This window comes from Paenibacillus agaridevorans, from assembly GCF_018604145.1.
Classification (GTDB): Bacteria; Bacillota; Bacilli; order Paenibacillales; family Paenibacillaceae; genus Pristimantibacillus; species Pristimantibacillus agaridevorans.
In genome coordinates, this window is sequence record NZ_CP075889.1 from 3,264,260 (window position 1) to 3,379,602 (window position 115,343).

The window sequence follows — 115,343 nt, forward strand, 5'->3', positions numbered from 1 at the left end:
GCCAAAGCCGTCCGGTCCGGTTATTTGGATGCCAAGTATATGGCGCAGGCTTGGAAGGGTTATCAGGGCGTCATTGATACGCTGAAATTCGACGAGAACGGCAACGTCGTCATCGGCAACATTTGCATCGGCACGGGAATCGGCGACTATGCCCACTACATCGCGCGCCCGACCAGCGAAAACGATCTGCACGGCGCGGGGGCCTTTATCCTGATGTGCGCCGAGATGAACTTGGCGGCGCAATAAAATAACGCTAAGAGAGGGACAAGGATACTCTTGTCCCTTAGACTGTCGATTCATTGTGCGGAGGTGAAATTACGGGCAAGTGTCCGGTAAGAACTGAACGGGGGCGGAGGCGCGGGAGCAACTGTAACGGAACTGAAAGGCGTTATTTCAGCAAAAAGCAGCATTTCGCAAATCTAATGGAACTGACAGCCCTTATGAGGGGCAAAAGTTCGCGATTAGCCTGGATTTCTCACGAATAACGTCGCAGAGTTCCGCTAGATTTTAATATCACGCCAAACGATCCATATAAGGGCCCTCACTTCCGTTAACAGGTTGGCTATGATTGATTGCAGCTTTATTTCCAGCTTTATCACACAACGAATCGACCATCTCTCCTTAGGGACTACTTGCACTGCTTCAGCTTCGACATCGATTTCCGAGACAAAACGTATTTGCATAATGTAATCTTTCCGAGAGCTTAACGCATTTCTCTCGATGACATCCGAATATAATCAATAACAAAAAGAAAAAAACCTATGCCATTAAAGGCATAGGTTTGGTTGGCTCGTTATACAGATGTGTTATTCCTGTCGTGCCCGACAAATTCATTCCCCTTACGGGCCCACGGCGTTCCAAGCAGCGGCAATGCGAAGCGGTCCAGTCCGTACCAGCCGGCATTTTTCCAAGCCAGGACGAGCCATGTGGCAAGGATAAACAGCAGAGGATTCGTGCTTAGTGTACCCGCGAACAAGAAGCTTACATTCATGATAGCCCCGAAGAATGCGGCAATACCTGTAAGTAATCCTACGATTAAGCCAATCCCGACAAGCAGCTCGCCGAATGCGACCATAACCGCGAATACTTTCGCATTTGGCAATACCATATTTTCGAGAAACGATGCGTACCAGCCCGTTACATCCTTGCCTTCCTCAGCCTTGGCCAACGCTCCGCTTACGAAACCTTTGATCGCGGCTCCCCCGTTTTCGCCAACCCATGCATCCGAGTTCACTTTCTTCCAACCTGCAGTGATCCACGAATAACCAAGATACAATCTAACGAAAAGCCATATCCAACCAGCCTTCGTGCTGCTGAATAAAAATCTGGAGACCGGGTTCTCGGGAATATTGATCTCTTTCGACATGATCTTTGCACCTCCAAATTCATATTATGTAGTGTATAGGTCCATTATATGGATAGATGCTCATTCATGCTGTGACAAATGTCACTATCACTATGGTACCCGTTTGTTTCTGCAACAAAACAAAGAGCCAACTAACCTTACAAGGTTGGTTGGCTCTTTGCTGGCTTTTTACAATAATGGAGCGCCCACGGAGTAGCCGACGATCAATAGCAGCAGCACGGTTATGTGGTTAAGCGAAAATATGAACATCGAACGTGCCCATTTGTCCTCCTGCTTCCGCCGATAACCGTTAATGCTGAGTATCAGCCAGCCCAAGCTCAGGAGCGCATTCGCAATGGCAATGTATGGATTAAAGGACCAGAACAAGAAGCTGCTCATAAACAATGCGACCAAATACACGTTCATCTGCACGTATGTTCTTTTAATTCCTTTGACGACGGGCAGCATCGGAATGTTAGCCGCCCGGTACTCCTCCATGCGTCGAATCCCTATGGCGTAGAAATGCGGCATCTGCCAGATGACCATCAACACGAACAACGCAATGGCGCCGGGATGAAAAATATCCGGAGAAATCGCGGCCCAGCCGATCAGCGGAGGCATTGCGCCGGACAAGCTTCCAACCTCCGTGTTATAGATCGTTCTGCGTTTCGTCCACATGGTGTAAGGCACGACGTAGAGGAACAGTCCCAAGAAACCCATTAAAGCGGATAGCGGAGAAGCAATATACAGCGCGACAAGCCCGCCGAGCGCGATCCAGCCTCCCATAATCAGTCCGCTCCAAGTGTCGATGATGCCGGAAACGGTCGGCCTGTTTTTTGTCCGATCCATAATACTGTCGATATCGCGGTCGTACAGGTTATTGAAGATGCCGGCTGCGCCGATCACGAGTGCTGATCCGATCAATGCCAACGCGATATTGCCGATCCGATCCATAAACGGGATGCCATGAACGAACAGCGCCATGGTAAGGCCTGCGACCATCGCGATGAGGTTCGACTTGATGATGCCAATTTTTATCGTTTCGAAGAGTACCTTCGTGACTGAGGTTGGAATTGGTTCGACACTAACCGTATTGCCTTGGACGCGCATGACGGTAACACTCCCCCTAAAGTAAATTCACTTCTATAGGTTACCATATTGTGCCCATGATTTGCGGTTCCTCAAACCAACCCTCATCATTCTGTCAAAAATGTTTGTCGCTTTCGTGAATAAAGGGATTATAAATGGCTAATTATCCGTAAATTTGCGGATTTTGACGGCGGCACTCTTCCATGACCATCATTTGCTGGCGGACCTGCTGAGGCGTAATTTCCAGCTCCGCCCCCTCGGTAATCGATCGATACAGCATCATGTAGACCTTTTCCGTCATATCCTCAAACGGTGTTTTGCCCTCTTCCAGCGCTAAGCTCCAGCTGTCCTCATGCCAGATTAACGTTTCGTTGCAATAGGCGGGAAAACCGTTCTTGTCGAACAGAGGTTCCTTGATCAGTTGCTGCTCGGGAGCCTCTTCCGGCTTGAAATATTTCCATTCCAATTGCTGCGCCGTGCCGCGAAGGCCGCCGTTCGTGCCTTGAATGTTGAATGGCTCGCGACCGTAAGTACAGCATGAGGAAATTTCAAGGTCGATCGTCGGACGTCCTTGGCCTCTCATTATGAGCTTGACATAGTCCTCCGCGTCGCCGAATGTGTTCGCGCGATCCATTATACATGTCACTTGCGGCATGATATCCGTTCCGAACAGTTGCAGCGCTTGATCAACGGGATGCGGACCCGTATTGAGCAAATTTCCGCCGTTGTTGCTCTGCAGCGTCTGCCAATCCCAGCGGCGGGCGAAGCCGTTAAGCGTAAAATTTACTTGTACAATGCGTCCAAGCACGCCGGACTCGATGACTTCACGGATCTTCGTAAACGCATGCTGATAACGGGATTGCTGGAAGATCGCTATTAATTTGCCGGAACGCTCGGAGGCTTCGATTAATTTGTCGACTTCTTCCGCCGTCTTGGCAAGCGGCTTCTCGCATAGAACATTAAACCCGCGATTTAGCAATTCCAACGAAATCGAGAAATGCTGATGGCTTGGCGATGCGTTAACAACGAGATCAAGCTCCTCGTTTTGAACCATTTCCTCCCAACTCGCGTAGGCGTTACAGCCATACTCTTGCCTTGCAAGCTCCTGGCGCTCGGGCATGGAATCGGCTACCGCCGCGATTGTGTAATACTCGGAAATCTGGACAAGAAGATTGCCATGAATGTTGCGTCCGCTGCGCCCTTGCCCGATAATTCCTACCTTTAATGCTTTATTCGTCATAGGTAAGCTCCTCTTCTCGTCATGAGATCAATTTATGGGTTATGTCCAAAGGTTTTTTTGTATTCCGTGGGCGTAATTCCCGTACGTTTCTTAAAGGTCCGAATAAAATGGCTCAAATGATGAAAACCTACCTGGAAGCCGATTTGAGTAATCGTATGCGAATCCCTCCGAATAAGCTCCATCGCCCGTTCGATTCGAACCTCATTCATAAAATCGATAAACGTCTGCCCCGTCTCCTTCTTGAACATATGACTGAAGTAGGCAGGCGCCATATTGGCAATAAGAGCGCCGTGCTCCAGCGGGATATCCTGGCTGTAATTGTTATAGACGTACCGCTTGACCTCATCGATTGGATGCTGGTCGGCGAGCGCAGGCCTGCTGGCCGGCTTTCTCCACAATCTGCGGTATTCTCGGTCAATTAAAATCAGCAGCTTAATGAGGCTGGTGCGGACAGAGTATTCGTATCCGGCCTCGCGATGCTCAAGCTCGTCCTGAATATCCTGCAGAAGCTGCTCGACGAGCGGCTGTTTGCTATTGTCGATGTGCAGCCAGGGCTGATGCAAGGCAGCCGTGTCCTCATGCCGGGATTGCTGAAAAAAAGGCTGCAGCGTCTCGGCGAACGGCTTCAGCTCCTCCCGCACCAAAAAAGGCATGAAATCGAGAAGCACGATTTCAAATGGTTTGTCCTCAATCGCGCTTAAGCTGTGCTCAATGCCGGGCAGAATGATAAATATATCGCCTCGGTTGACCATGAGCGACTTGCCGCGCAGCTGATGATTGCATACCCCTCCAAGCACATAAGCAATCTGCACATATTCGTGGACATGCAGGGGCTGCTTAAGCTCCATGTTCGTGTGGCGTATGATTTTAAAGGGAAAGTCCTTGCTGAGCATATCCTTGCTTTGAAAATAAGGCATCTCCATATCCATACCACCAGTCGAAAACGAACTTTTTGAACACTCAATTATAGTGCCTCTTATAGCTAGCATATTTCAAACGGCTGAGGATAACAATCTGTTTTCAGCGGGACATGCGGCCCAGCATTTTTTTTATAAAACGTAAATCGTGCTCCAGCCGTTCGTAGGCTGGAAACGGCGCATGACATTCCAGCGTAACCCAATCCTTGTAGCCCTTGTCGAGAAGCGCGTCGAACAGAGGCTGATGATCGGCTTCTCCTTCTCCCAGGCGGCTTTGCAGAAAGCTTTCCTCGCCCCGATGGGTCAAGTTTACGAAGGTGCCAGGCTCGCCGGCTTTTTCGATCCGCCGTTCGTCCTTGACATGCACGTGAAATAAATGTTTGCCCAGCTTGTCGACCGAATTGCGACCGTAATCCGTATCGGTAATGTACATATTACCGGCATCGTGAATCATGCCGACATTATCGTGTTTCAGCAGGCCGAGTAGGCGCAGGCTGCTATCTACGGTCTCTACCAGCGACAGGTTATGGATTTCCAATACAATCCTGATGTCCAACGCTTCGGCTTCCGCTGCGCACTTATCCAGCCAGTGAGCCGCTTTGGCAAAGTGATAATCATGGGCGAGAAAGGCGTTCGGTCCGCCCGGCATCACGCGGATCATAGAGGCGCCAAGCTCGTCTGCAATGGGAAGCATCCGCTTGAAATCGTCAAATGCCTTCTCGGCTTCTATATCGCTTGCCGTAGAGAAACCGCCCATATATCCGGCCAGAGCCGGAATCTCCAAGCCCAGGCTGTCCGCCAGCGTTTTCATTTCCTTTACGCGCGGCAGGCTCGTCTCAGGAGACAGGTGCGGCTCGCGCACGGCGATTTCGATACCGTCCATGCCAAGCCGCTTCGTCAACTGCATTGCCTCCTGAATGCTATGGTCTATAAAAACTCCGCTAAACGCTGCAAATTTCATCGATTTCCCTCCTGCAACTTTTACGATCCATGAAACACCAATTCGCCGGATTTAAAGGTTTGCTCTAGTCGGATCCGTTCGCCGTCCCTTCGGTAGAGAACGAAGTCGGCCGGGGCGCCTGCGGCCAAACCTACAGCCGCGGACAGCTTCATGAAGCCCGCCGGCCTTACAGACGCCATGTCCCAGGCTTCCGCCAATTCGGCGAGCCCCCGATTCGTTAGATGCTCGATGCCCCACAGCAGCATTTGCGCCGAACCGGCCAAAATTTGCTCATTGCGGGCGAGATGAAGCTTGCCCTCCGGCGTCAGCACCACTTCCCCTCCTACAGGGGTCGTGTAAGCACCGCCCGGCAAACCGCTTAGAGAGACCGCGTCGCTGACCAGCATCGCTTGCTCTCCCTTCACCTTGAGCACGACTTTTAACACCTGATCCGGCAAGTGAAAGCCGTCAGCGATTACGCAGCTCCACAGGCGGTCCTGCGCCAGCTGCTCCCAAATGTAATTGGGATGGCGGGGCAACATGAGATGGGCTCCGTTGCCGAGATGCGTCGACATTCGCGCGCCGGCTTCGACCGCAGCCTGAATTTGCTCAGCCGTTGCGGAGGTGTGCCCGATCGACACCGTTATTCCATGCTTCACGCAGCGCTCGATAAACGGTACGCTCTCCGGCCATTCGGGCGAGAGGGTCACAATCCGTATCCGTCCGCCGGAGGCCTCCTGCCAGCGGCTAAAAAGTTCCCAATCCGGCGGCCTTACATAATCGCGGTCGTGCGCGCCTCGGACGCCGTCATGCGGCGAGATAAACGGTCCCTCCAGATGAATGCCGGCAATGCCGCGGGCCGCTGCCGCATCCTGTCCGCATGCGCGGGCGATTGTTTCCATTGCCGCCTGGATCGCTTCGCCGCTGTTCGTAATGACGGTCGGATAAAAAGAAGTGACGCCTTGCTCCCATAGCTTGCGGACCGCTTCGCTTATGGCTTCCTCCGGAATAGGCAACTGGTTAAAGTCATATCCGCTGTACCCGTTAATCTGCAGATCCACGAGACCCGGGGCGATAATCGGCAGCTCTTCCTTGTTCTCCACGGCTATCGATTCGATCGCAGCAAAACATCCGCGCTCTATCCGGATCGATACCGGTTCTCCTGTCGAGTAGTGGACGGCCTTCACCGCCTGCTGCCGATTAAGAGATTCCATAGGAGTCATAGTCCACGTACAAAGTGCAATCGGGATGGTTCCGCAAACTAGTGGATGGGCATTCCGTCGAGACCGGCCCGTTTAGTGTACGGCCCACCGCATTTCGTTTCGTCGGTCCCGGGACGCTGCAGTACAGGTGAGCCCCCGACAACAGCGCGGGAATCGTAAGCGTCAGCGCATGAGTCGGAACCGCTTCGAATGTCGGGAAACAACCGTCATTTACCTGCTGCTGGCGGCAGGCGTCGTCCAACTCCACCGCTTTAATTGCAAGCGGGTCGTTAAAATCGGCGACAGGCGGATCGTTAAAGGCAATATGTCCGTTCTCCCCGATGCCGAGGCAAACAATATCGATCGGCGCTTCCTGCAGCAATCCGCCGTATCGGCTGCATTCGCCGTCAATCGTATTTGAGCTGTCGATCAGGTGAACCGCGCCCGGCTTTACCTTGTCAAACAGCCGTTCGCACAGAAAACGGCTGAATTTCTGAGGCGCATCATTCGGAAGTCCGATATATTCATCCATATGAAAAGCCGTAATGCGCGACCAGTCGATTTCCTTATCCCGCGCCAGCTGCTCCAGCAGCTCGTTCTGCGACGGGGCTGCCGCGAATATCATCCGGATGCCCGCTTTCCGGGACAGCAGCTCCTTGATCTTGGCGGCAACGTCCATCCCGGCTGCCGTGCCAAGCGCACCTCGATCCTTAAATACGGAAACCTTCAACGCGTCTACCGTTTCTGTCCGTACTGCAAGCTGTTCACTCATATTCTTGCTCCTCTCGATTCGATTCGTAGGTCAGCTCTTGGGCAAAAGCAGTTGCACGCCTTTTGCTGCGCTTTCGTATATGGCCTCAACCAGTTGTACCGCCCGCAGTCCATCCTCGCCGGTAACGAGCGGACTTCCGCCCGTTTCGATCGAGGAGATGATATCAATCAGCTGGCTTTGATGAAAGTCGGATGGGATGCTTTTGGGATCAGTTACTCCGCCGTAAGCGTCCGAATGAATCCAGGTCGGCTTGTTCCTGTCCGGGACCGTCCAATGAACGATAGAATTGCCCTCCAGCTTAATCGTGCCCAGCTCGCCGTACAGGTTAATAGCTGCGGCAAAGCCGGGCTGAATGCTGGTTGAAGCCATAATCGTCCCGAAGGCTCCGTTATCAAACTGCAAAATCGCCAGCCCCAAATCTTCCGCCTCCATCTTATGCGTCTGCGTAGCGACTTGTCCGAAGACGGAGCGAACTCCCCCGGCGAACCAAAGCAGAAGATCCAGGCTATGAATGCCTTGATTCATCAAGGCGCCGCCGTCCTCCGAGATCGTGCCTCGCCAGTCCGCGCTGTCGTAATACGCCTGCGTGCGATAAAAGGGAAGCGACATCTCGACCAGCAACAGCTTGCCGAGAGCGCCCTCCTCCAGCACCCGCTTGACTGCCTGATGCTGGACTTCAAAACGCCTCTGGGATATGACGGATAGGGTAACGCCGCGCTCCTTGGCCGTTCGGACCAGTTCGGCTGCATCATTCGCGCTCATCGCAATCGGTTTCTCAATGACTACATGCTTGCCGGCGTTAAGAACATCCAGGCCGATGCGGGCGTGGCTTCCGCTTGACGTTGTCACGCAAACAATATCTACGTCCTCGCGGCGGATTAATTGCCGGTAGTCGGTCGTCCAAGCGCAGCCCTCCCGCTCGGCAGTCGCCTTCGCTATATCCTCGTTGCGGCTGGAAACAACCGTCAAGCTTGCGCCTTCAATTTGGCGGATCGCCTCCATATGAAAGTCGGCAACCGAGCCGCAGCCGATGATCCCGAAATTCCACGTCTTCATTCTGTCCCTGCCTCCTTAAGCAGGGTGCGCAGCGCATCCAGCGTCATGCAGGTGCCCGTCATCTTGCTCCCGCCTGCAGGAATAAAATGCGTTTCTATCGTAAAAAGGCCATCGTAACCATCAGCCTGAAGCGCTTTCAGCTGCTCGATAACGGCTACGTTGCCGGAGCCGAGCGGAACACAACGTCCAGTGCCATCTTCGCGGATATAGGCATCCTTTAGATGGACGTGAGCGAGATACTCCTTCATGGCCGCATAACCTGCAGGATACGCCTCGCCACCGGCATACGCTTCGTTGCCCGGATCCCACAAACCTCTAAGCGCAGGGGATGCGATTTCGCGAACGAGAAGCGCGACCTCCTCCGCATAACCTCCATTGCAGGAAGGCTCATTTTCCAATAGTAGCGTAACTCCTTGCTCTGCGGCTGTCTTGGCCGCCCGCTGCAGATGAGGGACGATTTCGCCCGTATACAAGGACGGGTCGGCTTCACGCCAAAAAGAAAAAATACGAATCCGATTCGTGTTCAGCAGCTTTGCAATCGCAATGACGCGGTCCAGCTTGGCGAAATGCGCATCCACGCTTTCTTCTATTTGACCGAAGGTGTCTCCCGCCGCAACCTCCCTGGAAGGATCCAGCTTGCATTTAAATAAAGGCGAGGCGATAGCGGAAATAAAAAGCCCTCGTCCCTCAACCTGCTTGCGAACCTCTCGCAGTTGATCGTCGTTCAAGTCTGCGGCATTTTGCCCGTTAACCACCCGGACCTCCACATGCTTCAAGCCCTGCTCGGCAATCCAGTCCAGCGCCTCCTCGAATCGATCCGACACTTCATCCGTCAGAATCCCTAACCGGTTTAGTACCAACGAGTTTTCCCTCCGTTTCTTTGTCTTTCCTGTCTCCAATTTACTATATCAACATCTTCGGCGCGCGTGTTGACGTTTCTTTCGAATTAAATGTACATTTTTTTAGGTATTTCTCGAACGTGCTCGGCAATCAAATAAGAAAGAGGCTGTCCGAGAAGTATCCACTTCTAGGGCCGCCCCGTCGCCCTTATGGCTCGATATGGGTAGACATGTATAAAAAATGCAACAAAATTGGCTGCCCGAAGAAATGGTGTACGAAAATACACAATCCACCAAACAGGCCAGCGCCTAGCCGAACGTGTACGAAAATTCATATACAATCCATCAAACAGGCCAGCGCCTGGCCGAACGTGTATGAAAATTCATACACAATCCACCAAACAGCCCCGCACCTGGCCGAACGTGTATGAAAATTCATACACAATCCATCAAACAGACCCGCACCTGGCCGAACGTGTATGAAAATTCATACACAATCCACCGATAAGGCCCTATCCTGGGCGAATGTGTATAAAATTCAAACACATTCCATCAAACAGGCCCGAGCCTGGGCGAACGTGGATGTTCAAAAAGCCAGTGTAAACTGCATGCTGGACACCTCGTTTGAGTTGAATCTTAAGTGACAGGCATCCGCCTCTCCACTTTCCTGAAAAAAACAGGTACACAAAAAAGCTGGATGGAAATCAAAATGTCTTCCGCCCAACTTTTTATTTTTGAGACTTATTGGACAGCCCCTATGGTAAATTAATACAGCTTGTTTACTAGGAATCAATCGTAATAGATGCCTCATCCTGAACGGAAATGGTCCATTTGCCAGCCGTTAAATAAGGGGGCGTCCCGGATCCTGATACGATGATTCCATCAGCCGTCAATGGTGCCGGCGGCAGAATGATTTCGCCGATAACGCCCCGTGGAAGACGAACATACACTTTAAACTCGCGTTCTCCTTTTATCCAGCGAACTTCCACTAAACCTTCGGGTGTATTTAGCTTCCCCTCCGCCCAATGCAGCCCGATCGGCTGGGGCGCAATTCTCACTTTTTTGAATCCGGCCTCGATTGGCGTTATGCCGAGAATAATCCGCGGCAGGAAATGAGCAGGCGCTACACTCCAGCCGTGACAATAGCTCCTTGTCGGATAAGCGGAGGACCATCGACCGGGCATATCCTCCCAGCAGGTTGTGCTTCCCTGCTCCAGCATATATCCCCAAGTATCCTGAATTTCCTGAACAAGCGGTTTCAGCATGCCTGCTTTTTCGAGCGCCTGCAATTTAAAATACCGCATAAACGGGGTTGCGCAACGAATAAAGTCGTCAGGAGGCTGTACGAAGTAAGACAAAAGCGCCGACTGCCGCTCCGGCAGAGCGATATCATGAAGATAACAAAGCAAATTCGTCTGCTCGCTAAACACCGAACTCAAACGTCCATCCTTATGGATACAATCCGCATAAGCTTGCCGCTCCCCGCTCCATAAATGAACGTTTATTCCTGCAATAATGGTTGCCCGAAGCGCTCGAAGCTCCATCGCGTCCTGTTTATGGCCAAAAAGATCCGCTAATTGCGCGATCCTGCGACAGCTCTCGGCAAACCAGCCGTTTACATGGGTGACAATCGCGCCGTCCGGACAGTCCATAGCCGCCCAATCGAGTAAATTCCAGAAAGGTGAACGGATCAAGCCCGTACCTTCATCGACGCATTCGTCACGGAAATATCTGATTTGCTTTAGAAGAGACGGATACATTTCCTCCGCGAATGCGGCGTCGCCCCAGTAGCCGTAATACTCCTCGCAAGCAATCGACCAGAGAAAGCTCCAGGTAGAGAGTACATTTTCCCATCCGCTTGGTACTTGCGATTCCACAACAGGGGATCGATTGATCGAAGCTGCCGCAAGTCGCAAGCTTCTGCGCACCAGCGGATCGGCCCCGGCTAACGTTGCCTGAACCCCGGACATCACGTAGGCGTCTCCTACCCAGAACGCCTGCTCATAGGTGGGACAATCGACAAACGCGTCATCGCTGCATAATTGCGCCGTTCGCCGGCTCATCTCGAAAATTCGATTAAGTCTTTCATCCTCGCACCGGAACCCGCCGATTCTGGGAGAGGGATAAGTTCGCTGGATACAGCGCACAGAGCGGATCTTTAAATCTCCGCTTAAGTTGGAAGCTTGAATCACCCAATATCTGAACCCTCTCTGGATAAAGGAACGATAACGCTGCCAGCCTTTGCGCGCTACATAACGCAGCGTATTGTGCATGGAGTGCATATGAACGATATTCCCGCCCTGGTATGCTTCGAATCCATAACCGTCGACAATAGCGCCTTCCTCCGCACAGATCTCGAACTCGATCCACCCCGCCGTCATCTGTTCGAATTCATAGATGATCCTGACCGCTTTCCCGTCACCGGGATCGTGAAGAAGCGTATAATCCGCGTTTCCGCCGCAACTGCTGTACAGCCCTTGAACTTGATCCGCGCCCAAGCTCCTCGAGAGAACTACGGCATCCGTCATTTGATGGAATACATTGGACATATGTTCCTGCCCATGAGGAATAATCCGCATCCCTTCAAAAGCGAATAGCAGCTGCCATGAGCCCACTGCGGCAAGTGATCGTGGCTTCGCCGAGTCCTCCAAAAGGGAAGCTCCAAAGAAAACAAACCGACCATCCGATATACCGGGAAGTCGCGGCTCCAGCGCAATGGAACGGCCGCTCTCAATCTCGTGAAAGGATACTTGAAAATGATAGTCGTGAGCCGTCCCTTCTATTAAAAAAGACAGCAGATGTTCTCCCTCATCCATATGAACCTCATAGTCGTATAATCCGCTCCAATGACTGCCGGATACATCCCTCGAAGTAACGGGCTGGCCATCCACATAAAGCTTCACATTCATCCCCGAGGTTCGGTCCTGGAAACAAAATCTCGCATAAATAGGACGGTCCAGCTTAACCGTTGTCGCAACCAAGCCGCATACCGCATTCGGACTGGCATTCACGACTCCGGGCAGCAGCCATTGCCTTAGATCCATACTCCATGCGGGCTCAGGGAGCGTAACCGTCCCGAAGGACTTGATGCCCGCAGGATGCACCTCGTCCTCCGTTAACAGCGGGATATCTCTTGGACGCAGCTTTATCCAAGGCTCACACCCCGCCATTCCAAGGGGCAGCGCCTCTCTCCATTCCTCATTGACAACAAAACCCGCTAGCTTCCATCCAGGAAGCTCTAGCCCCGCGTCATAATGCTCCGCGTAGGCTTGCTGCGAAGAAATACGAGGCGTAGGACTGCCAAAGGAGAAATGACGCCGCCACTTCCAATCTTGGCCGCTTACAACTTCGAGCGGCTCACCGGACAAGGACCGTCCGGATATTCGCGCCAGCAATCCTGGAATCCCGGCTATATATTGAAAGGTGGACGTATGAAGAACGTGAACCAGAACGGCAATCGCATTGATCCCCGGCTGCAACCACGCTTCCACCTCATACGTGTCATAGAACCATTCCTGCGTCCAGCCGCGAACAGGACCCTGACCGATAAAATGTCCATTCAGCCAAACCGTGTAGCGGTAATCCGCCGTAATATGCAGCAACGCTTCATTCATCGGCTTCCATTGAAATTCATGGCGAAAGCAAACATAGGACGCCGCCTCCTGATTGGATACCATGGAACGGTCAAAGCCGATCCATTGCGCTTCTCCAAAATCCGTTAACGCAAGTGTCATTCGGATTACACCCTCTCTATAAGCCCGGTAAGCTACCCGAAGCCGTCTTATTCAGCTTGCGGAAAGCTTCCTCATACGACTTCGCACCCGCTTTCCCTGAACAAGGACTTACAAACTGCTGATACCCCCAGCTTACAAGCACATTCGCGTAGCGGCTGGCCAGCTCCATCTTCGCTTGCAGCTTGGCAACAGGCACCTGAATCCATCTTGCATCCTGAAATCCGGGCCCGTTAACGCCATCCTCTCCTCGAAACTGCTTCATCTCGTCAAAGTCCGCGACGTCGATTTCCGCCAGCTCCACATTCCCCCATAACTCTACCCCATGCGCGGCGCATGCTCGCCCTACGGCGGCAAAATACGGTTCCCGCTCCGCGAGGCTTAAGAACGCGGAATGCTCCGCCCCGGAATCCTGAAGCAACAGCGCGTCGATATCGACCTCGCCGAATATCCCGTTCCAGAACGTTTCGTATTCGTCCGTTTCCGCGTAAGGATAGCCAAGCACCTCTTCTCTATCGGTTACGAAAAAGGGGGACAGCACAACTTTACAACCGGGGGTAAGCTCCCGGCACCATCGACACACCTGCTTCCACAGACCTAGACAGTAATCCAGTTCCTTGCCCTGCACCACATAAATTTCATTCCCCAAGTAATACCCGTAAAAGGAACGATGTCCGCCATACTTGCGGTTTATATGCTCGATGATATGGAAGCTTGTATTCAAATCGGATTCAAGATCCCAATGGAAATGCCAATCCTCTCTCGCCATCACCTCAAGAATGACTCTCATATTTCGAGAAGCCGCTTCCTCCAAGATGCTGGCAACGGGATCGTAAGAGCCCTCTTTCGAAAGCCATCCTAACGAGAGCGCCGGTCCGTTTATCCAAATCAGATCAAATCCCGCAGCCTGCTGCGCATCCAATTCACGAACAATTCGATCCCGATCAAACGATGCATCCACATAATACAATGACCCGCTAATAGGCAGCATCCAGCTAGCCCCCCCTGCCTTTGATAGATTCCAATGCTATCAGCCGTTCTCCGTACTCGGTGTCTGCTCCTGCCGTCGGGGCTGCCCACTTGACCGCGTTGGAAATCACCTTCAAGACGTCCTTGTTATGATAGGTTGGGTAGGTTTCGTGACCCGGCCTGAAATAAAAGATTTTCCCTTTGTTTCTGCGATAGGCGCAGCCGCTGCGGAACACTTCTCCTCCCTCGAACCAGCTAACAAATATTAATTCGTCGGGCGCCGGAATATCGAAGTGTTCGCCATACATTTCCTCCTGCTCCAGCTCAATATATTTTCCTAATCCTTCCGTGATTGGATGCGCGGGATCGACTACCCAAAGCCGCTCCTTTTCGTCCGCGATACGCCATGACAGGCCGCAGCCCGTTCCCATCAGCTTGCGGAACAGCTTGGAGACATGACCGGAATGCAGGACGATCAGCCCCATCCCCTCCAGCACCCTCTTATGCACGCGATCGACGATGGAGTCCTCCACGGTTTCCTGCAGCATATGGCCCCACCAGATCAACACATCCGTTTGACTCAATACGTCATGGGTTAATCCATGCTCTTCCTGATCCTGTGTCGCCGTTCTGACAACAATGTTATCGCTCGTTATCCCGTTTGCGATGGCATGGTGCATGCCCTCCGGATAGATGCGGCTAACGCGGGGATCCACCTTTTCATGATAATATTCGTTCCATACCGTTACTCTGATCATTGGCTTTGCCTCCCGCTTCCCGTTTATAGTTTAACTTCCGAACCCGTTTCCGCAGACTTATAAATCGCGCTTAAAATTTTGACCATATCCACTCCGAATTGGGGCAATATAATCGGTTCGGTTCGCCTCTGCACGCAATCTACAAAATGATTGATATTTTCCGCGTGAGGATGAATGCCGGCAGGGAATCTGGGCGTAATGTCACAAGGAATTCCCTCAATGTCGGTAAACAGCTTGCATTCGCGATCGGTAAGCTTCGCTCCCGCTTGCGTGCCGCGCAGCTCCAGATAAGCCATCTCTTCCTCTACATGGGAGGCCCAGCTAAACTCGATTTGCAACGTAGCGCCGTTATCAAAGCGAATAAACCCCGTAGCCAAATCCTCAACGTCGTTTTTATATGCGGCTTGATTGTAAGGCGGCTGCATCGGTTGCGACAGCTCAAGATGCTTGTCGCCAAACTTGCTGTAAGCCGCTCCAACAACGGAAACGGGTTTTGGACTGCCCATCAGCCAAACGCTTAAATCGATAAAATGAATGCCCAAATCAATTAAAGGACCGCCGCCGGATAACGTTTTATTGGTAAACCAGCCGCTGCCGGGAATGCCCCAGCGCCTTTGCCAGCCGCAGCGGCCCGTGTAGATGTCTCCCATATGGCCTTTTTCGATATAGGTTTTCAGAAACCGCGATTCCGCGCGGAACCGGTTATTGCGGGTAACCATCAAAACATTCCCGCTCTTCTTGGCTTCATCGGCCATTCTCTGCGCTTCCTCCGGATTGATGGCGTCCGGCTTCTCGCAATAAACATGTTTGCCCGCATGAAGCGCTGCGATGGAAACTTCGGAATGAAACAGATTTGGAGTCGTTATATCCACCATATCGATCTCTTTATCGGCAAGCATTTCACGATAGTCGGTGTATACGCCGGCGACCGCATGTTCACGAGCCATCGCCGCCGCAGCGCTCTCGTTTACGTCACAGAAAGCAACGATTTCAACCTCCGGATGGGCGGACCACGCCGGCAGGTGAGCGTATTTAAATATATTTCCTACTCCCACGACACCCAGCTTTAATTTTTTCAACATAACCATCTCCTTCTTGCGCGCGCGATTCATATTTAAATGGAATGACGGAATACGGGAACCGCTAAATCAGCTCCGTCCCGAAGATTGCATACAGGATTAAAACCTTTGCCGTACCATAACTCCACTCCGGCAGGCGCGCTCTCCTTCAGTTTTACGATAACGGTATTAGCATTTGATTGATCCAATCGGCACTCCATTACGGGAAGAGCCGCCCCTCCATGCTCGACTCGGAACCCGCGTATTTCCTTGCTCGGCCGCAAACCTCCGTTGACATGCTCAAACTCGATCCGAAGCTCCGTTCTTGCCCTATCCGCAAAAGAGCAGCGCCGCACTCGAGGGCCTTTTTCACAAGCGGCATCCTGGAAGCAAAACCTTCTGGCCAGCAGCGCAAAACGTTTGCCAAGCTCCTTTAACGCAGGCGTGCTCAGATGAATGGCGTCGGACAAGGATAGATCGATCGTCGATACGAGCGCGACATGCGGCAGGTCGCCTTCAAGATGGAGTTGATCCAGTTGAATGCCGTTCCATGCCGGGAAAACATCACCTTCCCCCAACCAAGTGTTTAATTGAGCATAAAGGATGGGCAACTCCGGTTGTCCCGAATCACGCCTTAACGCTTCTATAAATGCAATAAATCGTTGTTTATACACCGCCGCCTTATCCCGATCCGCGGCGTCGGATTCGCCTTGGTACCATAAACAAGCTTTGACCTTTCCTCCAACCGCATTTATTCTTCCAAGCATGGAGCCGTACAACGACCGACCTCCATCAGCCAGCCCGACCGAATCCCACTGCTCCATATCCGTTCCCCCATGAGCGCACATCAGCAGTCCTATAGGAACCTTTGAATATTCCTTCATCACCTTGCCGAAGCTTATTCCAAGACCCGCGCCAAACTCTCTAAACAATCTCTCGTTCCTCGCCGCCTCTTCCTTCCGATTCTCCGGGACTCTCCAATGAACGGGATCCGACGCTTCGTTAAACCAGCACAATGGATCCTTCGCTATTCCCCATTGATCATCCAAATAGAAGCATCTTACCCATTGCGAAGGGCGTTCCGTCCCTATGAGCTTGCCTACGCCTTCCATATTGGATTGTCCCGCGAGAAGATACACATCTCCGACGCCGATACCGTTTATCCGATTCCGATATACAGCTTCCCCGCCGGCGCTATATGCAATCACTTCCAAACTGTAATCTCCCGCTAATACTCCTTGAAAGACGCCCTCGCAACTATTTCCATCAACTTGTAAAAGAATGCTATACCCGTTATCCGACTCTTTATACTCTAGAGGACGCAAGCGGCATTGAATCGACAACTGCCGCATCTCCTCTTGCGAAACCATCAGCTTGACGGGAATGTCCGCATACCCGTTATCATCCCTTTGACGCACACTATACGAATGCGGGTATTCCAATTGGAAAACCCCGTTTTTTCCCATGGTCATATCCTTATCCCGTTTCGCCCCTATCGGGTTTCCTTATTCCTTTACGCTTCCAAGCACAATGCCCTTAACAAAATATTTCTGCAGAAACGGGTACAAAATCAAGATAGGGAGTGCGCCCAGAAAAATTTGCGCCGCTTTCATCGTTCTGTCGGATACCTCGCTAAGCTCTTGCATCTCTTGCAGCGTCACGCTGCTTAAATCCCGTTGAATTATAATGGTTTGCAAATAACTGGAAAGCGGATATTGATCTCGGCTGTTCATATAGATCAAGCCGTCAAACCAGGAATTCCAATGGCCGACAACCGAAAGCAGCGTGATCGTCGCGAGTCCAGGCAGCGACAACGGTGCATAAATGCGCCATAATGCCGTCCAATGACTCGCCCCGTCTATAAATGAAGCTTCCTCCAGCTCTTTGGGCAACCCCCGGAAAAAATTAATCATAAGAATGACGCTAAAGACGGGCACAGCTCCTGGAATAACAAGAGACCAGATCGTGTTCAGCAAATTCGTATAGTTGATGATCATATAAGTCGGAATAAGCCCGCCGTTGAACAGCATGGTGAATACAAATATCCAGACCATCCATGTCCTTCCCCGAAACGATTTGGTTTCCTTGGATAACGGATAAGCTGTCAGCAGAACCATTAGCAGTTGTAAGGAAGCCCCTAATCCAACCCGCTTCAGCGTAACAACAAAAGCCTCCAGAAACGCGGGATTTTGAGCGACGAACTGATACGACTTAAAGGTAAAATCCACAGGCCAAAGATTGACCTGTCCGGCGGTCGCGGCAGCGCTGGAGCTAAATGAAACGGCCAATACATGAACCAAAGGAAGAACGCATAACAACGACAGCAATGCCAAGAAGATATAATTCGATATAACAAATAGCGTGCGACCTAACGTGCGCTGATCCTTCATCATCTATCCCCCTCTCGTCAAAAGATCCGGTAATTGGCGAACCGATAGGCGAGCCAATAGGAGATTGTGATCAAAATGAAGGAAACCACTGACTTGAACAAACCCATAGCCGTAGCTAAACCGTATTGGGCATCTACTAATCCCATCCGGTAAATCATCGTATCCAGCACATCTCCGGTTTCATACACAATGGGACTGTATAAATTAAAGATTTGATCAAAACCCGCATTCAGAACATTGCCCAGACTTAACGTCGCCAATAAAATAATGATCGGCGAAATGCCCGGAAGCGTCACATTCCACGTCTGCCTCCAGCGTGAGGCGCCGTCAATCGCCGCCGCTTCGTACAAGGTTGGATTAATGCTTGTCAACGCGGCGAAATAAACGATCGTACTAAATCCGAATTCCTTCCAAACATCGGATAGGATGATGATGAAACGAAACCAGCGATTGTCGGCAAGGAAAAAAACCGCTTCTCCGCCTAACGCCTTAACGACTTGATTTACCAATCCCTCCGATGGGGATAACAGATCAACGAGAATGCCTCCCAGAATGACCCATGAGAGAAAGTGAGGCAAATAGATGAGCGTTTGCACGCCTCGCTTAAACGCGCTTTTACTCACCTCGTTCAATAGCAACGATACGACAAGCGGGACGATTAACCCTGCTATCATTTTCAGAACGGCGATAATGACGGTATTCCATAATACCGGGAACGTGTCCGGCAATTGAACGATATACGCAAAGTTACTCATGCCAATCCATTCGGAATCAAAAAATCCTTTGGCGGGGATAAAACGTTGAAAGGCGATCCCGATCCCGATCATGGGCAGATAGCTATAAATTAAAATGATAATCAAGCCTGGAATGAGCATGAGATATAATGGCAGTTCCCTATAAAGCTTTCCGGAAAACATGACATCTCTCCTGTCGAAACTCTTCTATTGTCGAGAGGGAATAGAGCAGAATAAACAACTGCTCTATTCCTTCCTTTCTCCTGTACAGGTTATTTCGTCGACGCGTACCACTCGTTAACTTCAGCTGTAATCTGGTCGCCGCCAAGCTGTTTCCACTGGGAAACAAACTTGTCGAACTCGTCGGGAGATACGGCTCCCATAATAATTTTGGTGAATGTTTCCAGCTCCAACTTATCTAAAATAGCCTGCTTCTCTACCATCGTTTGGGTCGGAGGACCTCCATACAGGGAATCGCGATAATTATCGCCGGCAATATAGCCATCAACCACTTCCATTGTTTTCATAAAGGAGTACTGAACCCAATACTTCGGATCCTGCGTCTCCATGTAGTTCAAGATTTCATCGTAGGTCACTTTCTGCTCCGCTTTTAATTGGGACGGATCCTTTGCCAGCACAGCCGATCGAACCTCGGCGGCTGCGTTCATATTTGCCGTAACAAATGCGGAGGTGATCAAGGCGGTATTGATGATTTCAATGCCGTCCTGCGATTTGCCGTATTTATAATTGCTTTCGACTGTCACCTTCTGAGGAGCCAGCTTCTCCAAGTACAGATTAGCCATCTTAATAACCGCTTCCGGATTGGCGTAACCTTTCTTGACGACAAACCATTGGCTAAGCGGGAAGTAATACGACAGCTTCAGCGGCTCTCCGTTTGCCGTTGGGATCGGATAGGCTACCCAATTCGCGGTCGGATCCTTCTGCACGGCTTCTCCGAGCGGCCAGTTCATCGCCCAACCGTAGCCGAAGTATAGCCCCGCTTTGCCGCCCGTTATGCCTTCCAGCGCTTTCGCCGTATCCTTAACGCCGAATTCCGGATCGACGATGCCCGCTTTGTACAGCTCCTGCAGCTTAGTCAAAGCCGTCTTTACTTCCGGTTGAATACTGCCGTAAGCCAAGCCGTCGCCGGCCGGGTCTTTGATCCACATGTACTGCTTCCAGGCTACATTGGAAGGATTGCCTTGATAAGCGTTAAAGAAGCCTTGCAGATCGGGATAACCGTTAATATCCTTGCTTATCGGAATTCCGTATGTGTCTTTCTTTTGATTGCCGTCAGGATCTTGTTCGGTAAAGGCTTTCGCTACAGCCAAAACATCATCCCACGTTTTCGGTTCAGGCAGGCCAAGTTTGTCCAGCCAGTCCTTGCGAACCCATAACACCTCGCTGCCCGAATAATCCCCGCTTCCCGTTACAGGCAGCGCCATTAGCTTGCCGTTAACCGTAGAAGACCCGAGGCCGCTGTCGCCATATTCCGCAATCGCTTCTTTTAGAAGAGGAGAAGCGTATTGGTTGAACGCGTCAGTCAAGTCTTCAAGCTGATCCGCTTCCACTAGCTGCTTCAACGTTTTGGCGTCTACAGAAAACGTATCCGGCAAATCGCCGGAAGAGATGGATAGATTCAGCTTCTGATTATACTGATCCGAAGTGCCTGTCGTAACCCAGTCATACTTGAGCTTGATGCCAAGCTCTTCCTCGTAAGCTCTTGTCCATGTATTGTCGTTTTCGTTGTCTCCGGCTATAAACTTGGTGCCTTGATTGTAATTGCGAACCGCTGTAAGCTCGATAGGCGTTTCATATTTGCCAAGCGGATCCGCCGGTTTCCCGGAATCATCGGCCGGAGTTGGTTCTGTTGCAGCAGAAGATTCAGGACTTTGACTTGCGCCCGGATTGGTCGCGTTGTTGGTGCTGCAAGCAGACAACAACATCGAAAACGTTAGTACGGCCATCATAACGACTACAGTGATTTTACGAGCCTTCATGTGTTCTCCCCCAATGGTTTAATTTCAGAAGTTTCCTTCCTGTACTTATCATAAAAAAAAATAGAGTCTTCCATCGACTCTAAAGATTCTACTTTCCACTCACTTTCATTGTCGTGGGGACGCCGACACCCGGTCTCTGTATTCTTGGGGCGTCATTGTCGTCGCTTTCTTGAAATAACGGTAAAAATACCGGTCATTATCGAATCCAAGCAACTTCGAGATGTCCTGAATCTTAAATGGCGACTCTACCAGCATCTCTTTAGCTTTATTGATTTTAAGCTCATTAATGTAATCGGAGATATTCATGCCGGTATTATTTTTGTATAATCGCGAAACATACGCGGAGCTGTGTCCCACCACTTCGCCGATTCTGGTCAAGGATAGATCTCCCGCAATATTAGCCTGAACATACCGCTGGATTTGCTTTACGACGTCTTTTTCCTGCTGTTCATGCCCCGCCCGCTTCTGGTTAAAAATGTGTTCCGCAAGCTCTACATAATAATCGGATGTTTCATTCCAGGTTTCATGATGACCCATGTGCGTCAAACGATTGAGGTCAATCTTTTGCCCCAGCTCATTCCACAGATTCCATTTGTTCAAGTAACGAATAAACATTAACGAAAAGGAATATTTGATTTCCTGTTTAAATGATTCCGGCGCCTTCGAGTGGATTTGCGCGGCATTCACCATTTTGGGATATTCGATGAAAAACTGATACCTCTGCCCATTTTCCAAATATTCGGCAAGCAGCTCTATTCGTTTGGCTCCCATCCTGCTTTGGTACTCCCATTGATCACTCTGGAGCGCCGCCTGGTTTTCCTGCTCGGGCTCAAATAATAACAATTCCGTTCCCATCCCGAGTCCATGGCTGGAGAGAAGCTTTAATTGCTCGAACTTTTGGCCGGCTTGTGGCCACTCTACCGCTTTACCCGCGACAGTGATGGAAATGGATAATTTCAACAAGCTTTTGCAGGTTCTCTGCACAAACTCCAACGTTCCATGTATAAAGCGCACGGTAAGTTTCCATTCCTCCTCCGATACGGGCTTCGCCGTATTTTGCAGCGCGGAAGAAGGCTGGATTAACCAAATAAACTTGGCTCTCTCATACACCAAAGTAACAACGCGACAAGAAGGAGACAGACATTCCTCCACAATATTTTGAATCGCGAACAACAAAGGAGCCCGGTCGTAGCTGCTGTAGTGATGATTCCATTCATCCACTCGTCCGATCATCGCAAGAACACGATTGTGGCTGTCTAGCGGCATCTCCAGATTGTTAAATTGCTCCGGCAGCGCCGATGACACCGCCATGTTCCCTTCGAGGATATCCAATAAATAGTCCCTCTGCAGCATGGGCAAAGCCTGCTTTAATTGTTGCTTCGCTTTGTTGACCATACTGTCCATTTGCAGTTCCTTCTCGATGGCGGCGATGGTTTGTTCAACGACCTCCAGCAATACCTCGTCGCCTTCCGTCTTAAGCAAATATTGACATGCGCCATGCCTCATCGCGTCCTGGATATAGTCAAAATCGCTATAGCCGGTCAAAAATATAACTTTGCATAACGGCCATTGCTTGACGATTAGCTTCTGCAACTGCAAGCCGTCCATTCCCGGCATTCGTATATCGGACAGCACAATATCCATTTTGGTACGTCCCAGCCAATTCAATGCCTCTTCGGGGTGATAAGCCCGGTATACCTCTACATTCAAACGGGTTTCATTCGTAAAAAGCTCAAATAATCCGTCCACCACATGGCGTTCGTTATCTACGACTAGAAGCCGATACATATCTCAACCTTCTCTCTGCAACGGAATAATAAGCTCAACCTTCATGCCGCCCATACCGCTTCTCGATACGCGAAGACCCGCTGGTAACCCGAACTTGAGTCGCAGCCGGCTATGCACATTGATCACTCCCGTTGTCTCCGTCACCTGCTTCGCCATCATTAAACCGTTCAGTTCCTGAAGCTTCTGATCCGATAATCTGTCGCCATTGTCTTCGATCGTAATGGATAACCGATCGGCATGCCGGGCAAAATCGATTTTCAGTTGAGCGTCGCTTCTCAGCTCCTCCAATCCGTATTGAAACGCGTTTTCGATAAGCGGCTGAAGAGTCATTCGGGGAACGAGGATATCCCGGCACATACTAGGAATTTCGCTCCAACTGACTTTGACCAAATCTCCAAAGCGAACCATTTGAATTTCGACATAGGATTTGGCATGCATCATTTCTACTTCCAGAGGCACTTCATCCATTCCGGTCCGAGTCAGAAAATGATAGTACTTGCTTAAGTGCTGCGTAATTTTTACAACCTTGTCCAGATCCTCCGCCTTGGCCAATCGATATAAAGCATAAAAGCTGTTGTATAGAAAATGGGGATTGATTTGAGACTGCAGCTGCTTTAATTCGGCGCGTTGGTTTCGTATTTGACCTTCGTACACTTCATGAATGAGAATGCCGAGCCGATCAACCATCGCATTGAATTGCTGGTAGACATAATTAAATTCATCCTTGTTGGGGTGGCGCACTTGAACGCCAAGATCCCCCTTCTCGACTCTGCGCAGCGCCCGCACTAAATGGCGAAGAGGACGATGGATATTGCGAAAGATCCAATACGAAAATCCGATAATGACCGTAATCGAAAATAGGGATAACAGCCACATCCAGACGGTATATTGGGTCAGGGGCTGCAGAAGCTGACTCTCGGGATAGTAGAGCAGCAGCGACATATCGAGCTCCGATGATTTTTCATACGTAAGCAAATAAGAAGTGCCTTCGACCTTTACGCGGCCTTGTCCGCGACCTTGAACGTCGAATACAAAGGAATGCGATTCCTCCGAAATCGCTTTCAATAATTCCGGCTGCGATTCCCCGTTCAGCATCCATGCGTTTTCGTGCCCGAGTAGAATGGCTCCGCCCCCCGCGACTCCCGTTATTCGGCTCAGCGAATCCTTGATTTGTTCCTTCGACAGCTCTACCGCGATAAGAAACACGGGAAGACGATCTCCGTAATTGCTTTCCGGATAAGCGCCGCTAATAAAAAGACGTTCGTCCCAATAAATAAAGGGAGACTCCTTGTTATGCGACAGCGCTCGAACCGTCTCTGGCGGCATGGCATGCTCATCGTATCGATTCGAATATATCACTTTTCCGATAAGCGGAACGTTCACGCTAGCTTCTTTGACATACAGATTAGAATTTTTTAGCAGCTCCAGTTTTTTTTCAATGCGAAGAAAAGCCGTGGTTCGATCATGAACCGGCATTAGGTGGGACATGCTGCTTATTTTCTGAAAATCATCGTCAAACAAATATTCGCGTTTAAGCGTTTCGATTCGATTCATTTCGGATTCAAACGAGCGGAGATAGAAGTCGATATTGGACTCCATGGAGCTCATAATCTCACTGCGCATATTCCGTGCCGCCGATTGATTGATCATCAGGCTCATCACATATAGAGGACAGACAACGATGATAAAAGTAAGGACGATTTTAGGGAAAATAGTAAGTTGTTTAGCGCGCTGAAACCACTGGATAAGACCACTCCCCCTACATCGCATGTCATGAATGCAAAGTCATTATAACAAAGGCAAAGATCGGATATCTCTGCCTTTGATTATAACGAATATTAGGATTTGTCGACTAGTCTGATAAATAGATCATCAAACCATGCCGTGCCGTTAACCCCCCACAACTGCGCTTGCAATTGAACGCTGGCTGTTAGCGGAGGCAAAGTGATCTTGCCCCTTACATAGGTCCAATCGTTTGTTCCATGCAGCACAGTCGCGCTAACATCGGCTTGCAGCCATTTGCCATTGGAATCCATAGCAATCGCTTGCAGCTGCGCTCCCATAGCGCCCGCGGAAACGTTCGAAGTTTTGATCCAGCCCCCAAACTCGTATTCCTTGCTGACCTGCAGGTTGCTTCTGGATGTAAGCCATGCCGAGTATTGATTGGCGTTATTCGTGATTTTTAGAGACTTCTTCCCTTTATAAGAGGTCGAATTGTCCCATACAAACGGCGTGCCGGAGGAAGTCCAGCTGGACCAACCCGTTGGACCTCCGGTACCGATTTCCATCCCCGCATTGGAAATGCCCGTATCCGCCACGGACAATTCGAAGTCGTCAAACCATGCGGTGCCGGAAGCCGAATACAAATTGCCGACAATAAAGAGATACGCCGTTCCTTCGGGCGGGTTAAAGCTGAGCTGATATTTGTTCCAGTCATTCGTGCCCGTTACGAATGGAATGCGATAGGTTGCAAGCACATTATGCGCCGAATCCTTGGCCTCTACCGATAGAAAGGCGCCCTGCGTTCCGGCAACGGACAACGTCTTGATCCACGCCGACAATTGCAGCGTCTTTGTCAGGCTCCCTGGAACGTTCATCTGAGCAATCCATGCGGAATGATCCGTTGTTGCGTTTGTAATCTTTAACGATTTGTTTCCCCAATGACGCGTGCCGGAATCCCATGCAAACGTACCGCTCGATGACTGATTCCATGTCGTCCAATGGTCTGGCGAAGTCGTGCCGCTCTCGGCGCCGCCATTTGGATTATCCGTCTTTCTAGGGAATTTCATCGTAAATACTTCATTGCTGTTGATCTGGAACCTTGGATAATAACCTCTGAACCTGCCCCCGTTTTTGAGCGTTACCGATTTGGCGGAACCAAACTCATACCTGATCATTTGGGAAGACGGAGGCTGATATAAGCTTAGGCTGGTTGCATTTTTCGTTACGAAGGCGCCTGGAAACGTATTGCTCATCGCATCTTCGCTGCCGTCCGACCAATACGCCGAAGTGACATTGCGCGGAACGATTCCCCCGTCCTCTATTAAATAACCTCCGGCGTTCGGGCCTTGAACCTTTATCTCGATTCTGTCTGCATAGAAGTCATAATACAAGGTTTCATCGCCTACGACCGTCACGATCCGCTTGTGCGTGGAGCTAATATCCGAGTAGGTTACGGAATCCGCCTCATAGAACATCCCGTGCTGCCCCACGATGGACACATCCGGCTGCTCCTCGAATCGAATGTCGTCAAACCATACAGTGCCGCTATTTTCATAGAAGTTGGCGCCAATTTGAACCGTGGCCGTTCCGATAGGAACCGTTACATCGGATACAAAATACGTCCAATCCTGCGTGCCTACATTAGAATAGGCGTCCGCGCCGCCCCTTGCTCCGAGAGAAACACCGTTGGCGTCCAAAAACTGAATGTTGAGATAAGCACCCCGACCGGCGCCGTTGGGCCCGTCTACTTGATCCGTTTTGATCCAGTACGAAACCTCGTAATGTTTGCCCGGAATAAAGTCGGTAGTCTGCTGATACCAGGTTGAATTTGCGGATTGATTGGCGTTCGTTATTTTGAGGGAGCGGTTTCCGCTGTGTTTGACGCTGGCATCCCATGTAAACGAGCCATTCGCGTTATTCCAAGTATTCCAATTATCCGGCGCGGTCGTTCCGCTTTCCGCTCCGCCATTTTGCACCTTATCGGTAAAGGCGCTGCCATTATATTCGAGCACCATTGGCGTCGAATAGAAATCCAAGCCTAAATTTTGCCTGTTGTAGCCTTGTTTATCCTGCAGAAATCCAATAACACCCGCTTTCTTGTATACTCTGGCCTTGTACCCATTCGCAAAGTCGGAGTCAATCTCGTAATAGTCATAATCCGTCGAGTCGATGACGCTTAGCGTATCCGAATACGCTTCGGCCCCGACTTGGACGGAGGCATACGCCGAAGCGGTTCCTTCATTTTCCGAACTATCTACAGCCGAAACTTTATAATAATACGTTTTGCCTTGTTCCACTGCGCGATCATGGAAGGAAGGAACTCCGCCCGGCTTTATCCAAATCTCTCCTACCTTGTTTGCTTGGGCAGGTGTAAACGCGCTCGTTTCGCTCCGATAGACTCTATAGTAGGACAAGTCCGCCTCCGCCCCCGCTGTCCACGTTAAGTTCGCCTTGTGAAAGTCCGGCGCTGTTACATGTAAACCCGTTACCTGCGCAGGAGCCGTTTGATCCGGAATGTCCGAATAATAATAAATCGTATTTGCCGGAATCGTATCCGTAAATGCGGTTCCGCTTATCGACTTGGTCCCGAAGCTTGCCGGGATTTCGCCAAACTTATCGACTAGATTAATAGAAGCCGACTCGAACTTGTATTTTCTAAACGTTGTATGAATGGAGTTCTCCAACGTAAAGCTTACATCCGCGTCGTTATTCGACCAGTTCACCACGATAATGGTGTGTTTGCCCTCCGCTGTTTTAATGATGGCGGGGATAACCGCTTCATTTGAAGTAGTCGCCTGATACGCAGTCGAACCTTTGGGAATGAGCTTGTACGCCAGTGCCGTCGCCTTGTAATTGGGTCTTGGCGTAAAGTTCTCCTGCTTGCTGCCTATGATGCCGAAGCCGTAATCTCCAAAGCTGGTAGACGTTTGGTTGGAGCCGGCAGGCCATGTCCAAATATCATCCGCAAACGACCATCGGCCGAATTCGCTGACACCTGCTCTTAATCCATTAGCGATCAACGCAACGGAATTTAGTCCATCCTCCGCTCTGCGAATGGTGCCGGTTGGGGTATAATCGGTAATCATAATCGGTTTATCAGCCCCGTTGGGGTCATTGGTTTTGATAATATCGATAAAGCTTTTGATCAAGCTGACATAGGAGCCATCCGTAGCCTCCGCTTTTGTTTGTCCGGAGTGTATGGTATAAGCGTCGAGACTGGCGGAGATATTCGTTGACAGATCGTCCAGCCAGGAGGCTGTATCATGGTCGCTATAACCGATCTCGGGACCAATCAGCTTGACGTATTGCAGCAGATTTTCACTTTGCAGCCTGCTCCGCACCGCGGTCATGGAATCTTTATAGCTCGTCAGCTTGCTGACGCCTGGCGGAGTCAGAAAGAAGTTGTTCGGCTCCCCTGAGAAGGAAACGTATTTGACGTTCGTAAACCCTTTGGTCACAACGAGATGTTTGACCATAGCGGCGATATGCTCCGCATATTCGGGGATCATGCCTGTATTAGGTCCGGTGTTCGACGCGTATTCGGCAGTAAGCCATGGATACATGACTCTGGGATCGTCGACCATTACATCTACAAACACATCCACGTTCATATCTTTAAAGGCTTGAAGATATTTATACAGCGAGTTCATTTCGATGCTGTTCCATGTAAATCCGGAATCCAGCATGACATCGGGATCCGCGTTGTCATTTGTCGGCTCCCACCAAGCTCCGTCTAACCATAACCTAGCAACCGTGGAGCCTGTTTTTTTAAATTGCGTCATCAAAACCGCCAAGTCGTCATCGTTAAAATCTTTAACCTTCCAGGAAGAATGATAGCCAAAGGGCATAACCGTTCCTCCCATGCCGAGCGTCGTGCCTTCAAAAGCTTTTGTGTTGTTTTTTAACGTGATGTTTACCGTGGAGTTAGCCAATACCTTGTCTACGCTTTCAAAAACGATAAAGCTTGCTAGCAGCAACGCAACACTTGCAACCAGCATGAATGGCAGTCTGTTGCTTTTCATGATTTCCCTCCCGATCTCACATTGGAATGACACCCAAAAAGAAGATTGTGTCTGATTTCAATATAAATCAACTCTATTTTCTTTATCGACTATAAAGTTTCTACCTGCGACTCACCATTATTGTTCTAAGCGGGAAAAATATATTAAGAAGTTCTTCATAAATTCGGGAATGGGATATTAAGAATTTCCAATTATAATGAGAGGAAGAACAGGAAACATGCAAGGGGGAGGAAATGGGATGGAGCAGCGCGTGGTGCTGGTTGTCGACGACGATAAGGAAATACGCGACGCCATTGAAATCTATTTGAAACAAGAAGGCATATCCGTCTTAAAGGCAAAGGACGGCATGGAGGCGCTTGAGACTTTAGAGTCCAATCAAGTGCATCTCATCATACTCGATATCATGATGCCCAAGCTTGACGGAATAACCGCAACCTTTAAAATCCGTGAGCATCGCAATCTTCCTATCCTCATCTTAAGCGCCAAAAGCGAGGATAGCGACAAAATACTCGGACTCCATGTAGGGGCGGACGACTATTTGACCAAGCCTTTTAATCCAATGGAGCTTGTTGCCCGAGTGAAATCCCAGCTAAGAAGGTATGTCACTTTCGGCTCCTACGAAGGTGCAAAGAAAACGATCGATCTGCGAGGTCTCGCTTTAAATCGGGAGGGAAAGGAAGTAACCGTGAGCGGCGAACCGGTCAGGCTAACGCCTATCGAATATAAGATTGTGGAGTTGCTGATGACGAATGCGGGACGAGTCTTCTCGATCCAGGAAATATACGAACGCGTTTGGAAGGAACCCGGCTATAATGCCGAAAATACGGTTGCCGTCCACGTACGCAAAATCCGCGAAAAGATTGAGATTGATCCAAAAAATCCAAGATATTTGAAGGTGGTATGGGGCATTGGATACAAAATGGAAAAATAGGACGCTCTTTTTACTCTATGCACTTTTGTTGGTCATTGGTCTGAGCGGTCCTCTAACGATAATGGATCAAGGCAGCCGTTACCTGTATCGCGATTATTACCGGACGCCGGAATTCCGGCAGCAACTTGAACAATTTGCGACCTACTTAAACCTGTTCGAGCTCAATTCCCTCTCGGCGAAGGAATTAAAAGCTGCCATTACAGTGAACGAGGATGACATTATCGACTACCGCCAACAGTTGGAGCCTCTTGAATATCAGATTCAAAATATCCACAACGAATATGATTCTCTCATTCTGGAAGCGGTCGCGACCGACAACAACAGCGCGGCCGATTCTTACAAAGCTCAGAGAGATAATAAGCTGGAAGAGCAGAAAAAGGTATTCGAGGATAACGACTATGCCCTATCGCTTATCCGCAAGGAGAAGGAACGACAAATAGACGACTACTACAATGAACGAGAGATGTACCGCTCCGAATATAGTTACTATCAGGATCTGTTCAATTATTATTTCCGCAACACTTCCACAGGTATGGTCCATTCGAGCTTGAGCAATGCGGAAGACCAAGTTGTGGCGCAAAACGAATTGTTTGGCGACAGCCATGTCTATGCTACGAACTACTCGATAGACATCGTTAATTCTACTCACTACATGTTCGGAGCACGCGAACTGCTAGACGCTTCCATCACCCCTTATAAGGGCTGGATCGCCGTGCCGAAGGACAGTCCCCTGCATGAACAGGCCAGAAAATATCGGTGGGAGCAAATCGTATTGCTTGCCTATGGCGCGGCAGCTGCCGTTCTGCTTGTCGCATGTATCATTCGCTTCAAACCCGTCATGTCTGTTCAAGCAGAGAGAAGTCAATGGACCACTTATTATCGCAAACTGCCGTTGGATGCCAAACTGTTGTTTTCAATCGGCATGGCAGCTCTTACACTCGGTTTATTGGCGGACCTGGCAGGACATTATTCCTCCATTGCCGTGGAGCCTTTGTTCTATGGCGAGAAGCTGATTGTTACACTTGCAATTGCAGCGATCAGCATGGCTTTGACCCTTATTCAAGGAAAATTCCTTGTGCAGGATCTACATAGCTGGAGCAAGTTCGGAGAAGAATGGAAACGTTCTTTGCTGCAGCGGGGCGGCTTGCGCATAAAAACAGGTTTCATAAGCGTTTTGAATCAAGTGCGAGATTCCTTTATTTATAAAAACACGGGAATCCGGTTGCTGCTTCTCTCATGTATCTGGATTTGTCTAGGTTTTATTGGAGGATGGATGACGTTATCTTTTTTTCAATACAACGATTCTTCATTCGTAATTGTTACGCCAATATTGGCGATAGCGGGGATTGTCGTATTTCTCCTTACGACACGCAGGCTCGGATATTTGAATAAGGTTGCCAAGGCAGCGGATGAACTTGCGGCCGGTCGAATGCCGGATGAGCTTCCCCAATCGGGAAGCGACGTGCTTGCTTCTTTGGCTTCTAATATCAATGCTTTAAGACGAGGAGTCACGCTGCTTCAAAATGAACAAGCGAAAAGCGAAAGACTGAAGACGGAGCTCATTACGAACGTCAGTCATGATCTACGGACTCCCCTGACTTCCATCATTACCTACGCCGGTCTGTTAAAGACGGAAGATGCGACCACGGAGGAACGAGCCGCCTATGTTGACATCATCTGCCAAAAGTCGAAGCGCTTAAAGACGATGATCGACGATTTGTTCGAAGTATCGAGAATGGCAAGCGGCAATGCAAAGCTGATCCTTGAGAAATCGGATCTCGTCCAGCTCATGCAACAGGCGCTGGCAGAGTATAAAGAGGATATGGACGGATCAGATGTTCAATTCCGGGTTTCGTTGCCGGAGGAACCGATCTACGTACTAGCCGATGGACAAAAGCTGTGGCGCGCTTTCGACAACCTGATTGGAAACATGTTAAAGTATTCGCTGAGTCACACGCGTGCCTATATTTCCATGCAGATATCGGAATCGCAAGAGGTTGCGATAACGTTTAAGAACATTTCGAAATATGAAATCAGCGATAACGCCGAGGAGCTGTTCGAGCGCTTTAAACGCGGAGATACGTCTCGTCATACCGAGGGGGCGGGCCTCGGACTCGCGATCGCAAAATCGATCATCGACCTTCACGAGGGCCGCCTTACGTTGGAAACCGACGGGGATCTGTTTAAGGTCTCCATTACTCTCAAGCTTCAAGCTTCTGCCAAGGTGGCGACTCCTGATCTCAGCGCAGCCTTATAAGAGCTTGAACAGCTTCCGCATCGAGTTCAACATCGGCGGCGGACATAGAATCCCGAAGTTGATTCGTTCTGGAGGGTCCTATGATCGCCGCGGCGGGCAATCGATTACAGGTAATATAACCTAGCGATGCTTGAGTCGCATGGATTCCTTTTTTCTTCATTAATGTCTGGACGCTTTCGATTCTGGCCACGTTGATGTCATTGTAATATTTCTCTTTAAGCTGCTCGCTAATCCCGTTCCAGCCGTTGCCGACTACCTTCGGAACGATGCCGGAAGCCTGGGAGGACCATGCCAGCACCGGAATCTCAGCGGCGATATAGGCTTCATACTCCGTTTCCGTCATTTCTGGAAGCACTTCATTTGCAGGTTGGCCAGCGCTTGTTACCGCGAGACTCCATTTCAGTTGGGAAACGGTAAACGGGGTCAAATGATTGGCTTTAGCAAATGCATTTGCTTCCAGCATTCTTTTTACCGTCCAGTTTGATGCCCCAATACTTTTGATGTAGCCCTCAGCGACATATTTGTGCAGGACAGGCATGATTTCGCTAACGGGAACATCCTCGTTATCTCTATGCAGGAAGTAAACGTCGATGGCATCCACCATAAGGCTCTTGAGGCTTTTTTGAATGTCCTCCTGGATGCAAGCCGCGGAAACTCTGCTTTCTTGAGGAGATTGTAATTTGAAATGCGCGCCTTTGGTTATCACTTTCATTTTATTTTTGTTACCGGATTGTTTCAGCCACTTGCCAATGGTCCTTTCGCTTACGGGATCGCCGGTGTCCTGCCAATCTCCGTATACGCTGGCCGTGTCGATGCTGTCGCCGCCAAGCTCGGCATAAAGATCCATAAGTTCAAAGGATGTTTTCTCGTCGATTTTTGTTCCGAACATGGTGCTGCCAAGAATGATTTTTGAGAGAGTGACAGGACTGGATACGGCTTCGATTATTAATTTTCTCATAAGTACTCCCTTCTCCCTTCTGCTGCTGGCGAATCGGATGACTCCCGCTTTTCGAAGTTGTCGCCCAGCAAAAAACCAAACATCTCTTTATGCACCGACTCCGGCTGTTCTTGATTAATGGCGTGCCCTGCTTTCGAAATCATCTTGTATCGATACCCGTCCCTCTTTAGCAATTCTATAAACGATTTGCCAACAACCGCGTGATGATCGCCAACGAGAAAATAAAGCTTGTCTTTTAAAGCCATGCCTTGCTCGCTTATATATTTCCGAGGTTGATGGGGAAACATCGCCTTCTGGTTATGGCCTTTCATCAACTGGACAAGATGAGAAGCCAGCAGCGGATGCTCGTCGAATACTCGCGAAGCTGGAGAACACAGCTTTGGTATGATTTTGCGCAAATTCCGGTCGGTTGGCATCAGCATTTCCGGAAACATAAGCATGATCGTACGAAACATGGATTGGATAGGGCTCACAACCATCCCGCCCTCCAGACATACGGCTTTTCGCACCCGTTCCGGCCGGGCAACGGTATACTGATACGCCATATACGCGCCATTGGAGACACCTGCCACATTCGTCGTTCGAAGGCCGAAATGATCTGCCACATCGTCCAGCCACTCCTCTTGGCTGAAAGCTCCCTTGACGAACCGATCATTCGGCACGCTTTTGCCAGGGCCGCCCAAAGTGTCAACCGCAATACAATAAAATCGCCGCGAAAGCTCCTTCATATTAAGAGCCCACATGAGCGCCGAATTATCCCCCACTCCATGAAACAGCAGCAACGGCGGGTTATCCGCCCGGCCCGCGATAAGGCAATGCGTCGTTCCGAATCGGGTCTCTACGTTTCGAACTTCTATATCCGTCCCCCACATTTGCAGCACTTCATCATAGGAGGACATCACTTCTTGGCGCAGCTTTTCGTTTTTGAATATTTGAACCATGATCTCTCATCCTCCTGTTGTTCGCATACCGCATTTAGTCTCTGCGTGCAACCAAGAAACGAAGCGCGATTTCGGCATCCGGGAAAGGCAAGCCGTGCCCCTCCTCCGTCTGTATGCGGGAGAGCGCGATCCCCTGCACAATCGAATAATAGGCGATTGCAAGCATCAATGGATCATCCTGCATCAGTTCCCCGAGTCTTTGGCCTTCCATAATGAGCGGTACAAGATGTTTAAACGGTTCGCCCCTTCGTTCCGCAACCATCGCTTTGACCGGTTCCGGAATGGCGTCCGGCGAAGTCGCCAGCAGCAGATTAAGCCGCCAATGTCCCGATGCGGCGCTTGTCGGCGCCAAATACGCCTCCGTCAGCCAGTAGAGGCGCTCCAGCGGCGAGCCCGGAAGCTGGCAAGCTTGGTAGACGGATTGCCCCGCGCCGTTCAGCGCGAGCTCTACGATTTTGGCGAACAGCTCCTCTTTGGATTTATAGTAGCTGTATACATAACCTTGACTAAAGCCTGCGCTTGCGGCAATGTCCTTAATTTTTGTGCCTGCAAACCCTTTGCGGGAAAATACTTCGACCGCATGCCATAATATCTTCCGTCTGACCGGGTCCCCTGCTCCCCATTCAAATGCTTCCAAAAACAGTTGCTGCAACCGTTCGCTTTGTACGGACTTCGTTCTTTCGCCTTTATGGACCATCGGAGCCCCCTTGCTTTGTAGGTGGAATTGAATACATTTGAATGATTTTGAATGAACGTTCGTTCAAAATATACCATAAAAAGGGGTTTCGCTACAAGTACAGCTTTGCATTAAAGAAAAATAGCCTCAACAATTCACCAAACAGGTCGGTACCTGGCAAAATGGCTATTCATCGGCGTTTTTAACGCCTACAGCTGCTCGTTCGCCTGCTTTTTGGAGCCATAAGCGTTTCTAACGCCTATGTCTGCTAAACAGAGTTACTTTTCGGTCCATCGGCGTTTAAAACGCCTAAACAACAAATTAACCCTTGCCGATCCGTGGATCAGCAAGGGTTCCTTATTGCAACAATCAGCAACTATTCGGTTGACACGGACTTCAAAGGTCTCTCCGCGGGGCCTTCCATCACTTCGCCCGTTATCGAGAAGCGGGAGCCGTGGCAGGGGCAATCCCATGTCCGTTCGCCGTCGTTCCATTCCACCTCGCAGCCCATATGGGTACAAGTCGTATCGACGATGTACAGCTTGCCCTCCTTGTCCCTGTACGCGCCTGCCCTGCGCCCCTTGACCGTAACCGCCGATCCTTCATCCGGAGCCAAATCCTCGGGTTTCCGCCTCACCATCTCGAGCTTGCCGCCGATCAGATGTTTTGCGACATCGAAGTTGTCGACGACCAAGTTTTTAACCGTCTTTAACGACACGGAGCGCGAAGGCGAGAACAATTCCTCGAATTCACTGCTTTTCTCTTGAATGAGATTGCTGATGAGCATCGCGGCTGCCGTACCGCTTGTCATTCCCCACTTCTTGAAGCCCGTAGCGACATAGATATTGGGAGTAGAGTCGGTTATCCGGCCGATATACGGCAGCTTGTCTCCGGTGACCAAGTCTTGCGCCGACCAGCGATAGACGATTTCCTTCGCGTCGAAGTGCTGCGAGGCATAACCCTGAAGCGCTTCGTAATGATTGATGGTGCAAATGCCTTGCCCGGTTTTGTGATTCTGCCCGCCGATGATCAGCAGAGGCGTTCCATCCTGGGAAGCCGCGCTCCTAATGGATCGGCTAGGCTCTTCCGCGCTGATGTACATGCCGCCGGGATACGGCTTGTCAGTCCTGATGCCAAGCGCGTAAGAACGCTCCGCATGCATCCTCGCGAAGTAGAAGCCAAGTCCGTCGTAAAAGGGATAATGCGTGCAGACGGCGACATGCTTGCAGGTCACGGAATGGCCGTCGGCCGTTGCGACTTTCGGTTGCGGCCCCTTCTCAATATCCAAGGCGGTCGTCCCTTCGTAGATCTCGCAGCCGGATTCCGCGGCCAGCTTGACGAGAGCCGCCAAATACCGCACGGGATGGAACTGGGCTTGCCCGTCCATTCGAACCGCGGCTTTCGCGGGAATGTCGAGAAGCGGAATGCCTCCGACATAAGAACCCGGAATACCTAATGAATCGTAAGCCGCAGCTTCGTCCTCAAGCTTCCGAATATAATCATCCGAGTTGGTAAACACATAGGCGTCTTTCGTTTGCAAGCCGCAGTCAATGGCATGCTGACTGATCAGCGATTCCGCGAACTTGCGAGCGCCTTCGTTCGCCTTGTAATAGAGCGCCGCTTTTTCTTGGCCTTCCTGCTTGATCAGCTCGTCGTAGATGAGATGGTGCTGGGCCGTTAATTTGGCCGTCGTGTGGCCCGTCGTGCCGTGCAGGAGCTTGCCGGCTTCCAGCAGCGCGACCTTCATTCCCGCCTGCGTCAGCAGATAGGCGGTCGTAATGCCGGCGATGCCGCCGCCTACAACGGCGACGTCGACTTCGATGTCATGCTGCAGCTTGGAGAAGGACGGCAGCTCTTCGGTCGCTTGAATCCAAAGAGACTCCGGGTACGTCGGCAATAGCGGATTATGCTTCATAGGAACGCTCCTTAGAGATGGTCTGTTTCATTCATTCCTTCCCTAATTGGCGGATTCTATTCGGCGCGCTTGCATGATAAGATGGAATTATGTCTACGCCAATTCCATCCACCAAACTTCATATTCCGCCGCTTCGGCCCAATACGGTTCTTCGCGAGCCGTTAATCGATAAGCTTCAACGCGGGTTGTGCCGCAAATTAACCTTCATCTCCGCGCCGGCCGGTTACGGCAAATCAACGTTGGTTAGCGACTGGACGTCCCGATGCGGTCGGCCGGTCGCATGGCTGTCGCTTGAGGATAGCGACGGCGATCTGACGCGTTTTCTGACCTGCTCGATCTCCGCCTTGCGGACGGTTGCAGAGCATTTCGGGGATGGCTTGCTCGCCGTGCTTCAATCGCCCGAGCCTCCGCCTGCGGAGTCGATGCTAACGGAGTTTCTTAGAGAAGCCGCCGCGCTTGCTCCGTTCGCGCTCGTCCTTGACGATTATCACGCGGCGAAGTCCAATGCCGTCGACGGCGCCGTCTCCTTCCTGCTCCGCCATCTTCCCGCAGGCATCCATCTCGTTATGATCACCCGGGAGGATTCTTCTCTTCCCTTGGCCCGGTTGCGGGCCCAAGGCCAGTTGACGGAGCTGCGGGCGGCAGAACTGCGATTTAATGCCGCCGAAGCCCGTCGGTTTTTAACCGACTATATGGGACTCGCCCTGTCGCCGGACAGCATCGAGGCGATGGCATCGCGAACCGAAGGCTGGATTGCCGGCCTGCAGTTGGCCGCGCTGTCCATGCAGGGAACGACCGAGGAGGATCGGATCGTTCCGCCAATTGCCGGCAGCCATCCGTTTGTGTTGGATTATTTGGTGGAAGAGGTTCTGCAGCGGCAATCTCGATCCGTTCAGGATTTTTTGATCCGCGTTTCCATCCTTGACCGGTTGTGCGCCCCTCTCTGCGACGCTATTATGCCCGATCCCGAGATGTCGGGCATGCAACGGCTGCAGGATCTTGAACGTCGCAATCTGTTCCTTATCCCCTTGGATCATGAACGGCGATGGTATCGTTATCATGGCTTATTCGCCGAGTCCTTGCGAAGACGGCTGCAGGATAACCTCGACGGGAGCGCCATCGCGGAATTGCATGTAAGGGCTAGCGAGTGGTACGAGCAGCAGGGACAGGAGCTCGACGCGTTCCGTCATGCCGCGGAAGCCGGCGATATCGAACGGGCCGCGCGACTGCTGGAAGGCAACGGGATGCCTCTGCATCTTCGCGGGGGAGCGGATATCGCGCTGCAATGGCTGGAATCGCTGCATGCCGCGGAACTGGACGCCAGACCCGCGTTGTGGGTGATGTACGCTTCGGCGCTGCTGATCAAGGGCAGGCCGACCGCTATCGAATATAAGCTGCTTGCCGCGGAGAAGGTGCTGGAGGGGATCCGGCAGGACGTCCGCGTTAGAGACCTGATCGGACTGATCGCGGCGACCCGCGCGACCGTTGCTTCGTTAACCATGGCTGCAAAGCCGCATGGCTTCCGTCCGAAATTGCAGGAAGCCGAGGCGTCCATGCAGCTGTCGGATCAAGCCGACAAAACCGACGATCTGATCGGGCTCATCGCCCCCGCAAGCTTGGCCCGGACGGACGAAACCGCGGAGATCGACCGGGTCATCGCCCAGTCCGCCCGAGCGCTTGAATATCTGCGGCAGGACAATTTCCCCGTTCGGACATCGGCCGCTTGGATGCTTGGCGTCGCGCTCCAACGGCGAGGGGATCTTGCCGAAGCACGCAAAGCCTATAACGAGGGGATCTCGTACTGCCATCTGATCGGCCATAAACCGATGGCCGTCCTGTCTCTTATCGGGCTGGGCCAAATAGGGGAGGCGGAGGGCGAACCCGGCATGGCGGAGGCCTGTTACGCCGAGGCGCTCAAACTGGCAGGCGATCTGCCGCTTCCGGCTCTTCGCGAAGCGCGGACAGGCCTGAATCGCGTACGGCTGGCCGCAACGGCGGACGGCATCATCGAGCCGCTCAGCCAGCGGGAACTCGAGGTGCTCGCGCTCATCGCCAAGGGATTTTCCAACCGGGACATCGCGTCGCGGCTTTTCCTCGCTCTCGATACGGTTAAGGGGCATAACCGCAGAATCTTCGAGAAACTGCAAGTGCGGCGGCGAACGGAAGCCATTGCTCGCGCCCACGAATTGCATTTGCTCCCTTCGCCAGATAAACCACACTAAAGTGTCTACAGCCCATCGCCTCCCCTTCGCTATAATTCAGCTAATACAAGCGAAGGGGAGATCGACATGGATAGGAAAGTCAAGGTTGCAGGCGCGCTGTTTTTGATTTCGACGGCGGCATACTTAATAGGGAGCGGCATTCTGAATCCGCTTCTGCAGAAACCCGGAGTTCTGGAGCAATGGCATGACGACCGCGCGCTTGCATTAGCGGGCATGTTCTTGGAGCTGGTCAACGCGTTAGCGGTCTCGGGTATTGCCTTCCTGCTGTACCCGGCCCTGAAGAGACATAACGAGGCATTCGCGATCGGTTACTTCGGCTCCCGCCTATTGGAGTCGGCCATTCTGATCGTGAGTTTAATCGCGCCGATGCTGCTGCTGCCTTTGAGCACAGAGTATATAACTGCTGCGGAAGCTTCCGGACGTTTTTCCCTCACGACGATAGCGAATACGGCGGTAGACGCCCATTTCATGTTATTCGAACTGGCCATGGTCGTGCTTGGCTTGGGCAGCTTGTTGTTTTGCACGATTCTATACCGCTCCAAGCTGGTTCCCCGGTGGTTGTCCGTTATCGGCTTTATCGGGTATGCGGGATTGTTAACGAGCAGTTGTCTGGCGATTGCCGGCCATGACATCGGAGCCGTTCTGTACATTCCGGGGGCGATATTCGAGATCGTTCTCCCCGTCTGGCTGATGGTCAAAGGACTTCATTCTCGTCATTAGGAGGTGGCACGCTGCCTCCTCTCCTTCATGACGCGCAACGCCGCCGATAGGGAGAACAGCAATACGAATAATACCATGATCCCTGCCGAGAAACGGTACATGACCGCATAATCCGTCGCGGTTGCCACGGCGCCGAGCAGCAGCGCCCCGATCGCCACGCCGAAATCGGTGGAATTATAGAACATGCTGTTCGCCTCGCCGTATCGCTCCTTAGTCGAACAACGGAGCATCCAGGCTTGCAGCGTGGGCTGAATGGCGCCAAAGCCGAGACCGTACAGCAGAGCCGAGGCAATGAGCATCGGCAGCCCATGCGAATAAGATAGCAACAGCATGCTCGCCGTCACGAACGAACCTGCGGGAATCAACACAAGCACCGGCCCCCTCCGGTCGAACAGCTTGCCCGATAAGGGGCGGACCAGTACGATTGTTGCCGCGTTGAAGAGGAAAAACAATCCGACTTGCGCAAGTCCCGCAAATTCTCCGTACAAGACGATAAAGCTGAGCAGACCGCTGTACGTAATCGACAGCAGCACATTGAGGAAGGCGGGAAACCATAAGGAGCGATTGACCCCGCCAGATCGGGCGACGACACCTGACCCTCCGCCGAGGTCCGGTTTCGCGGTCCACTTGATAAGCTTGAATGCAAGCAGTATCGGCACCATGAAACAGACGACCGCGGTGCCGGCAGCCGTTAGAGCGCCGAAGCCGTAGCTGTTCATAATATTTATGCCGATCATGGGTCCTATCGACATCGCAAGGCTAGTGGACAGTCCGAAATAGCCGATGCCTTCCCCCATTCTTCGTGCCGGAATGATCTGCGAGACGAGCGTTGGCAGAATCGTACTAGCCATGCCGAAGCCGATGCCGTACAAGATGCGGAGAACAAGAAGCGAAGGCACCGATTCCGCGATCGAATAGAAGGCAGTGGTCAGCACGGAGAGCAGCAGCCCCGCCAGAAGCAGCTTGTCCCGCGAAATTTTGCGCATAAGAGCCGCCGTCATAAACCTCGATGCGATAGCGGACAGCGCGAACACGCTGGTTACGAGACTGACCGCCACGTCTCCGCCTTGAAGCTCCCCTTTCACGAATGCGGGGAAAGAGGACAACAACATTTGCAAATTCAAAAACAATAAAAAAGAACAACCCGTAATCGCAAGGAACGACCGGGTCCATAATGGTTCTCGATGTAATTCTGGCTGCATATTTAAACTCCGTTCTGCTGTAGGATGACGATTAACGAATCCGGCTATGACTGCAGCTTCGCATCGACGTGATCATGTATCCGTAGAAGGATATTGATCAATAAGCGGTATTCTTCGTCCGTCATGATCGATCGGACTTCCTCCGACAGGCTTTGCTCAATAGAGGCCGTCTCTTTAATGACTTCCCGCCCCTTATCCGTCGCATGCACCACGAATGCTCGACGATCAAGCTCCCCGACTTTTTTCGTAATAAAACCTTTCTCCTCCAGCTGATCCAAAATGCGCGTCGTTGTCGGTTTGTCTTTGTGCGTCAGCTCCGCGATTTCCTTCTGGATCAATCTATCCGATCGTTGTATGGTATACAGCACCGACCATTGCTCGGGCGTCAGCCCGTACGGTCTTAATCGCTGTTGCAGCATTGTGGATAGTTTGCGGTAAGTAATGCCCATCCAGAATCCGACGGATGCCTCAAGTTGGCCTCTTGTTTCTTCCATCTTCGTCCATGCCCCCTAGCCTCGCTCCATCAATTAGTTGCTATGACAACTATATACCAAACCATTAAATAACTCAATATTTTCAACAAAAAAAAGTAGTGGAGTTTAAAGCCTTCTCCACTACTCCCGATATTATTTACTTGTAAACCATTCATTCATTTCGTCGATAGCCTTCTGACCGCCTTTGGCATTAAACTCGGATACAAACGCATCAAACTCGCTTAAATCACGATTGCCCATAATAAATTTAATGGAGTTTTCGGCCACATAGTTGCTAAGCTCCGTCAGCTTTGTATCGTACGCTTCGATAAAGGGGGCATAGGCCGTTTCTTCTCTGTTTTGCTTATGCTCAAGCAACTGGTTGTAGTAGGGAAGGAAACCTTTGGCTCCCAGACGGGCGTTAAAGCTTGTATCGGTGTCCAGGTTAAAATAAAGGGTGCGCCACGGAATCTCGTTGCTTTGTTCCGGCGTTTGCACCACTTTGCCATCTTCAACCGTGTAATCCTCGTTTTCAATGCCAAAAGTGATCAGCGTATCCGTTTTTTCTTCCAAAAGGAAATTGTAATAATCCGCTGCGCCTTCTTTATTTTTGGCTTGCTTGGGAATAACAACAAACGAATTGGCAAGCGACTGCTCTGGAACTCCGCTTTGACCATTGGGTCCTACCGGCGGATCAATGTAGCGCACGGAATTCAGGGTGCCGCCTTTACCCGCTATTGCATCGTCAATAATTTTGGCATCCGCCCAATACAATACGCTCATCGCGGCTGTAGCCGTGATCATTTTATCTTTTACATCTTTGTTGATGGCAAATTCTTGATCGATCAGCCCTTCTTTAAACCACTTGTTCATCGTCTCCAGGAATGTTTTATATTCCGGCTGGATCCAGCTGAATGCAAGCATTCCATCCTTTTCGACCGTTGTATTGCCTACGCCATACATGCTGGAAATTGGAGAGAACGCACCCATGAATGATCCTGGATTAGAAGCCGCGGCCGTTAATGGAATGATATTTTTTTGTTCCTTTATCGTTTTCAGAACATTATACATTTCATCTAACGTTGTTGGATCCTTTAATCCCAGCTCTTTAAACACGCCATCATGAATAAGAACCCCGTTGCCTACTTTTTGAGCCACGCGAACCGGAAGCCCGTATAAAACGCCATCAAGTCTTGCGGCATCAAGCTGTTCTTTGCTGAATACCGAAGAAAGATTGGGAATATACTTTTCCACCAAATCGTCTAACGGCTCGAAGGAGCCTTGCTGAGCCAGCTTGAAATAATCGGACTTGCCTGGAATATGCATTAAATCCGGTACGTCGCCCGATGCAAGGATGACGGAAATTTTTTGGGAAGCATTATCTTTCGGCAGCGTTTCATAGTTAATATTATAACCGGACCATTCTTTAAGAAGATTGTACAGCTTATTGCTGTTAATATTGTCCGAGCCCTTAAATTGCTCCAGACCGGCGTGATAAGTCCTCATCAATTTCACTTTTTTGTTTGTAATTTCTCCCGATTCCGAAAGATTGCCGCCACTCGATTCGTTATTTCCCGAACCGCAAGCCGCAACAATCAGTGCAACAACCATCAACATGCCGACTAACGATAAACTACGTTTTTTCATTTTCGTCCCCCCTGGCAATTTTTTCACCCCTTGACTGCTCCCAACATGATGCCCTGAACAAAATATTTTTGAATAAATGGATAGACGCACAGAATAGGAACAACTGCACACAAGATAGAAGCAGCCCGAATGGTCTCCGCCGTAACCTCTTGGAAAGCGTCGATCATCGCCAAATCGTTGACGCCTTCCTCCGAAATGAGCTGCAGGAGCAACATCTGGAGCGGCATCCATCGCCTTTCGGTAATGTACATCATGGCATTAAAGAAGCTGTTCCAATAACCAACCGCGTAAAACATCGCAATTGTCGCAAGCGCCGGTACCGACAATGGGACAAAGATGGAGCGTAATATTCGGAAATTGCTCGCGCCATCGATTCTAGCCGATTCCTCAAGCGCATCCGGCACGCTCATAAAGAAATTCCGAATTAATATCAGATTAAAGGGCGACATAAGCACGGGAATAATTAATGACCAAATGGAGTTTAGCAACCCCGTATCCCTTACCACCAGGTAAGTTGGTATAATCCCCCCGCTAAAAAACATCGTAATGACAATGACGACCATAAAAAAACGGGTAAAGGGTACATTCTTTCGCGATAATGGATAGGCGGCCAAGATCGTAATCGCCATGCTCAGCGCGGTTCCGACTACGGCTAGAAAAACCGAGTTCGAAAAGGAATAAAAAAACTGACGATTTTCCAGCACGTATTGGAAGGAGGATAGCGTGAATCCTTTGGGCCAAAAATATACTTCCTTCGCCAGTACAAAAGCCTCGCTGCTTAACGATTTCGCTGCAATATGGATAAACGGAAGTATCATGGACAAAGAAAGCAGCGAGAGAAAGGCCACATTGAAATATTGAAACCAAATTTCCCCTCTAGATCGTATCAATCTGTCTCCCCCTCTCACTTGATTTGAACTTCCTTCTTTAAAAAATGCCTTCCTCTCCCATCCTTCGCGCCATCCAATTCGCCATAATCAGCAATCCGCATCCAATAACGGATTTAAATAAGCCTGCTGCAGTCGTTAGCCCAAATTGCATTTGGCCTAAGCCTACTCGATATACGTAAGTATCTATAATGTCAGCTACCTCGTATACCATAGCGTTATACATGACAAGAATTTGTTCGAAGCCGGCGTCGAATACATTGCCAATCCGAAGCAATAACAAAATAACGATTGTCGATCGAATACAAGGCAAGGTCACATGCCAGATTTGCCGCAGTCGACTTGCGCCGTCAACCCTGGCAGCCTGGTACAGCTCATCATTGATGCCCAATATAGCAGCCAAATAGATGATCGCTCCCCAGCCGGCTTCCTTCCAGTTATCCGAAAACACAAGAATCCAGCGGAACCACTGTCCGTCCGACATAAAGAAAATGGGTTCCAAACCTAAACTTTGGATGACTTTATTAATGATCCCGCTGCTGGGCGACAGCAAATCAATAACAATCCCGCCGACTACCACCCATGATATAAAGTGAGGGATGTAAGTAAACGTTTGCACAACTCGTTTAAAGCGTTTCAACATAAGTTCGTTTAATAGGAGTGCGATAATAATAGGAGCCGGAAAACCGAATATAAGCTTCATAAAGCTGATGATGATGGTATTGCGCACAACCCTTGGGAATTCATCGAACATAAAGAGCTGACGAAAATGTTCGAAGCCAATCCACGAACTGCCCATGATCCCTTTCATAATATTAAAATCCTTGAAAGCGATAATGACGCCGTACATCGGGACATATTTGTACACAATAATAAAAAGCATGGCCGGCAAGAGCATAAGATATAAATCCCAATACCGAAGCCAAGGTGATCTTTGTTTAAAAGCGTTCATATACCCCTCCCCTATTCATTTGGAATGCTTTAACTATATCCTTTTTTTCAAAACATTCGTATCCAGCATATTTGCCTTCTAATGAAACAATTTTTACTTTTTCGCAAGGCGAAACGGCTACGACGTCATTTGGGCCCTTGCAAATCAATGCTTGATCTCGCTGGGCTTGACTCCCCAATATTTCATAAAGACCTTTGAAAAGTAGTTCACATGTCGAAATCCAACCTGCGCGGCCGTATCGTAAACAAGCTGTCCGGTTGCCAATAGCTCCTTTGCTTTCTCCATACGAAGCTTCAGCACATATTCCGAGAAGGATTCTCCTATAAGCTTTTTAAATATTCGGCTCAAGTACGAATAATTGACATACAGTCTATCCGCAACCAAATAGAGACTGAGCTCCTCCTCGTGAATATGCTCATGAATAAATTGAACAATTTCCTTCAACATTAATTGTGTTCCCGTCTGCTTGCGCTGCGCAATGGTCGAGCTGATAGAGAAAGACAGCTGCCGAAACCATTCCAACACCTGTTCCCTGGTCAAAAGCGACGGATATTGCTCAAACCGGGCGTAATCCTTTCCAAGCGCGTCCGACATGAACCAGCCATGCGAGTGGACGATTTTCCCCAAAAAGCAGACCATTCGAAAAATCGCTTCTTTCGCTTCCATTGCGGAAGCGCCATTGGCAAATCTGCTTTCGATTATCTTTTCCGATAATGCCATAATCGCCGCTTCGTTGCCCGTCTCAATCGCCATCTCCAGCTCTTTCTCGATATCCTGTACAAACATCAAGCTCGCATTGAAGCTGGACGGATCACGGAATTGGACAATCGTTTCATTACCTAGTACGATCCGTTCCTGCAGTGCTTGCTTGCTCTGCTTATAAGCATGCGGGAGCATAAGCGTGTCGTCCGTAACCGGACCCAGCCCTACGCTGGCTGTCAGCTTTAAACAATCCTTCACTGTCGCTAATAACGTTTGAATATGCTGATGCGCTTGCGATTGCCAAGACCCTGACTCCTCCTGCGTATGCGACCCGAACAATATAACTACCGTCATCCCGTCATCATCCTGCAAAATGATTGGATCCAGCTCCATAAAAACCTCTCTGGCGATGGTTAGCAAAGAAAATTGGACTAATGGGCGATCTTGCTCGTGAAAACGTGTATTGCCGGCCTGAATCGGATCCATGTCAAATACAAGCGGCCACAGCGGCCCTTGCTTGATCGAAATATTGAGATCACGACATCTCTTCTCCAGCTCCCACAGAGCATATTGTCCATTCAACCAATTCTTATACATCGATTCTCGCAATTGCGGCAGCTGCTCCTGCCATCTCTGCTCAAGCAAAGTGAGTTGATGCCTTTCCCAAAGCTCTGTTTCATGAAGCTTCTTTAACTCCAAAACCGCCTCCAGCAGCAGTTCGTTCGCTACAGGTTTCACCAAATATTTATAAACCTTATAATCAATACTTTCTCTTGCATATTCGAAATCATCGTAGCCGGTTAAAATAATGATCTTGATATGCGGATACCGTTGATGGAGCTCCCGAGCAAGCTCCAACCCATTCATATCAGGCATCCGGATATCGGTTAACACAAGATCCAAATGCTCTTTTTGCAAGATTTCCATGGCTGCCCGTCCGTTGCCGACTGCGTCAACGACTTCAATCCCGTGCTCATCCCAAGCGATCCCCTTCTCCATACGTTCGCGTACAAAATGCTCATCCTCCGCAATCAACATTCTCATGCTGCTTCATCCCTTTCTATCGGCAAAGTTACAGTGACTCGGGTTCCGCCCATCGCATTATGATCGATTGTCATTTCCGCCTGATTTCCATAATACATCTTCATTCGTGATACAACGTTTTTTAACCCAAAGTATTTGCTGAATTCCTTTTCTTGTATATACCGATAAGAATGGGCATTTATTTTCTGGAGCTCCTGCTTGATTTCCGTCAACTCGTTCTCTGCAATTCCACAGCCCGTATCTTCGATCGTTATTCGCAAAAATCCATCTATCAATCTGGTACGTATATAGAGATCACCGCCATAGGAGCTTTTGCAAATGCCATGTACAATCGCGTTTTCCACGATAGGCTGCAATAAAAGCTTGAGAACCGGAATAGGCTTCGTGTCCTCGGCGATATCCATTTCTACCGTAAACTGATCCGTTCGAATTTGTTGAACTCTGATGTAATACATAAGATGCTGTATCGTCTCCTCTAGCGTAAAGGTTTCCTTTCCCTTGCCCAGGCTGAATCTAAAAAATTGGGCCAGATTTAAAACCATTTCGCCGATTTCCTTGATCTGGTGCTTATCCGCGACAGAATAAATAGAATCCAACGTGTTATACAGAAAATGCGGATTAATTTGAGATTGCAGCAAGCTGAATTCGGAGCGCGCCAGCTTAAGCTCTTTCTCGTAGTCATCCTCGATCAGCTTGCGCTGAGACTCGGCCATCCGATTAAAAGCATCCATTAACAGGCCGAACTCATCCTTGCGTCCATGCTTGATATTGGCAAGCAGATGCCCACCGCTAAATAGTTTAATTGCGCCGAATAGTTTTCGCATCGGCTTGGAAATTTCACTATACACGAGCCATGCCAAACATAACGCCAGCAATATGCTGATCATAATGATCAAATAGGTCATCAGCTCTAAATAATAAGGCTGCTTAAAAAGCTCGGATTCCGGCTGTTCCATCTGGATGGACCAGATCCCATTGCTTTCTTCAATACTGAACATGTTATTGCCGGACTGAACCGTGGAATTGCTCGTCAACACAAGCTGATCCAGATACAGAAGACTGGTTTTAATATGCTCGGAGGTTTGCAAATGCTGAACAACCGTATTCAAAGCATGTTTATCGATCACAATCACTAGCACATTATCTTGAGAATTACTGTTAAACACGTCTAAAAGCCTTGCATAATAAATATAACCTTCCTCCAAATAACGGGATTCATTTCGTTGAGCGGCATCCGGCATATAAACCGATAACCCTCCATTAGCTTCTAGTGCGTCTTGAAACCATTGTTCCTCGCCAATCTCCTTCCACTTTACTCCGCCTTGCAATGTCGAAATCCCGCTTCCGCTTTGTCCATGAACAATAAACGCCTCTCTTACGGCTGGATTTACGCTAATTAATGCGGAAAGCTGCTGTTGGATCATGCGCATATCATAGAGATACTGCAGATTTAACGGATCATCCGCTTCCATCCAAACATTTACGATTTCCGGATTCGAGCTAATTAAAAGCGATTGCTGCTCGATATTTTTCGTAAGCTGATCCACATATTCTAAAGCTGTAAGCAGAGCCCCTCTCGTACGCTCTGTAATTTGGTCATACATCATACGTTGCGAGTAAACATTTGCAATGACGCTAACGACCACGAGAGGCAGCAAAATGACCAGAAAACTGACCGTTAACTTAAATTGAATAGAATGCCATACATTCGATAGCTTCATGCCGCTCCCCCCTGTAAGTGCGTGTTCAAAATCTCTATAAGGCCGAAAAAGACGGAGAAGCACATATTCGCGCTCCTCCATCTTTCCTATACCTTTATTTCATTATGGCAATTTAAATAAAGCCCTTGCATTTTCACTCAAAATTTTACGTTTAGTCTCTAAAGGGAATTGCTTTAGAATCTTAGTCGGATCATCAAAATCCCAATGCGGATAATCGCTGGAGAACAATAACATGTTTTCTGCATCGAACATTTCAAACATCATTTTTAAATGTTTTGGATTATCAGGCTCCTCAATCGGTTGAGTCGTCATAAAGCAATGGTCGCGAACATATTCGCTGGGCAACCTTTTTAGCCATGGCGTTGACGCGCGAAGCGCTTTGAAATTTTTGTCCAGCTTCCATAACAGCGGCGGCAGCCAAGTGACGCCTCCTTCACTGAGCACGACCTTGAAGTCGGGATACTTCTCAAACACGCCTTCACATACGAAGCTGACCAAATGGGCCATGTACGTCTGCGGCAAACAACTATGCCACTCCAAATAATTGGATACGTAGCCGACTGCTGTAGGAGGATTAAAAATTCCTGAACCTTCTGCGCCAGGGTGAATAACCAACGGCATGCCATTTCGCTGACAGGCTTCATAGATGGGATGAAAAAAGCGTTGCCCGTATGGCATCCTAGATCCCCCAATAATCGATACGCCGACGATATCAGGATGCGGGGCTACTCGATCAATCTCCCTCGCCGCTTGAATCGGATCTTGTGTAGCTATACATAACAAACCTTTAAATGTTGGGCTTTTCGGCAGCCATTCCGCAATTAAGTAATCATTGTACGCTCTGCACATCGCCGCTGCATAATCGGCATCCGCAAAAGAAGAAACGGCGATCATGGAATCAGAGCATAAAATAGCATACTCAATGTTAAACGGCTCAATCAACTGCTTAATCATATAATCAGGATCTGCCCCGACAGGCAATCCGCTTGGAGGATTTGCGTCCTTCCTCTTATTTCCGATCGGCGATGCATAGGGCAAGCCGCCGCCTAACGGCAAGCCGCCTCCACGGAGAAGCGCCTGGCTTTTCCATGTATCATCCAGATAAGGAAACAAGTCATGATTCGACCTAAAGCCATTATGCACATCACAATCGATAACCGGCAACTTTTCTTCTTGATTCATTATGTCTCCTCCTCTATTTGCCGACAGTGATAAACAACTGGCCATCCTGTATTTGCATCGGGTAGCTGCGTACGCGAACCTTATCGCTGAATAAGGACTTCCCTGTTTTTAGATCAAATTCCCAGCCATGCCAAGGACAACGAACAATCTCCTGATCGCGACCATAAATAAATTGATAAACCTCTGACTCCATATTCGTCCCGCACACCGGTCCTTTACAAATTTCGGCTCCCTGATGAGGACAATAGTTATGAATGGCAAAATATTCGCCGTTCACATTGTAAACACCGATAGAACGCCCTTCAATTTCGACCACGATATTCGTTCCGACCGGGATTTCTCCCTCTAATGCGACAGGATAAAGAGCCATTTAAAATCCCCCCGAACCAATCAATTAAGAAAACGCTTTCTAAATAATCCGAAATCAGATGTGATATAATCACATCACATGAATCTAGATGAGGTGATCGCTTTTGCTTCAACTTTTTCTCGTTTGCGTGGACGATATGAGGAGCAACTGGCAAATCGAAGAAGCTCGTACCCCCTATAATATTTTCATTCTCGTCACAAAAGAAAAATTAACCTATACGATTGAGGGCGTAGACGTCCAGCTCGAAAAGGGCGATATTTTATACATTCCGCGCAACAAATTACGAGGAGGCCGCAATCACCCCGATGGACCGCATCAGAAATATTCGGCGCATTTTCATATCCTGCAACCGGATGCGTTTCCTTTTCTTCAGGTTGAGCACTTTTGTAAAATTCGCACTCGACAGTTAGACTACATGACGCAGCGATTTGTCGTCCTGCTGCAGCAGTGGCTAGGTCATCTTCCCCAATATCAGATCATCAGCCAAGGCATTTTGTCCGAATTGCTGGGACATATGGGGAGAGAAGCCGAGATGACGGTTTACTCCCCCGCTAAATTAAAGCTTGTCAAGACCATACAAACTTATCTCATCCAGCATTATCGGGAAACGGTCAGCATTCCGCGAATTGCCGAGCTTTCGGGCCGTTCGCCCAATTACATCAGCCAAGCCTATAAAGAATTAACAGGGTTGACGCCAATAGCGTATATTCATCATCTTCGCATACAAACGGCGATGGACTTATTGATCAACAACCATATGACCATCGGCGAGATTTCGGACTATCTTGGCTACAGCGATCAATCCCACTTCAATCGTATGTTCAAAAAGCTAATGGGAGGGCCTCCATCCAGCGTTAAACGATAATCTTGCAAAGTTCCGCTAACTCATCTTCGCCCAGAGCTTCCTTAAATACCGCCAAGCCTCCAATAGCTCCGGTATAAAAGTTGCCCATTTCGTTGGAACGATGCACCGCAGCTACTGTAAAGTCAGCGCCATCGTCTCCGCCATCGAATAATCCCGAATCATACAAATAGGGGTTAAAATCTTCACGTTCATCCAGAACCCCGTCCAAATATACCTTGGCATATTGTCCGTCATACGTAAAAGCCACGCAATGCCATTCTTCTTTTTCGATAGGTGTAGAGCCGATCGCCGTGGTCATGCAATACTTATAACCCGGCGTAGGACCTCCCACCGCCGAAACATGGCCGCAAACCTGGTCGGCGCTGTCCCAAATATTTAAATTAACAAACATGCAGTATTGGCGTTTCTTTTCCGTCTCATTCCACATCCCCGCTATGGCCTCGCAACCCCGATTGGGAATATTCTCGCGCTTTAGCCAAGCCAATACGGTAAGTTTGGCATCTTTGCCATGAAAGTTCAGTTCAGGACAGGCATGTCTTGGCAGGTTCCACCATTGTCCAAGTTTAACTTGAGCAGCCGCGCCGAATGGTCCGTCCTCCACTCGCTCAATCGGTCCAGCCATTTCGGTTAACGGATAAGGAAATGGTCCCTTTGCTATCGCCTCTTGTCCGGGCTGTTCGGCAAAATCCCAAAACGAAATTAATTGCGGATGGTTCACAATGATACGGTATACATCGTTCATTTCAAAACTCCTTCCAATTATTCGAAGAGTTGTACGAGATATGATCTACACCGAGTATAGCAAGCATCCCCTGTCAAACACTATATACAAAACATGACTCATTTGAACAATTCTATGATATCGAATAATTTTTATTTAAATAAAACTGTGCGAGAAAGAACAGCACCGACTCATCGTAGGCGATCTTCTCTCTCGCACAGCAAAAACGGTTAAGCTATGAAGGCAATTCGTCGAAGCGGATTGGCTAGAGCCTGATGATCCGGCGTTATTCTCTCACTGACACATAACATGTGTTCAGCCTCCTGCTATTTATTCTTGTGACTCTCCGCTCTCAAGCTGTGCTATGACATCAATCTCGACCAACAGATCATAGTTCAGCTCGCAATAAACAGTCGTGCGGGCAGGGAATATATTTGTAAAATATCGAGCATAAATAGCGTTGAACTCTGCATAATGCTCTCTTTTCGCCAAATAGATATTCGCCTTCTTTACATGATCGAAGGTTAAGCCGTTATCGGCAAGGATGGTCAGTATATTTTCCATTGTTTGCACCGTCTGCTCTTCCAGTGAGGGGCCGACCACCGCGCTGGTAAGCGGGTCTAGTCCTCCTTGACCAGATACAAATACGAGGTTGCCTGTGCGTGTAGCCGATGAAATCGGCAATATTCTCAGTTTTTCCGCCATGTCTGTTCACTCCGTTCTTATTCTCGATTCATCTCGCGATTATGTCACATTATTAGGGCTTGCTATGCGATGATAGGTTGTAAAATAATCGGTAACGCTACCTCTTTGCACGCGATCGTCAAAATACAGACGATCCTCCTTTAGCTCATCGATTGCTGGGATATGATTTAAAAGATACCGGGTAATTCGATTTTGCGTCGAACGCAATCTCGCCAACAGACCGCCATAACGCAAATCAATCACTTCCCAGCCCTGCGGCTTATAATGGCTCATCCACTGCTCGCCGTGCAATTCTCTTAATTGCTCCAACCGGACAAGCAGCTCGGATATATCTGTATTGACAATCAAGGCCAACTCTTCGCGGTTGCCCGAATCGTAAGCCTCTTTTAAACGAATGCCCAGATTTGCTTTTATTTTCAAGACGCCGCACAGCTTTGCGGGCACCTCCAGCATTCGTCTCGCGGCTTCGCTTTCTTGCATACGACGCATGAGTTCCTTCTCCAGCAGATCATAATGAACGAACGTATCCAAACCTTCTACATGTTTGTCAAACAACCCTAGAAGCGGATCCTGCCATAGCAAGTATTTTGACGGATTGGAAAAATCCTGCGGATCAATCGAAACACCTTGGATATCATCCAGTTGCTCGATCAGCATATACGCCTCAAGCGGAACGTCTGTACAAAATGCCAAACGGCGTTGGAATTTTTTTTGACTCCATTCTCGCGCGTAAGCATGCTCCGCATAATATTGCAGACCGGGCAATACGCTCCACATCTGATTCTCCGCTCCATTGTCTCCCCAAGCCGTAATAAATACCTCTTTGACGCCCGCCTCCTTGCATACCGAAAGCGCTGCTTTAGAACAACGGAATGTCCGTGTGTAATGAGTGCACATGCCAAGCCAGGTCCATATGCCACCGGCAAATACAGGCATAGAGCCTAGAGCCTTATGCTTATCGACAAAGGTTTGGTAAAAAGCCGGATCATCATGGTAATAATCCCAGTAGACCAGCTTCGCCTCGGATGGGATTTGCCGGATTGTCGCTGGCGCTACTTCCGAATTCAAATCGTAGTAATCATGGGTTTCCGAGCCGATCCGGAAAAACATATCGCTCCACAGCATAGGCGTAAGGCCATGCGAGCGGACAATTTCCGTCACTTTCGACAGGTGCCCGCTCATTTGCTGAAATCGGTCCTGAGGGCCGTAAAGATCCAGGGAACGTCCTCTCCCCAAGTGATGCGCCTCATCCATGCCAATATGAATTCTTTTGCTCATAAATTGCTCGGCGGCAGCTTTAATCTGCCGCTCTATGAACCTGTACACATCCTCGTCTCCAACAAGCAGCACATCGTGCATATCCTTATATTTGGCTGCCGCTTCCCACTTCAGAAAGGCTTCTAAATGAGCAAGCGTTTGTATGCAAGGAATAAGCTCGATGCCGAGACTAGCCGCATAACGATCGCATGCCGAAATCTCCTCCGGCGAATACTTCCCTCTCATATAGCCGAAGTAAGGCTCGTCAGCAATTGTATACGTATCCTCCGTATACAGCATAAGCGTGTTCATGCCCATTAACGCCATTCGACGAAGCAGCTCTTTCACGCTTTCCACAGTGAGCACTGCATTGCGCGAGCAGTCGATCATGGCGCCAATGGTATCGAAACACGGCGTCTCCCGAATAGGAAAAGCCGCACCGCTTCTCAACGCCTCGACGAGCAAGCCTACAGCCCGAAATAATTGATTAGCCTGATGATAACGAATGATGCAGCGCTCTCCATCATAATGAACAAACAGCTCATTCTGTAGTGAAAGCTCTATAAATATGGGAATCCCTGCGCTGGATTGCCGGATGCCAAGCATATCGCAAACTTCGGCAAGACCGCTTTGCCATAGGGCAGGAGCATGCGCAAATTGCAGCTTGATTTCACTTTCGCTCAACACGTTCCCTCCTGATCAACCGGAATAATGATGTTAGCGCGACGAGATCGCCATTGCTTAATCTGGAGAGGCGTATATTGTATCTTTATCGTGGACAAGTCGATTCTCTCTTTGCGATAAAGAGCCTCCATTCCCCGATTAATCAGGATGGTGGTAAGCATGGTTCTCTCCAACGGCACCTCCGAATGGCCTGTCACGATCATGGATTCGATCTTGGATAAGAGCGTCCCGAAATGATGAAACGGCCGTTCCAAGTCCGACATACATAATCCCTCATGGATCGCGCCATCGTTGGCACGAACGGCATAGGACCACTGCTCCACTTCTTCCGGCAGCTGTATAACATAGCCCCTAAGACCGTCCATATATTCCACTATGAACAATACGGGGTCTGCCACTCTTTTCCGAGGATGTCCTTGCTTTCTTGCCGGGTACGCGGCTAACGCGCGAAGCAACAGCTCCTCCGGCCATTTGAGCCGATCCATCGCCTGCCATACCAAGTCCCCTTGCAGAGCATAAATGGAGGAGACTCCGGTCTCGCCCCCACGCCTTTGCTCAGCTAAACTTTGCATCACCTCGAAAGCATGATAGCCATAGTCCTCGATTGGACCAAAGCTGACGACAAACAGCTCATTCATATGCTCCAGAACTTTGTCTTGCAGCGGAGGCTTATGAGCAACCAGAGGGATCGAAGAGCCTCCAAGAAAAGGAATCGCTCTGCTTTTTATTGCTTGATAGATCCATATCGTATCGTCCATGCGCCAAGCAAGATGTTTATCCGAAAAAATGGGAGCCCTGCTTCCCAATTCATCCATCGCATGCAGCGTCTCTTCTATAAAACTGCGTCTCGGGTACATCTTCTGACCGAGCTCATTGATCGGGTAATTCCCATGCTCGCCAATAATAAGAACGCCGGCCAGCTCGCTATCTGCCGCATGGATCGCTTCAGATATGCTGTTATAAATCGGAATGCCGCAACTTTTCGCCACGCTACGGCTCATATCCCCTTCCGGTATCTGATCGGTATATAGAGAGACGACTTGCACGGAAGGCTTATATTCGAATTCGCCCATAAGCCTTCCAATAATCATCTCCGCATGCGAATTGTATCGATATTCCGTAACGATGGCGCATACCTTCGGCAAGCCGTCAAGTTTTCGTTTCATCGTGGGCACTCCATTATCTTCATCGTATTTAGCGTCTGCTCCAGCCATCTTGCGACATGCTCTGCAATTACCTTCAAGGACAGTTGACCAGCTGCAGCCTGTGCGGCAAACGGCGCATCCGTATATCCGTCCTGTCCGGTCAGCAATCCATGCGTACCCAGCAAAGTGCCCGGAATGCTTTGACCTTGCCAAGGCAATGAAGCGTGACTCAAGCTTATAGCCTCTTCATGAACCCAGTCAGGGCGCATCGCCTTTACCAATGCGGTTTCAAACGCGCCGGCATGTCCCGGCATCGGGCCGCCTGTTTCCTTGGCAAGCTCATTGCGGGCTCCGACCGGAACCAGACTCCAATAGGAGGCTGCCGCCGCCCCTATCGGATGCTTCACAATCAGATCATTGACCGCCTGGAGCATAATAGATTCATTGCCCCCATGCCCATTCAAAAATATAATTCGTCTGAATCCGCAGGCTACCAGACTTTCGCCAATATCTTGCAGCATAGCGAGAAAAGTAGATGATCGATAGGACAGCGTCCCTCCATAAGCGAGGTGATGCTGCGAACACCCTATCGTAATAGCGGGCGCCAATAAAATCTTGTCGCCTACCTTCAGCTTCCCTATCGCCTCTTCGCAAATATGCTCGCAAATCAGGCTGTCCGTATAAACCGGCAAATGCGGTCCATGCTGCTCCGTGGCAGCCAATGGCACCAGCACGGCGCTCCCTGCTGCAGCCAACTTCGAAAGCTCGGTTCTAGTCTTGCTGTGAAACAGGCTCAGGCTCACCGCATGAACCCCCCGTCAATCGGATAAAGAGAGCCTGTAATATAGGAGGCTGCATCGGATAATAGAAATGCGGCGAGCTCCGCCACCTCTTCGGGCCTTCCGCTTCTGCCGAATAAGTTATTCACGTCTTGAATTTCATAATCTTCTGTTTTGATATCCCCTGGCACAATGACGTTCGCCCGCAATCCGAATTTTGCGTACTCCACAGCATGAATGCGAGTCATATGATTAATAGCCGCTTTCGCTGCGCTATATGCAACGGCTGTATTTCTGATTGGAATTTTCCCCAAAATGGATGAAGTATTGACGATAGCTCCCGCACCCGCCTCAACCATGCAGGAGATGGCATATTTATTAACGAGAAATGTGCTCGTAAGCGTGCCTTCAATGACTTTGTTCCATTCTGAAAGTGAAATTTCCGTAGTTGTTTTCCATATTTGCGTATATACATTATGAAATAATCCATCAATCCTGCCATATCGACTTTTAATACGGGTTACACTGTCGATAACCTGATCCTCTTGAGTTGCATCCGAGACAAACAACATCAGTCTGTCTCCATACTGCTTTTGCAATTCGGCTGCCTCGTAAAACTGCTCGATCTCCTCGATATCGGTTCCGACGACAGTCGCGCCTTTCTCCAGAAACTTAATGACTGACGATCTGCCGATTAACCCCAGCGCCCCGGTTATCCAAATCACTTTATGTTCCAATTGATTCCTCATCTTGCTGCCTCCCATCCAATATCCGTTTTTTCCAGATATGGATATCTTCTTTGTGGAAAAGAGCCAGCCCCTAACTTCCCTGCAAAGCAAAGGGCTGGCTTAGGACATACGTATAGTTATGAAGATGGAATAAGTTCAATATCGTCGAAATAAATCGATTTTTTATTCGTAAAACCGATCAGTTCTAACCCCAACATTATGAAGCTTACATCCGCATCGTTTAATGAAGCAGGTATTTCACCGCTCCACTCCAGCAGATTCCATTGACCCGCCAGCAAATCTACTTCTTGATGCGTGGTTGGAATCGTCCCTAGATGGTTATGGGCCGCATCGCGGAAATGCATAAACAATTTGACAGTTCCGCCCAAAGACTGCCCCTCCGGCACATAATAGTAAGCGCTAAGCCTGTATGACCCTGCCTCAGGCGCCGCAACAATCTGGCTGATTGCCGCTACTTGAACGCCGCTCGCCTTCAAGCTGTACTGATCGGTCCTGGCTTGATCCGTGCTCCGGCCGACAGAGCCTATGCCGGAATCGATCCAATAGGACCATGGCAGCGCGTCCTCCGCTCCGTCGCTTCCAAACTCGAAAGAGCTGTTGTGATTAACCGGAAGCGGCAGCACCGGCGTATATGGTGCCAATTCAATATCATCAAAATAAATCGTTTCTCCGGTGCTGAACCCTACCGCTTCGATTCCAAGAAGCAGATGCTTAACCTCAGAGCCGTTCATCTCTAATGGGATTTCGCCAATCCATTCCAATTTATTCCATTGGTCTGTTTGCTCATTTACATGAAGAGGGGCAGTTGGAATCGCTCCTAAATGATTATGGACGGCGTCTCTAAAGTTCATGAACAACTTGACCGTTCCATTCGATTGTTGATCTGCAGGCACATAATATTGGGCGCTTAGCTTATACATGCCAGTCGGAGGAGCGGCGACGATTTGACTGAGCGCCCCTAATTGAACGCCGTCAATCTTCAAGCTGTAGCTATCCGTTTTTGCATGCTCATTACTGCGACTCATGGATCCGACAGAATTGTCGATCCAATAGGACCATGGCAGGGCGTCCTCCGCCCCGTCGCTTCCAAACTCAAAAGAGCTGTTATGATTGATTATCGTCGTTTCTTCGTCATCGTCGCCCGGATTGGGGACATAAGGATCGCTTAGCCGCATAAATCTAAAATCGTCAAGATACAGCCTTTCATTTTCTTCAAAATCGAAGATATTGGTTCCGAATTGCACCTTTTTGACTGGTACGCCGCCTATCCGCTCCGGTATTTCTCCTACCCATTCGAGCAAAGCCCATTTTCCGGCGGTTTCTCTAGCCAATTTGTTCGTCGTTATCGCATTGCCCAGATGTGTCCCATTAGCATCCCAGAAATTAATAAACAATGAAATATTGCCATTGCTGAGGGATTCCTCTGGCACGTAATAATAGGCGCTTAACGAATGGAAGCCGGGATCCACATCGATTCCATCACGAACGGGACCACCTATTTTCAAACCAATTGTCTCGATACTGTACTCGCCGGTGCGTGACTCCAAAGCCGACCGGTGAACATTGTCCTCATTCTGGCCGTAGTCTACCCAATACCACCATGGAGGCGCATCATCAATATCGCCTGAAATACCCGTTTCGAACGAAGTATTGTCGTTTAGCGCCGCTTGCCCGTCAGCTTCTGCCAATATAAATTTCAAGTAATGCTTAACCAGCTGCGAATCGATGCCGTTGATGGAATCGTCAATGTATGTTCTTGCCGCCCCATCATCAGGATTAGCCTTGACCCATTGAATAAGCATATCGACTTCTTCGCTGCGAATGCCTGACCAAGCTTTGCCGTAATTGCGCGGATCCAAAGGCTGCTGTAAGATTTCATGCGTTTTAAAGCTATCAAATAGCTGTAATCTATATTCTGCTTTGGCAAGCTTGACAATCATTTGATCCAACAGCTCCGTTGCTTCTTCCGTTGTCGTCAAAGCTTGCAGCGGGTCATCCGACGGATAACTGAGCGCGGATGCCTCGTAATATTCGAAGGCTTGCATCAAAATATCCGCTCTAGCCTGTTGCAGCGGCGTCGCCGCTTTCTCTACAACGTCCTCCATTAAGGCTCTGCTTTGCGTCAAGTCCCATTCCGTCACTTCTTTTAAATAAGTAGAATCATAGAAGTTCATGAAATTTCGGCGCGGATTGGAATTGACCCATTTATCAAACCATGTCGATTCGATCATTGTGACTTCCCAGAAATTTTCCCATAATGCAAAGTAAGCTTCTAAGTAAGGCGCCGCTTCTTCGCCTACTGCCCGTATATACCATTCATTCAGCAACTCGTCGACATCAGCGCCTGCATCCCACTGAAGTCTTGATGCAAGCCAAGGCTTAGGTCCCTCGCCAAAGTTTGGATACAGCTCTGTATAATGAGCTTTAACCCCCGCTTGTTCCGCATACTTATAAATGTCCGACATTTGATGCAAATAGGGCCGCGGCAACGAATATGGCGTTCCATATAAATATTCGTAGAACGCCACGCCTGGAGCCGCTTCGAGCCAGCTCTCCGTAAATGCCTTGCCGGCGCTTCCCATATCTTCATCCGCCCATGACAGACGCTCATCCGTTATATAAACGATAACATTAGGGTGCAATATAACGTCTGTTGGCGGATCATACACCTCATGATAAGCGATCGTGCCAATATATTTATCCGGATATTGATCAAATACAATATCCGCGACCTCGTTTACCCAACCGAAATAAATATTGGACATGTCCTGATAGCCAATCGAGTTGATTTTGTCGGGATATAAAGGATGACTCGGATTTTGCTCGCAGAAGCCCCCATTATCATTGACAGATAAGGAGAACGAATCCGCTTCCGGATTTTGCTCGAAATAATCTAAAATGATGTCGCTGACGACATCAATCGTTTGCGGGACAGAAAAACAAATTTGCCAGCCTCCGTGCGTGTTAATCAAACCGCTGGACGGATAAAAATCGGGATAAACGGTTTGATACTGCGCTGGCGGGAGTATCTTCCAAAAGCTGTGATCGTGATCCATTCGGTTATGAATACGGTTATGCCTTGTCCAAGCCTTTCTTGCGGTTGTATTCTCAATATTCGAATCAAAAGCTCGCGAGAAGAAGGAAGGCTCTTGCCGTACCGTCTCCACTTTTACCGAAAAACCGGATTGCTGCGGCACGTCCTCGCCGTCCGGTCCAGGCAGCAGCCACCATACTCCGACATAACGCTCAAGAAACTCATAAACGCCAAATTCCGTCCCCCAGTCAGTCGGGCCTATAATCGTAATCACATTTGACGTCTTCTCCGGATGAATGACGAAGCCGTCATTGTCCAGATCGACCATTTGGGCATTGATGTAAGCCGTATTGGCGGAAGCTCCGATAAAACCAACATAAATCAACGTCGCATTGTCTCTTAGCGCCTCAGCCTCCGCAGCGTTCATAAGCGGAAGAGTTGCTCCAGTCGACTTACGTACATATTCGATTAGCTCGTTGGCTGCATCCTTAACTTGCTTGGAAGCAGACGGTTCCGTAACGACAATCGCCCTTGCCACGCCATTAATAACCGGCATAAATCCTTCGGACTGACCATTGTCTCCGCCGCCGTTATTGCCTCCGCTTCCGGGAGCTGGCGGCGTGGGAGTCGCTGTCGGCTGCGCTGATTCGGGATTTTCATTGCCGATGACTCGGCCGCCAAGCTCAACGTCATCTAATGTATAGTCCTTCTCCGTCAGCCCGCTGCCCAGTACAATATTGCCTTCAAGCTTCAGATTTCGCAGCGTAACGCCCGGGACTGCAATAATCACATTCCATTTGAGGGCATGTGTAAGATCCGAGAAATCATATACCCCCGGCGTGTTAATGATATAGTCTTGTTCGAGCTGCGCAAGCATACGGTCCATCGATATGACCGCCTCTGCGCGGGTCATGAATTTTTTCGGATGAAAGCTTCCATTCGAAAATCCCTTCATAATGCCAAGCTTTGTCAAACCCGCTATGGCGGCACTGCTCCAGCCTGCAATCTTCTCTGCATCGCTGTAGTCAAGCTTGTTATCCTCCAGTTCCTCAGGCAAGCCCATCACTCGCGCAATCATTACCGCAGCTTCCTGTCTCGTAACGATATCGTTAACGCCGATGGTGCCATCCCCTCGTCCGCGAATGTAACCCGCCTTGACCGCCTTAGCCGTCTCCTTATATAGCCAGCTTGATGCCGGCAAATCCGTAAAGGTTATTTCCACTTCTTCCTCGAGACCGAATGCACGGTTCAAAAATACGATAAACTCGCCGCGCGTTAAAGGTCGATTAGGTTTAACCGTACCGTCGTCATAGCCAAGCAGCATGTTTTGATTCATCCAACGCTCTATCGTTTTCTCCGACCAATGCCCTCTATGATCGTGAGGTTTGGCCGGAGTGTCCTCGCTTGCGCTTGCGTATAATGGAATGGCGCCTACCATGATAAGCATAACCAGCGTCAACATAAAGATTCGCTTCGTGAGCAGCTTACTTTTCATATCAATATCCCCTCTCAACGGCTCAATGGATCATGCGTGGTTAAATAGAGTCTTCCGCTCTTAACCCTTTAATGCCCCTATTGTCAGACCAGAAGTAATATTTCTTTGGAAAAGCGTATAAACCACGATCGACGGTACAAGTACAATGATGCATGCGGCAAACAGCACGCCCCATTCGGCCCGAACATTAGAGGTTGCCATGAGATTAGCCAAGCCTACCGGAATCGTAAATTTGCTTCGATCAGTCATCATGATGAGCGCAAAAAAATATTCATTCCATGCAGCTAAGAAATGAAAAATACCTACCGTGAACAACCCAGGCTTAGCAAGCGGCAGCATAATATGCGTAAAGGTTTTAAAATATCCGCTCCCATCGATATACGCCGCTTCCTCTAGCTCCTTAGGCAATGTCTTGAAAAAGCCGATAAGGACAAAGATGGAAAACGCGATGGAATCCGCGGTATATTTGAGCGCAAGCCCTTCAAGCTTATTTAATACATGAAACTTGTCCAATACGAGATATTGCGGAATAATGGCAATGCTCCCTGGAATCATCATAGAAAAAATAAAATAAAAGGTTAAAAAGCCGAATATTTTATGCGAATTTCGAGCGATCGCATAAGCCGCGAACGCCGATATCGCTATTGTAACGATTAATGAGATTATCGTTACATACAGACTGTTGTAGAAATAATCGCCAATTCTCGCTTTAACCCAAGCATTATAGTAGTTTTCAAAATGAAAAACCTTAGGAAGTCCCCAAATATTTTGATAGAGATCTCGATTATCTTTAAATGAGGTTTGCAATGTCCATATCATGGGGTAAAGCACTACAGCTGTCCATAGAAGAAGGGCGACTCTAACCATCCAAACCGAAACTTTGTTCTCCTTTATTTTGTTGCGCTGTGACTGGAGCATAAACATGCCAACTTTCTCTTAATATTCGATGGATTCTCTTTTGAACAATTTGTTCATGATTAGTGTATAAACTGCCGCAATAAGAGTCATCAAGACGCCAATCATGGCTGCGTAACCGAAGTTATGGCTTTCGAAGGCTTCTTTATACAAAATGTGCTGCATAACCTCCGTAGTGCCTGCCGGTCCTCCGCCCGTCATAATATTAACGATAGAGAAGTTTGAGCCAAAGTTGCCAATGACCAGCAAAATGACAGCGATCTTTACATGATTCCATACTAATGGAATCGTAATGGACGTGAGCTGTTTGAAATAAGATGCGCCATCCACCTTGGCCGCTTCGTAATAGGAAGGATCGATTCCTTGAATGGCAGCGATGAAAATAATAAGATAAAACCCCACTGTTGCCCATACAGAAGGAGGTATCAATGCCCAAAGAACGGTATCAAAGTCGGACAACCACGGCTTCGCCAGAGTATCCAATCCAATCATTTTTAAGATTTCATTTAATATGCCGAAGTTGGGATTGTAGATAAACACCCATAGGATGGATATAACGACAATGGACAACACATTTGGAAAGAAGAAAATAACCTTATAAAACTCTTTCTCTCTGATTTTCATTCGGCTGAGCACTTCAGCAAAGAAAAAAGAGAGAATCATCACCGCAACCATTCTCCATACGCCGAGAAACATATCATTTAAAAAGGCTTGAACTAAACTGTCTTCCTCAAGCAGCGCTTTGTAATGCTTCAGCCCTACGAATACTTTGTCAGCAGACAAGCTGCTGGTGTCATATAGACTGAGCAAAAGGCCTTGCACTAACGGATACAAAATCAAAACCGTATAAATTAAAAAAGCGGGAGCAATTGCCAACGTACAAAATACGATAAAGTTCCTTCTTCTTATCATGAGGTATCTCCTTATGTTACTGAATGCGGCCATGAGTCGCTCATGACCGCCCAATACCCGTTCTACTGTCTTAAATCGTTTCGTTTATTACTTGCTAGGTTCGACAAGGAAACGATCCTCTATCGGCTCAAAACCTTCCTTGCTTTTGTATTTGGAAGCTTCTTTATCCATATTAGCGAACAGCTGCTCGCCCGTTTGCTTGCCTGCCCACGCTTTATTTAACTCATCGAAGAAAATATTGTTGAGATCAACATATACCGTCGGGTTACGGCCAATATTCGTTTGAAATACTGTCAAATTGGGATCAAGCAGCATTTTGCTGTAGCTGATAACGGATGGCGCCGTTTGAACGCCGGTAAGATCCACGTTCATGGCAAAGTTCTCCATGACAAGCTCCGCATAAAGCTTCGCGTACTTCTCTTGGTACATGTATCGGATAAATTCCTTTGCGTTATCCTTGTTTTTGGCTTCAACCGGGATGTACAAATCTGTGCTTGCATAAGTTTGGGTTATCGACTTTTCGCCTTTTCCGTTAATCGGGAAAGGAATGACCTGCATTTCGAAATCCTCCGGTACATCATTGGCCATTTCACCCTCTAACCAAGTGCCCGTTGGATAGAAAAACGATTTCCGCTGAAGGAAAGCAATTTGCGCTTCTGTATGCGTAGCGCCCAGGCTGCCTGCCAACTCATATTTGCGTAAGCTTTGAAGTTTATTGAAGCTCTCCAAATACAACGGATTCAGCCATGCGCCATCTACGATATTGACACCATCCAGGTAAGCGTTCGGATCCTGTCTCGCAACATCGTAGAACATATAATTGGTCAAGTAGCCTAGCGCGTTTTGACCCGGGTAATTAATGGGTGCAATCTTCTCTCCCGAAGCTTCGATCATGTCAAGGAAAGCAATAAAATCATCCCAGTTCGTCGGCAGATCCGTCCAGCCCTTGTCTCTTGCCAGTTTTGCGTCATAGAAAATGCCGTACGCTCCGGTTGAGAATGGCAGTCCGATTACATCACCGTCCGGGTCATAAGCGCGATTGGCTACGCTCAACACGTCGACTAGCAGCTTATCGGGATCCTCGTAGGATTTCGCTTCCTTTAGCCATTCGTCCAACTTTTCGAATTTACGATCGCTGGTCAGTTGCTGAATGTCCTTTGTCGAGGATTCTCCGCCTAAATACGTGACATCCGGCGGATCATTTTTGATCCATCTAGGGCGGATTTCATCGCCAATTACACCGCTTAGTATGGCTGTAACCTTTAAATCCGGATTGTCTTGCTTAAAATCATCAATTACCGTATTCCACCACTGCTCTCTCGTATCGCCAGCTACGAACGCCGCGATTTCCAGTTCACCCGTCAGCCCTTTAGCAGCACTTTCATTTTGCTCCCCGGTCCCCGTGTTTGCAGATGGGTTCGACGGATTTGCAGTAGGGCTAGGACTTGAATTGTTGGCACTGCATGCTGCCAATAAACTTACGATCGTTGCAACGGTTACAAGCTTCAATCCTTTACGAGACACGTTCATTCCCCCTGTAATCATTTATTGCGAATATAAATTATTTTATATTTGCGTCATTAGAATAAACTATTTTATATAAAGTGTCAACTAGCCTGCAATCAAAAAAAATTACAGCCGCTGGGCAGCTGTAATTGCTGTAAACCACATTGTTTATCTTAAGAGAGATCGGTTCTGCCTCATGATAGACTGGGTTTGATAAGCAGGGAAACCGTCTCGCCCTCAAACAGTTTCATTTCTGACAAGTATAGAATCTCTTTTGCCCGATTCGGGTTGTTGATCACTTTAATCAGCTGACTGACAACTTTGTCTTTTTCCAGCCAATCTACATAAATGGATGTCAACGCAGGTACGCTTATATGATTTAAATCTGTATATCCGTAACCAATCAGGCTTTTTTCCAATGGCACCTGTATTTTGTCCTCCTTCAATCGCTGAAGCACGCCGAATTGAATAACTGTATTCGCACAGTAGGCCGCAGAATACTCTATATTAAGCGCAGTCATTCTCCCGCATATTTCATATCCGTCTTCTTCTTTGGATATTTGAATGAGAGTTTTATCTATCTGCAGGCCATGCTCCTCAAGCGCTTGTATATAACCATCGACTGCTAATCTGTGCACTTCAAAATCCAAGCTGCCGTTAAATAACGCTATCCGCTTATGGCCAAGTTTGATTAAGTATTTGACCGCCTCATACGCACCCTTTTTGTGATCAGGAAGAATGTTGAACTCTTCTTCCATGATGGGTCCCCCGTAGATGACATAAGGAACACCGGCGCTTTTGATCATACTGATAATTTCATGATCCAAATCACCTGTAATAATCAGTCCTTTCGGCTCGCTCGTTTTAATAAATTGAAGCAAGCTCAGCTTCTCGGAGGGATGAGAACTGATATTCATAAACAGCAAATGATAATGATATTCGCGTACCGAGCGCTCAATCACTTTTAAGTCATGCAAATAACGCGGGTCATTAGACGGGCGGTTGTAAATAATAAAAGCAATATTAGAATTGAGATTCGTATCCTTGTATCCCAGTTCCTTGGCCGCCTGTAATATTCGCGCTCTGGTTTCCTCCGAAATCGTGCTGGATGGCGAATTGTTAAATGCCATTGAAACGGTAGCTCTCGACACCCCTAAATAATCGGCAATATCTTTTTTTCTTACAGTCATCATCATATTTCCCTTCAAATAACATTCTCTCTATTAGCATATTTAAAAAATGTAGCTCAGTCAATTCATATTATAAACAAATTTATTTTATCGAAATGGATCCCGATATTGGCTTAAACGAAATCCAAGCAGAAGGTTTCTCATGCATATCTTGTACTCTAACGTCAAACAGCCCCCACCATGGAGTCCAGGATGGGGGCTATTGCTTTGCCATTTTAAATTTTTTTCACCTTCTAATTCCCCACATCCGTCGCATCGATCTCGATGAATTTGTTCCCGTCAACCTCCCAGCCAGCCAGCGGTATCAAGGTCACCGAATAAAGTCTCATCAGCTCATCCCCATCAATCCGGACAGGCAAAATCATCAAGTCATTCTCGCCGGATGTCATGCTGAGCTCATGCTCGGCCAACAGCTGTTCGCCGGTTGACGACGGGACAATGCGGCCTTCGATACGTTGATCGCCCAGGGCAATCGCATGGCTTTCCTATACTTACAGCTTTCCAATAAGACCAAAAAGGCGCAGCCTCCTCCATAACAAGAGGAACTGCGCCTTTGGCCGCGTTATTGACTATACTTGTTCGATTCGAACGATGCGAATCGCGATATACGGCTTCCCGGGCATATCCACCCGGCAAGTTCCGGACAACGGCTGTTCGATCGGCGTGATCTCCAAATTCCATGTATCGATAATTTCTGCCCGGAATGTTTCGCCCTCCGGCAAGTCGACGATTCGATATAGCGGCTGGTGAATGCCGTAATAATGCAGGTAATACTGCCCGGGCACGCCCAACGCAGGCACATCCCGAACCTCGGGAATCGGCCTGCACGCTGCTGGCGCCGCCTCAATCAGCTCACGCAAGAATGCGATGCGCTCTGCGCTCTCTCCGTACAAGCGCCCTCCCTTTGCCCACCATATCTCATCCTGCGGATGCACGAAGGTTTCCCCATGCGTTACGTAAGCGCCGCGGGTTACCCCGTCCCAGAATCTCCGCGTCATCTCTTCTCCGGAGATATTGCCCCAGCGTTGCGGAATATTGCCCTCGTAGCAAATCTCATCGATGACAATCGGCTTCTTGTATTGGTCTCGCCATATCGACGTCATCGTCACGTCCCAATGCTGGATGCTGCAGTGCGTCACCCATGGCTTGGCATGATCGTACATCTTGACGCTGGCATGATCATACATCTTTGTCCCATTATGAATAGAACGGAGATGGACATACGGATCATGGTCCTGTACATAACGGAGCAAGCGATCCCAGTCCGGCATGGCCTTTTCTGCCATGAAGTCGTATTCGTTGGCCAGCGACCACCATACATGGCGGAACGCGCCCAGCCTGGCGATGACGTAGCGCAGATAAAACTCTTCCGTTCGGGCATCCAGCCGGTCGAAGCCCCATCGCCCTTTGTCATACGGATGGAACAAGATCAGATCGGCCTCGATCCCGAGCTTCCGCAATCCCATTAATCGCGCTTCCAGATTCGCAAAAAAAGCAGGGTTAAACCGCGTGAAATCAAAACCGGAGGCTGCCGAACCTTCGAACGGAAAATGTTCGGGCTCATCAAAGTTGAAGCTGTAGTTTTTCGGGAACACGCACATCCGAATTTTATTAAAAGGCGACTCTTCCAGCGTTCTCAACGTCTGCTCCTGCAAAGCTTCATCCTGATGAATCCAAGCGTAACAAGTCGTGCCAAACGGGTAATACGGTGTTCCGTCTTCATAAGCAAATTGGATATCGTTGCGAATACGAACAGGACCATGGTTATTCGCTTCGGGCTCTACGCATGTAAATGTCCCGGCGACGCCATCCAGCTCCGCCTGGTCGCTCTGCGTCTCATACGTCCATTCTCCCGTCGCATCCGGCATAAACCGCACGCGATACGAACTTCCGCCATCATAAAAACCGTCTACCTTGACACTCCGCTGATTAAAACGGAACACCGCTTGAACCTGGACATCCAGATAAGGGTTGCCAACCTCCAATCCGGTCAGCTCCAATTCGAATAGATCCCATCTTTGAACGCGCGTATCTTTTGCTTGACTGTTCACCTTACACTCACTTCCCCTGATTTTCTTTTGGCGCCAGCTCGACGGCTGCGCGAATCGCCGCAATCATGCTTCTTTCGTCGGCCCTATTGGATCCCGCTATATCAAATGCCGTGCCATGATCGACGGAGGTGCGAATAATGCCGCCCTTTAGTCCGATCGTAATATTAACTCCCTCTTCGATCCCCAACACTTTGATCGGGGCATGTCCTTGGTCGTGATAGCAGGCGACCACCATGTCGTAATCGCCTCGCGCCGCCAGGTAGAATAACGTATCCGCCGGATGGGGTCCCGTTGCCGCGATCCCTTCGGCCTGCGCTCTCTGTATGCCCGGCAGCAGCTTCTCCTCTTCTTCTCCATTGCCGAATAAGCCATTTTCGCCCGCATGAGGATTGATCCCGCATACGGCGATCGTCGGACGGGGATATCCGGCCCTTACCAATGTATCGTGAGCCAACTTGATGACGGTATAAGTGCGCTCCGGATTAATCATCTCAATCGCTTTTATTAATCCCACATGCGTCGTGAGATGAATCACCCTCAGCTTCGGCGTGGTAAGCATCATGGAGAAATCCTCCGTATCGGTCAAATGCGCCAATATCTCCGTATGCCCGGGATAGAGATGACCGCCTTTGTGAAGTGCTTCTTTATTAAGCGGCGCTGTGCAGATCGCGTCAATTTCATGATTTTGCGCCATCGTAATCGCCCTTGCAATATATTGATAAGCCGCGTCCCCCGCTTGCGCCGACACTTGACCGAAAGGGAGATCCGCCGGCAATAAATCCAGATCGATACAGTCGATCTCGCCGGGCAGGAAACGACAATGTTCCATGCTCGTCACGGCATGTACAACGACCTCTGAATTCGCCAGTTCCGCAGCACGTTTTAACATTTTGGCATCGCCTATAACAACCGGTCGACAACTTTTATAGAGCTCGGGAGCTTGCAGCGCCTTTACAATGATTTCCGGTCCTACTCCCGCACAATCGCCCATCGTAATCCCAATACAAGGTTTCATTGGCCAACCCTCATCTGAAGTGAATTTATGGATGCCCATAGCACCCTCTCGGAACCGAAGCTTCCCGCCTTGGTGACGGCGCATATGTTTTTGCCGCCTGTTAATCTGCCGATCGGCACGCCGGTCTCGACCTCTCCGATCAAGGTCAGTTCGCTGGCGCCCAGCTGCGTGATGACCTGTTTCGCGATATCGCCGCCTGTAAGCGCGATCCCCGCTACTGCTTGCTTGTCTAACAATCTGCTTGCCATTTGTCCCATAATAACCGCAATCCGGTGACTGACCTCTGTGGGGCTCCACCCGTGGGAGCGGCCCATCTCTTGCGCTCTAGCCACATCATCGAGATCGGATGCGCAGTACAACGCGACGTGAGCTCCGCCGGCGAGACCTGTGGAGGCCAATGCGCAAGCACGTTCAATCTCGTCCCTGCAGTTGTCCGGCGTTGAAACGAGACGATCGCATCGGACCATAACGCCGATGACATCGGGCTGTTGAAGCACAAATGCCACTTGCTTGCGCGATTCGGAGCTCGCGCTGCCGATCGCAAGAAGAACGGGCGCCGTCCGATCGGAGTCCTTATCCCGCTCCGTTGCCATAATCGGAGCAATTGTATTTGTATCGCCGTGCAGCGGCATGTACGACACCAGCCCTGCCGATCCGGACCATACGACGCGGTATTCGGTTGCCTGTACGATCCGGATAATAGCCTCCAAATCGGATTCGTCCTCCGAATCAAAGATCAGATAAGGGATTCCATCGGCTTTAAATCGATCCAGCTTACGTTTCACTTCGTCGAAGCCACGCCGGATTTCGGCATAAGTGACAAAAGCGATCGGCCTATCGGTTTGTTGCGCCAGCAAACGGGGGAGGAAGGATTCCATCACGGGTGTCTTGGGATCGTTGGCCGCCTCGGATTTATGCAGCGGCACGCCGTTAAGATAATGGTACCCGTCTATGACTTGACGTCCGTTTCTGGGAAAGCCGGGCGCAATAATGACAAAATCCGGCGAACATACATCATACATCGCGTCAAGCTCTGCGCCAATATTGCCCCTCATCGTCGAATCCATCTTCTTGTAGATGTCCCGGGCACCGTCTTGCACGACAGTTCGTGCAACCGCCTGTACGCGGCGGTAGGCTTCCGCCCCGCTAACCGCCCTGCTGTCGGTATCGAATACGATAGCGTCATGCTCTCCGCTTGGCCTTCGCTGATCGCCAATCATCACCGACGTTCTCAAGCCGGCACGAACTAACTGCGCGCCGCTGTCATTAGCCCCCGTTAAATCATCTGCAATGATCGCGATTTTCACCCCTGCACCCCCAGCTCCGTTTCCTCATCGATCTTAATCACGGTAGCGTGCTTAACCGCAGAGGGCAGCTCCATGCGGTCGTTGATCAGCTCCCAATCCCGCAGGTCGAAAGAACGATAAGCGTCATAGATATCCGCTCTAAATCGGTCGACAAGCATGATCCATTCCCTTTTGCCATCGCGATCTACGTTATAGAGAGTGGGGCCTTCCGTCATATGGAAGGTTAGCAGCTCCGAGATGTCCCGTACATTAGGTCGATCAGACTCTCCCTTATCCAGATAACAGGATCGAATCGCCTTGCATGCCGCCCCTTCATCATCATTTAGCCGTTCGTCCTTATACAACATGAAGTAACAATCGCCCAAATCCGTAACGTTAGCGTCAATTACGTTATAACCGGGATCAAAAAACAGCTTCGCCTCCGAGAAGGTATTAAAATCCGTCGTCGTTACAGACCAGATGCGATGATTCCGCGGACCTTCTTCCACGGTGGACGACCATACAATGCGATACGCCACCTGGGCGGTGTCATAATAAATTTCGGGCGCCCACGTGTTCTGCGTAACCGGCATATGCTCCATAACGGGAATCAGCTTCTCGTCGCTCCAATCCGTCAGATTGCTCGAACAAGCGTAGCCGATGCTCCTGCTGCCCCAACCGTCCGTCCAGACGAGATGGAAGAGCCCGCCCTTATCCTGATAGAGGAAAGGGTCGCGCATGTTTTTTGTTCCTACGCTGGATGCAAACACAGGTTTGCCGTCATTTCGTTCCTTCCATGAGTATCCGTCCTTGCTTTCGGCGAGATACAGACTCTCATCCGCATTTTTAAAATAGCTGATCACGTACATCGTCAGCACCTCCGGGTCCTTGTTTGAAAATGAACCGGGGAGGTGTGAACACCTGCTCCCGGTCCATCGCAAACCTATTCTTTAATCAGATTATATTGTTCGGTATATTCCTCAATGATTTTTAAACCGCCGGCTTTTTCCCAATTCGCGATCTCTTTCTTCCAGCCTTCTTCGTCAATATTGCCCATAATATATTTGACTTGGGCGTCAAGCATAATAATGTTGAGCTCCGCCCCTTTTTGGGAATAGGTTTCCGAGGAGAGCGATACCGCCGGGTTTCCGACCGCATAGTTTAAGTTGTCTACGGTGATGTCTAATGTTTTTCTCTCCAAATCGGACATATCCTTCGGAATCGACTTCCCTCCCGGGTTAATCGCCAGCAGTCTGTCACGATACGGCTTGCCTTCCAAGCGGAACAGATCTTCATCGATCACGGTCGCGTTGCCGTCTGTATTTTTCCAGTGCTTGCCTTCAATGCCGTATTGGAGGAGGGTCGCCATTGGCTCGTCCAACAGTTTATTTAAGAACCCCAGAATTTTCTTCAAATCTTCTTCCGTCTTCACGCTGGATTTCGGGAATACCAGCAATCCGTTATTGCCCAATTCGGCAGGCGCCCGCTTGCCATCCGCGCCCTGGAGAGGTTCTACGTCAACGACAGCGGTTGGAACGGTCTTGGCTACCGTGCCTTGCAGCGCAACCGCAATACCAGCCGTCCCCACCTTAATGCCGAGCTTGCCGGCATCCCAAGTGGTGCCCGCGCTGGAGTCGTCGATAACCGCAAAATCCTGATTGATCAAGTTCTCGCTGTACAATTTGCGGAATAAGGTCAATACGTCGAAGTAGGTCTGGGAATAGAAGCTCGGAACAACTTTGCCGTCTTCCACTCCCCATTGATTAGGCGCTCCTTGGCTAACCGCGAGCAGATTTACGACAGAGGATGGTCCATCGGCGAAAATTTTGTCCAGCATAATGCCGTAAGAGTCCTTCTTGCCATTGCCGTCCGGATCCCCTTCGCCCATTGCTTTCACCACGTTATACCAATCATCTAATGTAACCGGCAATTCCAGATTTAATTTCTCCAGCCAGTCTTTGCGGAACGTGACGCCCGATCTGGCGAGCGAACGGAATAGCGGCACGCCGTATACTTTGCCATCTACAGACACATTCTCGTAATGAAGCGGGCTGACCTCCGCCAGATTCGGATAATCCTTGATGAGCGGGCCTACCTCCCAAAACAATCCCTCTTTCATATAACTGATGTAATTGGGAGAGTATTTGATCGTCATTATTTCAGGCAGATCTTGTGAGGCGATCATGACGTTGATCTTGTCGTCATAAGCGGAGCCGGGAATCCACTGCATCGAAAAATCGACGCCGGTGTATTCTTGAAGCTTCGTTTCAATCTCATTGTCTTCCTTCGGGATTTGCGTCGATTGCTCGGCAACCATTGTAATGTGGAATGGTTTGTCCGATTTCGCCTTGTTCCCTCCCGAATCAGGCGCATTGTTGACTGTCGAATTGTCGTTCGAGCCGCAGGCAGCCAATACGCTGGAAGCAGTCAGCACCGTACAGAGCAACACCGTTAACTTTTTCAAGATAAGACCTCCATTTTTTCCTTTGTATTTATTAAAAGATATCCGGCTTTGAATTGTCAAAACGGATTATCCCTTAACCGAACCCATCATTGCGCCTTTGGCAAAGTGTTTCATCAAGAAAGGGTAGACAAGCAGGATGGGAACGGTAGCGAATACGATAACCGCCATCCTGATCGTGATCGGGTGGAAATCGGAACGTTCCACCGCCGACTGATCGCCGAACCGGTCATTGGCCAACATGACAATATCTCTCAGCAGAACTTGAAGCGGCCACTTGCTGGAGTCGTTAATGTACAAGATCGCATTAAAGAACGTGTTCCAATGGGTTACCGCATAAAACAAACCTATGGTTGCCATCGCCGGGAGCGACAAGGGAATAACGATACGGAACAAGATGCCGAGATCATTGCATCCATCGATCTTGGCGGATTCCTCAAGCTCGTAAGGGACCTGCTGGAAAAAGTTTTTCATAATAATCAAGTTGAAGGCGCTTATGGCCCCCGGAATCATTAATGCCCATAAGGAGTCAATTAAACCTACATCCTTCACCACAAAGTAGGTAGGAATCATGCCGCCGTTAAACAGCATCGTAAATAGAACGAGAAGCAATATCTTTTCTCTGCCGCGCAGATGCCGCTTGGCCAGCGGATAGGCCATCATTGAGGTAAAAAACAAATTAATAAAGGTGCCCATGAGCGTAATATAGATCGATGTCCCCAAGCTGCGAAGCAAGGTGTCCGTCGAAAAAATATAGGCATACGCCGAAAGCGAGAATTGCGTAGGGAACAGGATAAAGCCGCGTTGCGCAATCTCTTCGGGAGTCGCAAAGGAAACGGCTATGACGTAAATAAAGGGTAAAATCATGACTAATGCGACTATTGTCAACAGCAAGTAGTTCGCGCTATCGAATAATCGATTGCCCCAGGAACGATCTTTCATGGTGATCACGCCTTTCCTATCATTTAATAAATACCTTCTTCTCCGGCTTTCTTAGCCAGCCAGTTCGTACCCAGCACCAGCACTAACGCAAATACGGATTTGAACACCCCTACAGCCGCGCTGTAGCTATATTGCGCTTGCGTCAGACCCTTGGTGTATACATAAGTGTCGAACACTTCTCCAACTTCCCTGTTCATCGTGTTGAGCACCAGAAAGACCTGTTCGAAGCTGACATCCAAAAAATCGCCCATCTTCAATATAAACAAGATGATGATCGTACCGCGGATCCCGGGGAGCGTAATATGCCACATTTGCCTCCAGCGATTCGCGCCATCCATCCTGGCTGCTTCGTAGAGCTGCATATCGATGCCGGACAACGCCGCCAAATAAATAATCGTTCCCCAGCCCGCTTCCTTCCAGATGGTCTGCCCCGTGATCAGCGTTCTAAACCATTCTTCGCTTAGCAGGAACGGGATTTTCTCGAAGCCGAAGTGAGCAATCAAATCGTTGATAATGCCGCCTTCCGTCGTAAGAAACATATAACTGATCCCCACGATGACCACCCAGGAAACAAAATGGGGAATGTAAATGACCGTTTGGATCGAGCGTTTGAACAACTCCACGCGGACCTCATTCAGCATTAACGCCAGAATGATCGGGATCGGGAAAAAGAAACAGATATTATAGAGAGCTAGAACGGCTGTATTGCGGAATAATTTAAAAAACTGCGGCTCGGAGAACAAGCGGATAAAATGCTCCAGTCCCACCCATTCGCTGCCGCTGATGCCCAGATGCGGCTTGAAGTTCTGAAAGGACATCACTAATCCCCACATCGGCCAGTACTTAAAAATAAGGAAGTATACGAGACCGGGAATCAGCATGAGATACAACCAGCTATTCTTATACAACTCTCGAAGGATATCATTCGGTTTTCTTAATGGGTTCACATTCATAGCGGTCCTCCAGTGGTTGATGGTTGAGCCGATCGATAGCGGCTGTTTGATAAGGCTAATTATTTCAGAATCCGGGTAACAATCAATCTCCCGTTTTCAACTACTCGCTTTCTTTTCCACCATCGCACTGCATTCAATATGGAATATGCTCCATTCAACTTTACTGCAAAAAAAAAAGAATCTCTTGCATCCGCTAAAAGCAGCTGGCGCAAGAGATTCTTATCCAATTGGTCCCGACTTTTATTCATTCGTTTTTCTTGTGCTCGGTTCGATATTTGCCCGGTGTTTCGCCAACGACTTTTCGGAAGGTTCGGATAAACGCCGTCGTATTGTTGTAGGATAATTTCTCGGCGATTTCCGATACCATCATATCCGTTTGCTCCAGCCAAATTTTCGCTTGATCCATGCGGGACTGGGCGACATATTCGGTAAAGTTCATGCCTATTTGCTTTTTGAACACGCGGCTTAAGTAGACGGGATGGTAATTCAGCAGGTCTCCGCACATTTCCAGCGACAGATCCCGGTCATAGTGATCGCGTACGATCTTTAGCATCTCGCCCGCTACATTGGCAAATTTGGATTGCTCGCGATTATGCAGAAACGTAATAACCGGCGCGAACACGAAGTCTCCGAACCACTTGCGGATCTCCTCCGTCTGATTAAGCTGCTTCCACTCGTCCTGAATAACGGAAGGATCAAATACCTCGGTAATCGGAACGCCGTGCTCTTGAATGAGTTCGAATATTTTCGATAATAATTGTCTCATCAGAATTTGATATTCCTTGAAGCCGATTTGTTTGTGCGTGATCGCGTCCAGATATTTCTGGAAGGCTTCCTCCACTCGCGGCTGATCGGCAGGTTTAAAGGCTTGCAGCACTTGATTTTCCAAAGCCTTCAGTTCGATATAAGCCTTATTGTCGAATTCCAGGTTGTAGCGCAGATCGTCATAGTGCAAAATAATATCGTTGCCCAGCACGAATCGGCTCTGAATCGCTTGCAGTCCTTCCTTATAGGCGCGTTTGGCATCCGTTATTTGATCGAAAGTATTGCTTATGCCTATGCTGACCTGCACGCTCAAATATTGGGCGACATTGGCTTTTAATTGTTTGGCAATGTCATAAAAATAAGCATTGGCTTCCTCTAGCGTCGGCTTGTCGCAATAGACAATGCTGACTTGGGATTGATCCAGCAATATCGGTTTAAACCAGTTCGTGTCCTGTATAATATCTTCCGCTATATTATTAATCGCGTATAACAGCAAGTCGCGGTCGGTTGCTTTATATTTGGAATCCGTTAACGTGTCAATTTGCAGCACGATAACCGCATAATACTTCCAATGAACGGAGAAGCCCAGCATCCTGCATTTGTACAGCCAGTCTTCCGGCGAATAATGATCCATAAACAATTGCAGCACCAGCAGCTCTCTCATTCGCGGAAATTGCTCTTTGACCTGCAGCTGCAGCTTCTTCTCCGAGTGAAACATCGTTTTAAATCGTTCTTCTATGACGCTAAACTCGTTATGACTTTTGTCTTTGGCATCGCGATATTGTTCGCCGCCCAAGTATTCGAATAATCGTTTGATGGGAGAATACAATCTTCGGCTTCCATAATAAGAAAACACCGCCACGAGCAGGAACAAGGAAAGACAAGTGATGATCGTAATATCCGTAATCTTGCTTGTTTGCTGTTTGATCTCCGTCATGGATTCGAACGACATATAGATCAAGTCGTTGTACGACGACCGGATATAAGCAATGCCCCAGTCCTGACCGTTCACCCTGGCTCCGACAAATCCATTTGCCGAGTCTAATAAAGGCCGAAGCTCATCGGTATCCGCCGCCAATTGCCCGGGCCCGGCAACAATAGGCTCATATTCGGCATCAAGCACGATCGCGTGTCCGGGTTGATCTTCGAAGAGAGAGCGGAATAAATCATTCCTGAACATCTCAATGACAAGTATGCCATCGGCATTATTGGAATTCAGGTATAAAGGAAGCTTGACGATTAAATTCACCGTATCTGACGATAGCGGATTATCGGCGAACACCCAGAACATCTTCTTCGGATTTTGCGCGGCCGCATTTTTTAATTGCTCGGCATGTTCGAATTGGTTAAGCTCGTAAAAACCGTTGTTGCGAATAATCCAATTGTCCTTAAAGTGGATCAGATAAACTTCCTTAATCCCATCGTTTGCCTGAAGAGTATACAGCCCTTTGGACAGATCCCAGATCTGTCTGTAATCCTTGTGCGAAATTTCTCCTCTTATCGCTTCAAGAACCAAAGAAGACCCCGCATATTGCAATGCGGAAGCCTCCAGATTCATAATCATTTGTTCCACTCTCAGCTGGTCTTGCTTCAGGATTTGAATATTGGATTGTTTCACTCTATCCTCAATATCCTTCGAAGCGATCCAAAACGAGACGAAGCCCACGATAATAACCGGAATGATGCCAATCAATAAAGCAATCACAAGTATTCGATACATATAATTGGGATATCTCATGAGACCCTCCAGTTGATTATCATAGAAGCACAGCTCGTCTTATCGAATAATTCCCTCATCCAGCTTATAGTATTTGATCCCTTTACGCAAATACGTAAACGCCACATGGATCGCTCCATCCCTGCTCTGCAGAATCGATGGATAAGAATAACCGATCTCGTTCTCCCAATATTCTTGATCTGCGACTTGCAGATCGAGCTTGCGCGGCCAGGTCTCCCCTTCGTCCTGGGATATGGCGATCGTTAAGGGAGTTCGCAGCGCCTTCTTAAGCGTCTGACCGTTTTTTTCGTACCAGCGGAAATTATTATTTTCCAGGCTAGCCGGGTTATAGATAAGCGCAAGATGATTATTTATTAATCGCACGACCTGCATGGATGAATTATTGTTCGGAAGCTCGCTCCGTTCCGGCGCTGTCCAGGTCACGCCATAATCATGCGAACGGCTTGTATAGATTCGGTCGGAATCGCGGCTGCGGAACATCGCGTACAGACTGCCATCCCGCAAAGATACGACGCTCATTTGGACGCGTCGGGACACCTCCGGTATCGGATGTTCCGTCCAAGTGTTTCCCTGATCCCCGCTAATAAATACGACGGCGTATTCATCCTCTTCTTTGCAATAATAAGCAGGCAGCAGCCAGTTGCCATTGTCCATAATGACGACAGGATGTCTCAAAAAGAAGCCCGGACCGTCGAACATGATCTCCGGATCTGACCACGTATGGCCGCGATCGGCAGAAATTCGCCGCACAACTCTGGATGTAGTCTGATTATGCGGCTCATTGGAGGTGTGCATCAGCCATAACTCTCCATTTGGTTGTTGAAAGAGGACGGGATTCTGCTCGGACCGATCCGGGTCGCTGGATAATTCAATAGGCTCGGTCCACCCGGCAGCGCCCAGCGGCAGCCGCGACATGACGATATTGGTATCGGGATTGCCTTCGGCGCTCCCCGAGAACCACACGCATAGCAAGTCCCCTTGATCCAATTCGATCAAGTTCGCGCAGTGGCTCGTTAAATACCGAACAGGCAGATAAGCTTCTTCCACGCCCGGCTGATCCGGCTTCTTGCGGATGATTCCATCAAATCGGTTCATTTACATCTCCCCCAGTTTATCTGATTAGTTGTCGATAGATGCTCTCGATGTCGTCCACTGTCAGTTGCTTCGGATTATTGTCCATCAATCGGGTAACCTTCGAAGCCGCGATGGCCAAGTCGGGCACATCCAGATCGGTGACGCCGAAGCTTCGCAGATCCTGTGGAATGTCGAGCGCGGACGTCCACTTCGTAATTCGCTCGAGTACGCGATCCGCCGCTTCCCCGGAGGAGCAGCGATGCGAATCCGTTATCCCCATAGCGGAAGCTGCAAGATTCATTCGATGCGCGATCGCATCCAGGTTAAACGCCAGCACATGCGGCAGCAGCATCGAATTCGCGACGCCATGCGGGATATTGAACTTCCCGCCGATCGGATAAGCCATCGCGTGCACGGCCGCGGTGCCCGCGCAGGTAAGCGCCATGCCGCCATACATCGACCCGAGCATCATCGCTTCGCGCGCATCCGCTTGATCGCCATGATGATACGCCGTTTCGATGCTTTGGCTGATGAGACGCATGGATTCCAGAGCAAACATATCGCTAAATGGATTGGCTTTGTTCGAGATAAACGATTCGAAGGCATGCGTAAAAGCATCCATGCCCGTTGCTGCCGTAATCGGTTTAGGCAGCCCAAGCGTAAGCAGCGGATCGATGATGACGAGTTGCGGCAGCAGGTAACGGCTGACGATTCCGATCTTGAGCTCTTGCTCCGGCAGCGTTACAATCGCATTGGGCGTTACTTCGGATCCCGTTCCGGACGTAGTCGGAATCAGAATCAAGGGAACGCCCGCTGCCGCAATTTTATCGATGCCCAGCATCTCTTCGATAGACATTGCATTAGTCGCCAAGACAGACAAAATTTTGGCGGCATCGAGCACGCTCCCTCCTCCGATCCCCACTACCATATCGTATCCTTCGTCTTTATATTTTTCGAATATCTCGATAATAGCTTGATCCGTCGGCTCCGGCCTCACATCCGCATTTAATTGACATGCGATGCCCGATTGCTCCAGCTGTCGAACGACTGACTCCGCGTATCCAGCCTTAACGATAGACGGCTGAGATAGAACCAGCGCGGTTCGAACCGGCGGAAGCACATTCAAATATTCGTTCAGTCTCTCCAGCGTATGGCATCCTGCTATAATTTTGTCGGCCGATTGAAATTGATAAGGTCGCATAAGCTCATTCCTTTGTCGATGATCGTGGAAACGTATACTTCATCATCTGCAGGTGCTCGCTATGAAGCACCAATTCATTGTTCACGTATAAGCGATAACCTTGCTCCAAGTTCCCATCCTGCGAGGCTGACTTGTTATAAGTCACACGAATGGCGTCATCGTTAATTTTCACATTATTCAGCTCGAAATGGGTTAAACCGACATGTACAGGATCGAGTACGATTCCGTCCTCCTGCACGTTTAATCCCGCAATATGCCGGATTACGAGATCAATGTAGTACGAATGATTATAATCCACGTCATCGCTGATCGGCTCTCCCGTCATACTGTCATAATGCTCCACCAAATAAGGTTTGTCGAGGTCCCGCTGCGCGTAATGCAGCATGGAGTACTCTCTGAAGGCATGTCCGAACTCTTTGTCGTAGACATGCTCCCTTCGTTTGCTCTCCTCCGCCAGCGCATCCAGGATGACGCTGTTCGTGTAAGGCCATGTGGGACCATTCCAGACACAGCCGTTTCTTCCTTTAAAGAAATGGCCCTGCCAGCCCCCTTCGGCCGAGAATACGGGACAATCCTTGGCAACGGACGGGAAAGGATTGCGTGTCCCGAAGTAACGTTCGTCGAAGAGATAGTCCAATCCGTTTTTGTGGCGGTCATCCGTCATTCCGGCCCAATACGGGTAAAATCCGACAATATTTTTGACGTAAGCCTTCCGGTTGTCCTTATAATGCAAATCGTAGAAAAAATGACTTTCCTCATCCCACATGCCGGCTAAAACATCGGATTTGATTTGCTCTGCCTGTTCCCCGAACCTCTCGGCCTCGGGATCACCTAAAGCCAGGCATAAGTTCATGACGCCGATGCAATTTAAATAATGATAAATCGAGCGATCTACGCGTTTGAGCGGCGTGACAAGCTCCGGGTCCTTGCAGTTTTTCGGGAAGTCGTTAAAGTACCAATAGCTCGGCTGGTATTCCTTCCCCGTCCGATTATGTTTGTACTCGATGATTAAACGATCCTCCGCATTGCCCATCAACCGGCTTTCGCCATCTATCTGGCGCTTAAGAGAAGGCAGCAATTGCCGGGCCATCTCCTTGTCCCGATGGATCAAATAATATTGATAGGCGCTCCATCCCATAAAATTCGCGTATGAATGCAGCGTTTCATTGACTAACAAACAACGATACAGGCCGTCGTCATCCTGGCTTGCCATCATATTTTTCCATATGCCATCCCCGTAAGAGCGATCCGGATACCATCTGGCTTCGAGCAAATGCATCGGAGCGGTAAGCGGAATAAGCTTCGAGAACTCCCAACCATGCGGGGCAAATGGCGTCTTGGACATCTTATGCGAGCGCCCTTCGTAAAAAAGCGGGTATTGCAGCTGCCCTACCCTTGGATCGGCTAAATTATGCCGCATAAGAAACCAGCGGTAATGCCAGGTTTTGGTGATCAAAGGTTCGTTGCATGCGAACTGGGGCGCTTGATCAAACCAGCTCTGATATTCGGCTTGTTGAGCCGGGAGGATATCCTCGGCCGGTTGTTCAAGGAAGGCGGTTGCCCGCCGTTCCAGAGCGGCGGCATCATCCTGCTCCGCGATGCCCATAGCCGCGGCAATGACAAGCCGAGCCTGCTGGCCCGGCGCCAGCTCCAACCCTTCGTGCAGCCTGTTATCGCTAAGTTTTAGCACAGTCCGTATGGCGAACTCATAACGATCTGCCGAGTAGACGCCCGACATCGTACCCTGATCCTTATTTTGCAGAATACGGGGGTCGGTCTTTAATCGGATGACGATAGCATCCGGGCCGCGATTCTCCCATGTTTGCACGGCTACCGCGCAATCGTTCCAGGTAACAAACTTATGCTCGCGCAATGACAACGAAGCGCTCTCATATTCGAAAGCCAAGTAGCTGGGATGCCAGTTCAGCTTGCAAGGCTCGAATACAGTCTCTTGATCCGATTGGACGGTGAACAACAGCGGAATATTCAATTTGTGTATAAAGTCTATCGCTCCGCTAAAGCCAGGCTTGGGATCCAGATAATCCGCCCAGAGCCTGGCACCTGTCGGGCCGAGAAGACTGGTTGTCGGCAGTGTCCTTAAACTTCTTCTGCCGCTCGCCAACTGATCATCGATCCGTGCGTTCAAAGCTGGCAACGTTTATCTCCTCCTTTGCGATGGCGCCTGATTCTATATAGGCTTGGATCATCCCTGCAACCTCGCGCTTTTGGCTTTCGCCTAATCCCTTTACCGGGAAGCGGGCGGGTCCCCCCGGCAATCCCAGCTGGCTCATCGCTTCTTTTAATGCCGAAGGGATCGTTCCTAATTGAAAGGAGTTGCGAAGGGGGCGAAGGGCGTCTTGGGCATGTTGAGCCGCTTTCAGGTCACCGTTTGCCCAGTTGTTGTAGATCGACGCGACAAGCCGCGGAAGCACATTCGAGGTTGCCGCGATCGCGCCGGTTCCGCCAGCCATCAACGTAGGCAGGATAAGAGAATCCGTCCCCGCCAATACCGCAAACGATTCATCCGCCGCGTCCAAAAGTTGCAGAATGACATCCATTCTGCCGCTGCTGTCTTTGATCCCGACAATATTCGATTCCCGAGCGAGTTTGGCTGCTGTTTGCGGTTGAATCGAGTTGCCTGTCTGATTCGGTATGTTGTAGAGAATAATCGGCAGATGAGTGGAAGCCGCAATCCGTTGATAATGAAGAGTCAGCTCATCCTGCGAGAACGTTAGAAAGTAGGGCGTGATCACCGAAACCGCATCTACGCCCACCCGCTCCATCTCTTTCGTCAGAGTAATCGTTTCATCCGTGCTTATTCCGCCTGTTCCGGCATATACGGGAATTCGCCCGGCAGCCTCTTCGACGACAATCTCGGCAATTCTGACCTTCTCTTGCTTGTTAAGCATAAGAAACTCGCCGTTCGTTCCAAGACAGAATAATCCATGCACACCCTGCTCGATAAATCGTTGTACAAGAACACGCAGGCCCGCCTCATCCAAAGTTTGATTTTCTGTAAACGGCGTAACCATTGCCGGTATGATTCCTGCAGGTCTGATCATTTTGCGCTGCTCCTTCAGTTGAATTAGTGTTGGATCAATCAAATTAATAGGAATCGTCGAACCGTTAAATGTTGTATACATCATTTATGAGTAGTTTATCGGCATCCTTCCGGTCTGTCAACAAACAATATCGCTGCGTTCATCCAACTGGTATGTTGTATGCATCATTTACTTCAACCGATTGCCCATGTTACTATACAAGGTGAAACGGCTACGGCTACAATCATTTTACGCAAAGGAAGTTATTGCTCATGGATCTGCCTAAACTCGACAACTCCAACTTATGGGACAAAACGTACTCGGTGTTGAAAGAGCAAATTATACGCAGAACGTTTAAGCCCAATCAAAAATTATCCATACCAGAATTAGCGAACCAGCTAGGCGTCAGCCGCACGCCTATTAGAGAAGCGCTTAATCGTCTGGAGACCGAAGGTTTGATCAAAACCGTCTCCAAGGTCGGAACCTTCGTCGTAGCTATCGATGAGAAGACGCTGCTGGATATTATCGACACCCGTCTTATGCTCGAATACTGGGTGCTCGAGAACCTTCCAAAGTTATCGGCAGATGAGATTAATGGAACTCTGGCAAGTATGGAAGAGATTCTGTCGCTCACCGAAAGTACCATTCGCTCCTCTCCATTTGACTCCAATCAACTCGCCGAGTACAACCTGGCTTTTCACCTTGCTTTTATTCGAATGGGCGGGAACCAACGGAACACCGACATCTATCAACAGTTGATGAATTACCGCTTCTCGGCAGCCAAGTCCTCCCTCATCACCCAAACGATGGTGGAGACTGCGCTCGAGCAGCATTACGCGATTATCGCGTCCATTCGAACCGGCGACATTGCGCTTATGCGAGAAGCCATATATACGCATCTTAACGATTCGAAAGTACGTTTGCTGGAAAATCTCAAAAACAATGGCGGAGTTATTTAGCGGCAGGCTAGCGGCCAATGGCTACTGGTCATTGACTATCGGTCAATCAAAAAGGTACAGCTCTCATCATCATTGAGAAGACTGTACCTTTTGGCATTTATAATGAACAACCTTTAGAATGCGAGTTGAATTACTTTTAAATGCGAGTCGATACCTCTTAAAGCAAATTTTTGAAGGCGTGACGAACGACGTTGCCACGACTGATAATGCCAACCAGAACGCCATTGCGCACAACCGGCAGCTTCTTGATGCGCTTCTTCCCCAGAATGGCCGCTACATCCTCGATATCTCGATCCCAATCGATCGTGACGACCCGCTTCCGGGCAAGCTCCATGACATTGAGGTTAAGCAGCCGCTTCGTTCTTTCCTCGAAAGGCTCCTGATAATCTTCCAGCTGAATAACGAAAGCGTATGCGATCGCATCAAACATCCCCTGCTCCGACTTTCCGATAAATCGCATAATATCGCCGTCGCTGATATACCCGACGATCGCATTGGCTTCATTGACAACCGGCATGCCGCTGATGCCGTGGTCGATGAACTTCTCGATGACCATTCGGACCGTGTCCGTCTCCTTCACCTTGAATACTTGTGCATTCATCACGTCGCTTGCTTTCATCGTAGTCCCTTCCTTCTCTTTAGTTGAAACCTCTACTACTCCAAACTGTACACCATCATTATGTACTCTCACAAGTCAACCAAATTAATACCGCCAGATAGGGAATAGTACAAATTCTCCACTCATAAAGTACTCTTAAAGATCATGTTTAAAGAGGGAGAGGCTGCCGTTGTTAGATCAGTCATTTGTTGCTCGTTCATTAGAAGAAGTTCGGTTTTGGTCCCGAATTATGAAAGAGCATTCTCTTTTTCTTAAACTAGGATTTCGTTGCGATGATACCCAATTAATTAATGAGGCCAATCATTTCTATGCCATTTTTGAAGCCATCGAAAATAAATCCAATTCATTTAACATCGGAACAGATCCCTCCGTGATTAAAAGATTCAACGAAGAAGTACACATAGCTGTTTCTTATATTTGGGCTTTTAAACGAAAAGTGCTCGGTTTAATACTAAGATGCCAACTTCCTGGCGCAAACAACTTCCCCTTGTTGGTTGATCATGTTAGCAGAGAAGCCAATTATTTTAGAAATCGGTTATCGGAATTAAATGCCGGCAGGTTGGAGCCTCTCCCTGATGCTATTATTGACGAGAACGTATTCTTTTTAAGAATTATGGCCGATCACGCTAAATTTATTAGCCACTTGCTTGATCCTTCCGAGCGCCAACTCGTGGAACAAGCAAATCATTTTAGCCAGGAATTCGACACCTTGCTGTATCAAGCAAGGGACTTGGAATCCATGCGTCCAGAATCGCAAACGCTTCCTCTGCTTGACCAATTTTTAGATCAAAACAAGGTGTCGGTTAAATCGCTTCGCGACTTCAAAAAAACAGCCCGAGACATGATTGAAGCCTGCCGTATAAAAAGTATCATTCATCCGTTATTGGCGGACCATGTATTTCGCGAAGCCGAACACTTCCTTGTTATCATCGATATGTTTGAAAATAGTTTAACGGGTAATTCTGCTTAATACTAAACCCCTCAGCCGATCATATGGTCGGCTGCTGCTATGTCTTCGTAACAGTATGAGGCTCGTTTCTTTCATAATTCTTTCATTGCCACCTGTTACACTATAAGCAAACTCGAGGTGGAAGGATGAAAGGTATGTTGCGAGGATTTGACTGGAGGAGACTGCTGCTGGCGGTAGGTGTTGTATGTTCCGTATGGTTCGTATCGTGGGGTGCCACTAGAGCCGATGCGGCGCTTTCGGATTATAGCTTCGGCTATTATTCGGATTATGCCGAGATTCTTTATTATTATGGAACGGATACGGAGATTGTTATTCCGGAAACAGCGCGTGAACTTCCGGTGACGGCTATTGGCGATAGAGGAACGTTTACGCGGATGAATCTAACAAAAGTGACTTTTCATGAGCGCCTTAAATCGATCGGAGACGGGGCTTTTAGTACAAATCAGCTAACGGAAATCGAGATACCGGCTAGCGTGACATACATCGGAAACCTTGCATTTATTCAGAATACGCTGACGAAAGTTACCTTGCACGAGGGTTTGCAGACCATTGGCGCCGCAGCATTCGCTAGAAATAAAATATCTGAAATTGAAATACCCGCTAGTGTAAGCAGTATGGGAATGAATACATTTAAAGAAAGCGGACTCACAAAGTTGAAGTTGAATGAAGGGCAGCTGGAGGAAATCGGATATGCTTCTTTTTCTCACAATGCGATAACCGAAGTTGAAATTCCGGCAACTGTGAAATCGATCAGTTTTGCTGCATTTCGAGATAATAAGCTTAATAAAGTGGTATTAAATGAAGGTTTGGAGACGATTTGGTATTCTGCATTTGAGGGCAATGCGCTAACCGCAATCGTGATTCCGTCTACTGTAAATATTATTAAAGGCGATGCCTTTTATAATAATGATCTTGCATTTGCCGTAATCCCCCCAAGCGTGGACACAATTGAGAGCAATGCATTCGGTAAAAATAGATCCAACTTTACCATCATCGGATCACCCGGTTCGCCAGCTCATGATTATGCAATCGAATTCGAAATTCCTTTTATAGATGCATCAACGATCAGTCTGCCCACTATAGAGTTTTCCCCGGATGGCCAAGACTGGGCGCAGTCGGCCTCAACGACTGTGTCAGGTGATGCTTACGGCATCTTCAATCTCAAATATATCTGGACGAACACGGACCTTGAACCCGCTCCAGAAGCAGAATGGCGCTCATTCGAAAGTGGCGACGAGATTGAACAATTGTCGTCCGAAGGGGAATGGTTTTTGCATGTTCAAGGATCCCTGTTGGATCGAGCAGCCACCTGGCATTCCGGGCGCTTCCGGGTCGACAAAACATCACCGACGCTGAACGTAGAGATGACGACTGGTCCATCAGCAGTTCCTTATACGCAAGATACATGGAGCGCAGAACCTGTTACCTTAAATGCAACCGCGTCCGACTCGTTTGGCGAAATCCGTGAAATCGTGGTTGAGACGGAATATAACTCGCAGAGCTCGGCAGCAGCCTATCCAGGCAACACGTACTCCGCAACATTCGCTGCCAATATACTTTGCATATCGGTTCCGATGTGCAGAGCATTACCGTAGACATGTTGCCGGAACATACGTTAGCATCGACATCGCTCGGTGGACAAGTTCTCGGATCAGGCAGAGTAAAGGCTGATATCTCGCTGGAAGAGGAAGCCGACCTGTTCGAGATCGTGGTCACCGCGGAAAATGGGACCAAACGAACATACAAGATTTTGCTGGAAAGAGACGAAGCCGCGCTTCCTCCCTCAGAATCAGAATGCTCCAAGCCATCCGCTTTCACCGATATCGCTGGTCATTGGGGAGAAACGTCTATCATCAAAGCGAGCTGTCGCGGAATCGTTCAAGGCTACTCGGATAGCAGCTTCGGGCCGGATCGACGCGTTTCCCGCGCGGAATTTACCGTCATGCTGGCTGGACTCTTCCAATGGGAAGGCGCGGAGACCGCCCTCCTGTTCGGCGATATGGCAGGCAAAAACCATTGGGCGAAGCAGGCCATTGCGCAAGCAGCAGCTTTTGGCATCGTATCTGGGTATCCGGATGGCAACTTCCGTCCGGAAGCGACAATTACCAGGGCAGAGATGGCCGTCATGATCGCCAAGGCACTAAAATTGCCAACGGATACCGACCTCCCCACGGCTTTCGCCGATCATGCGGACATCTCAGCTTGGGCAAGGGGCGCCGTAGCTTCGATTCATCAACTGGGGATCATCATCGGTCGCAGCGACAATCGCTTCGTGCCGGGCGGAGCAGCCACCCGTGCAGAAGCAGCTGTCATGCTGCTTCGCATAGCGGAGATTAAGAAGAAATGACCGTATAAATCTAGCAGGCTAGCTGTTTTTCAAAATAGCTTCGGCTACCCCCGGAGCCAATCGGTTAAGCCAAGTCAGCAGTTTGACTTTGCCGATAGCTACCTCCAACCGGTCGCGGCGGTACGATCGCCAAAACTCCGCGGCCAGTTGATCGGCGGATATTTTACCTCTCCCCCTGCCGCTCGTCATGGCCGTGTCAACGATCGGCGGAATAATCTCAAACACTTTTACGGGAGTCGACTCCAATTGATACCGGAGCGCTTTCGTAAATACATGCAGACCGGCTTTCGTCGCGCAATACACCGGGGCGGACTTCTTGGGAGCGATGCCCAACCCTGATGAAATATTGACGATAGCAGCCTCCTGATGACGGGAAAGCAGCGTCAGCAGTCGGGCGATAAGTCTGATCGGCGCGATCAAGTTAATCTCCGTTTCCTCCTTGATTTTTCCGTCAGTATCAAGTGCCTTCCAATCGTTGAAAGCGTAGTTGTATTGAATTCCCGCATTGTTAATCAGCACGCTTAGATCGGGATGCTCTTCGCTCAGCCACTTCACAAGCCTGTTCATATCCCCTTCCTGACTGATGTCGCACCGAATGACATGTACTTCCGGATATCGCGACTTCATCTCGGACAACTTGCTTTCGCTGCGGCCTGCGACGATCACCTTATTGCCATGCCTCAAGAACTGCTCGGTCAAAGCCAATCCGATTCCCGAAGCGCCGCCGGTAATCAATACGGTATGTCCTGATGGATTCATAATAATTTCCCCCTTCTTACCTAAATTGCGAGTTCAAATATTTACTTCGTAATCAAAATTGGACTTTTTGAACTTCCTCTTAAAGTGTAGAACTTAAAGAGAGGGTTTTCCTTAACCTAGGTTTATTTTCTTCACGAAATAGGAATTGACACTTGAACTCCCCCGGTGATATATTGTGTATGCACAACATACACAATTTAGAGCGGAGGGTAACGGTATGCTTGCATTGGATATCAAAAATTTGAATAAAAAATATGAACACTTTCAATTAAAAGACGTATCTTTCCAACTGGAAAAAGGATATATTATGGGCTTTATCGGAGCCAATGGCGCGGGTAAAACAACCACCATCAAATCCATTTTGAATCTGAGTCGCATGGATGGCGGCGAGATCAATATTTTGGGCAAAAACATGACCGAACACGAAGTCGAATTGAAACAAGAAATCGGCTCCGCATTCGGCGACATTAATTTCTATACCCGCAGTAAAATCAAAACGTTAACGAATGTGATCAAACCGTTTTATCGCAATTGGGATGATGACACCTACTACAAATATCTGAAAAAATTCAATTTGATCGAAGACAAAAAAATAGCCGAACTTTCAACCGGAATGAAAGTTAAATACAGCCTAACCCTCGCTTTGTCGCACGGCGCAAAACTTCTTATTCTGGATGAACCGACAAGCGGACTTGATCCGGCTGCCCGGGACAATCTGCTGGATATTTTTCAGGAGCTAGTGCAAGACGGCGAAATCAGCATCCTTTTTTCAACCCATATCACATCCGATTTGGAGAAATGCGCCGATTATATTACCTATATCCACAACGGCCAAATTATCAACAGCGCCGAGAAAGAAGAGTTTGTCGATGCGTATCGTTTGCTAAATGGCAAAAAAGAGCAGTTGGATTTGTTCAAAGACCGGCTCATTGCCTACAAAATAAATTCTTTCGGATTCACAGGCTTGATTCATACCAAAGACTTTGATCCGTCTGTAGATGTTAAATTCGCCGTGCCCAATTTGGAGGAGATTATGATTTATTTCTCGAGAAAGGAGAATATGCATGTATAACTTATTGAAGAAAGAATTAAAGTTAGGCGTAAATCCGTTTTTTTATGTGCTGCCCTTTTTGACAGGCGCCTTAATGTTAGTTCCGGCATGGCTTTATTTCCTTGTTCTCCTGTACTTTTGTTTTATTACGGTACCGAATATGTTAGGAGGATTCAAAAGTCAAAACGATTTAATGTTTACAAGCATGCTGCCAGTAACGAAATCGGACATGGTAAAAGCAAAGGTCTCTTTTATTGTCATTCTGGAACTATTGCATGTGGTTGTCGCCGCTATATATGGCCTGATTAGCGTTCGCTTATATCCGAATCTGATCTACTATTTCTATGAGCCATCCGTTGGTTTCTGGGGGTTATGTTTCGTCATGCTGGCAATCTTTAATATCATTTTAATCCCTATGTATTTCAAGACGGCGTATAAATACGGCGCGGCATCGGTTGCATCGATTACAGCCGCTATCCTGTTTGCCGCAGGCGCAGAATGGCTTGGCATACAGAATTCGTTTGTGTCTGATCTTTTTAAGGGAGCCGGCGCTGACAATTTAGCTGTTCAACTCTCCATCTTGCTTATTGGCATTGCGATTTTTGCAATATTTACGATAATAGCTTATTCTATAGCCAACAAAAGGTTTGAGAAAGTGGATATATAATGAACATTGCGATTTCGAACACATCCGAGAAACCCATCTATCAACAGCTATTCGAACAAATCAGCGCTCAAATTCTTAAAGGCGAACTTGGAGGCGGATATAGCTTGCCGCCTATCCGACAAGCGGCCACGGAGCTTCGGGTCAGCATCATTACCGTGAAAAAGGCTTGGGAAGAGCTCGAACGATGCGGTTTAATTTATACCGTTACCGGCAAAGGATGTTTTGTCACCGAGCTCTCACCCGATGAGATGCTTCAAAAACGCAATAAAACGATCCTGGAGCAGATGATGATCGACACTTCCTATTACAAATCATTTGGCCTCACGATAGAAGAAGTTTTTGAGCTGTTAAAAAAAGTTTATTAAATTGCTAACTTATTAAGCATTAAAGTCTTGAAAAACCCAGCTTGCTTTCTATCATTGCTTACATTTCCGTCTCCCAATCGCCCCCATTTTTTTTGTGAAAATAAAAAGAGAAAGTGCAAGCAAGCACCGACCTAAATAGGACGGACACCGACTTTGAGCTTTCTCTCATCACACAGACTCAAAATTGTATATTCAATGTTTTATTAAGAATGAATTGCGTTTACGCTATAAGCGGTCTTAATCGAGTTCAATCCATACTTCGCCGTCTCTAATGCGCTTCGTCCCGCGTAGCTCTTTTTAAAAAGTTCTAAAGATAGATACCCGCTATATCCGATACTATGCAGTGTCGCCGCGATATGTTTAGTAGGCGCAATGCCTTCTCCCGGGAACAGACGCTCTTCATCGTTTATGATCAAACGGGATGGCTCGCCGGGGTAGTCATTGACATGAACGATCCCGATTTGGTCAGCTGTAAGGGAGCCTAACAGTTCATGATTACTCCCTCCCGTATACATATGAAACGGGTCAATGAGCATTTTACTCATTGCTTGAAGATCAACAATCTGTTTGGCTTGCTCCAGAGTAGATAAATATTCAGCTCTCCCCCAGAACTCAAGGTAAGGCTCGACGCCTGCCTTACGTCCGATTGCCTTTAAGTCTGAGAAGTATTCTGCGATTGCTGCGGCATCTAAATGACTGACATCGCCAAAAGGCGGTGCGGCAATTGCAGGGCATCCAATAGCAGCTAGCATCTCCATTTCTTCTTCGGCTTGACGCAGCCCTTCTTTTCTCGTTTGCAGATCCTGATCACACCATTTAAAAAAAGCTATTGCATTAACAGGTGCAAGTTTTAATCGATCAAGCTCTCGCCTTAGCGAAGACAGTTTCTCTCCGCTGTCTACATATGCCTTAACATCTTTTATCCAAAGTTCAATCCCATCATAACCGGCCTCGGCAACCAGTTCTATTTGCTGAAGAATATCAAGATTGTACGGGAATAAAGTGGATGTATTAAGGGCGGTTCGAAAAGGGAATATTGTATTTTTTTCAGTCATTGATTTCGTCCCCGATCCGGATTGTACGTTGCTCTCTATGGCTCTTGTAAGCTAATTCGATCAATTGAATCGTTCTTAATGCTTCCTCGGGTTTGACTGCCAATTCTTCCTCTCCGAGTATGTGTTTGTAGACATTATTATAATAAGAAGTATAAGCGCCTGGTTGGGTTTCGACCAATCCCCTGACATGCAAATCCCCTATGGATGTATGAATGGTTCCCCAATTTTCGGGGTCTTCCTTGCCCCAGTTTTTAGAATCGCTTGGACTCTCCCCCGCAATTAATGCAGCCTCTTGCGGATCTATCCCGTACTTGACAAAAGATCCTTTACTGCCATGAAGGGTGTATCTTGGACTTGGCTCCCGTACGATCCGGGATGATTTTAGTACAACCTTTAAATTATGGCGATAGCCAAGGGAAACATCGAAGTAGTCATCTGTTATCCCTCCATCCCTAGTAATGCGAATATCGCCGGTTATTGTATCCGGTGTACCAAAAAGCTGTACAGCTTGATCGATGAAATGGCTGCCTAAATCATAAAAAACGCCTGTAGCGGGACCCCTTTTATCACGCCAATTGTCTGATTTCATAACGGGATTAAAACCATCCCAATGGAATTCACAGTCAGATAGTTTGCCTAATAAACCTTGTTCAACGATACTTTTGACGGTCAAAAAGTCTCCATCCCAACGCCTATTATGGAATATGCTTAGTACTTTGTTTCTTTCCTTAGCTAACTCTATTAACTGTATGGCTTCTTGACTTGTAGCCGTAAATGGCTTTTCAACAACAACATGTTTATCAGCCATTAAGGCATCTCGCGTAAATTCCACATGATTTGTACTAGGAGTGGTCACGACAATAAGATCAATGGTCGGATCACTGTACAATTCCTCAACGCTGCTCACAACCTCAATCCATGGATATCGCGACTTGGACAACCGACTTCTGCGTTCCACTACTTTGGACAGTTCTAAACCTGGCACTGATGTAATTACAGGTGCATGAAATGTTTTCCCGGCAAAACCATATCCAATAAGCCCTACTCGAATTTGATTTTTCAAAGGAATCTACTCCCATTGTCATTATTTGTATTGCCATGTAACCCTTCCTTACAGCAAACCTCTCTCCTTCAAGTTTAAATAGCTGACCGTCGCCGTTTCCATTCCAGTAAGGTTACGAAGTTGATCTTGCTCGACTGTCATCCATTCAACCCCGATCTCTTTGGCTGCAGCAATAGATTCCTCAATCTTTACCATGCCTGTACCTACTGCCGTCCACTTGCCGACTTCGTCAACTCCGTAAACGTCTTTTAAATGAATAGCGGGTACACGACCAGCCATTTTGCGTAGAATATGTGCCGGATCGGCTCCGCCGAGCGTAATCCATGCAACGTCTAATCGAAAATAGAGATGACTTGGATCTGTATACTCGGCTAAAATATCTAAAGAATAGATGCCATTAAAAACGTTTTGAAATTCATGTGCGTGGTTATGGTAACAAAAACGCAATCCTTCCGACTTTAATCTGGCGCCAACAGCATTATATAGTTCGGCATCTTGAAGCAATTGCTCCCTCGTGTCCACCACATCCCACCAGAATGTGACATCCTTTGTTTGCAACAAGTGCGCCTCTTTGATTATTGTGTCCAACTCATTTTGATCGCGCATTTGTTCCTTGTTGATACTGTGAGTTGCGACTTGGAGCCCCAATTGATGAAATCTATCCACGTTTTCTTGTACATGGCCTGTAAGCAAGGACTGACCGCCCTCAATGCCCTCATAACCAATGTTTGCGATTTGCTGCATGGTTCCCCAGAAATCTTGTTTTGCTTCTTCGTTCACGATACCAATTAAAGCAAGTTTAGGTTTCTTAAACATTATTCCGCACCTCTTCCTTGACCAAATTGGCCGTTCTCTAACATTGTAATAAACGGACTATCCGTTACACCGGTTAGGGGCAATTCTACTCTTGCATGTTGACGCACCGATTCAAAAACAGCAAACGTGATCTCAGAAGCACGGAGTGCCTTTTGGTGGGAAACCTCTGATTCAATCCCCGTTTCCAAACAATCTAATGCATGCTGGACGTATGCCTTCATCTGTTCGGACATGGACGATAAAATCATTTCCGGACGCCAGGAAGGATCCTTGTAGTTAACCCCTCTGATGATTTGGCCATCCCACATCACTTCAATAAATCCTTCCGTACCATAGAGACGAACTCCAGCCCAAACTTTTGTCATATCATCCGTCGGTTCCCATGTATCTACAGGTCCGCAGTATAAGTTGGCTTGAACGCCATTGGCAAAAACGATATGTCCGGACGCCCCATATTCGGAGGGAACATTAAACCAATTTAGTATACTTGTTGTATCGACTGCGCCTAAAACAGATTCTGCCGGAGTTTCGTTTAAAAAGCTAAGCGCTTGATCAAACGTATGGATCCCGCAATCCAGCAGGTTTTGCGGAGAGTACAGGTCCAATCTGACAAGTTGACCAATTTTTCCATCGTTAAGTAACTGTCGTACTAATTTGTTCCCTTCCGCAAAACGACGTTGCAAGGAAAAGGTTAGCTGGCAGCCCGTCTCTTCTGCAATCCGCGACATCTCCTGACATTCTCCCCAAGTAGGAGACATCGGTTTTTCGCATAACACAGCTTTAACTCCAGCTTCGGCGCAATCACGAAAAACGGGAAGATGCAACGGCGTCCACAAACAAATTAAAACGACATCCGGTTTTTCTTTTTCAAGCATAACTTTATATTCAGTATAAATATTGCCTTGGAATTCAAAATCTGCTTTTAACCTCTCGGCTGACTCCGCCGATAAATCTGAAAATGCCACCACTTCGCATCTGTTATCAGCCTTGATGCCAATTGCATGTTCATGTGCCCGTTTCCCGCATCCGATGAAAGCTACTCGATGGACAACTTTACTCATTAAAAGATCGCTCCTTTTTTTCAAGTCATAATCACAGTCTAAAGCTTTGTTTGCTTCCAGATAGATGAATCGTTGCTCTGGTATAGGCTGAACTACTTTCAATTCTGCCATATATCGTTTCAAAACTCTAGCGTTATTGCCGGTGGATTCATACGAACGTATGTGCTATAATCAAGGCGTATTAGGCACTTCATTAACGAATTGGGAGGCAATACTGATGAGCGATGCTAATAATGGTCTTGCGCAACCGATCATTCCGCATTTGTGGTTCGACAAAGAAGCAAAGGAAGCGGCTGAGTTCTATTGCTCCGTTTTCCCGCATTCCGAAATAACCAGCTCGACGATCTTAAACGATACGCCTTCCGGAGATGCACCTATCGTTTCGTTTACGGTTTGGGGGCATCCGTTTATGGCTATCTCTGCAGGGCCGCTCTTCAAGTTAAACCCGTCGATTTCGTTTTTCGTTAATTTCGATCCGTCGCGGGAACCAAATGCCAGAGAAATGCTCGAAGAGGCGTGGAACAAGTTATCCGATGGAGGAGCTCCTCTCATGCCTCTGGACAAATACCCGTTTAGCGAGCGGTATGGCTGGATACAGGACAAATTCGGAGTCAACTGGCAGCTCATATTAACAAATCCGCACGGGGAGCCGCGCCCACCGATTATCCCTTCCCTGATGTTTGTCGGCGACAACTGCGGCAAGGCGGAGGAAGCCCGCGAGTTTTATCTCTCAGTCTTCCGCAACGCGATGCCCGGTACGCTTGTTCATTATGCCTCCGGTATGGAGCCAGACCGCGAGGGGGACGTCATGTTCTCCGACTTTATGCTGGAGAACACCTGGTTTACGGCCATGGACAGCGCGCATGAACATTCGTTCCAGTTCAATGAGGCGATTTCCTTGCTGGTCGACTGTACGACGCAGGAGGAAATCGACTACTATTGGGACAAGCTGTCCGCCGTTCCCGAAGCCGAGCAATGCGGCTGGCTGAAAGACAAATACGGCGTTTCGTGGCAAATCTCGCCCGCCGCTCTAGACAAGATGATGAACGAAGGCACACCGGAGCAGCGTGACCGCGTCACGAAAGCATTCCTAAAGATGAAGAAGTTCAACATTGCGGAATTGGAACGAGCTTATTTGGGGAATTAACTAACCGGGTCGTAACACCGTTGGCGGTGTGAAGGGCTAGAGGCACAGAACAGCCCAGGAGGCGTACTCCTGGGCTGCATTGTTTATATTGTCGTTTCATATCCCAGCTGTTCATTAATGTCTATGCCTCTCTCCGCTTGCCGGCTTGTTCGCGAAATTCATGCGGGGAAATCCCCGTCCACTTCTTGAATACTCGAGTAAAGGAATGAGGCGCCTCGTAGCCGACGCTGGCACCGATCTCCGCGATCTTCATTTCCGTACGCATAAGCAGCTCCTTCGCTTTGGCAAACCGGGCATCCTCGATATATTCCGACAGTTTCATTCCCCGTTCTTGCTTGAACAAGCGCGAGAGGTACGAAGGATTAAAGTGGATCTCGTCAGCCAGACGGACGAGCGACAAGTCCTCCGCTATATGTTCGTCAATATAAGCGCTAATCTTGTCAATAGCCGTGACGGCCCGGTTATGCTCCCCGTCCCGGCGGCTGTCGAACAGTTCCTCCGCCGCGCTTCTCAGGAAGCCGAACCGCTCCTTCCAGGAGGGATACGCCTCCAATTGCATCAAGCCCCCTGCAGACATCGGCAGCTTCTCTCGTTCTCCCCAACGATTGGAGTAGGAGAGCAGGATAAGGGCGATGGAATAATACAGCTCCGTGGCGTAAGCCGATGTCCATCCTCCCTCCGTAGCAGACAGCGTAAGCTCGTTAAACAACCCAAGAAAGTCCTCTCTTCTGCCACCCTCCAAATGTGCCGCCAGCGTCTCCGTCTTCTCCTTCGGGAAGCGAAGGCGTAACTGATCGGCCGTTCCCTCCTCGCTCAAACGCACGGATTGCACCATCGTTGTCCCGTCTCCCGCACGCAAGTGCTGCCTTTCTCGGAGCTTATCGTAAGCAGTGGGGAGCTGCTTCCAGTTCGTTGGCTCCTTCGCCAGCGTAACGGACAACTGAATGCCTAGCGACTGCCGGCAGGCTTCCTGAATCAATTCGAACGTTCCCTCCAGGAAGGTGGACAGACGCTCGAAGTTGTTATCCTCCTGCTCTGATTCCGTTGAGAGCGAGAACGGCAGACTTAGATCGGTCGGCTGAAAGAGCCAGATCAGATCGCCGTAACGATCGATGACGCCAAGGCATCTGCTTTTCTCCTCCAGATAAGAATCGGATAAAATTTTAACGCTCAGCGCCGTCTCCTGACGATCGGCATAGTAGCGGTGCGCCTCTGTGGCGGACAAGCTGCCGAGAGCGATGAGGACGGGAGCGCAGGGTTCGAATTCGATGCGCAGTCTAACGAAGTTGTCCTCCATCGTCTCGTCCCCTCCGCCTTCGAACAGGAGATGGCGCACGTAATTGCCTGCAGCGAGCGTGTCGAAGGCATTACGGCTTGCCTTGGAACTCTGCAGAAGCGCAGCCGTTCGCAGCTCTTCCTGAATCTCGCCAACGACTAGTCCAACGGTCTCGATCAGTTTGTTGTAACCTTCGCTCTTAAGCAAATAACGGATACCCGGCCACTGAACCGCCTGGTATACCGTCTCGAAATGGCTGTAGCCGGTCAAAAAAATCATCTTGCATTGCGGCCAGTCGGAGCGGATGACGTTCATTAAGGCTAGACCGTCCATCTCCGGCATGGCGATGTCCGAGAGCACGATATCGAATCGGGTCCTCCGCAGCCATAGCAATGCCTCCTGTCCGGAATATGCCTTATACAGATCGAGCTCCAGATCCAGCTTGCTAAGCACCTCGTATAGACCGTCCGTAATAATTTCCTCGTCATCTACGATTAGTAATCGGATTATCTTGTTCTCCCCCCTCCCTAGGCAGCCTCAGCGTCGCCATTAATCCTCCGAGCCCGCTTCTTGACACCTGTAATCCTCCATCGCCTAGCGTCAAACGGACACGTCGATGTATGTTGACCATCCCTGTAATCTCGCTTTGGTCTTCGTCATGCTTCAACGAATGTATGATTCTAGCCAATTCCTCGTCAGACAAGCGATCTCCATTATCCTCCACAATCACTCTAACCTCTTCGTCATCCCATTCGAAGCGAACCACTATCAGTCCGTCGTACGCCTTTTTCTCCAGGCTGTGCTCGAACGCGTTCTCGATGATGGGCTGTACGATCAGACGGGGCACCTGCATAGGCGCAAGTTCGGAAGGAAGCTCCTGGAAATCCACCTTAATACGCCTCGAGAAACGCAGCTCCTGAATCTCCGTGTACATTCTCGCATGCGAGATCTCATGCTCCAGCGACAAATTGTCGGAAGCGTTGCGCGTTACGAATTGAAAGTATTTGCCCAATAACGTCGTGAATTGCTCGATGCGCTCGACGTCTCCCGTCTTCGCCATCGTGTTTAAAATGAAAAAGCTGTTGTACAGGAAATGGGGATTGATCTGCGATTGAAGCTGTTTGAGTTCCGAGCGCTGCGCCAATATCTTTTGCTTGTAAGCCTGATCGATCAATGAACGCAGATTGGCGACCATCTGGTTAAAGCGGCCGTACAGATAGCGGAATTCGTCCTTCGAGGCATGATCAATAAAGATGTCAAGGTCCCCATTCTCCATTCTTCTGAAGCTCTTGACGAACGTTAATAAGGGCTTGTGGATGAATTTGTACGTCGATAGAGCGTAAACGGCTATGATTCCAAGCGATAGAATGAGAAACAACCATGCCCAAGAGTAGAACCGGTCGAGCGGTTCCTGGAATACTCGTTCCGGAATGAACCGGTACAAGGAGAAGTTCAGCTTCTCCGAATTCGCGTGCATATAATAGAAGCGCATATTGGACAACTTTACTGCGTCCGTTTTCAGTTCCTCGCTGTCTCGGGATTGCTGCAGGAAAACGGGCATATCTTGCTCTGGAAAGGCTCCTGCCCCATTGGTAATAACTACGCCATCCCGTCCATGCACGAGCATGACCCCGCTGTCAGCGTAGAGGTTGAACTGGTTCAATTCCTCTCGCATGACCCCGCTGTCAAGCGCGATCTCTACGGTAAACAGCGGCTCTGCATCTTTTCTCCCCCCGGGCTTGTACGCGCTCAGGTGCAGGCTGCCCTTCCATTCGATAATCTGGGATCCGTGCCCATACACGGAGCGAATCCCGTAAAACCGCTCCGCGTCGAACTCGCGCGCCCCATCGACGGACAGCGTCTTGCCGATAGGAGCAATGTGCACGCTGACGTCTTCAATGTAATGGCTGCTGTTCTGGATCGTATAGACTCGTTTCAGCAATAAATTGATATTTTCCATCCGCTCGATCGTGTCCATCGTTTCCCAGGTCAGCGCCAGTTCGTTCAAGTGTTCATCTTCGAGCAGGCTGTACTGGAGCAGCTTTATCCGTTCAATTTCGTTCTCCATGTCCGAGAGGTAATAAACGATCTGCGAGACCGCCGTCTTGGATATGTCCTCGCGGGCGGTCTGCACGATCCAGTTATAAATGTACGCCCCGAACGACCACATAGGGAGCATGATAAGCAGAAAGGTAATCAGCAGTCGCGAAAAAATGGAATTTCTAAGCGAGATATCCTGGCGATTGAACAACAGCGTCGCCTCCACCGTTTTCCCTCATTGTAACGAATGTTCAACATTCTGTCCCTAGATTTCTCCAGTCATCCCTTAACGCTCCCCAGGACGATTCCTTTGACAAAATATTTCTGCAGGAACGGATACGCCATAATGATAGGCAGCGAACCCAGGAATATCTGCGAAGCCTTCAGCGTTCGATCGGAAATTTTCGCGAGGTTCAGCAGATCGTCCCTGGACACGTTGGACAGGTTCTGTTGAATGACGATCGTCTGAATGTAACTCTGAAGCGGATAATTGGATGGATTGCTCATCAGGATCAATCCGTCGAACCAACTGTTCCAATGCTCCACCATGGAGAACAGAGCGAGTGTTGCAAGCGCCGGCTTCGAGATAGGCACGTAAATGCGCCATAACGTCGTCCAGTGGCCCGCGCCGTCGATCAGCGCCGCTTCCTCCAGCTCCTTTGGCACCTCTCGAAAGAAATTAAGCAGCAGAATGATGCTGAAAACCGGAACGGCTCCGGGAAGCACGAGCGCCCATATCGAATTCAGCAAACCGTATTCCTTGAGGGTAACATACCAAGGAATCAGTCCGCCGTTAAAGAGCATGGTCAGGAAGAATAACCAGGCATACACAAGCCGCAGACGCAGAGCATGTGACTCCTTCGAGAGCGGATAAGCGACTAGAATCGTCAGAAGCAGATTCAACGGAGTTCCGAACGCAAGGCGTTTTAACGACACCCACATAGACTGCCAGAATTCTCCCCGGCTTGCCGTGTATTCGTACGATGCCAGCGTGAAGTCGACGGGCCACAGCCTGACGTGCCCAGCAGCCGCTGCCGTACTGGAACTGAAGGAAACGGCGATAATATGAATGAGCGGGAATATGCAGAGCGCCGCTACCAGCACCAGAATGACTGTATTGACAATCGGAAACCACTGGCGCTTCCTGCCGCTTCCTCGGGAAGTGCTTACGGATGACTGCTGATTCATGGCTTCTCTCCTCCTAGAAAATTCGGTATCTAGCAAAGTAGTATGCGAAGAAATAAGAAGCGGAAATGAGAATCAGCGACACGATCGACTTAAAGAACCCAACAGCAGTTGCAACGCCATATTGCGCGTCCAGCAAGCCAATTCGGTAGACAAAGGTGTCCAGAATGTCTCCGCTTTCGTATACTTGAGGACTGTACAGGTTAAACACTTGATCGAACCCGGCATTTAGGAGCTGCCCCAAGCTCAGTACGGACAGGAGGACGATAACCATCCTCATGCCAGGCAACGTAATATGCCAGATCTTGCGCCATCGATTGGCGCCGTCGATCGTTGCCGCTTCGTACAAGCCAGGATCGATCCCGGTAATGGCCGCGAGGTAAACGATCGTTCCATAGCCGAAGTTCTTCCAGACGTCTGACCCAATCAAAGTCGTAGGGAACCAGTCGTTATCGCCGAGGAAAAAGATTTTGGGCAATCCCAGCGACGTTAGCAGACCGTTCACGATTCCGCCCGATGGGGACAAGATATCAACCAGGATGCCTCCGAGCACGACCCAGGAAAGGAAATAAGGCAAATAGATGGTCGTCTGCACCGTGCGCTTAAGCACGGCGTTCTTGACTTCGTTAAGCAGAATCGCGAACACAATCGGCACAAGCAAACCAAGAATAAGCTTGGAGCCCGCAATCAATAGCGTATTTAACAGCACTTGCGAGAAGCTGGGCAAATGCATGACATATTCGAAGTTGGACCACCCGACCCACTGTTGGTCGCCGAATAGACCTTTGGCGGGGATGAACTTTTGGAATGCGATTACGATGCCGGCCATGGGGACGTAAGAGAATAGTATGATGAAGACAAGCCCCGGCACGATCATCAAATGAAGCGGCAGCTCTCTCCTTGTCTTGGCTCCCATTGGATGTTGTCCCTCCTATTCGGTCAGGAAGCAAGTAGGACAGAGGCTGCAACCTATTCGACCTCTGTCCTCTTCCTTGCTTCGCCATTCTTTTCTCTTTATTTTGTTGCCGCGTACCATTCGTTGACTTCCTTCGTAATCTGTTCTCCGCCGAGTTTATTCCAGTCATCAACGAATTTATCAAAGTTTGAAATGGGATCGCCCAATATAATCTTGACAAACACTTCGTTCTGCAGCTTCTCCAGCGTAGCTTTGCGCTCCACCATCGTCGGCGTCGGAGCTCCGACAAACTTCTCAAGCAGGAACTGATTGTTTTTGTCGTATTGATCCGTTATTCCCATGGAGCCTTGCTCGCTGTAGATTCGCTCCCAGCCCCAAAGCGCAAAGCCCTCTGTGGAGCCGGAATAGTAAGACTCCATTTTCTCTTGAATCGTCTTTGCTTCCCCAATCAGCTTAGACATATCGCCGCTTTTGCGGGCCTCATCGATGTCGCGGAACGCCTCGACATTCTTTTTCAGCGGGTAAGGGGTGACAGGCGATAACTGCCATACGCTTTCTGCCTCTGGCGGCGCGAAATAGTAATCGAAATCTCCCGTCTCTCCCCAGTTTTTCTCCATGTGCATATTAAAGAGCTTGATAAGCGCTTCCGGATGTTTCGTTCCTTTCTTAACCGCAAAGAATCGCGTCGTGCTGAATTTAAGCGGCACCTTCGCCATCTCTCCGGATTCAGTAACGATTGGGAAAGCCTGCCATTCTGCATCGGGGTCGTTGTTTTTGTTGAGTTGAAGCGGATAAATCGAATTCCATTGTTCGCCGTATTGCATGCCAATCTTGCCGGCCGCGATCAGCTCGGATACTTTGCCGCCGTCTTTAATGCCGAACTCGGGATCAATCTGACCATTCTTGGCCATATCCTGAAGCGCTTGAAGCGCATTTTTAACTTCAGGCTGAATGCTGCCAAACTTGAGTTTGCCGGATTCATCTTCCAGCCAAATGTTCGGGAAAGCGTTAAATCCGGCAAAGAAGCCTTCCAGCCCCATCGCTCCGCCCCATACATTTTTGGTGAAGCCGATGCCGTACGTGTCCGCCTTGTTGTTGCCGTCGGGATCCTTTTCCGTAAACGCTTTGGAAATCGCCAGAACGTCGGCCATTGTCTTTGGTTGCTGCAAACCGAGCTTCTCCATCCAATCCGTGCGGATCCAGACGAACATGGAGCGCTCGATAGATGCCTCGACAAGCGGAACCGCCATCAGCTTGCCATCCAGGGTTACGGCGTCGAAGGGGCTGGTGCCCTCTTGAGTGAGCGCGTCCTTTAACATAGGAGAAGCATACTTCTCGAAAATTCCCGTCATGTCTTCGATCTGATCGGAATCCGCAAGCTGCTTGAGCTGAGTCGCGTTGACAGGGATAAAATCTGGAAGATCTCCCGAGGCGAGCGTCACATTGATCTTTTGCAGGTACTGATCCGAGCTGACATCGCCTTTCACAACCCAATCGTTGACGATTTTAATGCCAAGCTCTTCTTCGTACGCGCGAGTCCAGCGGTTATCCTCCAGCGTCTCGTCTTTCAGGACGCCCAATACGTTGTTCTCGACCACATCGCTTAGATGCCGTACGAAGGAAACCTCGATCGGCGGATCGTATTTGCCGAACGGTCCGTCATTCGTTCCGCCGTCCGTATTGGTTTGACCTTCATTGCCGCCGTTTCCGCTCCCTGCCGTCGCCGTAGGCTTTGCCGTGCTTGCAGGCGTTTCGTTCCCGCTTGAACAGGCTGTAATCGCAAGCGATGCCAGCAGCAGAATCGTAAGCCCTTTCAATCCTCTGCTTCTCCAATGCTTATCCATGCGTTCTTCCCCCCAAGTTCATATAGTCTTGCAGGAGCTCCCTCTTGTATACGTTTTCAGTATATGTGCTAGATCAACGAGCCACAATGTGCAACTCTTTACATGCTTACCCGTTGTTTACCTATTTGTAAGCGTTTTATTTGTAGTTGAGAAAACCTATGGCGTGGTCAAATATTATTGCGCAAAATACAAAGCGGTTGTTCCCGGACGGGACAACCGCTTCTAAATTGTTCCTTGTGGTAGAGACTATCGGTTCAACGCTTTTCTTCCCGCTTCCAACAACTCGACTATCCGATCTACGTCGTAGACGCCGCCTCGCCAAATTCCGCCGCTGGCTGCCTGGAGCGCGGCCCACAGACGCGTATCGTCAGGCAGATCCGGATCGGGTGAAAGCAAGGGATGAGCCGGGCGTTCATACAACCGCCTAGCCCCTTCGACTGCGTCGAAGCGCTCTTCCCCCTCGCCTACGAAGTTGATGCTGCCTTCGAGTTGGTTCAGGTCTACAACAATCTCGATCCAGTCCCCATCGCGCAGCTTCGCCACAGGACCGCCAGCCAGCGCCTCAGGGCCGATATGGCCGATGCATGCACCGGTCGACACGCCGGAGAATCGTGCATCCGTGAGCAAGGATACCTTTTTGCCAAATGGCAAATGTTTCAGAGCGGAAGTAAGCTGGTACGTCTCTTCCATCCCCGTCCCGCTAGGCCCCCTGCCGATCAAAGCCAACACGTCGCCGGCCGATATCCCCCCTGTTTTTATCGCTTTTATCGCGGCGCGCTCGGTCGTGAACACTTTGGCTTGACCCAGGTGCCTGTATATACCGTTGTCGCTTACGACCGAAGGGTCGATTGCCGCCGACTTAATGACCGAACCTTCCGGAGCGATATTGCCGATCGGGAACGTTACGGTTGAAGCCATTCCAGCCGCTCTGGCGCTTTCCTTCGTATAGATGACCGTTTCGGGGTCGATGCCGTCGGAGCGGAGCAGCACCTCCCGCATTCGTTTTCTTCGCTCGGACGACTCCCACCAATCCAGCACTTCGCCCCACGTCTTGCCCGATACGGTGAGCGCCGACTCCTCCAGCAGCCCGAGTCCCCTTAGACGGAGCATGACTTCCGGCACGCCGCCCGCCAGGAATGCGCGAACCGTCGTATGTGGAACGGGGCCGTTAGGCAATACGCTGACAAGACGAGGCACGCTGCGATTGATGTCCGCCCAGTCGGCTACATTGGGCACGCGAAGACCCGCGGCCTGCGCAATCGCCGGGATATGCAGCAGCAGATTCGTCGAACCCCCGAAGGCGGCATGAACGATCATGGCGTTGCGGATAGAAGCATCGGTCAACACCTTTCCAACGGTAAGTCCTTGCTTTGCGGCGGACATCGCAGCCCTTGCCGATTGACGGGCCAACTCTGTCCATACCTCCTGTCCCGATGGCGCCAATGCAGCATGAGGGACCGTCAATCCCAGCGCCTCCGCCACGACCTGGGATGTTCCCGCCGTCCCGAGGAACTGACAGCCGCCGCCCGGCGAAGCGCATGCCCGGCACCCCATATCCGCCGCTTCTTCGAGCGTCATTTCTCCGTTTGCGTATCGCGCGCCGATCGTCTGTACCTTGCCCGCGTCTTCTCCGAACGTCGGCGGCAGAGTAACGCCTCCGGGCACGATGATGCCGGGTAGCGAAGGGCTACCTGCAAGAGCTAGCAGCATGGCGGGCAGTCCCTTGTCGCAAGTGGCAACGCCGATGACGGCTTTGCGGGTCGGCAGCGAACGGATAAGCCGCCGAAGTACGATCGCGGCATCATTTCGGTAAGGCAGCGAATCGAACATGCCTGCAGTTCCTTGAGACCGGCCGTCGCACGGGTCGCTGACATATCCGGCGAACGGGACTCCGCCTGCGGAGCTGATCTCCTCGGCTGCCGCCTGCATCAGCAGCCCGACTTCCCAATGCCCCGTGTGGTAACCTAACGCTACCGGTCTGCCATCATCCCGACGTATGCCGCCAAGCGTACTTAAGAGCAGCACTTCCTGACCCCCCAGGCGCGATGGCGAAAGCCCCATCCCGACATTTTGCGACCAGCCGAACAAGTCCCCGCTTGGGGACTCTCGAAGCAACTCCGGCGTAAGCGGCAACGAACCGACCGGACCCGAAGCATGGGTGGCAATCCTGTAGACTTCCTCTCCTCCGGGCTCCGCGATTTTACACCAATCATTATGCAGCATGACTTGCTCCTCCTCATGGCTGGAAGTCGATTACGGTTTCATAAATACCGTCTTTATCGAGGTATAGAATTCAATTGCCGCCTGTCCTTGCTCCCTGGTGTGGGAGCTGGACGCTTTCATGCCGCCAAACGGCGCCTGGAGCTCTACGCCAGCCGTCTCTGCATTAATGCGGACCAGCCCGGCATCCATATCCTGAATAAAAGCCAGCGCGCTGGCGATATCCTTCGTGTACAGCGAAGCGCTAAGACCGTATGGAACATCGTTCGCCAGTTCAATCGCATCGGCCAAATCATTCGCTTTAATCAAGGCCAGCACGGGTCCGAATATCTCCTCTTGCGCTATTGCCATACGCGAAGTGACGTTCTCGAATATCGCAGGCGTAACATAGTAGCCGTTGCGAAGCTCCTCATCCTCGGGCTTGGTCCCGCCGAGCGCCAACGTCGCTCCCTCCTCGACCCCGGTCCGAATGTAGTCGAGAACCGTCTCGTATTGCTTCTCGTTCGCGCACGGTCCCAGCCACGTCGACTCCGACAAGCCGTTCCCCACGCGGAGCGTTGCCGCTTTCTCGACCAGTTTGTCGCGGAAGCTGTCATAGATATCCTTTACGACGATCACGCGACTCGTCGCCGTGCACTTTTGTCCCGAGGACTTGAAGCCGCCGCTGATGGTCGCATCTATCGCCAGGTCCAGATCCGCATCGGCAGCTACGATGATGGGATTTTTGCCGCCCATCTCCAGCTGATATTTCGCCCCTCGCGCGAACGCAGCCTGCCCCACGGCCTTCCCGGTCCCGTTGGAACCTGTAAACGTGATGCCTTGCACGTCGGGATGCTCTGCCAAGCCCTGCCCGATCTCTCTGCCGCTCCCGATGACCAGATTCAGGACGCCGCTTGGCAGCCCGGCTTCGTGGAAACATTCCATAACCAGCGCCGCGGTGACAGCCGTCTCGGAGGCCGGCTTCCACACGACCGCGTTGCCGTAGATCAGAGCTGGAGCTAGCTTCCAGATCGGTATGGCCACGGGGAAGTTCCAAGGCGTAATCGCGCCGACTACGCCAAGCGGAACGCGAGTCGTGAACATAAAGGCATCGGAGTCCGTCGCGGGGATGACATCGCCGATCTTTCTCATGCCTTCTCCGGCGTAATATCGCAGTATTGCTACTCCCCGCGCTGTTTCCCCCTTTGCTTCCGTCAGCGTTTTGCCCATCTCCAGCGTCATTATGCGGCCGATCTCGTCCAGTCGCCTTTCCAGCACATCCGCCGCTTTGAATAAGAACGCGCCGCGCTGCGAGCCGGCGAGCTTGCGCCAGGCTCCCTGCGCTCCTTTCGCCGCCGCCACGGCTCTATCGAGATCTTCTTTCGTCGACAACGGAATTTGGCCCACGATTTCCTCCCGATTGGCAGGATTGACGCTTGACGTCGTTCCTCCGTATTGCGGCGGCATCCACTCTCCGCCAATGTAATTCGAGCAGCTCTTTACAACCTCCATATTCTATACTCCTCCTCTTCTATTTCGCAATCAGGCGACTACAGTATTGACTAACGTTCCAATAGATTTAATTTCGATTTCGATACGATCGTTCGGCTGCAAGGTGAAGTCGTCCGGCGGAACCAGGCAAGTGCCCGTCAGAAGCACCGTCCCGTCGAACAGCAGATTGTCCCTCTTAAGATAGGATACAAGCTCCTCCAATTTCCGCTTCAGCATCCCGGTATTCGCCGCAATGTCGACGACGATCTCCTCATTGCGATAGATTCGCAGCTTCATCTCCAAGTCATAGGGATTCGCAGTCGTTTCTGCAAGCCTAATGGCGGGCCCGACGGAGCAGGACTGCCTCCAAATCTTGGCTTGCGGGAGATACAGCGGGTTCTCACCTTCGATATCCCGGCAACTCATGTCATTGCCGATCGTGTACGCCACGATATCCCCTGCGGCGTTTAGCACGAGTCCCAGCTCGGGCTCCGGCACTTGCCATGTCGAATCGCTGCGAAGCTTGACGGTGCCTCCCGGCCCCACCGTTCGGGCGGACGTAGATTTAAAGAACAGTTCCGGTCGTTCGGCATCGTATACAAGATCGTAGAACGTGGCGCCTGCATTCGCCTTTCCGCCGGTCGCTTCATAGTTGCGGGCCTCGCGGCTGCGCTGGTAGGTGACGCCTGCCGCCCACACTTCGGGAGCATCCACCGGAGGAAGCAGTTCGAGAGAACGCCAATCTCCTTGCAACGGCGTTTTCTCCGTTATGTCGGCAGCAATTGCCTCGAGCGTCGTCATGCCGAGCCGCTGCGCCCTGCGGAACAACTCCCAGACATCCTTATCTTGCAGCCTATAAGCCACTTCATTGTCGCCGACCGCCGCGAGCGTATTCCGATCCCCGTCCAAATACTGAATTAATCTCATTAACACCACTCCCTGTTTTATATTATAGTACACGGTTTTATAATATTGCTATATTAAAACCTCCACGGAGGTCTCTCAATAAAGAGCGACCTCGCTTAGAGGTGGGTTTTATCGCCGAATTAAACAAATGGAAGGAGAACAACTATAACTTATATCCCAGCCTTCGGGAAACTTCCGCTGCTGTTTGTTGCAATTCTGTTATCAGATTCTCCAGCCCTCGATCGTCAACACGCGACCGTAACGTAGATACGCTGATGGCCGCCGACGTATGCCCGCGATGATCGAAGACGGGAACGGCCGCACATCTGACGCCGATCTCATTCTCCTCATTATCGACAGCGTACCCGCACTCTCTTACGAGTTCCAGCTCTCGGCGGAACGCGGCCGCATCGGTAATGCTCTTCGCCGTAAGACGAACGAATTCGTATCGTTCAAGAAGTCCGTCAAGCCATGCATCCGGCTGATAAGCGCTTAATAGCTTGCCTACGGAGCTGGTATGCAGCATGACGCGCCTGCCTACACGGGAGTATCGAATTGGAGCAAGTTCGCCCTCCACCTTGTCAATATATACGCCTTCGTCGCCATCCAATATGACCAGATGCGTCGTCTGCCCCGTGCTCTGCGTGAATTGCTCCAGGCTAGGCTTGGCGACTTGCCTAATATCCATCGATTGCAGCACCTGTTGCCCCTTCTCGATTAGCCGCAAGCCAAGTCGATATTTCCCCGAATCAACGTCTTGCTCCATATAGCCGTGAGCTTGCAGCGTCCTCACCAACGAATGGACCGTACTCTTGTGCAAGCCCATCCGGGTGCCGATCTCCGTAATCTTCAGCTCCGGGGTCCGTTCGTCGAATAAATCCAGAATGAGCAGTGCCCGCTCAACGGCTTGTATAATCGGCATAACCGCCTGCAACCACCTTCATGTTCGATTAGCTTCTGTAACCGTATTCGACATCTGCCTTTGCATTCCTGCTTGATTCGAAACTTTTGAGGCGACATGCCCGCTTGCTTTTAAGATACTAACCTGGACGAATGAGCGAACTGAATCATAAGGGATTCGCCGTGGAAGATGAAGAAGTTTGACATCGCCGAATTGGAACGAGCCTATCTTGGACAATAAACGGTACCGAAAGCACCTATAGTCCGGACACTCCTTACAAATTGTCCGGCTTATAGGTGCTTGTTTGTTATTTATCGCCGCGCGAAGCATTGACCTTGCTTGCGGTTAATAAATCTATCTTTCATAGATTCTAAAGATAACTACAGCCGCCTGCGCCCTAGTAGTTGAACCCGTCGGGTTGAGGGAAGAGCCGTCTCCCCTAATAATCCCCTCGTTTATCAATGCCGCCGCGCTGTCCCGCGCGTATTCCGCAACACTTGAAGCATCCAGGAATCCGCTTAGATCCTCCGCGGTTCCTTTGGACGGCAATTTACCGGCGAGCTTGAGCGCTCTTGCGACGATTACCATCATATCCTGCCTGGAAATCTCGCTCTTTGGATTAAAGTTGCTTCCGTCTACGCCGGTTACGATGCCGAGCCGCTTCGCGATTAGCAACGCCTCATAATAGTAATCGTCGGTGTGGATATCCAGGAAGCTTGCCTCATCGTCCGTTTCGGCCTCGAAGCCGAGCGCCCTGACCAGCAAGACGACAAAGTCCGCTCTCGTTATATTTTTGTCCGGACTAAAGCTAGTATCGGACGTGCCTTTGATGACGCCATTCGCATACAGCTCGTCGATCGCTTCGGACGCCCAGTCGTACTTGCCATTGCCAACATCCTTAAAGTTATGGGGCTCAAGCGTAGGCTTCGGCGTTGGTGTCGGTGTCGGTGTTGGTGTTGGTGTTGGTGTTGGTGTTGCTGTTGGTGTCGGTGTTGGTGTCGGTGTTGGTGTCGGTGTCGTTTCCGGCGGAGACCACGCGGATTGTGTAGTCGCGTTTACCGTCGGGCCATCCGTGCTCCAGTTGCCGGCTGCGTCTCCCGCCTGCACCGAGAATGTGTATGCCGTGCTCGATGAAAGTCCCGTCACTTGATGGGAGCGTACCTCTCCACCGACTGCCGCCACTTCCGTAGCGCCATTATAAATTTTATACCCCGCTACTCCCATGTCGTCGGAAGCTGCCGTCCAGGCCAATGTGAGACTGTAGGTAGATACGGAGGAAGCCGTCAACGCGCTTTCTTCCGCCCAAGTCGGAGCCGCAGTATCCGTTTCCGTCAACGTGGTTACGGTAACCGAAGGACCGTTCGCGCTCCAGTTGCCTCCGCCGTCTCCGGCTTCTACTTTAAAGACGTATTCGGTATTCGGAGATAAACCTTCGACCCTGTAAGTCAATATCGTTCCGCCCACGGTCGCGATTTCTTCCGAATCATTGAAAATCCTGTACCCCGTAATCCCGGACTCATCCTCGGCCGCCGTCCAAGTCAGCGTAATCTCCCTCGCTCCGACGCCGGATTCCGCAAGCTCGCTTTCTTCCGGCCACACCGGCGCCGTCGTGTCGGCCGACGGCAATGTCCTGACCGTTGCGGTCGGGCCGTCCGTGCTCCAATTGCCTGCCTCGTCTCCAGCTTCGATCTTGAAAACATAATCGGTGTCCGGAGCCAATCCGACGACGTCGTAGGAGCTTGCCGCTCCTGCCACAGCTGCCAGTTCCTCGAAGCCTTTATAAATTTTGTAGCCCGTAACTCCTATGTTATCCTGCGCGGCGGTCCAGGTCAGCGTAAGCGTGGTCGTCGCTACGTTAGAGCCCGCAAGGGCGCTGCCTTGCTCCCATGTCGGCGAAGCGGTGTCCGGGCTTTCGCCGCCTCCCGTAATCGAGACTCCATGCACAAGGATCGAAGCTGCGCCTTTTGCAATCGCCAACGCAAATTTACCGTTATTGACAGCTACGGTGACGGAAACGCCTAACTCCCCCAGCTCCACGTCATGGTTAAGGTAGTCTTGCGCTAGCGCCGCAAGTGATTCCGGCTGCGTAACGCTTGTATTCGGCACTATGACGGTCGAACCGATCAGTCCGGCTGCCTGCTCAACCGCCAACTGATCCGCGCCGATCGCCGAAGAACCCGTCGACTTCACAAAGATTATATCGTTGTATGTGACTTGCAGATCGGAAGCGCTTAAGTTATTGCCGTATAATAGCAGTTTTGCGTCTCTAAAGAAATCCGGCGTAAACGTGGTCGGCACGGTTGCGCCGGGGCTGCCGCTCATAATGGTATAGCTGGCCCCGTTATTTGTAGAGAAATACCCTTGTACATCGTTGCCCGTCTTTACGACCCGCAGGAAGTAATTGGTACCGCTCAAGCTCGTTCCGACGGTCTGATTGTTGGAATTCGTCGAGCCCGACAACCCGGAACTCACGACCTTTATGCTGTTGTCCAATTTAGTAGCGGCAAGTCTAAAAAATTCGCCGGTTTCCGCTTTGCGGATGCCGATGCCGACCTGCGTCGCGTTCGTTAATGCGGCGTCGCTAAGCGGTTTGTCCACCGTCAGCTTTGCCGTCAGCGTCCAGTTCCCTTCCGCCGATCCCGGCAATTGCAGGAGATTCGTGCTATTGGGATACGGCGGATCCTGTTTGACCGTATGCAATGTCACGTTCCCCTCCGGATGGAAGCTGAACGCTTCTCCGCTGGGGTTTCCGATGCTCCAGCCATCGGGAAGACCCTCTGCGAAGTTGAATTGTTGCGTCGTCGAGAACGCTACCGTAAACGTCTTGATCGATTGTCCCTTGATAAAGCGTATGATTGCCGTGTCGCTGACGCTGCCGGCCTGCGCGATGCTTACCTTCACGCTTGGATCATTGGAGGACGCGGTCACGACCGGCACTTCCGTACCCGTAACCGTGTACGTATAGTCAAGCTTATCCTGCGAGAAGCTTACTGGCAGACTTCCATCGACAAAAATCGTGTAAGTCGTTAGTACGGGAGGCGTCAAAGAAAGCAAATCGGCATACATGATATTCGAATCCTTGGCATAGGCGGCCAAAACGACTTTAGCCGTGCCGACCGGCTCTTGATAGACAAAAGATTCGTTGTCGCTTTCATGCCAGTCCGCGACTCTTACATAAAGAGGCTGGAACGACGCCAGGTTTAATGGCCCGCCTTGCAAAATGCGTCCGATAAATTGACCGTTCTGCCAATAACCGGCATCTCCGGCTTCGCGCTCCCGATAAGGCTCCGGCATATCGCGGCCGCTGATCGGCGTCAGCGCCAGCTGTTCGCCCTCGCTATCGTAATAAACCAATGCAACCTCTACATCGCCTGGATGGTCCGCGGCAACGTCGTAGCTCTCCGGACGATGTTTCATGGACATAAAGTGTCCCTTGAAGTTGTAGGTTTCTCCGGCAGTCAGCGTACCGGTCACGTCCTGCCAGATGCCGTCGTACTGATTATCGGCATCGATCCGGTTAGCCAGCTTCGCGGATCCCGCTATTCTCGAAGTCGCGTTGTTCTTTAAATAACGAGACAGACCCGTGTAGCTTTGAATCGTGTCCGCGGTAAGCTCCGGACCCGCTACGGATTGCAGGAACGTGCCGTTATCGTATCGACCTGCCGCCCAGTTGCTCGTATTGGAAGAATTCACCGTATCAAAGTCGCCGTTAATCAACAAATTGCCCGGTATAGAAACCGTCGAATTGTTGGCGGCGGGGCTCCAGTCGGAATCGTTGGCCCCGAACAAGAATCGGTCGACTACGATCGGGCCGCCGCTTGTTTCCGATACGATATACAAATCTTTATGGCCGTAAGCGCTGAGGTCGCCCGTGGATACCCTATCCTGGTATTTGCCGTACCCGTTATTGGCCGGCACCGAAATACGCGCCACCTCTCTGCCTAACGAACGGATGTCGTTCGCATCGCCTACATGCGTGCCTACCGGCACAACATAAGCCGCCAGATCGCCGCCATTGGCAGCCTTGGCTTGCGCCGTTAGATAAAGCAGATGCCTCCGGACTACGCCGCCGTTCGCGGAACCATCCGCAAAGTTGATATTGCTGTAAGCAAGGTAGCTGTCGTTGCCCATAGCGACGGCTTCATTGGCGCGGCCTGCATGGCCGGCCTCGTTTCCTTGCACGTCATTGTCGTTTCTTTCTGCCTCGAGCGAAGAGAAAATATCGCGTTCGCCGTCCAGACTGTCAAAAGTCGCGTATGTGCCTTGGGATGGAACAATCGTAACGACGCTAGCCGAAGGAATGTCGATGACAAACTTGCCGTTTACGACGGGAATCGTGCCGAGCTTCTCCTGATTCTCGCTGGCGGAAGTCCGGAATACGGTCACGCTCGACGTGCCTGCCGGGAATTGATTAAGCGTGAACTCCAGCGGTTGAATGCTATCGTCGTTTTTGGCGTTGGATATCGTAATGGAGAAATCCGTATTGCTGCGGAAACCAACGATGTTAATGTCTTGCGCCGGAGCGCGCGTTACATCGAAGCGCTTGTCTCCCGGATTCATAAAGCGGGAGAAATGCCCGAAGCTGTAAAACCGTTTGAAAATCCGGTATTCCCCGGTCAATGTGCTAATGCGCCCCGGCTCCTGCTGGGAGTTCGTTGTGACGAAGCGGATCAAGTCGGAACCGTCGACGCCGTTGTTGTCCCACATGCTCCACCAGATGAAGCCATTGAAGCCGGGATTGCTTGTAAACATATTGGTCATCAGGTTGGACCAACGCACCGCATCGTTGATGTTCTGATTGCCGTACCGATTGGTATAGGCGCCGGCGGAACCGTCGCCGGTATCCTGGTTCATGAACTCCGTCTGCCAAAGCTTGTATTTGGTCAGATACTGCGGATACGAGTTGCCCGCTGTCGTATAATCCATTGGCGTCTGCGAGAAGCCGCCCGTATGATACAGCTTGTTCTCGTCCGTGCCGATCCCTGTCGTACCGTACAAGTGAGTCGAAAACACGTCAAGAAACGGATTCTTCATCGTGGCAGTCGCTTCATCGACTTGGGAGAACATCTGACCGCCTCTGCTCAATGAAGCGTTAAGGTTCGTCCCATCCACCGCAACGAGCTGAGGGATAAAGTCGATGGCTTCGCCGTCGGGATTCTGGATATCGTACAGAGCCCCGCCCGGTTCTACGGCTGCTTTCAATGCAGGGCCGACATATTCGTTGACCAGCTCGGTTACATAAGCCGCGCTTCCGCCCGCCAAGTCCACCTCGTTAAAAGGCCCTACATGGGTAATCGGAATCCCCCATTGCTCCCACATGCCTTTTACGTAATAAACCAAATAATCGGCAAACGCCTGATAATAGATTTTCACCTGCTTGCCATCGATAATGGCTACATCGTTGCGAATAATCTTGCTCGGCGAATTGGATGAGGAATTGCTCATCCAATAGGGCACCGTCCACACGCATGCATAGAATGTCTCGACGCCGTATTGCATGGCTTGACGCATCGTCCATACTTGGTCGAAGTCGAATAACTCCTTCCTTGTGCGCGGCGCGTTCTTGATGACAACGGGATCCGCGCCTTTGTCGCTAAGCAGATTGGTCGGGCCGCCGGCATCGTTCGGAATCGGCTCGTTCCAGGATGGATAATTCCACACGAAATTCTCGAGCGGCACCAGCGTGCCTGGTTCATGCGCCGGCTCGTTCGGCCAGATGCTGTCGGTGTTGCCATCGTAATAGCGATTCTCGGCATCGATTTTATAGCCGTATTGACCGGCCGTCCCCCTCATGGGGATGGGATTGCCCTCTATATCGAATCCCGGATTCGCGACATCCGCGGGCAACGAGGTGACGGGGTTGAATCCGGGGCTTGCAGCCGTACCGCTTGCGGCGACGCCTCCGTTGTCTCCGATCATGACGCGAACGATATCATGCCCCGTGCCGTTCTTCTCGTCGAAGGTCATATTCAGCAATCTTCTGACCGTTTCCTGATGACCCGCGGATGCGAGCTGCATCATTTGTGTGGAAGGCGTATAGGCATAGGCCGCGCCTACGCCATCCATTTCCTGGTATGTTGTATACCAGTTCGCTGTTACCGGGGCGGCATCTGCAGCGGCTTGAACCGTACTGCTCATGGACAAGGATGCCGGAGCAACGATGGATGCCGCCAATGCGGCAGCCGTCAACTGCGCAAGAGTCCTTCTCCTAAATCGTGTTAACATGATAAGTCTGCCTCCTTTTTATGAAATCTTCATTAATGAACACGCTTACATTTCGCTGAAGTATTTATGTACCGTTACTTGGCATCCGCCTTTTCCAATGCCGATCGCTTTCTATTCCCGCGTACGCATGATCGATTCCCCGCCGACGAGGCGGAGAATCGAGTTCATGCCTGCGATTCTTATTTCGTGGCTTCGAATGCCTGGCGTTTCTCGTCCATGACTTCTTGTCCGCCGATTTTCATATAATCGTTGACTTCGTTATCGTAGACCTTATCGAAGTCTGCCGGTTTTGCCGTTATGACTTTAACGAAAATTTCATCCGTCTTCTCTTTAAGAGTCGTGGCGTATTTAATTTCCGCTTGAATCGGCGTCGTAACGCTAGGCTTGATCACGCCGTCCTTGGTACCCATCTCGAAGCTGGCGACGGTGAAATCCTTATAATTAGGGTCGGATGCGTTTACCGCAAGGTTTAGTTTCTCGTCTGTCGAGCTTGCGAGCTTGCCGTTCAAAATGATGGCGTAATCCGTATAGTTGTAGAGCGTTTGTTTCGCTTCCTCGTTATCAAGCACTTGCGGCACGCCATCTACCATTTCGTAGGTTTTGCCTTCCGTTCCGTTTTGCAACGGAATGAAGTTTTCGGGCATGGCCATCCAATCCAGATACTTGACTACGGCTTCGGCGTTTTTACTGGTTTTTGGAACGAAGATGTACATTCCGTTTGGCGAATAAAGCGCTTTGGGCGTTTTGCCGTCAGGAGTAGTAAACGGATTGATCGGAACGACCTTCGCGTTGGCATCTGCTTTGCTCACCTCGGCCAAGTAGCCTTGGTAGACCGGCTCATTCGTATTGGCCGTGCCCGATCCAACGACGCCGTTGATCAAGTCCTTCTGGAACTTCTGGAAATCCTTGTTCATCGTCAACGGGAAATCCGGATCGATCAAACCTTCGTTATACAGCTTGTTCATGAAGCGGAACGCTTCCTTGTTGCCCGGCAGCAGCCAGTCCGGCGTCGCGTATAGATCGGCATCCGAAATTTTATCCCATTCCCAGAACGAATATTGAAGCGGCTTGCTATGGAATGGATCGATGTTGCTATAAGGAATGACCTTGTCGCCGGACTTGCCGGGCTTCTTCTCTTTAAACGCCTTCAGCGTATTGTAGAATTCATCCGTCGTTGTCGGAATCGGCAAGCCCACCTCATCCAGCCAATCCTGGCGCATGATTGTCGTGCTTTCCGGCAAGAGAACCCGGCGGGCCGGAATCGCGTACTGAACGCCTTCGAATTTACCATAATTCAGAACGGTTTCGCCCAAAACCGTTTTCAGGTTTTGCCCGAATTGCTCGAGATAAGGTCCAAGATCGGTCAAACCGCCGTCTTTGACGTATTTCTGCACCGTTGGCGTATCATACGTATATACCAGATCCGGAGCCTGATTGGCCGCCATCAGCACATTCAATTTCTCTACCTCTTGAGTCCGCGGTACGGTTACAAATTCGACTTTAATATTGTTCGGATCCCCGAAATTCTCCTGAATGTAATTCGTCATGAAATTGTCCGTGATCGGCGGGGCGCCGGCCGGCGTATTATTGCGGTCGAACAACTCGATGCGCAGCGTGATGGGATC

At 49.7% G+C, this 115,343-nt stretch carries 88 protein-coding genes (2 of these 88 running past the window's edge); 14 read left to right on the forward strand and 74 right to left on the reverse strand.

Annotated features, from left to right (window positions below):
- Positions 1-246, forward strand: the end of a protein-coding gene (locus KJW29_RS13955) for a glycoside hydrolase family 88/105 protein (RefSeq protein ID WP_214630221.1). Its footprint begins 852 nt before the window's first position; the window shows 246 of its 1,098 coding nt (coding positions 853-1,098); its start codon lies beyond the left edge, outside the window; the stop codon is at positions 244-246.
- Positions 247-793: 547 nt separating this feature from the next.
- Here KJW29_RS13955 and KJW29_RS13960 read toward each other — a convergent pair.
- The 20 genes from KJW29_RS13960 to KJW29_RS14055 all read right to left on the reverse strand — a co-directional run bounded on the left by KJW29_RS13960 (position 794) and on the right by KJW29_RS14055 (position 28,572).
- A complete protein-coding gene (locus KJW29_RS13960) occupies positions 794-1,366 on the reverse strand; it encodes a DoxX family protein (RefSeq protein ID WP_108993297.1) in 573 nt (190 codons plus the stop codon).
- 168 nt (positions 1,367-1,534) lie between these two features.
- Entirely contained in the window at positions 1,535-2,455 is a 921-nt protein-coding gene (cyoE, locus tag KJW29_RS13965) for a heme o synthase (protein ID WP_214630222.1), read from the reverse strand.
- 142 nt (positions 2,456-2,597) lie between these two features.
- A complete protein-coding gene (locus KJW29_RS13970; protein WP_214630223.1) occupies positions 2,598-3,674 on the reverse strand; it encodes a Gfo/Idh/MocA family protein in 1,077 nt (358 codons plus the stop codon).
- A gap of 32 nt (positions 3,675-3,706) precedes the next feature.
- A complete protein-coding gene (locus tag KJW29_RS13975) occupies positions 3,707-4,597 on the reverse strand; it encodes a helix-turn-helix transcriptional regulator (RefSeq protein WP_179215536.1) in 891 nt (296 codons plus the stop codon).
- 97 nt (positions 4,598-4,694) lie between these two features.
- Positions 4,695-5,552: a sugar phosphate isomerase/epimerase family protein gene (locus KJW29_RS13980; protein WP_214630224.1), complete on the reverse strand. Its 858-nt coding sequence runs from the start codon at positions 5,550-5,552 to the stop codon at positions 4,695-4,697.
- A 20-nt stretch (positions 5,553-5,572) separates the two neighbouring features.
- The gene (locus KJW29_RS13985) at positions 5,573-6,745 is read right to left on the reverse strand and encodes an N-acetylglucosamine-6-phosphate deacetylase (RefSeq protein WP_214630225.1); all 1,173 of its coding nucleotides are present in this window, start codon (positions 6,743-6,745) and stop codon (positions 5,573-5,575) included.
- The gene (locus KJW29_RS13990; protein WP_214630226.1) at positions 6,732-7,505 is read right to left on the reverse strand and encodes a glucosamine-6-phosphate deaminase; all 774 of its coding nucleotides are present in this window, start codon (positions 7,503-7,505) and stop codon (positions 6,732-6,734) included. Before KJW29_RS13990 ends, KJW29_RS13985 begins: the two co-directional genes overlap by 14 nt.
- A gap of 30 nt (positions 7,506-7,535) precedes the next feature.
- Positions 7,536-8,561: a Gfo/Idh/MocA family protein gene (locus KJW29_RS13995; protein WP_108993303.1), complete on the reverse strand. Its 1,026-nt coding sequence runs from the start codon at positions 8,559-8,561 to the stop codon at positions 7,536-7,538.
- Complete coding sequence (locus KJW29_RS14000) at positions 8,558-9,421, reverse strand: sugar phosphate isomerase/epimerase family protein (RefSeq protein WP_214630227.1); 864 nt, start codon at positions 9,419-9,421, stop codon at positions 8,558-8,560. Before KJW29_RS14000 ends, KJW29_RS13995 begins: the two co-directional genes overlap by 4 nt.
- A gap of 761 nt (positions 9,422-10,182) precedes the next feature.
- Positions 10,183-13,134 (reverse strand): alpha-L-rhamnosidase-related protein, encoded by a 2,952-nt coding sequence (locus tag KJW29_RS14005; RefSeq protein ID WP_214630228.1) that lies wholly within the window; start codon positions 13,132-13,134, stop codon positions 10,183-10,185.
- Between the two features lie 16 nt (positions 13,135-13,150).
- A complete protein-coding gene (locus KJW29_RS14010) occupies positions 13,151-14,122 on the reverse strand; it encodes a DUF4434 domain-containing protein (protein WP_214630229.1) in 972 nt (323 codons plus the stop codon).
- Between the two features lie 4 nt (positions 14,123-14,126).
- Complete coding sequence (locus KJW29_RS14015; RefSeq protein ID WP_214630230.1) at positions 14,127-14,858, reverse strand: ThuA domain-containing protein; 732 nt, start codon at positions 14,856-14,858, stop codon at positions 14,127-14,129.
- A gap of 23 nt (positions 14,859-14,881) precedes the next feature.
- Positions 14,882-15,940, reverse strand: coding sequence for a Gfo/Idh/MocA family protein (locus tag KJW29_RS14020; protein ID WP_214630231.1), 1,059 nt, complete (start codon positions 15,938-15,940; stop codon positions 14,882-14,884).
- A gap of 32 nt (positions 15,941-15,972) precedes the next feature.
- Positions 15,973-17,382 carry a sialate O-acetylesterase gene (locus tag KJW29_RS14025; RefSeq protein WP_214630232.1) on the reverse strand — a complete coding sequence of 470 codons (1,410 nt, stop codon included), beginning with the start codon at positions 17,380-17,382 and terminating at the stop codon, positions 15,973-15,975.
- Positions 17,383-17,421: 39 nt separating this feature from the next.
- Positions 17,422-18,306, reverse strand: coding sequence for a carbohydrate ABC transporter permease (locus tag KJW29_RS14030; RefSeq protein WP_214631134.1), 885 nt, complete (start codon positions 18,304-18,306; stop codon positions 17,422-17,424).
- Positions 18,307-18,323: 17 nt separating this feature from the next.
- A complete protein-coding gene (locus KJW29_RS14035; protein ID WP_187100976.1) occupies positions 18,324-19,223 on the reverse strand; it encodes an ABC transporter permease in 900 nt (299 codons plus the stop codon).
- A gap of 89 nt (positions 19,224-19,312) precedes the next feature.
- On the reverse strand, positions 19,313-21,040 hold the full coding sequence (locus KJW29_RS14040; RefSeq protein ID WP_214630233.1) for an extracellular solute-binding protein: 1,728 nt from the start codon (positions 21,038-21,040) through the stop codon (positions 19,313-19,315).
- 105 nt (positions 21,041-21,145) lie between these two features.
- A complete protein-coding gene (locus KJW29_RS14045; RefSeq protein WP_214630234.1) occupies positions 21,146-22,828 on the reverse strand; it encodes a response regulator transcription factor in 1,683 nt (560 codons plus the stop codon).
- 3 nt (positions 22,829-22,831) lie between these two features.
- Positions 22,832-24,478: a sensor histidine kinase gene (locus KJW29_RS14050; RefSeq protein WP_214630235.1), complete on the reverse strand. Its 1,647-nt coding sequence runs from the start codon at positions 24,476-24,478 to the stop codon at positions 22,832-22,834.
- 188 nt (positions 24,479-24,666) lie between these two features.
- Positions 24,667-28,572: a carbohydrate binding domain-containing protein gene (locus tag KJW29_RS14055; RefSeq protein ID WP_214630236.1), complete on the reverse strand. Its 3,906-nt coding sequence runs from the start codon at positions 28,570-28,572 to the stop codon at positions 24,667-24,669.
- A 238-nt stretch (positions 28,573-28,810) separates the two neighbouring features.
- Here KJW29_RS14055 and KJW29_RS14060 point away from each other — a divergent pair, with 238 nt between their 5' ends.
- Complete coding sequence (locus tag KJW29_RS14060; protein ID WP_214630237.1) at positions 28,811-29,503, forward strand: response regulator transcription factor; 693 nt, start codon at positions 28,811-28,813, stop codon at positions 29,501-29,503.
- The gene (locus tag KJW29_RS14065; protein ID WP_214630238.1) at positions 29,481-31,760 is read left to right on the forward strand and encodes a histidine kinase dimerization/phospho-acceptor domain-containing protein; all 2,280 of its coding nucleotides are present in this window, start codon (positions 29,481-29,483) and stop codon (positions 31,758-31,760) included. Before KJW29_RS14060 ends, KJW29_RS14065 begins: the two co-directional genes overlap by 23 nt.
- Here the strand turns inward: KJW29_RS14065 and KJW29_RS14070 are convergent.
- The 4 genes from KJW29_RS14070 to KJW29_RS14085 all read right to left on the reverse strand — a co-directional run bounded on the left by KJW29_RS14070 (position 31,744) and on the right by KJW29_RS14085 (position 36,250).
- Positions 31,744-32,718 (reverse strand): aldo/keto reductase, encoded by a 975-nt coding sequence (locus KJW29_RS14070; RefSeq protein ID WP_214630239.1) that lies wholly within the window; start codon positions 32,716-32,718, stop codon positions 31,744-31,746. The two genes, KJW29_RS14065 and KJW29_RS14070, sit on opposite strands and share 17 nt — an antisense overlap.
- Complete coding sequence (locus KJW29_RS14075) at positions 32,715-33,659, reverse strand: alpha/beta fold hydrolase (protein ID WP_214630240.1); 945 nt, start codon at positions 33,657-33,659, stop codon at positions 32,715-32,717. Before KJW29_RS14075 ends, KJW29_RS14070 begins: the two co-directional genes overlap by 4 nt.
- Before the next feature lie 34 nt (positions 33,660-33,693).
- The gene (locus KJW29_RS14080; protein WP_214630241.1) at positions 33,694-34,356 is read right to left on the reverse strand and encodes a TetR/AcrR family transcriptional regulator; all 663 of its coding nucleotides are present in this window, start codon (positions 34,354-34,356) and stop codon (positions 33,694-33,696) included.
- Positions 34,357-34,711: 355 nt separating this feature from the next.
- Positions 34,712-36,250, reverse strand: a complete 1,539-nt coding sequence (locus KJW29_RS14085; RefSeq protein WP_214630242.1) for an FAD-dependent oxidoreductase — start codon at positions 36,248-36,250, stop codon at positions 34,712-34,714.
- 89 nt (positions 36,251-36,339) lie between these two features.
- Between KJW29_RS14085 and KJW29_RS36090 the strand changes: the two genes are divergently transcribed.
- Entirely contained in the window at positions 36,340-38,472 is a 2,133-nt protein-coding gene (locus KJW29_RS36090) for a winged helix-turn-helix domain-containing protein (RefSeq protein WP_246608718.1), read from the forward strand.
- A 66-nt stretch (positions 38,473-38,538) separates the two neighbouring features.
- Positions 38,539-39,192 carry a DUF4386 domain-containing protein gene (locus KJW29_RS14095; protein WP_214630243.1) on the forward strand — a complete coding sequence of 218 codons (654 nt, stop codon included), beginning with the start codon at positions 38,539-38,541 and terminating at the stop codon, positions 39,190-39,192.
- Here the strand turns inward: KJW29_RS14095 and KJW29_RS14100 are convergent.
- From KJW29_RS14100 to KJW29_RS14140, 9 genes are all read right to left on the reverse strand, one after another.
- A complete protein-coding gene (locus KJW29_RS14100) occupies positions 39,189-40,394 on the reverse strand; it encodes an MFS transporter (RefSeq protein WP_214630244.1) in 1,206 nt (401 codons plus the stop codon). The genes KJW29_RS14095 and KJW29_RS14100 overlap by 4 nt on opposite strands.
- Before the next feature lie 44 nt (positions 40,395-40,438).
- Positions 40,439-40,888, reverse strand: coding sequence for a MarR family winged helix-turn-helix transcriptional regulator (locus KJW29_RS14105; RefSeq protein WP_214630245.1), 450 nt, complete (start codon positions 40,886-40,888; stop codon positions 40,439-40,441).
- A gap of 132 nt (positions 40,889-41,020) precedes the next feature.
- The gene (locus tag KJW29_RS14110) at positions 41,021-42,514 is read right to left on the reverse strand and encodes an extracellular solute-binding protein (protein WP_214630246.1); all 1,494 of its coding nucleotides are present in this window, start codon (positions 42,512-42,514) and stop codon (positions 41,021-41,023) included.
- Positions 42,515-42,537: 23 nt separating this feature from the next.
- The gene (locus KJW29_RS14115) at positions 42,538-43,404 is read right to left on the reverse strand and encodes a carbohydrate ABC transporter permease (protein ID WP_214630247.1); all 867 of its coding nucleotides are present in this window, start codon (positions 43,402-43,404) and stop codon (positions 42,538-42,540) included.
- A gap of 37 nt (positions 43,405-43,441) precedes the next feature.
- Positions 43,442-44,353, reverse strand: a complete 912-nt coding sequence (locus tag KJW29_RS14120) for an ABC transporter permease (RefSeq protein WP_214630248.1) — start codon at positions 44,351-44,353, stop codon at positions 43,442-43,444.
- 144 nt (positions 44,354-44,497) lie between these two features.
- Positions 44,498-46,099: a response regulator transcription factor gene (locus KJW29_RS14125; RefSeq protein ID WP_214630249.1), complete on the reverse strand. Its 1,602-nt coding sequence runs from the start codon at positions 46,097-46,099 to the stop codon at positions 44,498-44,500.
- Positions 46,096-47,820 (reverse strand): sensor histidine kinase, encoded by a 1,725-nt coding sequence (locus KJW29_RS14130; RefSeq protein ID WP_214630250.1) that lies wholly within the window; start codon positions 47,818-47,820, stop codon positions 46,096-46,098. The genes KJW29_RS14125 and KJW29_RS14130 overlap by 4 nt, the downstream gene beginning before the upstream one ends.
- A gap of 102 nt (positions 47,821-47,922) precedes the next feature.
- On the reverse strand, positions 47,923-49,002 hold the full coding sequence (locus tag KJW29_RS14135; RefSeq protein WP_214630251.1) for an amidohydrolase family protein: 1,080 nt from the start codon (positions 49,000-49,002) through the stop codon (positions 47,923-47,925).
- A gap of 13 nt (positions 49,003-49,015) precedes the next feature.
- The gene (locus tag KJW29_RS14140; RefSeq protein WP_108993320.1) at positions 49,016-49,372 is read right to left on the reverse strand and encodes a Rieske (2Fe-2S) protein; all 357 of its coding nucleotides are present in this window, start codon (positions 49,370-49,372) and stop codon (positions 49,016-49,018) included.
- A gap of 103 nt (positions 49,373-49,475) precedes the next feature.
- Between KJW29_RS14140 and KJW29_RS14145 the strand changes: the two genes are divergently transcribed.
- Positions 49,476-50,237, forward strand: a complete 762-nt coding sequence (locus KJW29_RS14145; RefSeq protein WP_214630252.1) for an AraC family transcriptional regulator — start codon at positions 49,476-49,478, stop codon at positions 50,235-50,237.
- On the opposite strand, the gene KJW29_RS14150 is transcribed toward KJW29_RS14145, so the two are convergent.
- The 24 genes from KJW29_RS14150 to dapA form a co-directional block, all read right to left on the reverse strand.
- Positions 50,227-50,979 carry a LamG-like jellyroll fold domain-containing protein gene (locus KJW29_RS14150; protein WP_214630253.1) on the reverse strand — a complete coding sequence of 251 codons (753 nt, stop codon included), beginning with the start codon at positions 50,977-50,979 and terminating at the stop codon, positions 50,227-50,229. The genes KJW29_RS14145 and KJW29_RS14150 overlap by 11 nt on opposite strands.
- A gap of 309 nt (positions 50,980-51,288) precedes the next feature.
- Positions 51,289-51,663: a RidA family protein gene (locus tag KJW29_RS14155; protein WP_214630254.1), complete on the reverse strand. Its 375-nt coding sequence runs from the start codon at positions 51,661-51,663 to the stop codon at positions 51,289-51,291.
- Positions 51,664-51,702: 39 nt separating this feature from the next.
- Positions 51,703-53,604 carry a beta-N-acetylhexosaminidase gene (locus tag KJW29_RS14160; RefSeq protein WP_214630255.1) on the reverse strand — a complete coding sequence of 634 codons (1,902 nt, stop codon included), beginning with the start codon at positions 53,602-53,604 and terminating at the stop codon, positions 51,703-51,705.
- Positions 53,601-54,770 (reverse strand): hypothetical protein, encoded by a 1,170-nt coding sequence (locus KJW29_RS14165; protein ID WP_214630256.1) that lies wholly within the window; start codon positions 54,768-54,770, stop codon positions 53,601-53,603. Before KJW29_RS14165 ends, KJW29_RS14160 begins: the two co-directional genes overlap by 4 nt.
- Complete coding sequence (locus KJW29_RS14170; RefSeq protein ID WP_214630257.1) at positions 54,767-55,552, reverse strand: creatininase family protein; 786 nt, start codon at positions 55,550-55,552, stop codon at positions 54,767-54,769. The genes KJW29_RS14165 and KJW29_RS14170 overlap by 4 nt, the downstream gene beginning before the upstream one ends.
- Positions 55,549-56,277 (reverse strand): SDR family NAD(P)-dependent oxidoreductase, encoded by a 729-nt coding sequence (locus KJW29_RS14175; protein WP_214630258.1) that lies wholly within the window; start codon positions 56,275-56,277, stop codon positions 55,549-55,551. The genes KJW29_RS14170 and KJW29_RS14175 overlap by 4 nt, the downstream gene beginning before the upstream one ends.
- A gap of 116 nt (positions 56,278-56,393) precedes the next feature.
- Complete coding sequence (locus KJW29_RS14180; RefSeq protein WP_214630259.1) at positions 56,394-60,806, reverse strand: DUF4838 domain-containing protein; 4,413 nt, start codon at positions 60,804-60,806, stop codon at positions 56,394-56,396.
- A gap of 60 nt (positions 60,807-60,866) precedes the next feature.
- Positions 60,867-61,730 (reverse strand): carbohydrate ABC transporter permease, encoded by an 864-nt coding sequence (locus tag KJW29_RS14185; protein ID WP_214630260.1) that lies wholly within the window; start codon positions 61,728-61,730, stop codon positions 60,867-60,869.
- 12 nt (positions 61,731-61,742) lie between these two features.
- On the reverse strand, positions 61,743-62,633 hold the full coding sequence (locus KJW29_RS14190; protein ID WP_214630261.1) for a carbohydrate ABC transporter permease: 891 nt from the start codon (positions 62,631-62,633) through the stop codon (positions 61,743-61,745).
- Positions 62,634-62,720: 87 nt separating this feature from the next.
- Complete coding sequence (locus KJW29_RS14195; RefSeq protein ID WP_214630262.1) at positions 62,721-64,157, reverse strand: extracellular solute-binding protein; 1,437 nt, start codon at positions 64,155-64,157, stop codon at positions 62,721-62,723.
- 176 nt (positions 64,158-64,333) lie between these two features.
- A complete protein-coding gene (locus KJW29_RS14200) occupies positions 64,334-65,335 on the reverse strand; it encodes a LacI family DNA-binding transcriptional regulator (protein WP_214630263.1) in 1,002 nt (333 codons plus the stop codon).
- A gap of 227 nt (positions 65,336-65,562) precedes the next feature.
- The gene (locus KJW29_RS14205) at positions 65,563-65,739 is read right to left on the reverse strand and encodes a hypothetical protein (protein ID WP_214630264.1); all 177 of its coding nucleotides are present in this window, start codon (positions 65,737-65,739) and stop codon (positions 65,563-65,565) included.
- A 159-nt stretch (positions 65,740-65,898) separates the two neighbouring features.
- Positions 65,899-67,380: a DUF5060 domain-containing protein gene (locus KJW29_RS14210; RefSeq protein WP_214630265.1), complete on the reverse strand. Its 1,482-nt coding sequence runs from the start codon at positions 67,378-67,380 to the stop codon at positions 65,899-65,901.
- Positions 67,381-67,387: 7 nt separating this feature from the next.
- Entirely contained in the window at positions 67,388-68,395 is a 1,008-nt protein-coding gene (gene pdxA, locus KJW29_RS14215) for a 4-hydroxythreonine-4-phosphate dehydrogenase PdxA (protein WP_214630266.1), read from the reverse strand.
- Positions 68,392-69,702 carry a four-carbon acid sugar kinase family protein gene (locus tag KJW29_RS14220; RefSeq protein WP_214630267.1) on the reverse strand — a complete coding sequence of 437 codons (1,311 nt, stop codon included), beginning with the start codon at positions 69,700-69,702 and terminating at the stop codon, positions 68,392-68,394. Before KJW29_RS14220 ends, pdxA begins: the two co-directional genes overlap by 4 nt.
- Complete coding sequence (locus KJW29_RS14225) at positions 69,699-70,550, reverse strand: glycoside hydrolase family 43 protein (RefSeq protein ID WP_214630268.1); 852 nt, start codon at positions 70,548-70,550, stop codon at positions 69,699-69,701. The genes KJW29_RS14220 and KJW29_RS14225 overlap by 4 nt, the downstream gene beginning before the upstream one ends.
- A gap of 74 nt (positions 70,551-70,624) precedes the next feature.
- Positions 70,625-72,145 carry an extracellular solute-binding protein gene (locus tag KJW29_RS14230; RefSeq protein ID WP_214630269.1) on the reverse strand — a complete coding sequence of 507 codons (1,521 nt, stop codon included), beginning with the start codon at positions 72,143-72,145 and terminating at the stop codon, positions 70,625-70,627.
- Between the two features lie 66 nt (positions 72,146-72,211).
- Positions 72,212-73,084: a carbohydrate ABC transporter permease gene (locus KJW29_RS14235; RefSeq protein WP_187101023.1), complete on the reverse strand. Its 873-nt coding sequence runs from the start codon at positions 73,082-73,084 to the stop codon at positions 72,212-72,214.
- Between the two features lie 23 nt (positions 73,085-73,107).
- The gene (locus KJW29_RS14240; protein WP_214630270.1) at positions 73,108-74,037 is read right to left on the reverse strand and encodes an ABC transporter permease; all 930 of its coding nucleotides are present in this window, start codon (positions 74,035-74,037) and stop codon (positions 73,108-73,110) included.
- A 244-nt stretch (positions 74,038-74,281) separates the two neighbouring features.
- Positions 74,282-76,540, reverse strand: a complete 2,259-nt coding sequence (locus KJW29_RS14245; RefSeq protein WP_214630271.1) for a helix-turn-helix domain-containing protein — start codon at positions 76,538-76,540, stop codon at positions 74,282-74,284.
- A gap of 39 nt (positions 76,541-76,579) precedes the next feature.
- Complete coding sequence (locus KJW29_RS14250) at positions 76,580-77,635, reverse strand: sialidase family protein (protein ID WP_214630272.1); 1,056 nt, start codon at positions 77,633-77,635, stop codon at positions 76,580-76,582.
- Positions 77,636-77,651: 16 nt separating this feature from the next.
- Positions 77,652-78,815, reverse strand: a complete 1,164-nt coding sequence (locus KJW29_RS14255) for an iron-containing alcohol dehydrogenase (protein WP_214630273.1) — start codon at positions 78,813-78,815, stop codon at positions 77,652-77,654.
- A gap of 4 nt (positions 78,816-78,819) precedes the next feature.
- Positions 78,820-80,970: an MGH1-like glycoside hydrolase domain-containing protein gene (locus KJW29_RS14260; RefSeq protein WP_246608719.1), complete on the reverse strand. Its 2,151-nt coding sequence runs from the start codon at positions 80,968-80,970 to the stop codon at positions 78,820-78,822.
- Positions 80,942-81,877: a 4-hydroxy-tetrahydrodipicolinate synthase gene (gene dapA / locus KJW29_RS14265; protein WP_214630274.1), complete on the reverse strand. Its 936-nt coding sequence runs from the start codon at positions 81,875-81,877 to the stop codon at positions 80,942-80,944. The genes KJW29_RS14260 and dapA overlap by 29 nt, the downstream gene beginning before the upstream one ends.
- A gap of 251 nt (positions 81,878-82,128) precedes the next feature.
- Here dapA and KJW29_RS14270 point away from each other — a divergent pair, with 251 nt between their 5' ends.
- Positions 82,129-82,815: a GntR family transcriptional regulator gene (locus tag KJW29_RS14270; RefSeq protein ID WP_214630275.1), complete on the forward strand. Its 687-nt coding sequence runs from the start codon at positions 82,129-82,131 to the stop codon at positions 82,813-82,815.
- A gap of 157 nt (positions 82,816-82,972) precedes the next feature.
- On the opposite strand, the gene KJW29_RS14275 is transcribed toward KJW29_RS14270, so the two are convergent.
- The gene (locus KJW29_RS14275) at positions 82,973-83,434 is read right to left on the reverse strand and encodes a CBS domain-containing protein (RefSeq protein WP_187101030.1); all 462 of its coding nucleotides are present in this window, start codon (positions 83,432-83,434) and stop codon (positions 82,973-82,975) included.
- 169 nt (positions 83,435-83,603) lie between these two features.
- On the opposite strand from KJW29_RS14275, the gene KJW29_RS14280 reads away from it, so the two are divergent.
- The 3 genes from KJW29_RS14280 (at position 83,604) to KJW29_RS14290 (ending at position 86,751) form a co-directional block, all read left to right on the forward strand.
- A complete protein-coding gene (locus KJW29_RS14280) occupies positions 83,604-84,404 on the forward strand; it encodes a DUF2935 domain-containing protein (protein ID WP_425517535.1) in 801 nt (266 codons plus the stop codon).
- 125 nt (positions 84,405-84,529) lie between these two features.
- On the forward strand, positions 84,530-85,999 hold the full coding sequence (locus tag KJW29_RS14285; RefSeq protein WP_214630276.1) for a leucine-rich repeat domain-containing protein: 1,470 nt from the start codon (positions 84,530-84,532) through the stop codon (positions 85,997-85,999).
- A gap of 2 nt (positions 86,000-86,001) precedes the next feature.
- Positions 86,002-86,751 carry an S-layer homology domain-containing protein gene (locus tag KJW29_RS14290; RefSeq protein ID WP_246608720.1) on the forward strand — a complete coding sequence of 250 codons (750 nt, stop codon included), beginning with the start codon at positions 86,002-86,004 and terminating at the stop codon, positions 86,749-86,751.
- Positions 86,752-86,769: 18 nt separating this feature from the next.
- Here the strand turns inward: KJW29_RS14290 and KJW29_RS14295 are convergent, their stop codons facing one another.
- A complete protein-coding gene (locus tag KJW29_RS14295; protein WP_214630278.1) occupies positions 86,770-87,510 on the reverse strand; it encodes an SDR family oxidoreductase in 741 nt (246 codons plus the stop codon).
- A 217-nt stretch (positions 87,511-87,727) separates the two neighbouring features.
- Between KJW29_RS14295 and KJW29_RS14300 the strand changes: the two genes are divergently transcribed.
- The 3 genes from KJW29_RS14300 to KJW29_RS14310 are packed head-to-tail and all read left to right on the forward strand — an operon-like array spanning position 87,728 to position 89,593.
- Positions 87,728-88,582, forward strand: a complete 855-nt coding sequence (locus tag KJW29_RS14300; RefSeq protein WP_214630279.1) for an ABC transporter ATP-binding protein — start codon at positions 87,728-87,730, stop codon at positions 88,580-88,582.
- Complete coding sequence (locus tag KJW29_RS14305; RefSeq protein ID WP_214630280.1) at positions 88,575-89,228, forward strand: ABC-2 transporter permease; 654 nt, start codon at positions 88,575-88,577, stop codon at positions 89,226-89,228. The genes KJW29_RS14300 and KJW29_RS14305 overlap by 8 nt, the downstream gene beginning before the upstream one ends.
- A complete protein-coding gene (locus tag KJW29_RS14310) occupies positions 89,228-89,593 on the forward strand; it encodes a GntR family transcriptional regulator (protein ID WP_187101038.1) in 366 nt (121 codons plus the stop codon). Before KJW29_RS14305 ends, KJW29_RS14310 begins: the two co-directional genes overlap by 1 nt.
- Before the next feature lie 203 nt (positions 89,594-89,796).
- Here KJW29_RS14310 and KJW29_RS14315 read toward each other — a convergent pair whose 3' ends face one another.
- The 4 genes from KJW29_RS14315 to KJW29_RS14330 are packed head-to-tail and all read right to left on the reverse strand — an operon-like array spanning position 89,797 to position 93,699.
- Entirely contained in the window at positions 89,797-90,648 is an 852-nt protein-coding gene (locus tag KJW29_RS14315; RefSeq protein WP_214630281.1) for a sugar phosphate isomerase/epimerase family protein, read from the reverse strand.
- A complete protein-coding gene (locus KJW29_RS14320) occupies positions 90,641-91,711 on the reverse strand; it encodes an oxidoreductase (protein WP_214630282.1) in 1,071 nt (356 codons plus the stop codon). The genes KJW29_RS14315 and KJW29_RS14320 overlap by 8 nt, the downstream gene beginning before the upstream one ends.
- Before the next feature lie 48 nt (positions 91,712-91,759).
- The gene (locus tag KJW29_RS14325; RefSeq protein ID WP_214630283.1) at positions 91,760-92,527 is read right to left on the reverse strand and encodes a sugar phosphate isomerase/epimerase family protein; all 768 of its coding nucleotides are present in this window, start codon (positions 92,525-92,527) and stop codon (positions 91,760-91,762) included.
- Positions 92,527-93,699, reverse strand: coding sequence for a Gfo/Idh/MocA family protein (locus KJW29_RS14330; protein ID WP_214630284.1), 1,173 nt, complete (start codon positions 93,697-93,699; stop codon positions 92,527-92,529). The genes KJW29_RS14325 and KJW29_RS14330 overlap by 1 nt, the downstream gene beginning before the upstream one ends.
- Positions 93,700-93,805: 106 nt before the next feature.
- Between KJW29_RS14330 and KJW29_RS14335 the strand changes: the two genes are divergently transcribed.
- A complete protein-coding gene (locus KJW29_RS14335) occupies positions 93,806-94,735 on the forward strand; it encodes a VOC family protein (protein ID WP_214630285.1) in 930 nt (309 codons plus the stop codon).
- A 121-nt stretch (positions 94,736-94,856) separates the two neighbouring features.
- On the opposite strand, the gene KJW29_RS14340 is transcribed toward KJW29_RS14335, so the two are convergent.
- From KJW29_RS14340 to KJW29_RS14390, 11 genes are all read right to left on the reverse strand, one after another.
- On the reverse strand, positions 94,857-96,464 hold the full coding sequence (locus tag KJW29_RS14340) for a response regulator transcription factor (protein ID WP_246608721.1): 1,608 nt from the start codon (positions 96,462-96,464) through the stop codon (positions 94,857-94,859).
- A 31-nt stretch (positions 96,465-96,495) separates the two neighbouring features.
- Positions 96,496-98,277, reverse strand: coding sequence for a sensor histidine kinase (locus tag KJW29_RS14345; protein WP_246608722.1), 1,782 nt, complete (start codon positions 98,275-98,277; stop codon positions 96,496-96,498).
- Between the two features lie 53 nt (positions 98,278-98,330).
- Positions 98,331-99,239 (reverse strand): carbohydrate ABC transporter permease, encoded by a 909-nt coding sequence (locus tag KJW29_RS14350; RefSeq protein WP_214630286.1) that lies wholly within the window; start codon positions 99,237-99,239, stop codon positions 98,331-98,333.
- Between the two features lie 13 nt (positions 99,240-99,252).
- Positions 99,253-100,152: an ABC transporter permease gene (locus KJW29_RS14355; RefSeq protein WP_214630287.1), complete on the reverse strand. Its 900-nt coding sequence runs from the start codon at positions 100,150-100,152 to the stop codon at positions 99,253-99,255.
- A gap of 98 nt (positions 100,153-100,250) precedes the next feature.
- Positions 100,251-101,996, reverse strand: a complete 1,746-nt coding sequence (locus tag KJW29_RS14360; protein ID WP_214630288.1) for an extracellular solute-binding protein — start codon at positions 101,994-101,996, stop codon at positions 100,251-100,253.
- Between the two features lie 246 nt (positions 101,997-102,242).
- The gene (locus KJW29_RS14365; protein WP_214630289.1) at positions 102,243-104,219 is read right to left on the reverse strand and encodes a YjhG/YagF family D-xylonate dehydratase; all 1,977 of its coding nucleotides are present in this window, start codon (positions 104,217-104,219) and stop codon (positions 102,243-102,245) included.
- Between the two features lie 30 nt (positions 104,220-104,249).
- A complete protein-coding gene (gucD, locus tag KJW29_RS14370) occupies positions 104,250-105,707 on the reverse strand; it encodes an alpha-ketoglutaric semialdehyde dehydrogenase GucD (protein ID WP_214630290.1) in 1,458 nt (485 codons plus the stop codon).
- A 30-nt stretch (positions 105,708-105,737) separates the two neighbouring features.
- Entirely contained in the window at positions 105,738-106,613 is an 876-nt protein-coding gene (locus KJW29_RS14375) for a fumarylacetoacetate hydrolase family protein (RefSeq protein WP_214630291.1), read from the reverse strand.
- A 142-nt stretch (positions 106,614-106,755) separates the two neighbouring features.
- Positions 106,756-107,514, reverse strand: a complete 759-nt coding sequence (locus KJW29_RS14380) for an IclR family transcriptional regulator (RefSeq protein ID WP_214630292.1) — start codon at positions 107,512-107,514, stop codon at positions 106,756-106,758.
- Positions 107,515-107,847: 333 nt separating this feature from the next.
- Positions 107,848-113,718 carry an S-layer homology domain-containing protein gene (locus tag KJW29_RS14385; RefSeq protein ID WP_214630293.1) on the reverse strand — a complete coding sequence of 1,957 codons (5,871 nt, stop codon included), beginning with the start codon at positions 113,716-113,718 and terminating at the stop codon, positions 107,848-107,850.
- A 179-nt stretch (positions 113,719-113,897) separates the two neighbouring features.
- Positions 113,898-115,343, reverse strand: the 3' portion of a protein-coding gene (locus tag KJW29_RS14390; protein WP_214630294.1) for an extracellular solute-binding protein. Its footprint extends 162 nt past the window's final position; 1,446 of the gene's 1,608 nt are visible here — the last part of the coding sequence; the start codon falls outside the window, past its right edge; it ends in the stop codon at positions 113,898-113,900.

Bases quoted from the DNA above. Each gene is read 5' to 3' on its own strand.
- KJW29_RS14005 (WP_214630228.1), bottom strand. From the start codon at position 13,134: ATGACACTTGCGTTAACGGATTTTGGAGAAGCGCAATGGATCGGCTTT.
- KJW29_RS14085 (WP_214630242.1), bottom strand. From the start codon at position 36,250: ATGAAGCATAATCCGCTATTGCCGACGTACCCGGAGTCTCTTTGGATT.
- KJW29_RS14255 (WP_214630273.1), bottom strand. From the start codon at position 78,815: ATGCGACCTTATCAATTTCAATCGGCCGACAAAATTATAGCAGGATGC.
- KJW29_RS14025 (WP_214630232.1), bottom strand. From the start codon at position 17,382: ATGGGAAAAAACGGGGTTTTCCAATTGGAATACCCGCATTCGTATAGT.
- KJW29_RS14250 (WP_214630272.1), bottom strand. From the start codon at position 77,635: ATGAACCGATTTGATGGAATCATCCGCAAGAAGCCGGATCAGCCGGGC.
- KJW29_RS14075 (WP_214630240.1), bottom strand. From the start codon at position 33,659: ATGGTTCAAATATTCAAAAACGAAAAGCTGCGCCAAGAAGTGATGTCC.
- KJW29_RS14235 (WP_187101023.1), bottom strand. From the start codon at position 73,084: ATGAAAGATCGTTCCTGGGGCAATCGATTATTCGATAGCGCGAACTAC.
- KJW29_RS14380 (WP_214630292.1), bottom strand. From the start codon at position 107,514: ATGCCGATTATACAAGCCGTTGAGCGGGCACTGCTCATTCTGGATTTA.
- KJW29_RS14165 (WP_214630256.1), bottom strand. From the start codon at position 54,770: ATGAAACGAAAACTTGACGGCTTGCCGAAGGTATGCGCCATCGTTACG.
- KJW29_RS14180 (WP_214630259.1), bottom strand. From the start codon at position 60,806: ATGAAAAGTAAGCTGCTCACGAAGCGAATCTTTATGTTGACGCTGGTT.
- KJW29_RS13985 (WP_214630225.1), bottom strand. From the start codon at position 6,745: ATGGAATCTCTTAATCGGCAGCAGGCGGTGAAGGCCGTCCACTACTCG.
- KJW29_RS13970 (WP_214630223.1), bottom strand. From the start codon at position 3,674: ATGACGAATAAAGCATTAAAGGTAGGAATTATCGGGCAAGGGCGCAGC.
- dapA (WP_214630274.1), bottom strand. From the start codon at position 81,877: ATGATCAGACCTGCAGGAATCATACCGGCAATGGTTACGCCGTTTACA.
- KJW29_RS14200 (WP_214630263.1), bottom strand. From the start codon at position 65,335: ATGATGATGACTGTAAGAAAAAAAGATATTGCCGATTATTTAGGGGTG.
- KJW29_RS14150 (WP_214630253.1), bottom strand. From the start codon at position 50,979: ATGAACGATGTATACCGTATCATTGTGAACCATCCGCAATTAATTTCG.
- KJW29_RS13960 (WP_108993297.1), bottom strand. From the start codon at position 1,366: ATGTCGAAAGAGATCAATATTCCCGAGAACCCGGTCTCCAGATTTTTA.
- KJW29_RS14155 (WP_214630254.1), bottom strand. From the start codon at position 51,663: ATGGCGGAAAAACTGAGAATATTGCCGATTTCATCGGCTACACGCACA.
- KJW29_RS14050 (WP_214630235.1), bottom strand. From the start codon at position 24,478: ATGATCAATCAATCGGCGGCACGGAATATGCGCAGTGAGATTATGAGC.
- KJW29_RS14240 (WP_214630270.1), bottom strand. From the start codon at position 74,037: ATGAATGTGAACCCATTAAGAAAACCGAATGATATCCTTCGAGAGTTG.
- KJW29_RS14365 (WP_214630289.1), bottom strand. From the start codon at position 104,219: ATGCTGCATAATGATTGGTGTAAAATCGCGGAGCCCGGAGGAGAGGAA.
- KJW29_RS14315 (WP_214630281.1), bottom strand. From the start codon at position 90,648: ATGACTGAAAAAAATACAATATTCCCTTTTCGAACCGCCCTTAATACA.
- KJW29_RS14285 (WP_214630276.1), top strand. From the start codon at position 84,530: ATGAAAGGTATGTTGCGAGGATTTGACTGGAGGAGACTGCTGCTGGCG.
- KJW29_RS14360 (WP_214630288.1), bottom strand. From the start codon at position 101,996: ATGGATAAGCATTGGAGAAGCAGAGGATTGAAAGGGCTTACGATTCTG.
- pdxA (WP_214630266.1), bottom strand. From the start codon at position 68,395: ATGAAACCTTGTATTGGGATTACGATGGGCGATTGTGCGGGAGTAGGA.
- KJW29_RS14120 (WP_214630248.1), bottom strand. From the start codon at position 44,353: ATGAACGCTTTTAAACAAAGATCACCTTGGCTTCGGTATTGGGATTTA.
- KJW29_RS14010 (WP_214630229.1), bottom strand. From the start codon at position 14,122: ATGCTGCCTATTAGCGGGTCATTGTATTATGTGGATGCATCGTTTGAT.
- KJW29_RS14030 (WP_214631134.1), bottom strand. From the start codon at position 18,306: ATGAAGGATCAGCGCACGTTAGGTCGCACGCTATTTGTTATATCGAAT.
- KJW29_RS14175 (WP_214630258.1), bottom strand. From the start codon at position 56,277: ATGAGGAATCAATTGGAACATAAAGTGATTTGGATAACCGGGGCGCTG.
- KJW29_RS14070 (WP_214630239.1), bottom strand. From the start codon at position 32,718: ATGAGAAAATTAATAATCGAAGCCGTATCCAGTCCTGTCACTCTCTCA.
- KJW29_RS14350 (WP_214630286.1), bottom strand. From the start codon at position 99,239: ATGAATCAGCAGTCATCCGTAAGCACTTCCCGAGGAAGCGGCAGGAAG.
- KJW29_RS14135 (WP_214630251.1), bottom strand. From the start codon at position 49,002: ATGAATCAAGAAGAAAAGTTGCCGGTTATCGATTGTGATGTGCATAAT.
- KJW29_RS14310 (WP_187101038.1), top strand. From the start codon at position 89,228: ATGAACATTGCGATTTCGAACACATCCGAGAAACCCATCTATCAACAG.
- KJW29_RS14245 (WP_214630271.1), bottom strand. From the start codon at position 76,540: ATGAGATATCCCAATTATATGTATCGAATACTTGTGATTGCTTTATTG.
- KJW29_RS14040 (WP_214630233.1), bottom strand. From the start codon at position 21,040: ATGAAGGCTCGTAAAATCACTGTAGTCGTTATGATGGCCGTACTAACG.
- KJW29_RS14110 (WP_214630246.1), bottom strand. From the start codon at position 42,514: ATGAAAAAACGTAGTTTATCGTTAGTCGGCATGTTGATGGTTGTTGCA.
- KJW29_RS14330 (WP_214630284.1), bottom strand. From the start codon at position 93,699: ATGGCAGAATTGAAAGTAGTTCAGCCTATACCAGAGCAACGATTCATC.
- KJW29_RS14080 (WP_214630241.1), bottom strand. From the start codon at position 34,356: ATGGTCCATAAAGGCGAAAGAACGAAGTCCGTACAAAGCGAACGGTTG.
- KJW29_RS14185 (WP_214630260.1), bottom strand. From the start codon at position 61,730: ATGTTTATGCTCCAGTCACAGCGCAACAAAATAAAGGAGAACAAAGTT.
- KJW29_RS14055 (WP_214630236.1), bottom strand. From the start codon at position 28,572: ATGAAAAGCAACAGACTGCCATTCATGCTGGTTGCAAGTGTTGCGTTG.
- KJW29_RS14305 (WP_214630280.1), top strand. From the start codon at position 88,575: ATGTATAACTTATTGAAGAAAGAATTAAAGTTAGGCGTAAATCCGTTT.
- cyoE (WP_214630222.1), bottom strand. From the start codon at position 2,455: ATGCGCGTCCAAGGCAATACGGTTAGTGTCGAACCAATTCCAACCTCA.
- KJW29_RS14225 (WP_214630268.1), bottom strand. From the start codon at position 70,550: ATGTACGTGATCAGCTATTTTAAAAATGCGGATGAGAGTCTGTATCTC.
- KJW29_RS13990 (WP_214630226.1), bottom strand. From the start codon at position 7,505: ATGAGTGAACAGCTTGCAGTACGGACAGAAACGGTAGACGCGTTGAAG.
- KJW29_RS14020 (WP_214630231.1), bottom strand. From the start codon at position 15,940: ATGTTGAAAAAATTAAAGCTGGGTGTCGTGGGAGTAGGAAATATATTT.
- KJW29_RS14130 (WP_214630250.1), bottom strand. From the start codon at position 47,820: ATGAAGCTATCGAATGTATGGCATTCTATTCAATTTAAGTTAACGGTC.
- KJW29_RS14035 (WP_187100976.1), bottom strand. From the start codon at position 19,223: ATGTTTTCCGGAAAGCTTTATAGGGAACTGCCATTATATCTCATGCTC.
- KJW29_RS14385 (WP_214630293.1), bottom strand. From the start codon at position 113,718: ATGTTAACACGATTTAGGAGAAGGACTCTTGCGCAGTTGACGGCTGCC.
- KJW29_RS14325 (WP_214630283.1), bottom strand. From the start codon at position 92,527: ATGTTTAAGAAACCTAAACTTGCTTTAATTGGTATCGTGAACGAAGAA.
- KJW29_RS14060 (WP_214630237.1), top strand. From the start codon at position 28,811: ATGGAGCAGCGCGTGGTGCTGGTTGTCGACGACGATAAGGAAATACGC.
- KJW29_RS14335 (WP_214630285.1), top strand. From the start codon at position 93,806: ATGAGCGATGCTAATAATGGTCTTGCGCAACCGATCATTCCGCATTTG.
- KJW29_RS14290 (WP_246608720.1), top strand. From the start codon at position 86,002: ATGTTGCCGGAACATACGTTAGCATCGACATCGCTCGGTGGACAAGTT.
- KJW29_RS14015 (WP_214630230.1), bottom strand. From the start codon at position 14,858: ATGATCAGAGTAACGGTATGGAACGAATATTATCATGAAAAGGTGGAT.
- KJW29_RS14355 (WP_214630287.1), bottom strand. From the start codon at position 100,152: ATGGGAGCCAAGACAAGGAGAGAGCTGCCGCTTCATTTGATGATCGTG.
- KJW29_RS13995 (WP_108993303.1), bottom strand. From the start codon at position 8,561: ATGAAGACGTGGAATTTCGGGATCATCGGCTGCGGCTCGGTTGCCGAC.
- KJW29_RS14275 (WP_187101030.1), bottom strand. From the start codon at position 83,434: ATGAAAGCAAGCGACGTGATGAATGCACAAGTATTCAAGGTGAAGGAG.
- gucD (WP_214630290.1), bottom strand. From the start codon at position 105,707: ATGGAGGTTGTAAAGAGCTGCTCGAATTACATTGGCGGAGAGTGGATG.
- KJW29_RS14300 (WP_214630279.1), top strand. From the start codon at position 87,728: ATGCTTGCATTGGATATCAAAAATTTGAATAAAAAATATGAACACTTT.
- KJW29_RS14095 (WP_214630243.1), top strand. From the start codon at position 38,539: ATGGATAGGAAAGTCAAGGTTGCAGGCGCGCTGTTTTTGATTTCGACG.
- KJW29_RS14105 (WP_214630245.1), bottom strand. From the start codon at position 40,888: ATGGAAGAAACAAGAGGCCAACTTGAGGCATCCGTCGGATTCTGGATG.
- KJW29_RS14375 (WP_214630291.1), bottom strand. From the start codon at position 106,613: ATGAGATTAATTCAGTATTTGGACGGGGATCGGAATACGCTCGCGGCG.
- KJW29_RS36090 (WP_246608718.1), top strand. From the start codon at position 36,340: ATGTCTACGCCAATTCCATCCACCAAACTTCATATTCCGCCGCTTCGG.
- KJW29_RS14100 (WP_214630244.1), bottom strand. From the start codon at position 40,394: ATGCAGCCAGAATTACATCGAGAACCATTATGGACCCGGTCGTTCCTT.
- KJW29_RS14125 (WP_214630249.1), bottom strand. From the start codon at position 46,099: ATGAGAATGTTGATTGCGGAGGATGAGCATTTTGTACGCGAACGTATG.
- KJW29_RS14190 (WP_214630261.1), bottom strand. From the start codon at position 62,633: ATGATAAGAAGAAGGAACTTTATCGTATTTTGTACGTTGGCAATTGCT.
- KJW29_RS13975 (WP_179215536.1), bottom strand. From the start codon at position 4,597: ATGGAGATGCCTTATTTTCAAAGCAAGGATATGCTCAGCAAGGACTTT.
- KJW29_RS14140 (WP_108993320.1), bottom strand. From the start codon at position 49,372: ATGGCTCTTTATCCTGTCGCATTAGAGGGAGAAATCCCGGTCGGAACG.
- KJW29_RS14045 (WP_214630234.1), bottom strand. From the start codon at position 22,828: ATGTATCGGCTTCTAGTCGTAGATAACGAACGCCATGTGGTGGACGGA.
- KJW29_RS14270 (WP_214630275.1), top strand. From the start codon at position 82,129: ATGGATCTGCCTAAACTCGACAACTCCAACTTATGGGACAAAACGTAC.
- KJW29_RS13980 (WP_214630224.1), bottom strand. From the start codon at position 5,552: ATGAAATTTGCAGCGTTTAGCGGAGTTTTTATAGACCATAGCATTCAG.
- KJW29_RS14295 (WP_214630278.1), bottom strand. From the start codon at position 87,510: ATGAATCCATCAGGACATACCGTATTGATTACCGGCGGCGCTTCGGGA.